Here is a 113,149-nt window from a genome sequence, read left to right as displayed (position 1 = left end):
GTTGAGCTCGCGCTGCAGCACACGAATTTCTTCGCGCAATGACACGCGGATCTTGGCGTCCAACGCGGACAAAGGCTCGTCGAGCAACAGCACCTTGGGCTTGTTGGCAATGGCACGGGCCAGCGCCACGCGTTGCTGCTGACCGCCCGACATTTGCCAAGGATAGCGGGCTGCCAAAGTGTCTAACTTGATCAAAGCCAACATCTCTTTGACACGCGCATCAATTTGCGCCTGCGGCATATTGGCCACTTTCAGGCCAAAGCCAATGTTTTCGGCCACGGTCATGTTGGGGAATAGCGCGTAGGACTGGAACACCATGCCCACGTTACGCTGGTTGGTGCGCAAGTGGGTGACGTCTTTGCCGTCAAACACGATGCTGCCTTCTGAGGGTGCCTCAAAGCCTGCGAGCATGCGCAAGATCGTGGTCTTGCCGCAGCCTGATGGGCCAAGGAAAGTGATGAACTCGCCCTTCTCTACCGAGATAGAAAAGTCTTTGACGGCGGTTTGGCTGCCAAAGTGTTTTTTGAGATGGGATATTTCCAGAAAAGCCATTGCGTATTTCTCTTCTTATTGCTGTTTATTTGGTGGGCGCGGTGCGGGAGTTGCGGCCGAATACTTGGATAAGGCCCATAGAGGCCCAGGTAATCAAGAAAGCCATAACCGCCAGTGCCGATGGCTCGTACGCGCGGTTCGCGCCGACGAGTTGCAAATAGGGGCCAAAGGCGGGGCGGTTTAACAAGCTGGCCATGGTGAACTCACCGATTACCACCGCAAATGTCAAAAACGCGCCGGACAGAATCGCAGAGGTAATGTTCGGGAAAATGACCTTGAACAAAATCGTCGCGCGCCCAGCCCCCAACACTTCGGCGGCTTCTGTGAGGGTGCGCACATCAATCGTGCGCAAACCCGTATCAATGGAGCGGTACATATAGGGCAGCGACAAGGTCACATAGCTGCACATGAGCAAAAAGTCAGTGGCGCGCGCGCTACCGGTGAGCGGAATGATGGAGCTGCTGTTGTACATGCGCAGATAGCCAAACACGATCACGATGGCCGGTATCACCAGCGGCAGCAAAGTGACGAATTCCACCCACGGGCGCAGCTTGGGCATCTTCAAGTGCACCCAATAGGCCGTAGGCACACTGAGCAACACACCCACCACAATGGTGGCCACCGCCATCAGCATGGAGTAGCCAAAGGTCTGCTGAAACAGCGGGTCAGCAAAGACCACGCGGTAGGCGTCAAAACTGTATTCCCCTCTGCGCATGCGCAGGCTGAACTCAAAGGTCGCGATGAGTGGAATCAGAAAATAGCTGGCACCCACCAGCATGGCGATCCAAGCGCCTAAACGGGATTCTTTTTTCATGCGCTTCTCCGCTCTGCACGGCTACGCAGCAGCATGTAACCCGCGTTGGTCAGCCCAGTAATCACAATCATGCCCAGGGCCATGGCGTAACCTAAATTGGGGTTGTGCAACACGTCGCCGCGAATCTGCGCGAACAACAAAATTGGCACGATGTTGAGCGAACTGCCCGTCAAAGCATAGGCAGTTGCCACTGCACCAAAAGCATTGGCAAACAGCAAGAGCATGGCGCCCACAATACTAGGCCATAGCACCGGCAGTGCTACATAGCGCCAGTACTGCACGGCGGTGCCTCCTAGGCAGTCGCTCGCTTCGCGCCATTCTTTTTTCAAACCATCGAGCGCGGGCGTAATGATCAGGACCATCAATGGAATCTGAAAGTACAAATAGGTCAGCGTGAGCCCAAAGAAACTCAAAATCGTGAACCCGGTGGCGTACAGGTTGATGTCAAACAAGGACTTCAACAGCATGGTGACCAGGCCCAAGCGGCCCAAGGTGGCCAAGAATGCAAAGGCCAAGGGCACTCCTGCAAAATTAGAGGCCACGCCAGAAAAGGTCATCAAGGTCGGGCGCAACCACGCAGGCAACTTGCCCATAACCGCAGACCACGCCAATAGACAACCCAGTACCGCACCACCGAATGCCGACGTGGCGCTGATTTTGATACTCATCCAATAGGCGTCGAGCACATTGGCTTCAAACAAACCCCGTATGTTGTTGAGCGTGAAGTTGCCGTCGCCGTCTTGAAACGCGCCCACCATGAGGTACGCCGTGGGCAACAACAAAAACATCAGCGCAAACAAAAAGAAGGGCACCACACCCCAGAGGTTGGTACTCGCTGATTGCGCGCGTGGCCCTGTCGGTGAGGGCTTGGAAGGTTTTAGGGGTTCAGCAGACAAGTTCTGTGCTCGCAAGTCGGGAGTTAACACCAGTCAAAAATGCAAATCGGGCACGGCCACTGGTTGCAGCCGTGCCCGACTCATAGCGCTCAAAGGCGTGGATTACTTAACCGTAGCACCCACCACTTGGTCCCACTGTTTAGTGATGATTTCTTTGGCAGCGTTTTGCTGTTCCAAAGATGGGAAGATAGCCTTTGCGTAGGCATCAGCTGGTGGCAACTTGTCCAAAGAAGCCTTGGTGAACTTACCCTTAGGTGCCATTTCGTTGAAGCGGATAGGGTGGCAGTAGCCATTGAGCAAGCCTTGTTGGCCTTCGTCAGAGTACAGGTACTCCATCCACAGCTTGGCGGCATTGGGGCGTGGAGCGTAAGCACTGATCGCTTGCACATACACGCCAGCGACGACGCCAGTTTTAGGCACCACCACGTTCACCTTGGGATTGCCTTTGAGCTGGTCACGGCCAGACAAAGCGTTGTAGTCCCACGCAATGACGATGGGGGTTGTACCTTGGGCCAAGGATGCGGTTTTACCGATCACAGGGACAAAGTTGCCAGCCTTGTTCAGGTCAGCAAAGAATTTCAAACCAGCAGCAGCAGCCTTGGAGTGGTCACCACCGGTCATGCTCAAGCCCGCAGCGTAGACCGCTTGGATGGCTTGGTTGGACGCACGTGGGTCACCCGCCAAGGCCACAGCACCTTTGTACTCAGGCTTGAGCAAGTCAGCCCAGTCGGTAGGCGCTTTGCTGATGAGGTCCGCATTGATTTGGAAGCTCAAGACACCGTAGTAGTCACCGTACCAAAAACCTTCTGGGTCTTTTTCGTTGGCGGGGATAGATGCCCAAGTAGCAACCTTGTACGGTTGCAGCAAGCCAGCAGCTTTGCTGGAAGGACCGAAGGACAAGCCCACGTCAATGGTGTCTGGGGCTTGTGGGCCTTTGTTGTCTTTGTTGGCCTTGATGGCTTCAATTTCATCCGCAGAACCGGCGTCTGGGTTGAGTTCGGTGACGTTGATGCCGTACTTGGCTTTGAAGCCGTCAATGATCGCACCGTAGCCGCACCAACTGCGTGCCAAAGCGATGACGCTGAGGTTGCCTTCTGCTTTGGCAGCGGCAATCAACTGGGCGGATTGGGCCTGTGCGCTGGGGGCGCCACACACAGCCAAAGTTGCTAGCGCCAGCGCGCTTAACGAGGAAATTGAGAATGAACGAGTTGACATTACGGTTCCTTTGAAAAGACGCGGCAGTATGGTTTTGCCAAATGACAGTTGCGTGACATTCAGTTTACGGAATGCACCCCTTGTTTGTCCTAGGGTTAACCATCGCGCACCGATGCTCGTCGCATTGGAATCACAATGTGGCGAGTTTTTTACATTCAACCCAACTTTCGCATGCGCCAATGCACTTCCTAGGGTTTTGGCGCGGACAATCCCCCCTCGTTTTCCCCTAGTCCACATCCTCTATTTATTTTTTCGGAGACTGCATGAACGCGCGCAAGTTGGCTTTGTTTGACCTGGACCACACCTTGATCCCCATGGATTCTGACTACTCATGGGGCGAGTTCACCATGGGTTTGGGCTGGGTCGACCCCGCTGAATTCAAGCGCCAAAATGATGCGTTTTACGCGCACTACCAAAACGAGACGCTCGATATTGATGCATACGTGCGTTTCTCGACCGCTGCGTTTTGCGCGCAAGGCGCCGAAAAAGCCTTGGCGGCCCATGCTAAGTACATGGAGCAAGTCGTGCACACCTTCATCCACCCCCAGGCCCAAGCCCTGGTGCGCCAACACCAAGACGCAGGCGACGATGTAATCATCGTCACTGCGACCAACGAGTTTGTCACCCGCCCGATTGCCAAAGCCTTTGGCGTGGACGAGCTGATGGCGGTGGACCTGGAACGCGATAGCACCGGCTGGTTCACCGGGACCATTCGCGGCACCCCTTCGTTTAGAGAAGGCAAAGTGACTCGGGTGGAAGAATGGCTCACAGCACGTGGGCTGGACTGGAGCCAGGTGGAGACGACCTTTTACTCAGACTCGATCAACGACTTGCCGCTCTTGGAAAAAGTGAACCACCCAGTCGCCACCAATCCTGATGCACGCCTGCGACCTTTGGCCCAAGCGCGAGGCTGGCGCATTTTGGATCTCTTCTAAATAGAAAGCGCGAAACTCAAGGCGAGCGCGATGCGTCTAAAAACGATCTAGCGCTTGCGGTTGACAGGGGAGTCGTGCACGATGCCCCAAGCGTCTTTGGAGCTATTGGTGTTGGGGTCCGGCGCGTTCTTCATTTGGTGCTCACCGGCCCACCACAAGACCAGCCCCAAGCCGCCAATGATGACCACGGCACCCACTACCAACTTGAGTACGGTAAGCCACACATTGGGCTCGTCGTCTTGGTCCATCTCACGCTCCTTTCATCGCCACGCCCTTGATATCGGCTCAAGCTAGCTGGATGCTAAGTCTTTGGCCTAGGCGCGTGTTTTCCCTTTACAAGGCGTTACACGTCGCACAACATGCCGCGCGCACTAGCGTTCAAACACCTTGCGCACCAGTTTGTCCAAGCGCTCACGCAGCGCCAGTGCAGGCTCGTGGCAGGCGGGCAGCACCAGCACTTTGCCTTGCACCATGATGCGGTCATTCAGTGCCAAGGGCTTAGGCGCCGTGCCCTCTGCACACAACACGGGCGGGGTGCTAGGCAATGCCAGCTGTTGCGCCATCTCCGTGGCTTCGGCCAGCAGACGGCCCATGGCCTGGGTGTCGGCAATGGAATTACGCTCAATGTGCACCACCTCCAAACGCTCCGCGCCCGTGGGGCTGCGCATGATGCGGCAACGCCCGTAGTCGCGCGGCAGCGCCAACTTGAGGTGCAGCCGCGCGTTGCGCTCTAAGCCCTGGCCGTCCATCAGCGTGAAGCTGCGCTTGTCTTGGTCAAACACAAACACGGTGTAACGGCCGGCTTCGGGCAAGCGCTCATTCACCAGCACATAGCCATTGCGCATGCCTTGCAATTCGTCGCGGGTCCACAGGTCCGCGCCCGCCTTCTTGCTCGGGCAGCGCTCCCGCAGACCGTCCATGGTGCTGGCTTCGTACTGCTTGAGCGCCTGCGGGCTGTTGTTGAACTGCACTGGTGCTTGGGCATGCAACGCAGTGCTGACCCACAAGGCAAGACAAGTGGCCATAAGTGATCGGCCAAAGGAACGTGGCGAGTGCTTCATCTCAAAGTGCGCTGGGGTAAGTACGTGAATTTGCAGTCATCAAACTCGGCAATAATGAAACGTCAGTGCCCGCATGGGAGTTCGTTCAAGGCATAGGATACCTTGGTGAAAAGCGGGTGCTCTACCTTTGTCCATCGGCCTCTATGAAATCTTCTTTGTCACTGCCCAAAGCTTCAGGTGCTTACATCGGCGCCACCTACGCCTGCCTCGGTCTGGGCACCTTGGGTTTTCTGATGGGCTTGTGGAATGCAGAGATGCAGCTCAACGAAAAGGGCTACTACTTCACCCTGCTGGCCTTTGGTTTGTTTGCCGCCGTGTCTTTGCAAAAGTGTGTGCGGGACAAGTTAGAGGGCATCCCGGTCTCAGGCGCTTACTACGGCCTGTGCTACTTGGCCGTTGGCTTGGCGTTGCTCTTATTGGCCACTGGTTTGTGGAATGCGACTTTGCTTTTGTCTGAAAAAGGTTACTACGCCATGTCCTTCGTGCTGGCCTTGTACAGCGCAGTGACCGTGCAAAAGAACGTGCGTGACAACAAGCAGCTAGACGGCAGCTCTGGCAGCGACACCCGCCCCGCCAGCCTCTAAACACGGAACCCCAAGCTTGGGCCCAAGCGCCCAAGGCTTGCTGCCGCACGGGCCCATTTGCAGGCGCCACATCCCTGACACAGGCGCTCTGGGATAATCGCGGCCACATGGCACTAATCACCTTACTTGACGCCCAGCTGGCGTTTGGGCACGTCCCCCTGCTCGACCACGCTGATTTTTCTTTAGAAACCACGGAGCGCGTGGGCCTGATCGGCCGCAATGGCGCCGGCAAATCCTCCATGCTCAAAATCTTGGGCGGCATGGAGAAACCGGATGACGGCACCCTGCAAGTGCAAAGCGGCACCCGCATTGCCTACGTGGCCCAAGAGCCCGTGCTGGACGCAGACGCTACTATTTTTGAAGCAACCCGCGCAGGTCTGGCGCGCGTGATTGGCCTAATTGAAGAGTATTGCTTGGGACATGGCGACCTGGACGCCATGCAAAGCGAGATTGAAGCACTGGACGGCTGGAACTGGGAGCAGCGCGTCAACGAAACCTTGCAACGCCTGCACCTGAACCCTGAGGCGATTGTCAGCACCCTGTCTGGCGGTACCAAAAAGCGCGTGGCCTTGGCGCAAGCACTGGTCGCGCAGCCTGATGTGCTGCTGCTGGACGAGCCCACCAACCATTTGGACTTGGACTCGATTGAGTGGCTAGAAGGCCTGCTGGTGGACTTCAAAGGCTCCATCATCACCATCACCCATGACCGCTCGTTCTTGGACAACGTGGCCACCCGCATCGTGGAGTTGGACCGGGGCAAGCTGCTGAGCTACCCCGGCAACTTTGCCGCTTACCTCTTACAAAAAGAAGAGCAGCTGGCGCAAGAAGCCATCATCAATGCCAAGGCCGACAAGCTTTTGGCGCAAGAAGAGGTGTGGATTCGCAAGGGCGTGGAAGCCCGCCGCACGCGTGCCACCGCCCGCATCGTGCGCCTGGATGAGCTGCGCGCCAAGCGCGAGTCCCGCCGTGAAGTGGTGGGCAGCGTCAACATGGACGTGAGCAGCGGCGACAAGAGCGGCAAGCTCGTGTCGGAAATGACCCATGTGACCAAGACGTTTGGCGACCGTATGATCGTGCGCGACTTCTCGGCCACCATTTTGCGCGGCGACAAAATTGGCTTGCTCGGGCCCAATGGCGCTGGCAAAACCACGCTGCTCAAGCTCATCTTGGGTGAGCACAAGCCAGACCCAGCGCCGGCCAACGCACCCGCCCCCGAGCCCGGTCACAGCCCTTGGGGCACCGTGCGTTTGGGTGCCAACGTCACAGTGGCCTACTTTGACCAGATGCGCAATGCGCTGGACTTGGACGCCACGCTGGAAGACTTCATCAGCCCCGGCTCTGAGTGGATTGAGATCGGCAACCAGCGCAAGCACGTCAAGAGCTACTTGGCCGACTTTTTGTTCTCACCTGCGCGCGCCAACTCACCCGTGCGTTCGCTCTCCGGCGGTGAGCGCAACCGCTTGCTACTGGCCCGTTTGTTTGCCCGCCCGGCCAACGTGCTGGTGCTCGATGAGCCCACCAACGACTTGGACATCGACACCCTAGAACTGCTAGAAGACCTGCTGCAAAACTACGATGGCACCGTGTTCTTGGTAAGCCATGACCGTACCTTCTTGGACAACGTGGTCACCAGCACCATTGCGTTTGAAGGCGACGCCAAGTGGCGCGAGTACGAAGGCGGCGTGAGCGACTGGCTGATCCAGACCAGGCGCGCCAACGAGATCAACGCCGCGCAAGGCAAAACCACGGCCAAGCCCTTTAACTACGAGCGCGAGCAGCTACAAAAGCAAGAGCAAGCTGTGGCCGCAGTAAGCGCCACCAGCCCTGCCGCACCAGCGCCCACCAAGACCAAAAAGCTCAGTTTCAAAGAGCAGCGCGAGTTGGACGGCCTGCCCGAACGCGTAGCCGCCCTGGAAGCCGAGCAAAAGGACATCAACGACGCGCTGGCCGACGGCACGCTGTACAGCAGCGACAACGCCCGCGCCTTGCAATTGGCCGTGCGCAGCACGCAAATTGACGATGAACTGATGGCAGCCTTGGAGCGCTGGGAAGAGCTGGGCAAGCCTGCCTAAGTGCGCCCCGGCATGTACCAAAGGCAAATGATGGCTGTAGCGCCCATGGATACTGCGCATCCAGCTATTATTTGCATAGCACATCTCACAAACCATGCCTGAGTCCTCAGGCCATGCCACCGCGTCTACGCGGCCACAAGCCTTGCCTTCGTGGCTGCGGCTCGCACTCTTGGGCAGCTTGGCGCCGGTGCTGTGGCTGCAAGGCCGCTATGTGCGCCGGGTTACGCCTCGGCTTCCAGAACCGCCCGGCCCACGCACGGGTACGGTGGGCGCAGGACCTGCGCTACGCGTGCTCATTGCTGGAGACTCCGCAGCCGCTGGCGTAGGCGCTGCCGACCAGGCCCAAGCCTTAAGCGGTCAGCTGCTGCACCACTTGGCCGCGCACTACACCGTGCACTGGGACTTGTGGGCCACCACGGGCCACGACTCCCCCGCCTTGCAAGCCCGCCTAGACCAGGCCAGCCCCCAAGCGTTTGATGTGGTGGTGCTGTCCATGGGCGTGAACGATGTCACCGCCTTGCGCGCGCCCACCGCGTGGGTGCAGCACCAAGAGCGCATTGCCAGCACCATCCAAACCAAGTTCGGCCCGCGCCTCTTGGTGCACTGCGCCGTGCCGCCTATGCACGCCTTCAGCGCCCTGCCCCAGCCGCTGCGCTGGTTCATGGGGCAGTGGGCGCACGCCATGAACGCAGGCTTGCACCGCGCAGTGGCTGCGTCACCGTGGCGCCGCCTGCATGCGTTGCCCAGCCAAAACGCACAGCAAGGTTTGGCCAGCGACGGCTTTCACCCCGGGCCCGCAGGCTATGCAGCGTGGGGCCAAGCGCTGGCGAGCCATGTGCTGGCGGAGCTTCAGCGCGGGGCCAGTGGCCCGTAGCTGGCACAGCACCTTGCTACACCCGAATTCAATTTGACATGCCAGGTTGGGTACGTAAGGCTCGGTAGCGCACCAGGTCCATGCCCGCGCGGCGCTTTACCAAGGTGCGCAAGGTCGAGGGGTTCGCCATGCCAAGCTGGGCAGCGATAGAGGCGGTGCTATGCGTAGGAACAGCCAATAGGGCTTGCGCACGTGCCCATTGAACCTCCTCAAGCAGCACACCAAAACTGCGGCCTTCGCGTTCCAAGCGGCGTCGCAGGGTGCGCTCGCACATATGCATGTGCTGGGCCACCGCGCGCATAGAGGGCAAGGCATCGGCACACGAGGCCAGCAGTTGGGCTACGCGCTGTGCCGTGCCACCCAAGGCATGCTCAAGCCGTGCATTGAGTTGGCTGCCGCAAGCGCGCAGCGCTGCTTCAAAGGTGGCGGCGTTGGCAGTGGGCAGGGGCCAATGGAGAAAATCGCCATCCCAATGAAACCGCACGCTGGCCCCCTGAAACTCGACAGGCACCTGAAAGTAGGCCTTCATCGCTGCTTGGGGGGCTTGCAGCGGCAAGACCATACGGCGCAGGCAGCGCCGTGGGCCCACCAGATCGGCCACCAAACGCAAGGTGGCCGCGGCCATGACGTTGGCATGGAAACGGTGCACCGCCTCCTGCTGGAGCACGTCAGCCCTGAATCGCACCTCCACCACGACTTCCCCCGCACAAGCGGACAAGTCAAAGCTGGCGATGTGGCTGTTGAACTCCAGTAAATGGGCAGAAATCACCTGCGTCGCCTGGCCAATGTCCTGGGCACAGAGCATGGCCAAGCTCACTGGGCCATAGTCCGTAATCCGATAGCACTGCCCCAAAAGCAGCCCATGCGCAGGATCAGTGACGTTGCGCGCCAACCATGCAAACAGCTGTTCGCTGTTCAGCCCGGCGGGTGGGCGCAACATGGGTGCATGGGCTGCGAGGTATTGCTGGAGCGGACGCAAGCCAAAGTCCCATGCAATGCCCTCAGGTCGATGTGAGGGGATCACCCCAGCCATTCGTCTCGTCATGCCAGTTCAGGGCTTGAGTGCTTTGGCAATCGCACGGAATGCTTCGATGCTTTGGTACTCCATGCGGCTGCCATCCGTGTTGTAGTCCACGTAGGCCGTGTTTTTGGCGATCACGACACGGCGCTTAGGGTTCACATAAATAAACTGACCGTACACGCCAATCGCCATGAATTCACCTTCTTCGCTTTTCGGAATCCACCACTGGTAGGCGTAGCCCAACTTCGGGCTGCCCTCTTCTACCAAGCGTCCCGGCTGAAGGTAGGGCGTGCGGGGCTTCACTGACTCGCGCACCCAAGCTTCTGGAAGCACTTGCACGCCCCGCAGATTGCGGCCACCGTCCAGGTACAACTGCCCGAAGCGGGCGTAGTCGCGCAGGCGGGCATTGAGTCCTGCAAAGGCCAAGACAGCTCCATGCGCATCCGTGAGCCAGCGCGCATCGCCCTCAGCACCTATTTGGCTCCAGAGCTTGTCTTGCATGTAGTGCGCCAGGCCTTTACCGGTGGCCGCTTCCAACACCATGCCCAGCACCTGGGTGTCAATGCTGATGTAGTGGTGTTCGGTGCCGGGTGCCTTGGCACGCTTGCGCTGCGCAACCCAGTCGTTGGTCGTCTGCCCTAGGAAGATACGCTGACCCAATTGGTTGATACCCGCGTCCGGATTGGCGTAGTCTTCATCAAAGTCGATGCCTGACGACATTTCGAGCACATCCTGAATCGACACACCCTCGTAGCCCCCGCCTTTGAGCGCAGGCACATACTGACTGACCGGGTCGCGCAGGCTCTTGATGGAGCCGTCAGCAAGGGCGAAACCGACGAGCGAGGATACAAAGGACTTGCCCAATGACCACGAGATAGCTTCGGTCTGCGCTGTATTGTCTTGGTAGTACTGCTCAAACGCCACTTTGCCATCGGCCACCACCATCAGGCCTGTGGTGCCGGTGCTGGTAATCCAGTCCTGCAACGCATATTCCTTCCCCACAAACTTGAAGCTAGTTGGCAAAACCTGGGGCGCGACAGGCCAGGGCATCACCTCGCCAGAGTTGTGCATGGCAACGGAATTGAAGAAGCTTGGCATGGAGCGGAAGTTTTCCACGATGCGGTCACCCCGGAACAGCGTCTCAAACTGCCAATAACGCCAGCCCAGGTGACCGGCCTGCCAAGCAGCAAAAAGCAAAACCACAGCCAACAGGCTTTGGGCAATACGTGAACGAGGGATCCAGCGCATGAGTTCTCCTGAGTCAATAAGGGATCAACTGGCTCCGCGACCAACTGGCACGGGCCTCATTGTCATTGAATCAAACTAGCCCGTGGGCTGCATGCTGTACCGCGGACAATATCGGTCAAAAAGCGGACACCTTGTCACTAGAGAGGCCCGCTTAAAGTGGGCAGTTTTGTCACCTGGGGCGCAGTCAAGCGCTGGCTTTGTGACTACCATGCCCCTTCTCCTGGCCACCTTGGACACCCGCTCATGACACCCCACTCGGTACTCGCACAGCCCTTGAAGCTGCGCAACGGCATCACCCTCAAGAACCGCTTGCTCAAGTCGGCCATGTCCGAGGCATTAGGCACACGCGATGGAGCCGCCACGCCCGAACTCACCCGCCTGTATCAGGCCTGGGCGCAAGGTGGCATTGGCCTGTGCATCACGGGCAATGTGATGGTGGACCTGCGCGCCCGCGGCGAGCCCGGCAATGTGGTGATTGAAGACGAGCGCCACCTAGGCGCGCTGCAAGCATGGGCCCAAGCGGCTACAGAGCAAGGCACACAGTGCTGGGTGCAACTCAACCACCCTGGCAAGCAAGCCCCGCGCGGCCTAAACCGTGAAACCGTGGCGCCATCGGCTGTGCCGTTTAGGCCCGATATGCAAGCCTTTTTTTCGACGCCCCGTACGCTGGAAGACGCCGAAGTGCACGCCTTGGTGCAGCGCTTCGCCACCGCAGCAGGCATCGTTAAAAAGGCAGGTTTTTCCGGCGTTCAAATCCACGGCGCGCATGGCTACTTGGTCAGCCAGTTTTTATCGCCGCTTCACAACACCCGTGACGACGACTGGGGAGGCACCCCAGAAAAGCGCAGGCACTTTGTGCTGCAGGTCTACCAAGCCATGCGGGCGGTCGTTGGGCCCAAGTTCCCCATTGGTATCAAGCTCAATTCGGCCGACTTCCAGCGCGGTGGGTTTACGGAAGAAGAGTCGCTGGACACGGTGCGCGCCTTGGCCAATGCGGGCATTGACCTCATCGAGATTTCTGGCGGCACCTACGAAGCCCCCGTGATGACAGGCGTGGGCAGCAAAGCCGCGCCCACCAAAGAAAGCACGCGCCAGCGCGAGGCCTACTTTTTGGAGTTTGCCGAGAAGGCACGCAAGGCAGTCACCACGCCCTTGGTGGTGACCGGTGGTTTTCGCACGGCCCAGGGCATGGCGCAAGCCATCGAATCCGGTGCGGTAGACATGGTGGGCATTGCCCGCATCATGGCCATTGAGCCTGATGTGCCGCTGCGTTTGTTGGCAGGTAAACCCGCGCTGCAGACGGTCAAACCCATCACGACGGGCATCAAGGCGATTGACCGCTTGGGGCTCTTGGAAATCAGTTGGTACACCGGGCAGCTCAAACGCATTGGGCGCGGTGAGCGCACCAAACCCAAAGAATCAGGTCTCTGGGTGTTTGCCAAACAAGCATTCCATATGGCACTGGCAGGTAAGAAAAAGCGCAAACCTACCAAGCTGCGCGCCAACTAGCGTGCCCACCTTCGTTTTTGCCCGTACAGCCTTGTGCACAATGGCGCACCCTGACTGGAGACCTCAACCATGCCTAAACCCTCTGCGATGAATACCAAGCTGTCCGTTGTCATGCTGGGTGCCAGCGGCGCTGTGGGGGGGCAAGCCCTCAAGGCCCTGATCGCCCTGTCTGAGGTTGATCAAGTGACGCTGCTCAATCGCAAGAACGTTGCCGGTGTCAGCGATGCGCGCGTGCATCAACACACCGTGGATGTGCTGGAGCCCACGAGTTACGCCCATTTGCTCAAGGGCCATACCACGGCTATTTGCACCTTGGGGGTGGGCCAGCCTAGCGTGATCAGCAAGGCAGAATTCGTGCGCATTGACAAAGACGCCGTGTTGGCGTTTGCCACCGCTTGCAAGCAAGCCGGTGTGCGGCATTTTGAACTGTTGGGATCAGTAGGTGCTAACGCCAAGTCAGCGTCGCTGTACTTGCGCACCAAGGGCGAGCTAGAGCAAGGTTTGCTGGCCTTGGGCTTTCACCGCTTAAGTCTGTTCCAGCCTTCGATGATTTTGACGCCCACCAACCGCTATGGTGTGCAACAGGCCATCACGCTCGCGGTGTGGCCCCACCTGCAGCCGGTGCTGGCAGGGCCTTTGCGCAAGTACCGAGGCATCCCCGTAGAGACCTTGGGCGCCGCCTTTGCGCGCAATCTGCTGCAAGAGCGCTATGGCAACGAGGTTTTACACTGGGACGACTTCACCGCGCTTACGCGCTGATGTGAAGCCGCCCTAGTGGAGCACCTTACTGGCGAACGATCACCGGTGTTACGGTAAACACTTGCTCCGTAGTGGTATCTACGGTCACCTTGACCCAGTGCAGCGAAGGGCTGCCAAAGGTTTGCAAGCGGGTCAGGTTAGGCAAGAGCTTGGTGGGGCTGTACAAGGGCTTGTCCATCTTGAAGAAGTGCGTGTCACCATGCACCAAAAGCACTTGGCCGTTGAACTTTTCGGTTTCTTTGGTCACGGCGGCAATGAAGTTGCGGTAGCCGCTTTGGCCTGGCGCTTCGCTTTCGTCAATGCTCTCTGTCTCAGGCAAGTCAAATCCTGGGTCCGCTTGAATCACCAACACAAGCCCTTTGGCACCTTGCTCCTTGGCCGCTTTGAAGGACTGTGCCAACCATTCGATATTGGCTGCGTCGCGCTCTAGGTACTCTGCGTTAGAGGCATCGCACTGGGCGGAATCACGCGCGCTTTTGTCTTTGCACTCTTTCTCGCTCATGATCACATTGTTGTTGCTGCCTGGGACATTGAGGCCCACAAACACTACGCCACCACGCGCAAAGCGCACGTTCTCTACATACTTTTCACCCAACTTGCCCTGGTGCTCCATGGGCATTTGCGTCTGGCCCAAGCTGTTGAGGGTGGGGAACATCACTTTGCGCAGGTGTGTCAAACGCTCTAGGGCGTTGTAGCCACCGTTGTTGGTGCGGTGGCAGTCGGTCCACTCGTTGTCACCCGGGATGTAAACCACAGGCTTGCTCATGCTGCCAAACATCTTCAACGCGTCGGTGTAAATGTCGTCGGTGCATTTAGAGCTGCCGTCTTTGATGTCACCGTCGTACAGCGAGAACGCGATGTCTGACTTGTTGATGCTTTGCAAAACTGCGGGCAGCTTGGCATCGTCACCCGCCTTTTTGTAAGGCATGTCACCCCACAGACCGAAAGAGTACGACTGGGCTGATTGTGTGCCAGTCGTGGCACAAGAGATCAGGCTGAGTGCGGCAATCACGACCGCTGCGCTTTTGAGAAACATGGGAAGACCTTAGAAGTTGTGGGGCGAAGCCTTGGCACTCTATTCCGCTGGTATGACGGTACCGTGACAACGCTATGACAAGGAAAACCCTGAGCGGACAAACCCTAGTTACGGCATGGCACACGGATTGCTAGTATGCAATTCATAACTTGACTAAACGGTCAGTTTTTTGGAAATGTGCCGAATCCACCCACCTTCACAGGAGTTGCCAGCGTGTCCACCACCACCCAACCTGATGTCCGCCCCGGCCGCCTAAGCGCTGCGGAATATGCCCACGCCTTTGCCGACGCAAGCCCCCGCATGACCCAAGCCCAGGCGGTGCTGGAAGCGGAGCGCTGCCTCTACTGCTACGACGCCCCTTGCGCCACGGCCTGCCCGACCAGCATTGACGTGCCCTCCTTCATTCGCCGTATTGGCGAGGGCAATCTGCGCGGCGCTGCCACCACCATCTTGGACTCCAACCCCTTGGGCGGCATGTGCGCCCGGGTGTGCCCCACGGAGAACCTGTGCGAAGCCGTTTGCGTGCGCAACACCCAAGAAGGTGCGCCCGTACTCATTGGCCGCCTGCAACGCCACGCCGTAGACGCGCTCATGGAAAGTGACCGCCCCCAAGTATTTACGCGGGCACCCGCCACTGGCAAAAAGATCGCCGTGGTCGGCGCCGGCCCTGCAGGCTTGGCCTGCGCCTACACCCTGGCGCGCCTGGGTCACAACGTGGTGGTGTTTGATGCCCGCCCCAAAGCCGGTGGTTTGAATGAATACGGCTTGGCCAGCTACAAAACCCCTAACGACTTCGCGCAAAAAGAAGTGCAATGGCTCTTGGACATTGGCGGCATTGAGATTCGCCACAACTGGAAGCTAGAGACTACTTCGCAAATCGATGCACTGCGCCAGAACTATGACGCACTGTTCCTGGGAATGGGCCTGTCTACCACGCACCAGCTTGGCGTGGCCGGTGAAAGCCTGCAAGGCGTGCAAGACGCGGTGGACTTCATTGCCACCCTACGCCAAACCCAAGACCTCTCCACCTTGCCGGTGGGCCGCCGCGTGGTGGTCATCGGCGGTGGCATGACCGCAGTAGACGCCGCAGTACAAAGCAAACTCTTGGGCGCGCAGGAAGTGCACATGGTCTACCGCCGTGGCAAAGACAATATGTCCGCCTCTACCGCCGAGCAAGAATGGGCGCAAACCCATGGCGTCACCATTCACCACTGGCTGGCCCCCGTCGAAGTGCTGGGCGCAAACGGCCACGTCAACGCGGTTAAATTTGCACGCCAAACCTTGGTCAACGGCAAACCAACGCCCACAGGCGAAACCGAAACCTTTGAAGCCGACACCGTGCTCAAAGCCATTGGCCAACAACTGGGCAACCCCGTGCTGGAGCAAGCCGGCCTGACCTTGAGCGGTGGGCGCATTGCCACCGACGCACAGGGCACCACCAACCTGCCAGGCGTGTGGGCCGGTGGCGACTGCCGCGCAGGCGGCCTAGACCTCACGGTCGAGGCCGTAGAGCACGGCAAGCAGTCTGCCAAAGCCATCCACGCCCAATTGCTGCGCGCCTAAGGCACACCCCCACCCCATTCACAGATTCGGAGATCACCATGGCCAATCTACACACCAATTTCATCGGCATCCAAAGCCCCAACCCCTTCTGGCTGGCGTCTGCGCCCCCTACCGACAAGGCGTACAACGTCAACCGCGCATTTGAAGCGGGCTGGGGCGGCGTGGTCTGGAAGACTTTGGGCGAAGCCGGCCCACCGGTTGTCAACGTCAACGGCCCCCGCTACGGCGCGCTGATGACCAACGACCGCCGCATGATGGGCTTCAACAACATTGAGCTCATCACCGACCGCGACTTGGAGCTCAACCTCAAAGAGATCCGCGAGGTCAAGCGCAACTGGCAAGACCGCGCCATGATCGTGTCGCTCATGGTGCCGTGCGAAGAGCAGTCGTGGAAGAACATCTTGGCCCGCTTGGTGGACACCGGTGCCGACGGCATTGAACTCAACTTTGGCTGCCCCCACGGCATGAGCGAGCGCGGCATGGGTGCTGCAGTGGGCCAAGTGCCTGAGTACATCGAGATGGTCACTGCATGGTGCAAGCAGTACAGCAAGCTGCCCGTGATTGTGAAGCTCACGCCCAACATCACCGACATCCGCAAGCCCGCGCAAGCCGCCAAGCGCGGTGGGGCCGACGCCGTGTCGCTCATCAACACCATCAATTCCATCATGGGCGTGGACCCCTACACCCTGACCATGTCGCCAAGCACTGGTGGCAAGGGCAGCCATGGCGGTTATTGCGGCCCGGCCGTCAAGCCCATTGCACTGAACATGGTGGCCGAGATCGCCCGCGACCCCGCTACCGCAGGCCTGCCCATCAGCGGTATTGGCGGCATTGGCAACTGGCGCGATGCTTTGGACTTTATTGCACTGGGCTCTGGCACGGTGCAGGTGTGCACCGCCGCCATGGTGTATGGCTTCAAGATCGTGCAAGAGATGAGCGATGGCCTGTCCAACTACATGGACGAAATGGGCTTCAAGAGCGTGTCTGAAATCGTGGGCAAAGCGGTGCCAACCGTGTCCGACTGGCGCTACCTCAATCTCAACCACATCAGCAAAGCGGTCATCAACCAAGACAGCTGCATCCAGTGCGGACGCTGCCACATCGCGTGCGAAGACACCAGCCACCAAGCCATCACCAATATGAAAGATGGCAAGCGCTTCTTCGAAGTCAAAGAAGACGAATGCGTGGGCTGCAACCTGTGCGTGACCGTGTGCCCTGTGCCAGAGTGCATCTCACTGCGCGACCTAGTACCGGGTGAAACCGACCAGCGCACGGGCAAAACCGTGAGCGCTGTGCATGCCGACTGGACCACCCACCCCAACAACCCTATGAGCGCCAAGGCGGCCTAAACGGCTCGCCAACAAAGGTTCACAATGGCATTCCAATTGCTTGAAGTGCCTTGTTGTTTTCCAGACCTGTATTTGTGAGGAGACTTTCATGACGACTCTGTTTATCCGTGGCGGCACCGTGGTCAACGCAGACCGCGCCTTCAAAGCCGATGTCATTACCCAAGACGGCAAGATCACCGCCGTGGGCGAGAACCTAAGCGCACCAGTCGGTGCCACCATCGTGGATGCGGGCGGGCAGTACGTCATGCCCGGCGGCATTGACCCCCACACCCACATGCAACTGCCGTTCATGGGCACCACCACCATGGACGACTTTTTCACCGGCACCGCAGCGGGCTTGGCCGGTGGTAACACCACCATCATCGACTTCGTCATCCCCAACCCACAACAACCCATCATGGAGGCCTACCAAACGTGGCGTGGCTGGGCGGAGAAGGCGGCGTCCGACTACTCGTTCCACGTGGCCATTACCTGGTGGGACGAAACGGTGAAGCGCGACATGGGCACACTGGTGCAGACCGAGGGTGTGAACAGCTTCAAGCACTTCATGGCCTACAAAAACGCCATCATGTGTGACGACGAAACGCTGGTGAACAGCTTCAAGCGCTGCTTGGAATTGGGTGCCATGCCCACCGTGCACGCCGAGAATGGCGAGCTGGTCTACCTGCTGCAAAAGACCGTGGCTGAAATGGGCATCAAAGGCCCAGAAGGCCACCCGCTCTCACGCCCCCCTATGGTGGAAGGCGAAGCCGCCAACCGCGCCATTGCCATTGCCGATGTGCTCAACGTGCCCATCTACGTGGTGCATGTCAGCTGCATTGAAGCCGCAGAAGCCATTGCCCGCGCCCGTGCGCGCGGCCAGCGTGTGTACGGCGAGGTATTGGCCGGCCACTTGGTGGTAGACGACAGCGTGTACCGCCACCCCGACTTTGCCACCGCTGCGGCCCACGTCATGAGCCCGCCCTTCCGACCCAAAGGCAACCAAGAGTTCTTGTGGCGCGGCCTGCAAAGCGGCAGCTTGCACACCACCGCCACCGACCACTGCACCTTCTGCGCAGCGCAAAAGGCCGCCGGCAAAGACGACTTCTCCAAAATCCCCAATGGCACTGGCGGCGTGGAAGAGCGCTTGGCCGTGGTGTGGGACGACGGCGTGAACACAGGGCGCATCACGCCCTCTGAGTTTGTGGCCATTACCTCCGCCAACACGGCCAAGCTGTTCAACATCTACCCCCAAAAAGGCAGCGTGAGCGTGGGTGCCGATGCAGACTTGGTGGTGTGGGACCCCGCGGGTACCAAAACACTGTCTGCCAAAACACAGTTCAGCAAAGGAGACTTCAACATCTTCGAAGGCCGCACCGTCAAAGGCATCCCAAGCCACACCGTCAGCCAAGGCGAACTGGTGTTTGTGCAAGGCGACCTGCGCGCAGTCAACGGCAAAGGCCGCTACATCAAGCGCCCCGCCTTCAACGACAACTTTGCCGCCAACAAGCTGCGGGCCGATGCACTGGCCCCAACAGCGGTGAAGCGTTAAGCCCACAAGGACAGCACCATGACCACAGCAACCGCCATCGATCTCAACAATATCCGCATCAACGGCGAGCGCCTCTGGGCCTCGTTGATGGAGCTGGCGCAAATTGGTGCCACACAAAAAGGCGGTGTGTGCCGCTTAACGCTGACCGACCTGGACAAGCAAGGCCGCGACCTTGTGACCCGTTGGGCGCGTGAAGCCGGCATGACCGTCACCATCGACAAAATCGGCAACGGCTTCATGCGCCGCGCGGGCCGCAACAACAGCCTGCCACCCATCATGACCGGCAGCCATATCGACACCCAGCCCACCGGTGGCAAGTTCGATGGCAACTACGGTGTGCTGGCGGGCATCGAGGTGGTACGCACCCTGAACGACCTGGGCATTGAGACCGAAGCGCCGATTGAAGTGGCCTTCTGGACCAACGAAGAAGGCTCGCGCTTTGTGCCGGTGATGATGGGCTCGGGCGTGTTTGCCAAAGCCTTCACGCTGGAGCATGCCTATGCCGCGACCGACACCGAGGGCAAAAGCGTCAAGGGCGAGTTGGAACGCATTGGCTATATCGGAGACCAAGAACCGGGCGACCACCCGATTGGTGCGTACTTCGAGACGCACATCGAACAAGGCCCGGTGCTCGAAGACAACGACGTGACCATTGGCGTAGTCAGTGGCGTACTGGGCATCCGCTGGTTTGACTGCACCGTGACCGGCATGGAGGCCCACGCCGGCCCCACACCCATGGCGCTGCGCAAGGACTCGCTCTTGGCCGCCACGCGCATCATGCAAGACGTGGTGGCCGCTGCCCACCGTCACCCGCCGCATGGCCGTGGCACCGTGGGCATGGTGCAGGTGTTCCCCAACAGCCGCAACGTGATTCCGGGCCGCGTGAAGTTCAGCATTGACCTGCGCAACAGCACTGACGCACTGGTAGACCAAATGGCCGACGAGGTAAAAGCCTTTGCCGCCAAGGTGGCGCAGGAACACGGCGTGGATGTGAAGATCGAAATGGTGTCCAGCTACAACGCGATTGCCTTCCACGACGACTGCGTAGAAGCCGTGGGCCGCGCCGCCAAGAAGCTGGGCTACTCCAACATGCCCGCCGTCTCAGGTGCCGGGCACGACGCGGTCTACATGGCCAAGCTGGCCCCCAGCGGCATGATCTTCATCCCCTGCAAAGACGGCATCAGCCACAACGAAATTGAAGACGCGAAACCAGAGCACATCACGGCTGGGTGCAATGTGCTGTTGCATGCGATGTTGGAGCGGGCTGGCACGTAACGTGCGTCCGTTTTTGGTGTCACTAATCTAGGAGTAACTATGTCTCTGAAGCTTATCAGCCGCCGCGCGGTGGTGTTGGCCGCAACTTTGGCCACCATGGCCCCCGGCCTTGCACTGGCGCAAGCAAAACTCAAAGTCGCCGGTATCTACACCGTACCGTTCGAGCAGCAATGGGCCGGGCGCCTGCACACCGCGCTCAAAGCCGCCGAGGCGCGTGGCGAGATTGAATACAAGGCCAGCGAAAACGTGAGCAATGCTGACTACGAGCGCGTGATGCGCGAGTACGCCACCGCCGGCAATGCACTGATTGTGGGCGAGGCATTCGCAGTAGAGGCTGCTGCACGCAAAGTAGCCAAAGACTTTCCTAAAACCGCTTTTTTGATGGGCTCCAGTGGCAAGCCTGCCGCGCCGAACTTCAGCGTGTTTGACAACTACATCCAGGAACCAGCCTACCTCTCGGGCATGGTGGCTGGCGGCATGACCAAGAGCAACAAGATCGGCATGGTGGGTGGCTTCCCAATCCCAGAAGTGAACCGCCTGATGAACGCCTTCATGGCCGGAGCCAAAGAAGTAAACCCCAAGGTCGAGTTCAGCGTAAGTTTTATCAACAGCTGGTTTGACCCACCCAAGGCCAAGGAAGCCGCCTTTGCCATGATCGACAAAGGTGCTGACGTGATGTACGCCGAGCGCTTTGGAGTGAGCGACGCAGCCAAAGAGAAGGGCAAACTCGCCATCGGCAATGTGATCAACACCCAGCCCCAATACCCCGACACGGTGGTCGCCTCAGCAATGTGGCACTTTGAACCCTCTGCCGACCGCGCCATCAAGTTGATCAAGGAGGGCAAGTTTGCCGCTGAAGACTACGGCCAGTATTCAATGATGAAGTACAAAGGCTCGTCATTGGCCCCCTTGGGAACCTTCGAGAAAAAAGTGCCTGCCGACATCGTGACCAAAATGAAGGCTAAGGAAAAAGCCATTTTGGACGGCAGCTTCACCGTTGTGGTGGACGACACCCAGCCCAAGTCAACGGCCAAGTAGTGTGAACCCCTGCGCGACGTGAGCGACCCCGTTCTAGTTCTCTCCGGCATTACCAAGCGCTTTGGCTCGCTGGTGGCCAATGACAGCATCTCTCTGCACCTCGGTGCGGGTGAGGTGTTGGCTTTGCTGGGAGAAAACGGAGCGGGCAAGTCCACGCTGGTATCCATTCTGTTTGGCCACTACGTCGCGGACGCGGGCCACATCCGCGCATTTGGCCAGTCCCTGCCAGCAGGCGACCCCAAGGCCGCCTTGGCCGCAGGCATTGGCATGGTGCACCAACATTTCACGCTAGCCGACAACCTCAGCGTGCTGGACAACGTGATGATGGGCTCTGAGCCCCTGTGGCAACCCTTTACCCGCCGCAGCGCTGCACGCCAGCGCCTGGCCGAGGTAGCCCAGCGCTTTGGTCTGGCGGTAGATGCCGATGCGCTGGTGGGCAGCCTGTCTGTAGGTGCGCGCCAACGTGTGGAGATATTAAAGGCGCTGTACCGTGGCGCACGCATTCTGATTCTGGACGAACCCACGGCGGTGCTGACACCGCAAGAAAGCGAAGCACTGTTTGATGTGCTCACCCAGATGGTGGCACAAGGCTTGTCCATCATCTTCATCAGCCACAAGCTGGGTGAAGTGCTGCGAGTGTCGCACCGGGTGGCCGTGCTGCGCGGCGGCAAGCTGGTGGCACAGGCGCCAGCCCAAGGCACCACCCAAAGCCAATTGGCGCAGTGGATGGTCGGCCACGCTATTGAAGCGCCCGTGCGCCAGCCCAGCCGTGGCGCGGGCGAGGTGGTGTGCGAACTGGACAACGTAAGCACCGGCCGCGGCCGCGAAAAGTTGCACCAGGTTAACTTGCAACTGCGCAGTGGTGAGCTAGTAGCCATTGCCGGCGTTTCGGGCAACGGGCAAGTGGCGCTGGCTGAGCTACTGAGTGGCACACGTACGGCAAGCGCAGGGCGCGTCACCCTGCAGGGCCAACCGCTGCCGGCCAGCCCTGCGGACCTGGTGAAGCGCGGCGTGGCTCGCATTCCCGAAGACCGGCACGCTGTTGGCGTGGTGGGAGACTTGCCGCTCTGGGAGAACGTAGCATCTGAGCGGCTGCGCACCCCTGCATTTTCCATTTGGGGGTGGGTACGCCGTGCCGCAGCCAAAGCCTATGCGCAGCGGGTGATTGCTGCATTTGATGTGCGCGGTGGCGGTGCAACCAGTGCGGCGCGCGCACTGTCTGGTGGCAATATGCAGAAACTGATTTTGGGGCGAGCCCTTCTGCACCCTGACGCGGCCACCACAGATGGCGTGCAGGCACAGACCCACACGCCTAGGCTCATCGTGGCGCACCAACCCACCTGGGGTCTCGACATCGGCGCCGTACGCTATGTGCAAGGCCAACTGCTGGCCGCCCGCGATGCGGGGGCTGCGGTGCTGGTTATCTCCGACGATCTGGATGAAGTGCTCACCTTGGGCGACCGCGTGGCCGTCATGCACGCAGGCGCGCTCAGCGCTGCGCGCCCGGCCGAGGACTGGACCCGCGAAACCATTGGTCTGGCCATGGCCGGGGCGGAACACTAACCCCAATATGCAACTCGTCAAACGCAACACAACGTCACCTGCAGTCCTGGTGCTGGCACCCATCAGTGCAGTGCTTTTCACGCTCTTAATCAGTACACTGCTGGTGCTTTGGGCCGGAGCACCTGTGGGCCAAACCTATGGGCTGATTCTGCAAGGTGGCTTTGGGTCGGTGTTTGCGCTCAGTGAAACGCTGACACGCGCGGTGCCGCTGATTCTGACCGGGCTGGCTGCCGCCGTAGCCTTCAAGGCCCGGTTGTTCAACATTGGAGCCGAAGGCCAGTTGTATGTGGGTGCTCTGGCCGCTGTCGCGGTGGGCGGCATGCACGGTGGTACCGGGTTTGAACTGCCTGCGGCATTGCTATTTGTTTTGATGCTACTGGCCGCTGCGCTGGCGGGCGCCCTGCTCTTGCTAGGCCCGGCCCTGATGAAAGCCCGACTGGGCGTAGACGAGGTAGTTACCACGCTGCTGCTCAACTTCATCGTGCTGCTCTTCGTTTCGCTGATGCTGGACGGCCCAATGAAAGACCCGACCGCCATGGGTTGGCCGCAGAGTGTGGCACTACTTGCCGACCTAGAGTTGGGCAAACTGATTGCGCAAACCCGGCTGCACACGGGCCTCTTGGGCGCCTGCGCGCTGGCCGTGCTGATATGGGTTTTGATGAAATACACGGTACTGGGCTTTGACATTCGCGCAGTGGGTACCAACCCGCGCGCCGCGGCGTTTGCGGGCGTTCCAGTCACGCGCACGGTGGTGCTGGTAGCCATGCTCTCAGGGGCGCTGGCCGGGCTGGCAGGCGCCATCGAGGTGGCCGGCCGCACCAGCTACCTCACGCTGGATATGTCGCCAGGCTATGGCTATAGCGGCATCGTGATTGCCATGTTGGCTGGCTTACATCCGCTGGGCGTAGTGGCCGCCAGTATGTTTGTGGCGGGCGTTCTGGTGGGCGCCGACAGCATGAGCCGTGCTGTGGGAGTGCCCACCTACATTGCCGACGTGATCGTGGCGGCTTCACTGATTTCGGTACTGGTAGCCACGCTAATGACGCAATACCGGGTCAAGTTCAAATGACGGAACTAGTCGATATCTTGTCCAACCTCTCGTTCTGGGTGGCGGTGCTGCGCATAGCCACGCCCCTGATTTTTGGGACCCTGGGCGTGTTGTTGTGCGAGCGGGCCGGGGTGTTGAACCTAGGCATTGAGGGCATCCTGGTGGCAGGGGCCTTCACCGGCTGGCTCACCGTGTATGCCGGGGCGCCTTTGTGGGTCGGTGTGGCGGCAGCGGCGGCCACCGGGGCGGTGCTGGGTTCGTTGCATGCGTTTCTGACCGTAGGCCTCGCGCTGTCGCAACACGTGTCGGGCCTCGGCATCACACTGCTGGCCACCTCGCTCAGTTACTACGGCTACCGGGTGAGTTTTCCCAAAGTGAGCACGCCGCCCACCATCACCCCCTTTGCCGAGATGGGGTGGCTGGGCCTGCCAGTGCTTGCGCAGCAAACACCGCTCACGCTGTTGGCACTGGCATTGGTTCCGTTATTGGCGTATGTGTTGTATCGCACGCCCTTGGGTTTGTCTGTGCGCATGGTTGGCGAGAACCCGCAAGCCGCGGAAGGCCAAGGCGTTTCGGTGGCGCAAGTGCGCACCGGTGCCATCGTGGCAGGCTCTGCTTTGATGGGTATTGCAGGCTCTTTCCTCACCCTGTCTGCATTCAACGCCTTCTTCTTCAATATGGTGAACGGCCGCGGGTGGATCTGTGTGGCATTGGTTGTATTTGCCTCATGGCGGCCCGGCAAGGCCTTGCTGGGCGCGCTGCTGTTTGCATTCTTTGACGCTATCCAGTTGCGACTGCAGCAAAGCGGTAGCGCAGTGCTGCCCTACCAGCTCTACCTGATGCTGCCCTACGTGCTGTCCATCCTCGCGCTGGTGCTGGTGGCACGCAAAGCCAGCTACCCGCAAGCGTTGATGAAACCGTATCGAAAAGGCGAACGTTGACGTATTGATGCGGCCAGAAGAGGTTTGAACCTCTCGTGATTAGCTGCCCAGCCGCATAGTCTTCATCCCCAGTAAAGACGGCAGTAGCCAAGACGAGATTGAAGACACCAAACCGGAGCACATCACGGCAGGCTGCAATATGCTGCTGCATGCGACGTTGGAACGGGCGAAGGTGGTTTAGTCACCAAAACAAGCTGCCACAATCCAACCCGCAGAGCATACGCCTGCGGGGTTATTTACATGGGAACAGAGATGCACATATCGCACCTGAAGATTGCAAACTACAAGAGTTTTTTCCAACCTACAGAGTTTGAATTCGGACCTGGCTTCAACATTCTCTTGGGAGCCAACTCAAGTGGAAAAACTTCAGTTCTAGAGGCAATCGCCCTGCACGAATTAAGTGACACTCCACATCTTTCCACGTTGAACTCCAATGAACCGGGTCACGTCCCTACTGAAAAGTCTGAAGTCGAATTGACCATTTCAGTTTCTACACAAGAACTGAAGAGCCTTGCATACCCTGTATCGGATGTTTATTTAGGGGTCGGGAATGCACCTGGTCATTTGTACTGCAACGACTTTGACCTCATTCGACAACGACTTAGTTCTACCCAGCAGGAATTGAGCTTCAAACTACAGATCAATAGCCCTGTTGCAGCGCGGTTACAGTTCCGCGACTGGCCTGCAACATGGCGCACTTTCGGGACGAACACCAAATTTTCGGCAATAAATTTGTCGGACTTCAGCAGCTTCGTAGTGACCAACAATGCTGAAGAGTTAAGACAAATCTGGCAAAAGCTCCCTCAAAAGATATATCGCTTTTCTTCTGAGCGAAACATCAAGCCGATTTGTGGTCATTTCGCCAATGGAGAGTTGCTACCGAACAGCGAAAATTTGGCCTACTGCATCAACTATCTGCAGTCCAACAACAGCAATTTGTTCGACCAGCTCAACAAGCTACTGCACCGGGTATTTCCCACTATTTACTGGGTGGCAGCGCCACCGAATGGAAACAACCAGTTTGAGCTTCGAGTGCATTCCGCTCCGACTCATTTGAACCGAGGGGATTTAGCGGTGCCCATTAATCGAGTGGGTACAGGCATAGGGAATGCGCTAGCAATTCTCTACGTAGCACTTACCGCGCAGACTCAACGTCTCATCCTGTTAGAGGAACCTAACTCATTCTTACATCCAAGAGCCTTACGTGAACTGCTGTCGATCTTGGCGGAAGTTGGCAGCAAACATCAGTTCTTTATAACAACGCACTCCAGCGACGTATTGCGCACAGTAGACGCGACGACGGTCACGTTGATGGAACATGATGGACAACAAACCACAGTGAAACAGACTGTTGGCAAAAAACTCAACGAACTAAGAGCTGGGCTTCTTGACCTCGGTATCAGCCTCACGGATTTGCATGGTTGCGATAAGGTTCTTTGGGTAGAGGGCGAAACTGAGGCTGCTGTCTTTCCCTTATTGCTGAGGAAGTACTTCCCCGAACATGCACAAGGAATAGCCACACTTCCGCTACATGCAACCGGCGATCTTGAGTCAAAAAAAATAAGTCCTAAAACGATTGCCAACATCTACAGCAAACTGAGCTCAAGCAGTTTTCTCGCCCCGCCAATGGTCGCAATTGCATTGGATAGAGAAAGCCGTCGAAAAGAGCAAATCACACAAATTGAAGCTGACTGTGCTGGGGTAGTTCACTTTCTGCCGGTCACCATGCTGGAGGACTACTTCTTACATGCAGACGCCATTTCAGCAGTGCTTAGTACATCGCTTGATCGTGAGATCTCGACGAGTACCGTTGCAGAGGCGTTAGAACGACTTGGAAAAGGGCTTGACTGCCTCTTGCAACCAAGGAATGCAAGCAGTAATGCAATACACGCAGCAAAACTGCTCAATGCGGTTTTCAGGGAAGTTGGAACCTTGGAATATCACAAAACTTCGCATGGCCCTCAAATCGTCAAATGGCTATTGGCCAACGCATCCGATCGCCTAGATCCACTGCAAGTCTGGTTAGTACAAGTAATTCAGATCAAAACCTGAAGTAGAACAGTTATTGCGCACGTCTACATTGCGCACGCAGCTCCTATATTCATAGCAATTGCATCGTGACTTGAGATCAATCAATGCGCTCGGAAGCCATTGCCTCTAAGGTAGGCCAGTAGGCCGCTAACACCTACCGGCCTTTGCCATCCACAACATCCCCTCGCTCCAACAAAACCCAGACCCCTGTGCGGGTTAGACACGGTGATCAACAAGGCGCTGCTGTCTATCGCCCTGTTTGAAGGGCTCAAGGGCTTGGTGGCTATTGCTGCCAGCGTGGGGCTCTTGGGTCTGGCGCACCATGATGTGCAGGAACTGGCCTACGCGTTGCTGGGGCGCTTGCATGTGGACCCGCAGGCTCACTTTCCGCGCATGCTGCTGGATGACATCCGTGCGCTGCAGAACGCGGATATGCGGCAGGTGATTCTGCTCGCTTGGGGCTACGCAGCCTTGCGGCCGACTGAAGGGTACGGACTGTGGCGTGGCAGAGTCTGGGCCGAGTGGCTGGCTGCGGTGTCGGGCGCGGTCTATGTTCCGCTGGAGCTAAGCCACTTGGTGGTTCACACGACGGCTGTCAATCTGAGCGTCTTGAGCGTGAACGTTGGCGTGGTGGCCTATTTGGTGGTCCGGCTCAGGCGCCGACGGCGTGCCCAAGTGGAATAAGTCACATCGCATCGTTGCCATTGGTCTGGCAGCGCACAGACGGCTTACATCCACCAGTTGAAGATCAGCGTTGACTCATCCCGAGTTGACCCTCTGCATGGAGTACCGCAGCCTATGAAAGAAGTCCTTGCCTTTCGGCCCATGGGGCAGGCCTTGTTTGCGTGTGCGTTGGCCCTGTTGGCATGCATCTCTCTGCCAAGCCATGCCCAAACCGTGCCCGACCTGGTGGGGCCGGTGACGGTAGTGGTGGAAGTGAGCATCGCGCCCGACAGCGCGCCCGACAGCGCGCCCGCTGACGCTTTGTTAGCGCTGAACGATATGCGTGCGCTGATGAAGCGGCAAGCGGGATATTTGTCTGAAGAGTTTTTGCAGAACCTCAATGCAGACAACGCGCCGCACTATGTCCATGTGTCCCGCTGGGCGACGCTAACTTACTGGGCCGCGCTCTTCAGAACACCTGAATTCAGCAAGCTCAACGCCCATGCCAACTCGCATTTTTCGATGGCCGTAATGGCCTTGCTTCCCGCAGATCAAATGACACCGCCACGCAACTAAACGCTGTGCTACGGAGCCGCAGCTCACCCGGTCCGTAAGCCCTGGGAGGCTAGCCATTGCAGGGCGTCTTCGATGTTGTCCCCACGATGGTAATGGGCCAATGCGCTGGCCCGCTTGGCCAAGGGGCTCAAGACCAGTTTCAACATGGGGCTCGGCACTACATCGCTCACGGCCAGCAAACCGTGCTGCACGCAGTCTTCAAAAAACTCCCACCACAGCTCAAGGGCTTGCGGTGTGCCTCCGCCCCACTCGCGCACATCGCTGAGCAATCCCCAAGCCGGCGCTGGCAAACCCGCCGCCCACATTTGCTTTGCCGTTGCATGGAGGTTGGTGGATGCCAACTCATTCCACGTGCCGGTATAGCGGGCAACGAGCACATCGCCTTGCCAATGCAACGAAAACTCTCCGTGTTGTGCGTATTTCATGCCATATCTTGTGGTGAACAGTCACGCCATTCTCACCAACGAAGGGCCGGAGTCAACTGGGGTTCACCAGCTTCTAGGCTATGCCGCAACACGCCCGCATGCAGCGCGTTGCGTGACCTACGGTGGGCTTACGCCACCTTCAACACGAGCTTGCCGTTGTTTGCACCGGTGAACAGCATGTCAAAGGCCTTGGGGAAGTTGTCCAGACCGTCGACGATGTCTTCGCGGGTTTTGAGCTTGCCGGACTGGATCCAACCGGCCATGACCATGGCGGCTTCTGCAGCGCGGTCGTAGTAGTCGGAGACCACAATGCCGGTCATGGTGGCGCGTTGCACCAGCAACGACAAGTAGTTGGCAGGGCCTTTGACGGGCGTGGTGTTGTTGTACTGCGAGATGGCGCCGCAGATCACGATGCGAGCACCGCGCGCGAGGCGGGTGAGCACGGCGTCCAAAATGTCGCCGCCCACATTGTCAAAGTACACGTTCACGCCGTCGGGGCAGTGGGTCTTCAAGGCCTCAGCCACGTTCTCGGTTTTGTAGTCGATGGCGGCATCAAAGCCCAACTCTTCGACCAAGTAGCGGCACTTGTCGGCACCACCGGCAATGCCCACCACGCGCGCGCCTTTGATCTTGGCAATTTGCCCCACCACCGAGCCCACAGCGCCTGCAGCACCAGACACCACCACGGTGTCGCCCGCTTTTGGCTGGCCCACTTCCAACAGGCCAAAGTAGGCGGTCAGGCCTGGCATGCCCAGCGTGCCTAGGTACAGCGGCAAGGGCGCCAACTTGGGGTCGATTTTGGTGAGGCCTTGGCCGCTGGAGTAGGCAAAGTCTTGCACGCCCAAGAGGCCGGTCACATGGTCACCCACGGCGAACTTGGGATTGTTGGAGGCGGTCACTTTGCCCACGGCAATGGCACGCATGACTTCGTTAATGCCCACGGGCGGGATGTAGGAGGCCTTGCTCTCATTCATCCAACCGCGCATGGCGGGGTCTAGCGAGAGGTACAAGTTTTGGATCTGCACTTCGCCCTCGGCGGGTGCGCGCACCGCTTCTTCGGTGCGGTTCCAGTCGGTGGCTTTCACGGCGCCAGCGGGGCGGGCGGCGAGTTTGAATTGGCGGTTGATGGCGTTGCTCATAAAGGTTCTCCAAGGGGTAGATAGGAATGAGCAGGAGTGTAGAGACGCACTTATTGCCCGCATAGTCACTAAGTTTGCATAATATTGTTGCCCGTTTGGCAGCAATCACCGTTTTAGGCCACCCACCATGAATCCACAACGCCTCGCACTGTTCAGCGCCATCGTCCACGCGGGCTCTATCAGCAAAGCCGCTTCAGGCCTGGGCATGGGCAAGTCGGTGGTGTCGCGCCAGCTGGCCAAGCTAGAGGATGAGCTGGGCGCACGCCTTATTCAGCGCTCGACCCGGCGCCTGACTCTGACCGAAATTGGCGAGCTAGTATTTGCCGAGGCGCAGCACATTGACCGTGCGGTGGCCAACATTGAGCAACTCACCGAGCAGCACCAAAACGAGGTGATGGGGCGCTTGCGCGTGACCTGCCCGCGCCCCTTGGGACAACGCTACCTGGTGCCCCTGCTGGTGGAGTTCACCGCGCTGTACCCCAAGGTAGAAATCAACCTCTCAGTGGACGACCGCATGGTGGACCTGATTGCCGAGCACATTGACGTGGCCTTGCGGGTGGCGCACTTGGAAGACTCCACGCTGATCGCGCGGCGCCTGTGCGACAACCCCCGCGTTCTGGTGGCCGCACCGGCCTACTTGGCGCGCAAAGGCACACCGCGTGTGCCCACCGATTTGCTGGCGCATGACTGCCTGTTGTATTGCAGCGGCGCGCGGGTGTTTGATGAATGGAGCTTTACCCACGACGGAGCGACGTCACTGCTGCGCGTGCCGGGCAAGTTGCAAATCAACGACGGCATGGCGCTGGTAGCCGCCGCCGTGGCGGGTGGCGGCGTGATGGTGATTGACCGGCTCTTGGTCGCGCAAGAGTTGGCGCAGGGCAGCTTGGTGCAGCTGCTACCCGACTACCAGCTACGCGCGGGCCAGCCGGTGTATGCGGTCTACCCCGCGCGGCCCTGGCTGGCCTTCAAGACGGCCACCTTCTTGGCATTTTTGCAAGAGAGGCTGTTTATTTGAAGGAAAAAAGCAAGATTACCCTCTTGCGCCCATGGATACTGCACAAGCAGCTATGTTTTATGTAGCGTTAGCTCTTGCGGATGAATTTGAATATCAGTATCCAAAAGCTCAGCACAATGGACGCCACCGGGAACTGCAAGGCCGTGGGCATGAAGTAAATCACCAGCACGCTGGGTATCCACACACACCACAGCGCCACCAGCATGGGCAGGTAGCGGGTGCTCATAAAGTGGGCTGACAAGGCGACCCGCCAGGTGCTGGCGTGGTAGCCGTTTTCGCGCCACGCAAACAGGGCGACCACAAACCAGTTGGACACCGGTGAGTACACAAACTGGTCAAACACCATCTTTTTCGCTAGGGTGGCGGAATCATGGCCTTCGCCAAACAGGCTCACTTGCAAGGCATAGAACATGTCTACCGTGACCCCCACCGTGCCAAATACCAAGGCGGCGTAGCCCATTTCACGCCACTTGCCTGGGGACCAGGTTTGCTTGAGTACCAAAAAGCCCAGCGCCTCGGGCACCACCACGGCAAACACCACGTACGAGGCAAAGGCAAACGGATAGCCCCAGGCCTGCTTGACCAAGCCCCACTGCGCCAAGCCCGCTTGCACCGAGGCGCTGCTCGCATAAGCCGCCAGCAAGGCGGCCAGACAGGACCACAGCACCAGCCCCGGCAAAAAATTGGCTTGGACTGCGGCGCGCACTTGGCCCAGGGCCGTCATCGGCATTGTCGCCGACATCAGGCGGACTCTGCCAGCGCCAGCGCGGCTAACTGCACCGCACCTTCATAGCTGCGCGCACCGCCGATGAACAGGTTCAGGTGGCAAAACACACTGTCGGCCACGCCGGTCACAGCCGCCAACTCGTGGTCGCGCAGGCCTGCCCAGCTCGCAGGCAGGTCCAGGCGGGCGGTGAAGGAGCCAGCTTCCACGGGCACGGTTTTCAGTTGGTACTGATTGCCATCAGAGTCGGGGTAAATCACGAACATGACCTCGGGCATTTCGTCCACCACCACGCGCGTCCATGGCATGCCGCCTTCGTTCAAGTGCAGCACCTTGCCACCCAGCACACGCGGTGCGCGGCGCACGATGTCGACTGCGCGAATCTGGGCGACCTTTTTGCTGATGGCGTGGTCCAAAAATTTGCGCGTGATGGCAATAGCCTCTAAAAAGCGGGCTTGCTGCAGCGCTGCCTTGGCGGCGTGGTCTAGGCCCTGCTCTTCCAGCCAATGGGTGTTGAGCTGCGCAATCAGTGCTGACAAGCCAAAAATGCCGGCCGCCACATCGCCTTGGCCGGTGTCCACCATGTCCAGGTACTGTACCAGCGCATGGTCGATAGAGCGCACCACATCGCTTACCGCTTGCGCATCCAGTGGCTGGCGGTGGGCTGCGGCCCAGCTCTCCACATAGGCTGCGCCATGTGCTGCCCACACCAGACCCGCGCTGGCATAGCCCACGCCAGGCTGCACGGTGTCGCCCACCTGCTGCGCGGGGCGCGCGCCGTTAAAGCCGCGCTGGTGGTGGTCAAAGCGGCCCGCGGCTGCGTCCCACACGCCCCCTACGTCCACCACAAAGTCGGCCACATCCATCTCAGATTGCTGGCGGGTACGGACCAAAGTGTGTGTGGGGTACACCCCCATCAAGACGCCCACACCAAACACATCGTCGGCGTGAAAGCTGCCACTGTGCGTGGCGATTACGGTAGTTTTAAGCATGCGGCTATCTTACCCAGCTTGCCAGTAACCCGCATGAAACCAGCGCAATTAGCTACTAGTTGCATAGCAAGCTGCGCCCGCCCCACGCAATGGCCCTACCTGTGTAAGGGCTTGCGGCTAGGATGCTCACCATCCTGCAACTTCACCCCAAGGACTACCCGATGGAATTTCTCACTGACCCCAATGTGTGGATCGCGTTTGGCATGCTGACAGCGCTGGAGATTGTGCTGGGCATTGACAACATCATCTTCATCTCGATCTTGGTGGGCCGGCTGCCGCCTGAGCTACGAGACAAAGCGCGACGCTTGGGTTTGGGCTTTGCCATGGTGTCGCGCCTGCTCTTGCTGTTTTCGCTGAGCTGGGTGATGGGGCTGACCACCGACCTGTTCTCGGTGCTGGGCAAGGGCTTTAGCGGGCGGGACTTGGTGCTGCTCTTGGGCGGCGTGTTCTTGCTGTACAAGGCCTCGCACGAGATCTTTGTGGAGGTGGAGGCGCGTGACGAACATGCCCCGGCTGCCACGGATGACGCGGCGCTCAAGGCGGCGGGCACCAAGTTGTTTTGGGCCATCATTGGGCAAATTGCCATCATTGACATTGTGTTCTCGCTGGACTCCGTCATCACCGCCGTGGGCATGGTGGACCAGATCAGCGTGATGGTGGCGGCGGTGGTGACTTCGGTGGGCGTGATGCTGGTGGCGGCCAAACCCATTGGCGAGTTTGTGGACAGGCACCCCTCCGTCAAGGTGCTGGCGCTGGCGTTTTTGGTGATGGTGGGCATGGCCCTCACTGCCGAGGCCTTTGACCAAGAGATCCCCAAGGGCTACATCTATGCGGCCATGGCGTTCTCGCTGGGGGTGGAAGCGCTCAACATCCGCGCGCGCGGCAAGCGCCAGGCCAAAAACAAGGGCTAAATCAGCGTGTTGCGCCCGTAAATACTGCGTAGGCAGCTACTTTTTTGATAGTAGCTGCGCTACCCAGTCGCCGCCGCTCACCAGCACAATGCCCACGAGCACGGGTATGGCACCCAGTAGAAAGCTAGGCTCCAGCGGCTCGTGCAGCAACCAGGCACCCAAGAGCACGCCAAACAACGGGGTCATGAACGAGAACACCCCCAAGCGGTTGGCAAGGTAAGTGCGCAAGAGCCAAAACCACACCAAAAAACTGGCAAACGACACCACCACCGAGTGAAACGCCAAGCTAGCCCACACTTGGGGCGTGAAGTTCACACCCGCTTGGCCTGTGCCCCACGCGGCGGCCAGCAGCAAAACAAACGCGCCGATCAGCTGGTACATCAGCGTTTGGCTGGCCTGTGCCTTGGCCAGGCGCGAGCAGCGCACCACCACGGTGGTAGCACCCCACGCCATGCCACCCAACAAACCTAAAAGGTCACCCCAGAGCACGTTGCCTTGCGCGGGACTGGCACTGCCGGTGCGGCCCAAGAAGGCGAAGGCAAGCCCACCAAACGCCAAGGCAATGCCCAACCACTGCACTTTGTTCAAGCGCTCGGCGGGCAAGCGCCACTGCAGGCCTAGAGCGGCAAAGATAGGTGCCGTGTACAAAAACACCACCATGTGCGAGGCGTTGGTATGGCGCAGGCCCTCCGCCACGAGCATGAACTCCAAGGCAAACAAACAGCCCACCGCCACGCCTGCCAGCAAGGTGCCGTCGCGCAGGTCCATGCGCTCGCCGCGCAGCCACATGTACACCGCAAGCAGCGCGGCGGCCACGCCGGAGCGCAGCGCAATTTGCATGACCGGCGCAATGTCTGCCGCGGTGGCTTTGAGCACCACCTGCTGCATGCCCCAAAGAAAGCAGAGCACCAGCATGAGGGTGATGGCCTGGCCGTCCAAGCCTTTGCGTGAATCCATAACAACACCGGGTGATTGAAGAGAGGGCCATTATCGGACTGACCGCTTTCATGGATATAGTGATTAACTGACAAGCCATACCGACAAGCCGCCAAGCCCCAGCCCACCACGCCATGCCCATCCTGCAACCTAAGCTAGAGATCCCATTGTCTAGCCCCGCGCTGCCCGCGCCCATCATGTTTCGCAGTGCCTATGTGCCAGCCGAAGGCCTTTACCCCGCGCACCAGCACGCGTGGGGCGAGTTTGTGTATGCGTTCAGCGGGGTCATGGAAGTCAAGGTGGCGGGCCACCACTACTTGGCACCGCCGCACTACGGCATTTGGCTGCCACCTAACTTGGACCATGTGGGCCTCAACCGTTTGGAAGCGCACCATTGCTCGCTCTATGTGTCGCCCGAATGCAGCTCGCAGTTGCCTACCCAGCCTTGCGCGCTCACCGTGAGCCCTTTGGTGCGAGCGCTGCTAGACCACATGCGCCTGCGCACCGCGGGCCTGCCAAGCACTGCGGCCGATGCACGTTTGCTGCACGTGTTGGTAGACCAACTCAACGTGGCACCGCGTGCAGGCAGCTATTTGCCCAGCTCAGAAGACCCGGTGCTAGGCCCCGTGTTGCAGTGGCTGCAAGCCCACCCCGGCGACACGCGTGCTTTGCCAGAGCTCGCCCGGGCCGCGCACACCACCGAACGCACCCTCATGCGCCGCGCCGAGCGTGAGCTCGGCATGCGCTTGGCCGAGTGGCGCCAGCGCCTGCGTGTGGTCAAGGCCATGGGGCTTTTGGAGCGCGGCCAAACGGTAGAAACCATTGCGCTGGACCTAGGCTATAGCAGCGCCTCGGCCTTCATCAGCATGTTCAAAAACCGCATGGGCACCACCCCAGACGAGTTTCGCAAGACCAGCGGATACACGCCGCGAGCCGATGCAAGCAGCTCCCAGTAGTCAAATCTTGCCAGCCTCCCTACAATGGACCGCATGCGGGTGTACCGCTTGAAAGGCTGCATGCTTCGCACTTGGGTAACCCGTTTTTCACGCTCCTATGCCTTGCTGGTGACAGTTTTTGTGCTGGCCTGCGTGCTGGGCTATGCGGTGGTGCGAGATGCGGTGCGCCAGACCGTGGAGCACCAAGCCCTGGCCATTGCCGAAGTGGTGGCCAGTCAAGCCACGACCGCGCGCTCGGTGTATGCCAAGGAAGTAGCCGAGAAGCTGCGCAAAGACGGCTTTGGCCCCGACGTGAACTTTGCCAACTTACCCGGGCATGTGCCGATTCCCGCCCAGTTTTTAAAGTTAGTGGGGCTCTCTGCCTCTGCCGACTCTGACAAGCTGTTTGCCTACCGCCCCGTGAGCAAGTGGAACCTAGAGGGTTCACAAGGTCTGTCCGACGATTTCTTGCTCTGGGCGTGGCCGCAACTGGAGAACCAAGACCAGGCCGCTCCCAAAGAGGCCATTGCGTGGCGCTCGGTGTCCCGCATAGAAACCCACGATGGGCAGCGGGTGCTGCGTTTTTTAAAAGCAGACCCCGCCTCGCAAATGTCGTGCGTGACCTGCCACAACGCCTATGAGAAGACAGCGCCTATTCTTAGCCTGCGCGCGAGCCAAGGCGTGGCTCCGGGCAAGCAATGGGCTCAGCACCAGCTGATGGGCGCGCTTTCGGTGACCGTGCCGCTAGAAAAGGCAGAACTCTTGGCGGGCAACCAAATCAACGAGGCCTCACTGTTGTTTGGGGGGATTTTGGTCGCCACCTTTGTGGTCATGTTTTGGTTCAAAAGCCGGACTGAACAACAATTACGCAGCGCCAAACTGTCTGCCGAAAACGCCAACCGGACCAAGAGTGAGTTCTTGGCCAATATGAGCCACGAGATTCGCACGCCCATGATCGGGGTCATAGGCATGACCGATTTGGCCTTGGATACAGAACTCACCGCACAGCAGCGCGACTACTTGGGCACCGTGAAGGGCTCTGCGCAGACGCTGATGGTCATCCTCAATGACTTTTTGGACTTTTCAAAGATTGAAGCAGGCAAGCTGGCGATTGAACAGGTCAATTTTTCCGTAGCGGAGCTTGTGGACCAGACGCTCAAGGCGGTGGGTGCGCGTGCCCAAAAGAAAAACTTGCCGCTCGTGAGCACAGTGCCGTCGGATCTTCCGACTCACTTCTTGGGCGACCCGGGCCGCATTCGGCAAGTGCTCACCAACCTGTGTGATAACGCCATCAAGTTCACCACCACCGGCAGTGTGCGGATAGAGGTGCGATGGTCCCGACTGCCCGACGATTCTTTTGAAGTGCAGTTTGCCGTGCGTGACACAGGCATTGGCATTCCGACAGACATGCAGGGCCAGGTGTTCGAGGCCTTTAGCCAGGCCGACACCTCCACCACACGCAAATTTGGCGGCACAGGCTTGGGGCTGAGCATTTGCAAGCAACTGGTGCAGCTGATGGGGGGGCGAATGTGGCTGGAGAGCACACCCGGCGCGGGCAGCAGCTTCTATTTCACCGTGCATTTGTTAGCGGCTTTGGATGACAGCATAGACTCGGTCATGCCTACTCCATTTACGCCTGCCCCAGCCCCAGCCCAGCAGCGCCCTTTGCGGGTGCTGTTAGTGGAAGACCACCCTATCAACCAAAAGCTGGCCATCACCTTGCTCAGCAAGTGGGGCCATGAGGTGGTATTGGCGCAAAACGGCCAAGAAGGGGTGGACTTGTTTGCCAGCAGTGCCTGGGACGTGGTGTTGATGGATATTCAAATGCCGGTGATGAATGGCCTAGAAGCCACACGCATCATCCGGGCCCGCGAACCTGCGGGCCAGCACACGCCCATCATCGCCATGACCGCTAACGCTATGGAATCAGACCGAACGGCCTGCCTGGAGGCCGGCATGGACGAGCATATGGGCAAGCCCTTTAAGGCCGAGAGCTTACAAAAGCTGCTGCTGAAATACAGCACCAAACCCTAAACGGGTTGGCGCCTTACACCCGCAGTTCGGTGCGGTCCTCTTGCCAGTCGCAGTAAGCCAGGGCGACGCCTGCATCGTCCACCGACTCATCAATGCTCAATACCGCGGCAATGTGCATGTAGCCAAACACGCTTTCCGTGTACAGGCGCTTTACGGCGATGGCACCGCGCACATGGGGCAAGAGCGCTTCTTTGGGCATAGACCAGCGTGCCAAGATGCAGCTGGACTCAGTGCCTTGTGGGGCTTGTTCCTCGACCCGGTACTGCACTTTGAGCCCTTTGGCGGCGACCACCACCCGGTTGCCAAAGGTATCGTCACCTACCGCCAAAACATCGGCCTGCATACCCAGGCTCTCTAAGTGGTAGCTCCCAAAATCGCCGCTACTGACCGCGTCGGGGAAGAAGCTCCACACGCACCCGTCCGGTCCGATGGTGAAGACTTCTTCCCTTCCTTGGCGATTGCGTACCACCACGGTATCGCGCCAGATCGACGAACTCTTGGGCTGTGGTTGCTTGGGCAACTCGAATACATCACCAAAATTTGCGCGTGGGATCAATGGCACGTGGGGCACACTTTCTCTGCGTGACAGCATTTTTTAAATCCTGTTGAAAAGCCAAGCTCGCTTGGCACCTTGCTGAATTTGTTACAGGTAGTTTCTTGCTTTGTGCCAAAAATGTCTTAAAGAAATCCTGAAACGTACTGAAATTAGCTGGGCTTTCTGAGACTGCAGCACATAGGTGTAACTGCGTCTGGCGGTGCCATGGCCTGCGGTACCCCGGCAGGCACAATGGGGGATTAAGGCGCTAGATGGGGTGCCAGACTGCGTGGAGCTACACGCGCAAACAGGAGCACGCACTCGGTCCCTACATGGGGTGTGGAATTCACGGTAATGCTGCCACCCAGGGTCTTGGTGGCAAGTCCGTGCACGATGCTCATGCCCAAGCCAGACCCGCCTTGGCCTAGACGGGTGGTGAAGAAGGGCTCAAAAATCTTGTTTTGAATGTCTAAAGGCATCCCCACCCCTGCGTCTCTGACCGACAAGCGGACCTGTTCTGCAGATACGGCTCGGACTGAAACGTACACTTTTCCGCCATCGGGATAGGCATGGACCGCCGCGTTCATGACCAAATTGATCAGCACTTGGCCATAGGCACCTGGGTACCCGTCACACGCAATGCCTGGCTCCAAGTCCGTGACAATCTGGCAAGACTGTTTGTTGACAACCGCGGCCACCGTACTCAGTATTTCCTCGGTAGTCTCCGCCAAGTCAAAGCTTCTGCGTTGGTCGCTGGTTTGGTCCGCCGCGACTTGTTTGAAGTTCCCGATCAAGCTGGCAGCGCGGTCTAGGCTTCTCATCAAGATCAGCACGCCATGGTCGCATTTGTTTAGAACTGCGGTCATCAGGGAGCGCCGTGGGGCGTTGCTTTGCATTTCCAGGCGCAGGGCCTGAAGTTCATCACCTATGGTGCTGCCCACCGTGACCGCATTGCCAATGGGCGTGTTGAGTTCGTGCGCCACAGCAGCAACGATGCGCCCTAGCGAGGCCAACTTTTCGGCCTGCATCACTTCATTGTGCGCATGTTGCAGGTCTTTGAGCGCCTCCTCCAATGACGCAGTGCGCTTGGCGACTTGCTCTTCCAGTCCATTGAGGGTTTGCAGGTAGTGGTTGTAGCCTTCCACCAAGGCCGCAATTTCATCCCCAGATTTCGGAACTTCAAGGCTTGTTAAGGCTTGGGATGGCATGTGCTCCAAGGATTTGAACCCATGTGACACCGCACGTATGGGCCGCACCACGGTCACTGCGTAGTGCCACGTCAAAGCAGCAATGCCCAACAAGCCCAACACCAGCAAACCCACCGTAGTGCGGGTGAGCTGGTCCACACGACCGGTCACCAACTGGCGAGGGGTAATCATGACCAGATCGCCATGGCCTGCGTCCAGGTGAACTACATCCATCAGTACGTCGTCACCGTCCAACCTGAGCTCTTGGGTTCCCACTTGGCTCTTGACGGTGTCCAAAAACTCTTTAGAGAGTCGGCTGCCCACCATGCGCGCGTCAGAGTGCAGTTCCACCGTGCCGTTGCGGTCCAGCTTCATGAGCTTCTGGCCGCGCAGAATCGTGGCACGCGCAAGGTAGTCGCGCATCACGTCGTCATTCAAGCTGATCACCAACACCCCTACGGGCTTGGCCTGTCCGGTGGACGGCGAGTAGTACTGGATGGCCCGCACAACGGTAGATACCTGCGGGTAGCGCGACTCGGGGCTGACGTTGGGTCCCATGCCCCGCCAAAACGTGGGGCCAGACGATGCTGTTGCCTGGGCTAGCAAGTTGGCTACCGCCTGGGGCGAAATAGGCCTCGGATTAAGCGTTTCACCAATGTGGAAGTTAACGCCCGTCATCGAGAACAAGTCCAATGACACGAGCCCTTTTGCGCTTGCGTAGCCACTCACGGCATAGCTCAGTTGGGCCCGTGCGTTGAATTCATCAAAACTACTTGCGCGCGGATTGTTGGCCTTGTCCAGGGCTTGCCCAATGGCGTCGTTGTGGGCAATGCTGCCGACCAATTGGTCCACTTGGTCGATGTGCAAGCGCAAATAGGCGGCAAACCCGCCCACAATGTGTACGTTTTGCTCACGTGCCAGCGCCGTCAAGCTTTGCGTGGAGAGCTGCAACGCAACCACGCCCAAGGCCGCAAATGGCAAAACACTAGCGACCAGCAAATAGCCTAGGAGCTTTGCTGTGATGTTGAACTGAAGCTTCATTGACTGACCGCACTACGCATCACTAAGCACCCTACTTGCTATTGCTGGAAATGAGCTTGGTATCAATGAGTGTGATGGGCGCAACCGTTTCGCCGCGAATAAGTTTGAGGGCAAGCGCAATCCCTTGGTAGCCTTGCTCAGCGGCTTGCTGGTCTACCGTAGCCAGCATGTGGCCGCCTTGGATTTCTTCCAGGGCTTGCCCATTGGCGTCATAGCCAGCCACGAGCACGTCTTTGCGTCCGGTCTCACGCAGGTACCTGATCGCGCCCAAGGCCATCATGTCGTTAGCGGCAAAGAGGAGCCGAATCTTAGGTTGCCGAGCCATCATTTGTTGGGTCACGGTGTAGGCGTCTTCGATCTTCCAGTTTGCAGTTTCAGACGCCACCACGGTCACGTGTTTGCTTTCGGACAATGCCTTCTTCGCACCTTCCATGCGCAGCCGCGCATTGTCGGCACTGCGAATGCCTTCGATAATGCCGGCCATGGCGGGGGTGCTCACGGAGTCGGCCAACGCTTTACCCGCTTTGTACGCGCCCGCGAAGTTGTCCACACTGACAAAGGGGATAGGCAGCAACGCTGCTTTTTCGACCTCTTTAGGGTCTAGGCGGTTGTCGATGTTGACGATTTTGATGCCGGCATCTGCTGCTTTCTTCAGTGGGGCCACCAAGGCAAACGAATCGGAGGGTGCAATCACAATGGCCGCCACCTTCTGCGCAATCAGATCGTTCACCAAGTCAATTTGTTGGCCTACCGAAGTCTCTTGGGCAGATGTTTTGACCACCAGTGTGACGCCCAGGTCTTTCTCTGCGCGCCGTGCGCCCTTCTCCATCTCAACGAAGAAAGGATTGGCCAGCGTCTTCATCAAGAGCCCTATCCGAGGACCGGCGGGTTTAGCGGGCTCTGCCGCCACTGCGGGCTTACTGGCGCTCTCCATGCTGCTGATGGCGGGGCCACCGGACTCACCGCACGCCGCCAGGCACAAGACCATGGCGCAGGAACGTAACACAGGGACTATTTTCATACGAGCTCCAGGGAGGGCGTGCGCCAACGTAAGGCCCAAAGATGCAAACTGCGCCTTGGACCTTACTCGAAAGTCCCATTTTTATCTACCTTCAAGCGATGGCAGGGCTCTAGGGACATTTCTGCCATGCGGTGCAATAATTTGCACCGGTTGCCACATGCGCCTAGCACGCATTGCGAACCATGTGGTCCATTCAATTCAAAGGGTTTATGCGGCGTCTGTGGGCTTTCATCGTGTGTGTGTTGCTGCTTGGCTCAGCCCGTGCCCAAGAACGCATCACCTTGGTGGGCGAAGACGACTGGTACCCTTATGCGGCTGCGCGCCATGGCAAGGCCCACGGCTTGGGGGTAGACATCATCACTGCGGCCTACCAGTCGGTAGGGGTCGAGGTGAACTTCAGGACCATGCCCTATGCCCGCTGCATGGCCCAGGTGAAAGCGGGGCAAGAACTAGGTTGCTTTGACAGCGCCCCAGACAGCCAACTGAACGCCGACTATCTGTTCCACCAAACCCCTTTGTTTGACGCCACCATTGGCATTTATGCGATGGCGAGCAGCAAAGAACGCAACTTGGCCCCCCAGCATCTGAAAGGCCAGCGGGTTGGTTTTACCAATGGATACACCTACGGTGACGCCGTAGAGTTGGACCACAGCATCGCACGGGATGTGGCACGAACCGACCTTCTGAATCTGCGCAAGCTCTTACTGGGTCGAACCGCGTACTCGCTGGTGTACACCCGCGTGGTGGACCATTTGCAAGCCACCCACCCACAAGAGCTTGGCGGAAAAATCAAGCAAGTGGGTGTCGTGATGAATACGCGCTTGTTTGTTTCATTTTCAAAACTACGGCCGGAATCTGCACGCTATGCCAAGCTGCTAGACCAAGGTCTTAAGAACCTGCACACGGACCACAGTTACGCGCAAATCCTCCAGCGCTGGAACACGGCCCCGCCTTAGTCCCGCTGCCATCGCGGCACAAACAGATGAATTAGTAATAAAGAACAAACAAATCAGTAGTTCCGGTTTTAAGCATCCACTCCCAGAATCTGCTCTATCGCACCTTTGCGGTGTTTTTATTCTGGAGTTTTGTTATGGCTTTGCGCCCTACCACCGGTTCTGCTACCCGCCGTCCCTTTTTAAAGTTCGCCGTCGCTGCCACCTTGGCAGCGGCTTCCATGGGCGCATCCGCCCAAAAAGCCATTGAGCTGCTCAACGTCTCGTACGACCCCACCCGCGAGCTGTACGTGGAATTCAATGCCGCCTTTGCGAAAAGCTGGAAAGCCAAAACTGGCCAAGACGTAGTCATCAAACAAAGCCATGGCGGCTCGGGCAAGCAAGCCCGCTCCGTGATCGACGGCTTGGACGCTGACGTGGTCACCCTGGCGCTGGCTGGCGACACCGACGCCATTGTGAAAAACGGTGGCTGGATCAACAAAGACTGGCAAAAACGCCTGCCCCACAACTCCACGCCTTACTCCTCCACCATTGTGTTTGCGGTGCGCCAAGGCAACCCCAAGAACATCAAAGACTGGGATGACTTGATCCGTGCAGATGTGAAAGTCATCACCCCCAACCCCAAAACCTCTGGCGGTGCACGCTGGAACTACTTGGCGGCATGGGAGTTTGCCAAGCGCAAGTACGGTGGCGACGCCAAGGCCAAAGAATTTGTCGCCAAGCTGTTTGCCAACGTGCCCATCTTGGACACGGGCGCTCGCGGCTCTACCGTCACGTTTGCCCAGCGCAACCAAGGCGACGTGCTGCTTGCCTGGGAGAACGAGGCCTATCTGCTAGAAAAAGAATTTCGCACCAAGATTGACATCGTGGCACCCCCTCTGTCCATCTTGGCAGAGCCCGCCGTGGCCGTGGTCGACAAAAACGTAGACAAAAAAGGCACCCGTGCGGTCGCAGAGGAATACCTGAAATTCTTGTACACCGAAGAAGGCCAGGACATCATTGGCAAAAACTTCTACCGCCCCGTGATTTCAGAAAAAGCGAAAGCCAAGTACGCCAAGCAATTTGCCCCCATCAAGCTCTTCACCATTGAAGAAGCCTTTGGCGGCTGGGAAAAAGCTGACGCCGCGCACTTTGCCGATGGCGCAAGCTTTGACCAGATTTACACCAAGAAATAAGGCCTTTGCGCCCATAAATACTGCGTAGGCAGCTCACAAATCAATAGCAAAATCAGGGGGAAACCATGTCTGCAATCCTGGGTTGGCACCTTCAGATGGCTTGCGCGGATCAGCTATAAATCAAGGCTGTACAGCAAGCACATTGATGAAGCCCAGCCATGATCCAGACTCACCCGATTGCTAAGGTCTTTCACACCAGTGGCTCTCATTCGCGTCGCTAAAGAACTGAGCCCCCTATGGAATCACTGCTAGGTCCGCGTGTTCGCTTGCGCCCCCTGTTGGCCACCGATGCCGATGCCTTGGTGCATGCCGCCTCCGATGGTGAACTCTGGAACTTGCCCTTCACCGTCGTGCCGTCGTCCACCACGGTTGCGGCTTACATCCAAAACGCACTGGCAGGCAAAGAGGCAGGCACTGTCATGCCCTTTGTGACCGAGATCGTGAGTACTCAGCAGGTGGTGGGCTCCACCCGGTTTTGGAAGATTGACAGGAACAACCGAAAGCTGGAAATCGGCAGCACCTGGCTTTCGGCCTCTTGGCAAAAAACCTTCGTGAACACCGAGGCCAAATTTCTGATGCTGCGCTACGCCTTTGAAACGCTGAACTGCGTGCGCGTACAGCTCACTACCGACGAGATCAACACCCAGTCTCGCAATGCGATTCTGCGGCTAGGTGCCAAACAAGAAGGCATTGTGCGCAACGAACGCATCATGCCCGATGGCCGCAAGCGCAACTCGGTGCGCTTCAGCATCATTGACGACGAGTGGCCTAGCGTGCGCTTAGGCCTGGAAGAGCGACTGCGCACGACTTCGGCGGCGCAATAGCCTGGTCCACAATTCCAATATGCACACACCCACACCCTACCTCAGCGAAACAGACGCACCAAGCCGCACCGACGTGGACGCCCTGCCGGGCCTGACCGTGCTGGAATTTGGCACGAGCTGGTGTGGCCATTGCCGTGCGGCACAACCGGTCGTGGCCGAGGCGCTGGCGCTGCACACGCAGTGGCGGCACGTAAAGGTAGAAGATGGACCGGGGCGGGCGCTGGGGCGCAGCTACCGCGTCAAGCTCTGGCCTACGCTGGTGCTACTTCGTGATGGGCAAGAGGTTGCGCGTGTGGTGCGCCCTACGCAGGTGAGCGACCTATTGCCCGCCTTGCACGCTGCTTGACTGCTCATCACCGACGAGGAACTTACCACGGCCTCACGCCCAACATCCAAGCAAACCGCTACGTGCCGAAGCGTTCAAGGCGGGGGGTTTGGGGGTAGTTTGCGACTGCGAGTTGACAGCGGCTGCGTGGTGAAGCAAGCGCCTGAACTGACTATCCAAGCTTGGCGTGAACGTGTTAACGAGTTGCATCGCCAATCTGGGCATCACCGGCACCTGCGCCAAGCTGCAGGTGTAATCCAATGCCGGGTTACTGAAATTGGGCAAGGGGCCGCGCGGCGGAACGATCAGCTTAGCAACTCACTCAACTTCGTCACATCCTCAAATTTCAGATCACTTGCCAAGCCAAAGTGCTCCCGCGCGCAATCAATTTTCAGGTTCTCCGCAGGCCGCCGGTTATCGCGCACCGTGGTGGATTTGGTTTCTGCCACGAAGTACACCCGCGTATCGTCCTCCAGCACCACAGCCCAATCGGGGTTGTAGTTGCCCAAAGGGGTTGCCACCTTGAAGCGGCTGGGCAGCTTAAAGAAGAACTTCACGCGCTCGTCCACCGTGCAGTCATGGGCGAACTGGCTTTCGGTGTCGCTTTGGCTCAGCACGCAGGTAAACGCTTCACCCACAGGCGCTTTTTGCTCATCCACCGGCTGGGCCTGCAGCAAGGTTTTATCCACCGGCGTGGTCATGTCGTCTTTGGCGGGCGGATACACGCTGCTCAGGTAGGTTTCCTGCTCCTCGTCAAACAGGCTCATTTCATACTCACGCCCGTTGATGGTTTTGTACTTGATGCCTTGGACCATCAGCGCCTGCAGACAGGTGCGCATGGCCGCGATGGCGGTGTCCAAAAACGCCTGTGGGTTGCGCAACAACTCCCCCAAGCGCCCTGACCCGTCCAGAATGGCAAAAATGGTGGACCGAGACAGGTGCATCCGGTTCTGGATATAGGCGTACACATCGGGCACCGTGCTACCGTACACCCTAGCGTCGGTGTCGCCGGTGCCAATGTGCAACCCTTCCACCCCCTCGCGGCGCATGATGATCTTGGCCTTGTCGGCGCGTATCTTGGGTGGGCGCACTTTGGGGTACTGGTTCATGTCCCCCAGCGCTTTTACACACTCCGCAATCAGCGCCGGGGTATCCAGCGTCACGCTGTAGCTGGTCTGGTAGTTGATCTTTTTCCAAATGGCTTGGAACAGCGCTTCTTCATCAGCGGACAAGGCTTTGCGCTTGATGCGCGCCTTGGCGCGGGCGTTTTTCACCCGCCCACTAAAGCTCACGCCGGTTTCATCCTCAATCTCTTGCTGCAGCGACTTGGCAAAGGTCTCATAACTCTCGTTGGGTATGACCGTCAGCACGTTTACCCGTTTGTCTTGCACACGTTCGCCATCCTTGTTGACGCACAGACGCAGCCCGCGCCCGATTTCCTGGCGCTTCTTCACGGCGCTCTTGGTCTCGTTGAGCGTGCAAATCTGGAACACATTGGGGTTGTCCCAACCCTCACGCAGCGCCGAGTGGCTGAAGATGAATTGCAGCGGCACCGCCGCGCTCAGCAGCCGCTCTTTGTCTTTCATGATGAGCTGGTAAGTGCTGTCGTCTTTCGCTACCGTGCCAGACGTATCCACCCACACCGTTTTAGCTTTCGCTCCCTTGCCCTTTTTGTCGCCGGAGAAATACCCGTCGTGCACCTCGCCGGCGCTGTGTGGAATCAAGCCAAGGTACTGCGGCTTGCTGGCGTATTTGTTGAACGCTTCTTCAAACCACACACCAAACTTGCCCAGCGTCGGGTTGCCGTCCTCTTCATACGCCCGGTAGTTAGCCACCTTGTCGACAAAAAACAGGCTCAACACCTTCACGCCAATGGGCTGCACATTTTTGAGCTTGGCAAAGTGCGCCGCCACCGTGCGCTCAATCTGAAAGCGCATCACATCATCGGCCAGCCCACCTTGGGCCTGGTTGATGCGAATCACACGCCCGCCAGAGAATTCGATCTCACCATCCTCCGCCCGAATTTCATTCAGGATGTAGCCGTCTTGATAGACATCGCGCTGCTTGGACTTGTCATACAGGTCGTCGCCCAGCTTCAGGGTTAACTCGGAACGCTTGGGGCCCGTCTTGCCATTCACATCCATGCACACCTTGGCAGAAATACCCTTGGCTTTGGCCTCGATGCTCACCAGCTCCACAAAGGCCTGGTTGTGGTCTTCGTCGGCCAGCACGCCGTCCACCTCAATCTGCTTGACCAGCCCCAAGTCATACGCCTGCACGGGGTTGAGTGAATACAGCAGGTTGTAGGGGTTTTTGTGCGTGGCCGAGTAACGCAACGTGCACAGCGGGTTCAAGTCAAACAGCGCCCGGCGGCGCACATCGGTCTCGAAGTTCTGCGGCTCGTCCACGATGACGATAGGGTTCACCGCCCGGATGTATTCGATGGGCGCAAACGCCCGCTCACCCTTCTGGTTAATCTTGTTGTTGTCCTTGGTAAAACTGTCAATGTTGATAACCAGCACACTCAGCGCATCGCTCTGCGCAAAGTGGCGCAAGTCGGTTAGCTTGGTGCTGTCGTACAAAATCGGCACGCAAGGCACATTGGCATAGTCGGCGGCAAAGTGGCTGCGCGTGATCTCCAAGTTTTTCATGGTGCCTTCGCGTATGGCCACGCTGGGCACCACCACCACAAACTTCTTGAAACCATACACCTTGTTCAGCTCAAACATCGTCTTGATGAAGCTGTAGGTTTTGCCCGTGCCGGTTTCCATCTCAATGGTGAAGTTCAGCGGGCAAAACACCTCTTTGCCATTGTCTGAACGAGACTCTGCCAAGGCGGCCGACTGCTCTAGCGCATTGGCCGCTTGCACTGCCCGCAAATTTTCAAGCAGTTGCTCGGGTGAGATTTTCAGTGCATTGCCAATGCTCCCATCCCCCGCATAGGCCACACTGCCTTGGTGCGCCACCAGCGCAAAATCGCTCTTGGCCAGCGGCTGGCCGTCAAACACCTTCACCACCGCATCCACGGCCTTCTTTTGGTAGTCTTGGTGGGAAAACTGCAGCTTCATCGTCATGTCTGTTCCTTGTTGTCGGGCAGCGCGTCCAGCACTTGCCGGGCCTGCCGCTCTCGCGCTAGTTGCACCACGCGGTGCAACTGCGCCTGCAGCACCTGCACATCGGGCAAGGCGTGCAGGTATTGCGCCACCCGAATGTTGGCGCTGTCCAAATCCATCAGCTCCACCTGCTCGCGGTCAGCACTGGCGCACAAAATCAGGCCAATGGGCGAAGCCTCGCCCTCGGCGCGGTCGTTCTGGTCCAGCCAACGCAGGTACAACTCCATCTGCCCTTTGTGCGCGGGCGCAAACTTCTCCAGCTTCAGCTCCACCGCCACCAAGCGGCGCAGGTGCCGGTGGTAGAACAACAAGTCCAGATAGAAATCGTCCGCCCCCACGCTGATGCGCTTTTGCCGCGCCACAAAGGTAAAGCCCGCGCCCAGCTCCAGCAAAAAGCGCTCCATCTCACGCAAGATGGCACTTTCCAAATCGCGCTCGCTGTAGCCCTCAGGCAGGCCCAAAAAGTCCAGCATGTAGGGGTCGCGAAACACCAGATCGGGCGTCATCTGCCCGCCTTCGCGCAAATGGCTCAGTTCTTGGGCAATAGCGGCTTCCGGCTTTTTGGCAATGCTGGAGCGCAGATATAACTGGCTGCCAATGCGCTCGCGCAAGGTGCGCACGCTCCAACGTTCGATGCGGCACATCTCGGCATAAAACTCACGCTCCAGCGGCTGCTTGAGCGGCAGGATTTCAATGAAATGGCTCCAGCTCAATTGTCGCGACAGTGTCGCGACAATTTGCGCATCAGCAAACACCTCTGCGAACTGGATCATGCGCCGAAGGCTTTTTTCAGAAAACCCACGGCCATAGGCCTGTACCAATTGTGTCGACAGCGTCGACACAATCTGCTCGCCATAATCGGCACGGGTTTCGCCCAACACCTCACGGCGAATGCGTTCACCCACCTGCCAGTACAGCACCGTAAGCACACTGTTGGCCGCACTAGCCACATGCGCACGCGCCTGCTCAATGAGCTGGCGCACATCGTTCAACAAAACGGGAGCGGCGTCGCCTGATGTCTGCATGGGGTTCATCATGGCCCCTTTCAAATCACCGTCAGGCCAATGTCCAGCCCCGCCAGCTCCAGTTGCAGGTTGGACAGCTGCTCGTCGGCTTTGTCACCCACAAAGCACGAATTGAGCAGCACCACCTGCGCCGGGCGCGCTTTCACCATCTCGTCTTTCAGCGCATCGGTGTAGGGCTCAAAACACAGCCACATGTGCTTGTCATCGGGCAGCAGCACGCGGTGCACCGTCACGCCCGCCACTAGCTTTGGTGCGCTGACCGCATGCACCCCCAGTGCGCCCAGGCCATGCTTGAGCAGCAGCTCGGCCAGCATGGCGGTTTGCGCGTCGGTGGCTTGGGCTTGCCCAGCCTTTTCAGCACTTTGGAACAAGGCCAACTGCTCGCGCAGTGCGTCGGCACTGCCCACGTCGCCACGCCAGACCTTGAAGTTGCTCGGTACCAACGTGAAATGGGCGCAGGCCAAATCGGCGGTTTTGTCGGGGTGCTCGGCTTTGAGCTTGGAGATCACCTTATCGATGCGGGCGCGGGTGATGTCGGCAATAGTTCGGTAGCCCGCTTTGTAGGCTTCGCTGGTTTCTTCAAGTACTTCGGGCATTTGCACGCTGATGCACCGGCGATTGCCGCCGTCTTCAGCGTTCAATTCCATTACGGCGTGAGCTGTGGTGCCGCTGCCTGCGAAAAAATCCAAATAGACGCCATCTACCGCACCACAGAGTTGAATGATGTAATTGATGAGTTTTACAGGCTTTGGGGTGTCAAATACATCCTCTGGAATTATCTTGAGCAGTTCATACTTGGCCTGCCTGTTGTGACCAGTTTTTTCCAGATCGATCCAGAGCGAAGATGGTGGAAGACCAACCATTTCATTTAGATAGGTTCGTCTTTTTATGGACTGCCCATCATCTGAATATCTTATTTCGCTGCTCTTTATTTTCTCCTCCATCACCTCTTTAGACCATCTCCAACCATTTTTTGGCGGACGAATCTCGACCCCGTTAGGTGAAGTCAAAAAATAAACTAAATTTTCCCTGTAATTTGGGGAATTTAATGGATTGCCATCAAAGTACGGTCCTCTCGGGTCTCCGTCAGGATTTTTAAAGTGGGTTCTTTTCGAAGAGTCATCAAGCTTTGCAGGCTCCCATGAAGATGACTTTGAGTAAATCAGAGTGTGATTGTGATCAAAGGAAAAGGTTTTGGCATCGTTATTGCTGTTGTCTTTTGAACGCCAAATTGCATCACAGACAAAACATTCCGTCCCAAACACCTCATCACAAAGCAACTTCAAATTCGCCGCTTCGTTGTCATCAATCGAAATAAAAATAACCCCGTCATCCCGCAACAAATTCCGCGCCAAATACAAGCGCGGGTACATCATGCTTAGCCAGGCGCTGTGGTACTGACCGCTCTCTTTGCTGTTTTTCTTCCAAAGGCTTTGCTTATTCAAATACCCTTCAGCACTTTTCTCGCCCGTGCGCTTCTGGTATTCATCCAGCGTTTCTGAATAGTCGTCCGGGTACACAAAGCTGTCGTTGCCTGTGTTGTACGGCGGGTCGATGTAGATCATCTTCACCTTGCCGTAGTAGCTTTTTTGCAGCACGCGCAGCACTTCCAGGTTTTCGCCCTCTATGAGCATGTGCTGGGCTTGGGCCGGGTTGTTGGCGTCTGGCCGAAGGGTGTGGCTGCTGGTTTTTTGTATTTCACGCCGGGCTTCGGTTTTGCCTGCCCAGTTCAGCTCGTAGTGTTCAGAGGGCGCAATACGCTCTTCGCCCAGCAGTTCTTTGAGTTTGTCGAATTTGATCTGGTTATCGCTCACCACTTCGGGAGCGGTCTGGCGCAGCAGGGCCAGCAGTTCGGCCTGGCGCTGGGCCATTGCGTCGGGACTGTGGCCAAGTTCGGTGAGGTTGGTGGTGTTGGTCATGGTTTCTTATAGGTGCGATAAGGGGTTTGCGGGGTGTGGCCCAAGTATGGCGTGGCTAACGTGGTGTGCAGAACCTGTACGCAGCAGCGACATGAGACGACAACGTGTCGCCATTTTCGGGTTTTGGCGACACGTCACACCACGCTCCAGCGCAGCACAAACAGGCTCTGGTTGCGGCTGGCGCGGTGCAGGCGCTTTTGCAGGGCGGCAATGAGCGCGTCGCGCCGGGCTTCGATTTCGTCTTCCACGGCAAATATCTCTTGCCGCTGGCGGCGTTGGGCGGTCTCGGTCTTGCTAATGTCGCGTTGGAGGCGCTCTGCGTCTTCCATGCTGAGGGCCATGCGGGCCTGGCGCTTGAGGCCTTTGAGCTTGAGTTTGGTGTCTTTGAGGGCCAGCTCGGCGGAGGCGATGCGGTCGTCGGCCCAGGCTTCGAGCTTGTCGCGCTCTTGCTGGAAAAACTGGTCGTTAAGCTCCAGCGCACGGCTGAGGGTGGCTTCTAACTGGCGCTGGGTGTTGGCCTGCAGCTCCATGGGCGGGCTGGTTTGCAGGTCGGTGGTGGTAGCCAGCAAGTAGAAAAGCTTTTCGCAGCTTTCTTGGTCCAGCACTTCCCCGGTGTCGGTCATGGCGGTGAACACCAGGTGCTCTTCGTGCTGAAAGCTGTCGAGCTCCAGCAGGCTGAGCTGCATCCAGCCGCTTTGGCCCACCAGTCGTTCCACCATGCTGATGCGGGGCTTGTGGCTGCCGTAGTGAAACGTAAGACTCTGCAGGGGCGCTTGCAAGCTGCGCCCGGTGTCGAGCACGTACTGGCCCAACGGATGGGTGAGCCGGTAGACGCGGGCGTGTTCGGGTGGGGGCTCGCCTTTGCGGATGAGTTGGTAAGCGCCAATGGGTGCCTGCACCACGGGGGGCAGTTGCAGGTCAAAGCCCAACTTGGCGGTGTCGAACCGGGCAAGACCTGTCAGCACGTACTGCGTGAGCCACCAGAAAAACCGGGTAATGCGGTCGAGCTGGCTTTCGGCGCGCTCTTTGTGGCTGCGCAACAGGTCGTGGATGTCGGCGTCAAAGTGCTCCAGCAAAAGCTTTTCGGTCTCTTGCATGCGGGCCTGGATATCGGCGTCCAGCTCGGTGCGGAGTTGTGCAAAGGCAGCGTCGATGTCTGCGGGCGTGCGGCAACGGTCGTAAATCTCGGCGATGCGCTTTTCAAAGTCCATGCCGCTTTCGATCTGGCCCAGCACTTGGTCAGACGCACCGAACACGCCGTCGAACAGGTGGAACTTGTCTTGCAGCAGCTCCAGCACACGCTGATCAGCCGCGTTGCGCTGGTTCAGGAAGTTGATAACCACCACGTCAAAGCGCTGGCCGTAGCGGTGGCAGCGGCCAATGCGCTGCTCCACGCGCTGGGGGTTCCAGGGCAGGTCGTAGTTGACGACGAGCGAACAGAACTGCAGGTTGACGCCCTCAGCCGCAGCTTCGGTAGCGATGAGGATTTCAGACTCTTGGCGGAAATGGTCGATGAGTGCGGTGCGGCGGTCTATGGCTGGGGAGCCCGTCACACGGTCGCTGCCGGTGTATTGGGCTAGCCAGCGCTGGTAGATGCCGGTAGACGCAGGGCCTTGGTTGCCGCCACTGAACATGGTGACCTTGCCCGCGTAACCGTGGGCTTCAAGGTAGCGGGCCAGGTAGTCTTGTGTGCGGCGGGACTCCGTGAAGATCACCGCCTTGCGGGCTGCCCCCATGGCGCCCATGCGCACAAAGCCCTGCTGCAGCGCTGACAACAGCGCGTGGGACTTTTGGTCTTCGCGGATGTTGCGGGCCAGGCGCAGGTAGCCATCTAGCTCTGCCAGCTCCTCGCGCACCAGGGCGTAGTCCACAGGTGGCGTGCCATCGGAGCTGGGTGCAACGGGGTCGTCGTCTTCCAGCAAATCTTCGTCGAGGTCTTCGTCTTCAATCAGCTGCTGAATCCACTCTTCGTCGATGGTCTGCTTGTCCAGCAAGCGCTGCAGCCGGGTGCGGATGGCGTCCAGCGTGGCTACCACGGCTTCGGTGGACGAGGCCAGCAGCTTGCGCAAGATAAGTGCCACCAGGTGCTTTTGGCGACTTGGGAAGCCGTAGCTGAAGTCGCGCTGCAGGTAGGCAGAGATCAGCTCATAAAACCGGACTTCCTCCTCAGAAGGAGAAAACGGCGTGGTGAGCGCGTGACGTTGGGTGTACGGCACGTACTCCAGAACGTCGCGGCGCAGGGTGCGCTTGATGAAGGGCTGCAAGCGGCGGCGCAAAGACTGGATGTCGCCATCGATGCTGCTGTACTGCGAGCGAAAGCTACGCTCGTCGCCAAATATTTCTTCATCAATGAGTGAGGTGAGTCCGTACAGTTCCATCAAGGAGTTTTGCAAGGGCGTGGCTGTCAGCAACAGCTTCTTGCGGCCCGCCAACGCGCGCTTGAGTGCCTGCCCGGTTTCATGGCTCTTGCGGTGGGCGTTGCGCAGTTTGTGGGCTTCATCAATGACGACAACATCCCAGGGCACAGCCGCCAATTGGGCTTCCATGCGGGCGGCGAAATGGATGGACATGACGCTGATGACGTCGCGGTCCAATGGGTCATAGATACCGCCTTCACGCAGTCGGTGCCAGGTTCGCGCATCGAGCACTTCAGCGGGCAGGTTGAACTTATCGGCCAGCTCCTGCGCCCATTGTTTGCGCAGCGCAGCGGGGCAAATGACCAGCAGGCGGCGCCTGCGCTCAGCCCAGAGTTGACACAGCACCAGCGCGGCTTCAATGGTCTTACCAAGGCCAACCTCATCGGCCAGCACCACGCCTTTGCTGAGAGGGTTATTCAGTGCGAAGAGTGCTGCGTCAATTTGATGAGGATTTAGGTCAACGCTGGCATCGAACAGCGACTGCGCTAGGCGGTCCTCCTCAGAGGCTGCTCGGCGGCGTGTGAGCTCCCATGCGAAATATTTAGCATGGTGCGCAGTGGTGTGTGCTGTTTTATCGTCGGCTGATTGGATCAGCATGTGTGTTCTCCCCTTGAGCCTTCGACTATATAGCGCGGCCCATACGGCTTGAGAGGGGGCCCGATGATTCAGCGGGCTTTTTTGCATGGGGCGCGGAGCACACGGATTGCACCCTGCCCGCCACTTCTTTAGCCACATATTGATATTAAGACCCTACTTAATATTCTTTTGAGTTCGGGACTAGGTGCTTTAGAGTTATCTGCACAGTCTTTCAATCCCTACAAACACAACGGAGAAACGCATGTCAGACAGCTGGAAATTTGAAACCAAATCGGTTCACGCGGGCTACAGCCCAGACCCCACGACCAAGGCCGTGGCGGTGCCGATTTACCAAACGGCAGCCTATGCGTTTGACAGTGCGCAGCACGGCGCTGACTTGTTCGACCTGAAGGTGCCGGGCAATATTTACACCCGCATCATGAACCCGACCCAAGACGTGCTGGAAAAGCGCGTGGCGGCCTTGGAAGGCGGCATTGCCGCGCTGGCATTGGCCTCTGGCCAAGCGGCGGTGACCTATGCCATCCAAACCATTGCTGAGGCGGGCGACAACATTGTGGCCACCAGCGCTTTGTATGGCGGCACCTACAACCTGCTGGCGCACACGCTGCCACAGTTTGGCATTACCACCCGCTTTGCCGATGCACGCAACCTGGCCAGCTTTGAAGGCTTGTTTGACGACAAGACCAAGGCGGTTTTCATTGAGTCTTTGAGCAACCCACAAGGCACGGTGACTGACATTGCGGCCATTGCCGCCATCGCCCACCGCCATGGCGTGCCACTGATTGTGGACAACACAGTGGCCACCCCGTATTTGCTGCGTCCGTTTGAACACGGTGCGGACATCGTGGTGCACTCGCTCACCAAATACTTGGGCGGCCACGGCACCACCATTGGTGGCGCGATCGTGGACAGCGGCAAGTTCCCTTGGGCCGAGCACAAAGCCCGCTTCAAGCGCCTGAACGAGCCTGATGCGAGCTACCACGGCGTGGTGTACACCGAAGCGCTGGGCCCTGCGGCCTACATTGGCCGTGCCCGCGTGGTGCCGCTGCGCAATACCGGCGCGGCCATCTCCCCGTTCAACGCGTTCTTGATTTTGCAAGGCATTGAAACCCTGAGCCTGCGCATGGAACGCATCACCGACAACACCCTCAAGGTGGCTCAATTCCTAGAAAAGCACCCCAAGGTGCAATGGGTGAACTACGCGGCTCTGGAGAGCCACCCCGACTACGCTTTGGCCCAAAAGTACCTGGGCGGGAAAGCCTCTGGCTTGCTGACCTTTGGTGTGAAGTCGGCCGCGGGTGCGGGCCGCGAAGCCGGTGCGCGCTTCTTGGATGCGCTCAATCTGTTTACCCGCTTGGTGAACATTGGCGACGCCAAGTCTTTGGCCACCCACCCTGCGTCCACCACCCACCGCCAGCTCTCGCCTGCGGAGTTGATCAAGGCCGGTGTGCCTGAAGATGCGGTGCGCTTGTCGGTAGGCATTGAGCACATTGACGACTTGCTGGCCGACTTGGATGCGGCCTTGTCCAAGGTGTAACAGCCTAGCAGCCCAAGCACACTGGCTTGCCGGTGCGCTTGGGCTGATGGAATCTAGCGCAGCTCTTGCCCATGACAGACGACGAACGCTTTGCCTTTTGCCACCAGTTGCAAGAGCAGCTCAAGCCGAAGAATTTTTGGGTCACAGACTTTCTTGCGGTGCGCTTGATGGAGGTCGAGTTTGCGTTCTGCAATGGCGAGTCCGCCAATAGTGAAACCATCTTGCTCTGTGCAAAGTTCTGTGAGGAACTGCTGTATTTAAAAGCGCCTGACGCAAAGACGCTCAGCGAATGCATGGACAAGTCGACCATTTCTGCTGCCGCGAAGTCTGAAGTGGACACACTGCTCACGCTCAGCCAATCCACAGCCCTTGGCATGGCGACCACCGCGCAAGCGTGCGCAGCACTCTCTGGGTTCTTTCATCTCGTGTTTACCCGACGCCTACCGCCACCCTAGCCCACCTTGCCATTCCAAGCCGCACGGTTTTGCTGCTGACTGGCTCCACATAGCGCCATAGGCAGGCATACTCGTTGGCATGAACTTAGCGGAACTTTTAAGCGCCATTGAGCGGTATGACTACTGGGTCTATGGCCTGCTGTTGCTGTATTGCTTGGGCAAGACCGGGCCATTACCCATGCTGGCTGCGTTTGCGGCGGCCATGGGTGCATTGCACCTAGGCGCTTTACTCACAGTGACGCTGCTGGGCACGATCGGGGGAGGCCAGATTCGGTTTGCCACGGGTCGCTTTGCTGCGCCCTGGATCTGCAAAAAGTTTCCGGGTCTGGCGGCGTGGCTCGCTCTGGCCAGTGCCGGCGTAGAGCGCTACAGCCTGCGTGTGCTGCTGAGCTATCGCTTCGTCAAAGGTGCGTTTTCTTTGGTCAGCATAGGCGCTGGCGCTTCGCTGCTGCCGTGGACCCGCCACTTGCTGCTAGACGGTATCGGTGCCTTCATCTGGATAGGAACTATGGTGGGTATTGGCTGGACGTTTGGCACCATGGGTGCTGCGCTTGACCCGCGTTGGGCTGCCTACCTTGGCTTGGCTTTGTTGGTGGCCAGCATCGCCACCTTTGCATTGGCGGGCAACCGAATCAAGCGCCACCTTCAGCCCCTGGCAGAGCGCATTTTGCAAGAGCGCCAGGCAGGCAAGACTGGAAACGCTGCACCCAAGCAGGTCGATGCGCGTGCGTCTGTGGGCGTAGCGGACTAGTCCAACTTGGCGTACTTGGCGGCCAGACGCTCCAAGGTTCCGTTCTTGGTCAGCGTGGCAATGGCTTGGTTGACCTTGGGTAGCAAAGCCACGTACGGAGACCGTTTGCTGATGAGCAAATGGAATTTCAAGGGTGCAAAAGGCTCAGCCGCCGCAACAATTTTTCCATCCAACCCGAGCCGCTTGATTTCCAGAGGCATAGACACGGCCGAATCAATCAAGATATCACCTCGCTTGTAGACGAGCATCTTGGCAGCAGATTCGTCTGTCGTGCCATAGGTCGTGGGTATACCAATGACATCAATGTTTGCCTTGTGCCAGCCATTGCCAAGATTTGAAATAGGGATGAGTTGCAAAGACAAGATGTCCTGCGCTGAACGTACGCTTTTTATTTCTTCCAAGCGGGGGTGATCTTTGAGCGTGAAAACCTGCATGTGCATCAGAAAAACAGCTTGGGCACTGGCCTCTGCATATTGCAGCCGTTCGGGTGTAGGCACTGTGACCATGAAGTCCGAACGCCCGGCTTGCACCTGACTCTGTGCCCGCGCCCAAGGATAGGTTTGCACTTCATAAGGGAGTTTGAGCTGCTTGAAGATGGCATCCAATAGTTCTATAAACAGTCCGCTTTGGCCAGAGGCACTCGCGGCATCGGCGTAGTTGAACGGTGCATTTCCCTGCATCAAAGCAACCGTAACGACTGGTTTAGGAGGATTACTTTCTTGTGCCGCCAGAGGTACCCAGACACAGGCCAGACAGAAGGCAACAAAAAAGCGAAATGTGTTCATAGCAACCATGAAATGTGTGGGTGCTGCAACGCTTTTGCTGCGTAGTCGGCACCCTGTGCGCCCACGGGTAGTCTAGGCTTCAACGTGTTTTAGTTCAACCGATGTAGGCAATGTGGGGGTTTTGCGCAAGTGCACAAGCTACACGCAGTTCCGAACTAAGCTTGGAGCTACGTGCCCGAAACCCTAGCCCTTTGCGCCGCGTTTTTCCGCGGTTCACACACTCGGCGTAAAGTGCAGGCAGCCCACGCTGCACGGGACCTCGAATTTCTTCACCCTTTGATTTACTTTTGCAAGGAACTGACATGCGCTTCTCTCTCAATCGCCGCACTTTGGCTGTAGCGGGCATCGCCCTCGCGGGCTTGGCAGCTACCGCCAGCTGGGCACAAAACGCGCCGGTGCGCGTGGCGTCCAAAATCGACACCGAGGGTGCGCTCTTGGGCAACATCATTGTGCAAGTGCTAGAGGCCAACGGCATCAAGACCGAAAACAAGGTGCGCTTGGGCAACACCAAGATTGTGCGCACCGCCTTGGTGGCCGGTGAAATTGACATCTACCCCGAGTACACCGGCAACGGCGCCTTCTTCTTTTCTGATGAGAAAAACCCCGCCTGGAAAAACGCCAAGGCCGGACATGACTTGGTCAAGCAGCTCGACGCCAAGAACAAAATCACCTGGCTAGACGCCGCCCCCGCCAACAACACCTGGGCGATTGCAGTGCGCAAAGATGTGGCCACTGCCAACAAACTCAAAACTTTGGAAGACCTAGGGCGCTGGGTGAGCGGTGGCGGCAAGTTCAAGCTGGCGGCGTCGGCCGAGTTCATTGAGCGCTCCGATGCACTGCCCGCCTTCCAAACGGGCTACGGCTTCAAGCTGAGCCAAGACCAGTTGCTGACGCTGGCGGGCGGTGACACCTCCGTCACCATCAAAGCGGCGGCCGAAGGCACTTCGGGCGTGAACGCAGCCATGGCCTATGGCACAGACGGCCCTGTGGCCGCCTTGGGCTTGGTGATTTTGGATGACCCCAAAGGCATTCAACCCGTGTACGCACCCGCGCCCACCATTCGCGATGAAGTCTTGGCCAAAAACCCCAAGATCAAAGACGTGTTGGCACCGGTGTTCAAGTCTCTGGACGGTGTGACCTTGCAAGGCTTGAACGCACAGATTGCCTTGGAAGGCAAAGACGCCAAAAAGGTAGCGGCTGACTACCTCAAGTCCAAGGGCTTTATCAAGGGCTAAACCCTATGGCTAGCACCCACCGCGCTCCCCCAACCGCCCGTGCCCTATGGGTGCTGGCGGCCGTGGGTGCGCTGGTGTTGCTGGCCCTGCCGCTGCTGAGTGCCAGCCCCAACCGTTTGCTCAGTGGCAAAGGTGTGGCACTGTGGAGCGTGGCAGCCCAAGTGGGTTGGGCGGCGCTGCTGCCCTTGGCTAGCCTGTTCATCAGCGTGGTCTTGGCGGGTTCTGGGTGGCTTGCGCGGCGTTGGCAAAACGTGGCCTTCAGCGCGGGCTTGCTCAGTGCCGCAATCTCGCTGCTGAGCTTGGCGGCTCTGGTGGGTGGCTTTGCCACAGTGGCCGATGTGCAGACCGAAGGCTTGGGCCGCACCACGCTGGGCAGTGGTTTTTGGGTATTCACATTGGTGCTATGGCTCACCGCCAATGAATTGATGCGCCAGCTGCAGTGGCAGGCCGTGCAACGCACCGCCGCATGGGCGCTGCTGGCCGTGGGCATTGGGGCCTTGGGCCTGAGTGGCAGCTTAGATGCGCTGTCCACCGTCAAAGAATACAGTGCGCGGGCCGAAGACTTTTGGCGCGCGTGGGGGCAGCACCTGCACATCATGGGCTATACCGTGGCGCTGACCTTGGGCGTGGGTTTGCCCTTGGGCGTGTACCTGCAGCGCACACCGCGCTGGAGCCAGCGCTTTTTTGTGCTGCTCAGTGGTGTGCAAACCATTCCGTCGATTGCCTTGTTTAGCGTACTCATGGCCCTGCTCGCGGCCTTGGGCAAGGCATGGCCGCTGCTGCCTGCGCTGGGCTTGCACGGAGTGGGCATGGCACCCGCGGTGCTGGCCCTGTGCGCTTACGCCCTGCTGCCCTTGGTACGCAGTGTGGTGGCAGGCTTGCAGCAGGTGCCGCGCGCCATCCATGAATCGGCGCAGGCCATGGGCTTGTCGGCGAGGCAAACGCTGTGGCAAGTGGAGCTGCCTTTGGCCTTGCCCTTGGTGGTGTCGGGCGTGAAGGTCATGGTGATTCAAACCATTGGCCTCACCGCCGTGGCTGCGCTCATTGGTGCCGGTGGCTTGGGCTCGCTGATGTTTGAGGGCCTGTTTAGCAGCGCCATGGATTTGGTGGTGCTGGCTGTGTTCCCGATTGTGGCTATGGCCTGGCTGGCCGAGGGTTTGCTAAGCAGCGTGGCCACCGCCTGCGGCCGCTGGGCGCGCCACACGGCCTAAACCCAAGCCACAAAGTAATAGAGAGACACGCGATGATTGAGTTTCAACAGGTCAGCAAACACTTTGGCGACACCACGGCCGTGGATGGTATTGACTTGCACATTGGCAAGGGTGAGTTTGTCGTGTTGATTGGGCCTTCAGGCTCGGGCAAGTCCACCACGCTGCGCATGATGAACCGCTTGATTGACTGTGACGCCGGGCGCATTGTGTTTCAGGGCCAAGACCTGCAAACGCTGCCGCCCCAGGCCTTGCGCTTGCGCATGGGCTATGCCATTCAGTCGGTGGGCTTGTTCCCCCACTGGACGGTGGAGAAAAACATTGGCACGGTGCCACGGCTGCTGGGCTGGCCTGCCGAGCGGGTGCACGCGCGGGTGCAAGCGCTGTTGACGCTGCTGCAGTTAGAACCCAGCCAGTTTGCCAAGCGCTTTCCTGATGAACTCTCCGGCGGGCAGCAGCAACGCGTGGGTGTGGCACGCGCCTTGGCCGGTGAGCCTGAAATTTTGCTGATGGACGAGCCCTTTGGTGCGCTAGACCCGGTGACCCGCATCGTGCTGCAGCGCGAGCTCAAACGCATCCACCAACTCTCGGGCACCACCGTGGTGATGGTGACCCACGACATTGACGAGGCCCTGTTTTTGGCCAGCCGCATTGTGCTGTTCCAAGACGGGCACATCGTGCAAGATGGCGCGCCACTCGAGCTGTTGGCCCGCCCCGCCAATGATTTTGTGAGCGACTTTTTGGGCCGTGCGGAACTGGGCCTCAAGCGCCTGGCGCTGGGCAGCGTGCGTGACCGCGCCCGGCGCAGCGAGCGCGCCCGCGACAGCAGCGACGGCCAGCCCATCTCGGCAGACCTCACACTGCGCGAAGCGCTGTCGGCCTTCATCGTGCAAGGCCGCACCACGCTGCCCGTGGTGGACGCGCAGGGTGCCGATGCAGGTGTGGTGCACTTTGCCGACCTGCTGGACGCGCGCGCATGACACCCCGCGCACCGCTGTGGCGGGCCTATGCCACGCCGCTGTTGATGGCGCTGGCCTTGCTGGCGCTCACACTAGGCATGGCGCACTTGGAGCCGCTGTTTCACTGGGCGTTTGCGCAGCAAGAGCGGCCTATTTACCAGCAAGACACGTTTTTGAACCTGCTGCTGGCCCATGTGGGTTTGGTGGCCAGCTCTAGCGCACTGGCACTGGCCGTGTCGTTTGCGGCAGGCCTGTGGGTCACGCGGGCAGCGGGCAAGCCCTACCGCAGCGTGGTGGAGTCCTTGGTGGCCATGGGCCAAACATTTCCGCCCGTGGCGGTGCTGGCCATTGCGGTGCCGCTCATCGGCTTTGGCGAGTGGCCCGCGTTTGTGGCGCTCTCCCTCTATGGCTTGCTGCCCATGGTGCAAGGCGTGATTGCCGGGCTGGAATCCACACCCAGTGCCACGCTAGACGCCGCGCGCGGCCTGGGCCTGAGCCCTTGGCAAACCTTTTGGCAGGTGGAGTTGCCGCTCGCAGCGCCGGTGATGGTGGCGGGCATACGCACCTCGGTCACCATCAACATTGGCACAGCAGCCATTGCCAGCACCGTGGGTGCGCAAAATCTGGGCTCGCCCATCATCATTGGCTTGAGCGGCTTTAACACCGCCTATGTGCTGCAAGGCGCGGTGCTGACCGGGCTGCTGGCGCTCACGGTAGACAGCGCGTTTGAACGCTGGGCGCGGCGCTTGCAGCAAAGCAAGCGGGCGTAACTATGTGTGTGCCCTGCCGATGCACGCGGTGCCGGGCGGATGTGGATGGCCTAGGGAACTTATAGCTACTGCGAAAAAAGCTACCAAAAAGATAGCTGGTTGCGCTTATTCCATGGGCGCTAGGGCCCGATTTGACTTAGTGCCAGTGGGTGCTGCGTGATGCGCGACTGGCTTTGTATGGGTCTTGGAACGAAGCACGCGACAGCGCGCCGGAAGATGGCTTGGCAGTGCGGCGGTCGCCAGTGGCTGGCAGTTTGGCGGCGCGGGTGAGTTGCTCGATTTCGGCCTTGAGCTCAAGCACATGGGTGTCTGCGTCGCCATAGCGGTCACGCAGATTGGCATAGGTGCTGTGCAGGTTAGCAAACGTTCGTATGGACATAAGAACCCTTTGGGACAACAAGTGAAGCGGGTAGTTTAGGGTGCGTTTATGACAGTTGGCCCATTGGATTTCTGTGGCGCTTACATAAACGCGATAGCTTGGCCGTCCTGGGGTTTCACTTTCATCAACCGTGCCGAGAACTTGGCTTGCACTTCGGAGGGCAGAGGCGAAAAGCCGCTGTTTCGAAGCGCACCGTCGCCGCTAAGCTGCGTCCAGTACAAAAAATGCAGGGCGGTGGCCACGCTGCTGGCGGTCTTGGGCTGGGCATCCAACAAGACATAGGTGGTAAGTGTGATGGGCCACGCCGCCGCCGCGGACGTGTTCATGAGGCTGGAGGTTTCATCGCCCGAACGCAACATATCCGAAGCCTTGACTGCGGCTCTGAAGCCCTCTTCACTGGCAGACACAAAGGTCTGTCCATCGCCCGAACGCAATCGCACGGCGGTCAGGCCATGCTTTAAGACGCGGTCAAACGAAAGGTAGCCGATGGCACCTTGCGTGTCACGGATGCCTTTGACAACCCCGTCATTGCCCTCCACCGCACGGGCCGCAGCCGCCCCGGTCGGCCACGTGGGCAAGGAGGAAACGCCCACCTCTTGCTTGAACTCTGCAGACACGTGGGCCAAATACTTGGTCAAACCCTCGGTGGTGCCTGACTTTTCGCTGCGCACGATGCGGGTGATGGCAAGGTTGGGCAGCGCCACGCCAGGGTTCAAGGCCACGATGCGTTTGTCATTCCAGACCTTGATGTCACCGCGAAAAATGTCCGCCAACACATCCCCCGTCAAACGCAGTTCATTGGCGCTGATGCCTTTCAAGTTGACGATAGGGACGATTCCGCCCACCAACACCGGCAGTTGCACCAAGCGGTGCTTGCTGAGGTCGGCCTCAGACAGCGGAGAGTCTGTGCCCCCAAACGCAACCTCGCGGGCGATGATTTTTTTGACACCGTCGCCTGAACCCGTGGGCATGTAGCTCACGGGTTTGTTGAAGGCTTTTTCGTACTTTTGGGCCCACAGCTGGTACACGGCCGAGGGAAAACTAGCGCCTGCACCGGCAGTGGGCGTTTGGGCTGCGACCCATAGCGGGAGCAGCATGGCAACGGTCAATGCAACGATTTTTTTCATGGAATAAGCACCTTCAGAGGTGACCAACGGTTTTTTTATTAAGTTAGCGCTGGCTTATACGCGCCGCGCCAGTGGCCCTAAGGTGAGCTTCTCCAGTGCATCCAAACTCTGTGCGTAGCGCGCTGCCGCCCGTAAGGACTGCGGCAATAAACCGCACTGCACTGCGTTGGCATACTGGGCGCGGGCGATCTCAAAGGGCAAGGCCACAAGGGCCAAGCCTGCCGAGCCCATGCAATGGGACAGGTCTTGGGCGGGATATGCGGCTTGCAGCGGATGCTCAGAGGGTGACATACGTCGGCTCCCTAAGGGGTGAAAGCGCAATTTTATAAGGGTTAACCCTTTGCGTTTAGGGTGCACACCCCATGGATAGGGCAACCATTTGCTGCGGTTTTTATAGCTACTTACGAAAGTGGAACAAGCGCCAATGCCACTTTTAGGTGCTTTTTTTACCTGGCGTTCGAGAAACCCAGTACACCCCGGGAAAGATCAAGAGTGCGCCTGTGAGGTGGTGCCACCCCAAGGGTTCGCCCAAGACTGCATAGGCCCCAACGGCAGCGTACAAGGGCCCCAAGTACAAGGTCACAGCCACCCGGCTAGCACCCAATATCTTTTGAGCCCAGCCGTAAATCCAGTACGCACCTACCCCTGGCAGCAAGGCCCCTGCGAGGACCAAGGCGCTGGCCTCCCATCCCCAGGCGGGTGTGTTGGGTTGGGCAAACTCCCACAGACTGCAAGGCAAGAGCCACGCTACGCCGCCCATGCAGATGGCGGCGAGGCGCGCCGTGGGGCTCAAACTGCTAGGCCATATTTTTTGCAGCAAGGCATAGGCGGCCCAAGACACCATGGCCATGACGATCCATAGGTCGCCCGTCACCCATTGAACCTGTGCCAGCGCCCCCCACTGGCCCTTCACCACCACGTGCACGACCCCCAGCAGGGCCAAGACCACGCCTGCGGCTTGGGTGCGACTAAAACGTTCGCCCAACCACAGCACCGCGCCCAAGGCAATCAGCACAGGAGAGGCTGCGTAAATCAGTGCAATGTTCATGGCGACCGTGGTTTTTGCACCGAGGTACACCCAGGCACCGCACACCAACATGCCAAAAAAGCCCAAGACCACGTACTGGTACCAGACCGTGGCAATGGCTTTGCGCTGTTGCCACAGTTCGTGGCGAGCAATCACCGTCAAGATCAGACCGGCCAGGCCCCAGCGCCCCAGAGCCAAAGCGTAGGGCTCCACCACCCCCGGGGCCTTGCGCGCAATGATGTAGTTGACGGCCCACAGGGCTGGTATGACCCACAAAGCCATGCTGGCCCATTGGGATGAGAGTTGAGGGTTGGAGACTGAAGGTGCTGACATGCGGCAAGTATCACGCACGTGCGCGGGCTTATCCTTGTCGCAACTGCGCCCGCAAGGCTATGTTTTCTTCCTCTAGCGCAGTGACGCGTTGCAAAGCCGTTTGCAACTGGGCTTGGACATGGGCTAAGTCTTGGACAAGTTGCGCACGTTCACTGATCAAGGTGTCGGCCACAGCGGTCACGCGCTCGCGGGTGGCGTCTCGGGTTTGGGCCAGGTGCTGACTCAGGCCGTCTAGCCATTGCAAGATCTGCACGCGGGTGGTGTCTTTGTGCAGGGGCGTTTGCAGGGTTGCTTTCTTGACATCTGCCCGGCGGCACAGCTCCGACTGGGTCACGCGGCCATGGTTAAAGGGGTAGACGCCTTGGTGGGCGTGGATATCCGCCTCAATGTCGGCCATGGCTTTGCGCAGGCGGTCCAGCGCCGCCTCGGTACGGGCGTTGTGGTGGTCGGGCAAGGAGGCCAAAGGTGATGTGTGCATACAAAAACAGAGACAAGTGCCAAAACTGGGCGCAGTGTACCGAGGCGCTAGCATGCCGCTATGCAATTGCTACTCACTCCTACTAAATTTTCCTTTTGCAAGCCATTACGCCAACAAATGCCTATGGCGGCTGCGAGGCGCCTCTTGGTACGCCTCGCAGTCGGCGCACTGTGCTGTACTTACCCGCCGCTGTGGGCCCAAACGCCCATTGAAGTGCATGACGTCATAGCCAGTGCCACTCCCACACGCAACATTGCGCTCACGCTAGACGCTTGCTCTGGCGCGTTTGATGATGATTTGATTGAGTTTCTCATTCGCAACCGCATACCGGCGACGCTGTTTGCCACTAAAAAGTGGCTACTGAAGAACCCCCAAGGTGTGGCCATCATCAAAGCGCACTTGGACTTGTTCGACGTAGAAGACCATGGTGAAAACCACATTCCCGCAGTCATTGGGGCGGGGCGCAAGGTCTATGGCATTGCCGGCGAGCCAGACCTGCTGCACCTGCGCCAAGAAGTCAGCGAAGGGGCCAAGGCCATCACCGAGATGATTGGTGTGCCACCCCACTGGTACCGGGGTGCAACGGCCGAGTACGACCCGCAGGCCATTGCAGAGATTGAGCGCATGGGCTTTGGTATTGCAGGTTTTTCTATCAATGCCGACTCGGGGGCCACTTTGCGCAAGCCCGCTGTGGAAGAGCGCTTACGGCACGTCAAAGGCGGTGACGTGATCATTGCCCACATGAACAAGCCTGCCTCTGACACGGCGGAGGGGCTCTCCACCGGCTTGCTTCAGCTCTTGCGCAATGGCCTGGTATTTGTGCGGCTAGACCAGGTGGGCCTGAGTGCCACCAACCTGCCCAAAGAGCAGCTGGTGCGGCCTAGTTCCAACCAATGACTTCATAGCCACGGTCTTTCAGACAGCGCTGCACGTAGTGGCGGTAAGTGGTGTTGGGCTTGTCGTGGAAGGCGCCGGATACAGCCCCGGCAGCGCCACCCACAGCCGCACCGCCCGCGCCGGACTCGACAGCCCGTTCCACACCCTTGCCACGCACCAGGGCGCCCACAGCTGCAGCCACGCCGCCCACTGCCGCACCTTTTTCAGCGCCGTGGGCAATGGCATTGTCTTTCTCGTCCGGCGTAAGCCCCGCACCGATGGCCTGCGACATGCAGCTTTGGGCCTCTTGGTTGGCTTTGTCTTGACCCACGGCATTGAGCTTGGCGTTGGGATAAAACACCGGCTTGGCCGATGGGCTGGCGCTGCCCGTTGTAGCGCACGCCACCATCAAACAACTGACGCCAAGCGCCAGTGCGTAGGAAACAGTTTTCATAGGAGCCCTGTGGTTGAAGCGATGAGTAGCCTGCCGAAAACCTCCGCAGGCCGCTACTCCGTGCTACCCCTTGCGGGTCTTGCCATTGTGCTTCTTGTCCAAGATTTCCTCACTGTGCTTGTTGTCGGCGTGCTGGATGTTGGCCTGTTCCACTCGGCCTACATTGCCGTCGCGTGCTGCCTTAGCTTCCTTGCGGTCGACGCGCGCTTGACCACGCTCAAGTGTGCTGACTTCAGGCTTGGTGAGAGCACCGCTTTGCACGCCTTGCTCGATGCGTTTTTCTTGTTGGATGTTGCGCTGTACATCAGCTTGCAAGCGCTCGGACGACTTGGACTCAGGGTTGCCCTTGACGTTGTTGTGCTCGGCCGACTGAATGTCTCGGCTAGCCTTGTTTTGGGCTCTGCGCAGTTGCGCACGTTCTTTCAAGGTGAGCTTGCCGTCTTTCAAGTCACGGGCTTGTAGCCGGTCAACTTGACTTTGCTCAGTTTCTAGTCGTCCGGCCTCTTTGGTGTTGAGGCTGCCGTCCTTCAGCCCGGTCTCAATGCGAGTTTGCTGGTTGACGTCACGTTGCACGGTGTTGGCCGTATTGGTTTGTGCCATCGCGGCGCTAGCGCCAAAAGCGACGAACAAGGAAGCAATCAATAAGCGGGTTTCCATAGTGTCCTCATCTAGGTTGAACAAGCCTTGATCGGCTTGTCACTACAACGAAGGGCCCGCGTCCCGCGCCTACTGCCTTTAGGTAAAGTTGTGTGAAGGTATTTTTGCTGCAGAACCCAGGTCAGCACCCAGATGGTGTTCCCTTTGCTGTACCGCAGCGCTATGCTTCGCAATACTTCCAAGTCCAACCACCCCCCATGCCATCTGCGACGCACACCCTCTTGTCCCTAGGCCTAGGCTGCCCATGAGCTTGCTGAAGCAGCCTTGGGTTGTAGGCCTCTCGTTCTTCACCGTGTATGTGGTGTGGGGCAGCTCCTATATGGTGGTGCAGATGGCAGCCACGGCGCTGCCCCCTTTGCTGCTTTGTGGCGTGCGCGGGCTTTTGGCGGCCGGTGTTTTGTGGCTCGTGCTCAAGCACCGTGGGGCAGCGCTACCGGCACTCTCTGACCTCAAGGCGTGGCGGGGGCCCGCCTTGGTGGGGACGCTCAACATTACGGTCGTGAGTGCCTTGATCGTCTGGGGCCTGCAGTCGGTGTCGTCGGGCATGACTGCGGTGCTGTTCTCCACCATGCCCATCATGACCTGCGTGCTCAACGGCGCGCTGGAGCGGCGGGTAGCGCCACGGGCCCTGCTGGGCACGGTGCTCGGCATCGGTGGCTTGCTGTTGGTCTACGAGGCCTACTTAGGCGGAGGCTGGGGTGTGGGGCATGCCTACATCCTCAGTGCCGCTGCGTTGGCGTCGGTGTCTTCGGTGCTGACCGAGCGTGGCAACATGCCGCGCAATGTGCTGGTCGCGTCGTGCATGCAGATGGCCGTGGGTGGTTTGGTGGGCACGGTCTTGTCCGTTTTGGTGGCAGAGCCACTGGGTGCCATCACTTGGTCATCGATGGCAGCGCTCGCCTATCTCGCGCTGGGGGTCACTGCTGGCGGCTACTTGGCCTTTAACATTTTGACGCTTCGCATGGGTTCCGCGGTGGCAACCACGTATGCCAGCATCAACCCCATCGTGGCGCTGTTGCTGGGCAGCGTGCTCTTGGGCGAGCACTTGAGCCTGTGGGAGGCAGCCGGTGTGGTGGTAGTGGTGCTAGGCGTGTTGCTGGTGCAAAGCGCTCGCAAGACCTAGGCTCAGCCAAGCTGAAATACTATCAAATAGATAGCTGCTCGCGCTTATGCGATGGGCGTAAACGGCTGTTTTCTAACAAACTACCAAATGCGGACGCGCTGCTCGGGCGCACGCCACATGGGGTCACCCTTGCGGGTTTTAAACACTTTGTGGAATACATCGAGATGAAGCAGCGGAGCCACACCGCGCACGGAGCCAATGGCGTGGTAGTCGGTCGCGACCAAGGTGCGAAGTCGCTCTGGACGGGCCTTGTACGCCCACATCTGGGCCCAAGCGACAAAACAGCGCTGGTCGCTGGTGAGACCGTCAATCTTGTTTTGGGGATGGGTCGCCAAGTAGCGCTTGAGCGCGGCATGTGCCAAGGTGATGCCACCCAGGTCTGCGGTGTTTTCGGTCAAGGTCTGCGCGCCGTTGTGCATCAGGCCGGGCAGCACCGTGAACTCGCTGTACTGCTGCACCAGCATGTCGGTGCGCTTGGTGAATTCTGCGGTGGCTTGCGGTGTCCACCAGTCGCGCAAATTCCCCGCTGGGCCAAATTGACGCCCGAAGCTGTCAAAGCCATGGGTGAGTTCATGGCCAATGACAGCACCCATGGTGCAGTAGTTGACGGCGGGGTCGGCCCCTTGTTTGTAAAACGGGGGCTGCGCAATGGCGGCGGTGATGTCAATGCTGTTGGTGCGCGGACTGTACGCCGCGTTGACCGCGATGGGTGTGGTCATGTTGGGCGCTGCAAAGCGGTCGTTGACCACGGGCTGCCCGAGGCGCGCGAAGTCTCGGCGCATCAAAAACTCGGTGACACGCTGGATGTTGCCCAAGTAGTCATTCGACACAATCCGTACGCCGCCAAAGTCAATCCACTGGTCGGGGTAGCCCACTGCGATGTCTACTTTGGACAGCTTGTCTAGGGCGGCAGCGCGGGTGGGTTCGTCCAACCACGGGTTAGTCTGCAAGCGCTTGGCAAACTCCTCCCGCATGAGGTTCACCATGGTGGTGATATCGCGGCGCGTGCTCTCTGGAAAGTAGGTCTCCACATACACACGCGACAGGGGGTGAAACAGCGTGGAGGCAATGGCCTTGGTGACCTCACGCTCGCGGCTTTCTTGGCTTTCTGCGCCGCTGCGTGCGCGGGAAAACTCTTGGTTTAAGCCGCGCCACGGTTGGCCTAGGGCCGAAGCGCTGGCTGACAGCACATGCCATCGCAGCAAAGTGCGTATGTCCTCTACCGACCGCTCCGCCACTACCTTTTGACCAGTGCGCAAGCCGTTCATGTCGGGAACCATCACTGTGGCGGGTGGTGTCATACCCAGTGCGGTGATGAAGGCACGCAGGTCCACGGCAGGAATCAAGGCTTGCGCCTCGTCTAAGCTGAGCTTGTTGTAGGTCAGTTGCGGGTCGCGCTGCTGCAAAGGGGTAAGGCGGGCGGCCGCAATTTCACCCTCTATCGACATCACCGTGCGAGCATTGGTGTTGGCACTGATCTCGGTGTCACCCAGGGTCTGAAACATCTGCACCATGTAGTCACGGTAGAGGGCCCGCACCGGCTGCGCAAAGGAGCTTGCATACTCATCTTGGCCCAAGGTTTGTAGACCGGGATACAGGGTGAGCACGGTCATATTGCTTTGCTTGGGGTCCGCGCCTGTAAAACCATTGAGCAGGGGCGACACGCCAAAGCCAAGCTGCAGGCGAGCCAAGAGCGCAGCCAAAGTGGCAGGGCTCTGCGCGCTTTCAATGGCCTGTAAGTCACGTGCAATGGGTTGCAGACCCAATGCGTCGAGGCGGGGTAGGTCCATCGCTGCGCGATAGAAGTCCCCAATTTGCTGTCGGCTGACGCTTTGTTTGTTTGCAGGGGTGTTGGCAGCCTCTTGGATGAGCGCTAGGAGTTTGTCATTGAGGTTGTTGGCTAGCAGGGTGAAGCCGCCTACATCAGCATCCGCAGAGGGGATGTCGGTGCGCTTGAGCCAATGGCCGTTGGCGTATCGGTAAAAGTCCTCACGCGGACTCACGCGCTTGTCCATGTTCGCGGGTGAATAGCCCAATGCTGGACCCGCGTCTTTGGCAAAACCAAGGCTTTGCAGCCCCATCGCGGCGGCGAGCGCCACTCCCACGCACCTCAACCGTCGCCCCATGTGCACTCCTTGATGTAGTGCTGATTTATAGCCTATCCGCCCAAGCAAGGGCCGGTTTGCCAAGGCTTAGCGCATCTGTGAATGCCCTCCAATCGCAGCGCGTGGGCGCGCGCTCTGGCACAAGGCACCGCTCGCTCATAGAGCAAGCGATACCCGTGGGGCGTGTCCTAGCTGCGCGCAGGGAACATTTGGCCCAGTGCAAACACCGAGTTAGGCGCATTGATACGCATCACCTCTGGCTTGGGCTTCTTGAACACGCCTTTTTTGGAGGAGACCCGTTCAGCCACTTGGAAGCCTTTGGCACGCTGCTCTTGCGCCAAGCTGCGCAAGGTGATGGTGCGCATATGGGCCAGCACTGTTTCTTGCAAGGAATCCCACAGGCCTTGGGTCATGTCGTGCGCACTTTGCGAGCTGTCGCGGCTGCTAAGGCCTACACGTTCTTCGGAGTCGTCTTCAATGGCCACAATGATGTCTGCCACCGTAATGGCATCACGTCGGAACCCCAGGGTGTAGCCGCCGCCAGGTCCGCGCGTGCTTTCCACCAAGCTGTGTTGGCGCAGCTTGGCAAACACCTGCTCCAAGTAAGACAAAGAAATTCGGTGGCGCAGCGCGATGTCGACCAAAGGCACTGGGTGAGCGCTCTCGCGCAGGGCCAAGTCAATCATGGCGGTGATGGCAAATCGTCCTCGGGTACTTAGTCGCATGGCGTTACTCCAAAAAAGCCTGTTGTGGCTCGTAAGCTTGCAACTGTAGGCACAAAGACACTTCGCGTAAATTCGTATTTCCTTCAGTTTAAGTTCGGAAAAATCAGAACGTCGTAGGCGTAAAGGCCCTGTCCATGACCCAGAATCTGCCACGGCCTTTGTCGGCGCTGCACACAGACCTGCCATCGCATGGCCCACAATGCCCACCTTCAGCCTGCTGCATTGGACAGCACCCTTCACCCAACCCTGAGCCCTACCTTATGTATGACATCCTCAAGCTCCTTCACCTGATTGCCGCCATCGTTTGGATGGGGGGCATGACCTTCATGCTGCTGGCCTTGCGCCCTGCCACGCTGGCCGTGATGGAGCCCCAGCCCCGTGCCCGCTTAATGGCACAGGTGTGGCAGCGGTTTTTTAACGTGGTACTGATCGCGGTCGTGGTGGTGCTGGCCACCGGCGGGCATCTGTACGCAGGTGCTGCTAAGGCGGCGCATGCATCGGGCAATGGCTTGCCGCTGGGCTGGAACCTCATGGCAGCGTTCGGCCTGCTCATGGTGCTCGTGTTTGGGCACATCCGATTCGCAGGTTTCAAGAAGTTTCAGCGTGCAGTCGCCGCAAGTGAGTGGCCCGTGGCTGCCGCTGCGGCTGCCACCATTCACAAGCTGGTGGTGCTGAACTTTGTGTTGGGTTGGCTGGCCATTGGGGCGGTGCGGCTGTTGCGCTAAACAGGCGGCAAGGCATTGCGCGCCGATTCTGCCCTGGGCACCACAAGGCGCGCCCACCCACGTGGTCTGCACCCTGTTGTTTATGCAAGATAAAAAGACATTAGGGATTTCTATATACGCTTTAGCGAATAATCAAACAATAAACAATTCGTTGTTGTTCAGCGCAGTTTTGCCCAGAATTCAGGCATTCGTGGCCCTTCAGAGGCTGCTTACAGGCCTTTTACTTTTTGGAAAAACTCCATGCACCTCAAGCAAAAAACCAAGTTGGCGCTCGCTGTTATTGCGTTGGCAGCTAGCAATTTTGTAGCAGCACAAACCACTTTGCTCAACGTGTCGTACGACGTGTCACGTGAGTTTTACAAAGATATCAACGCGGCCTTCATTGCCAACTACAAAAAGACCACGGGCAAAGACATCAAGATTGACCAAAGCCACGCGGGGTCCAGCGCCCAAGCACGTGCTGTGAACGACGGTTTGGACGCCGATGTGGTGACCATGAACACCACCACCGATGTCGATTTTCTGGCGGGCAACGGCGTAGTGGCCAAAGACTGGACCAAGAAGTTCCCAAGCAATGCAGCCCCTACCAGCTCCACCATGCTGTTTTTGGTTCGTAACGGTAACCCCAAAGGCATCAAAGACTGGGACGATTTGATCAAGCCTGGCGTGCAAGTGGTTGTGGTCAACCCCAAAACCGGTGGCAATGGCCGCATGGCCTATCTGGCGGCTTGGGGCTCTGTACGTGCCAAGGGCGGAACCGATGCACAAGCCGCGGAGTTTGTGGCCAAGCTGTACAAGAACGTGCCGGTTTTGGCCAAGGGTGGACGTGACGCCACCACCATCTTCTTGCAACGCAATATCGGCGACGCACTGATCACGTTTGAGTCTGAAGTGGTGTCGGTGGACAATGAATTTGGCGCAGGCAAGGTCGACGCGATTCACCCCAGCAGCTCCATCGTGGCCGAGAACCCTGTGGCCGTGGTGGAACGCACCGTGGCCAAAAAAGGGACCGCTGACCAAGCCCGTGCGTACCTGAACTTCTTGTACACCGATGAGGCGCAAGAGATTGCGGCCAAGCACGCCATTCGCCCAAGTAACCCGGCCATTCTGAAAAAGTACGCCAGCACCTTCAAGCCCATCAAGCTATTCACAGCAGCAGACTACTTTGGCTCGTTCTCTGAGGCGCAAAAAGTGCACTTCAACGACGGTGGCCAGTTCGATAAGCTGTACACCGTTAAGTAACTCTGGCCTCCTGCGCGCCGTATCGGCGCGCTTTCTTTTTCGTCTGATCCATGTCCATTGCCCCCACCACCCCCAAGCGTGCGTCTAAGCGCGTCCTGCCGGGCTTTAACCTCACGCTGGGCTACACCCTGTTGTACCTGAGCCTGATTGTGCTGATACCGCTGTCAGCACTGGTCCTCAAAACCTTCACCCTCACGTGGGAGCAGTTTTGGGCGGCTGTGGCCAGCCCACGCGTGGTAGCTGCCTACCAACTCACCTTTGGTGCATCGCTCATTGCGGCCTTGGTCAATGTGGTGTTTGGCCTGCTGGTGGCGTGGGTGCTGGTGCGCTACCCCTTCCCCGGCAAGAAGGTTGTGGACGCCATGGTGGACCTGCCCTTTGCGCTGCCCACCGCGGTGGCCGGCATTGCCTTGACGGCGCTTTTGGCTGACAACGGCTGGATTGGTTCGCTCTTGGCCCCCTACGGCATTCAGCTGGCGTTTAACCGCAACGGCATTGTCATCGCGCTCATTTTCATTAGCTTGCCGTTTGTGGTGCGCACGGTGCAGCCCGTGTTGGAAGACATGGAGAAAGAGCTGGAAGAAGCCGCAACCTGCTTGGGCGCAAGCCGCTGGCAGACCTTTCGCCATGTGATTTTTCCGACCATTGCGCCCGCCTTGCTCACTGGCTTTGCCATGGCCTTTGCCCGGGCGGTGGGTGAGTACGGTTCCGTTATCTTTATTGCAGGCAATATGCCCATGGTCTCTGAAATTACGCCGCTCATCATCATCGGCAAGCTAGAGCAGTACGACTACGCGGGTGCCACGGCAGTGGCCACGGTCATGCTGCTCATCTCCTTTGTCTTGTTGATGCTGATCAACGCACTGCAAGCTTGGCAGCGCCGCCGCTCGGGAGCACAGTCATGAGCGGCACAGCGACCTTACGCACTGCCAAAGCGGGCACCACCGAGCCCGCATGGCTGCGCAACACGCTCATTGGCGTGATGCTGACCTTTTTGTTCTTATTCTTGGTATTGCCATTGGCCGCCGTGTGCACCGAGGCACTGCGCAAAGGCTTTGGTGCGTACTTTGAAGCCCTGAAGGAGCCAGACGCCTGGAGCGCTATTCGCCTGACCTTGCTGACTGCCGCCATTGCTGTGCCGCTGAACTTGGTGTTTGGCGTGGCAGCGGCGTGGGCCATTGCCAAGTACGAGTTCAAAGGCAAGGCGTTCTTGACCACCCTGATTGACTTACCGTTCTCCGTGTCGCCGGTCGTGGCGGGCTTGGTCTACGTGTTGATGTTTGGCGCCCATGGCTGGTTTGGGCCTTGGTTGCAAGCCCACGACATCAAGATCGTGTTTGCGGTGCCCGGCATTGTGTTGGCCACCATCTTCGTGACCTTTCCTTTCATTGCCCGGGAGCTGATACCGCTGATGCAAGCGCAAGGCACCGAAGAAGAGCAGGCGGCCCAGGTACTCGGAGCCACTGGCTGGCAAACCTTTTGGCATGTCACGCTGCCCAACATCAAGTGGGGCCTGATTTATGGCGTGATCTTGTGCAATGCACGCGCCATGGGCGAGTTTGGCGCGGTGTCGGTGGTGTCAGGTCACATCCGCGGCCAAACCAACACCATGCCCTTGCATGTAGAAATTTTGTACAACGAATACCAATCGGTAGCCGCCTTTGCGGTGGCTTCTCTCTTGGCCCTGTTGGCCTTGGTCACCTTGGTCATCAAGTCGTTTGTTGAATGGCAGTTTGAGCGCGAGCAAAAAGCCGCAGCTGCCCTCCCCCCAGAAAAACCCAGCGTTTAACACCATGAGCATCGCAATCCGTAACGTCAGCAAAGAGTTTGGCAGCTTCAAAGCCCTTAACGATGTGAGCCTGGACATTGAGTCCGGCGAGCTGGTCGCCCTCTTGGGTCCCTCCGGCTGCGGCAAGACCACGCTCTTGCGCATCATCGCGGGGCTAGAAACCGCCGACCACGGCAACATCTTGTTCAGCGGTGAAGACACCACCGACGTGCATGTGCGCGAGCGCAATGTGGGCTTTGTGTTCCAGCACTACGCCCTGTTCCGCCACATGAGCGTGTTTGACAACGTAGCCTTTGGCCTGCGCATGAAACCACGCGCCAGCCGCCCCAGCGAGTCTGTCATCAAGCAAAAAGTGCATGAGCTCTTGGGCTTGGTGCAACTGGACTGGTTGGCAGACCGTTACCCAGCGCAGCTCTCTGGCGGTCAGCGCCAGCGTATTGCCCTGGCCCGCGCCTTGGCGGTAGAGCCCAAAGTGCTGCTGCTGGACGAGCCCTTTGGCGCGCTAGACGCCAAGGTGCGCAAAGAACTGCGCCGCTGGCTGCGCCGCTTGCATGACGACCTGCATGTCACGAGCATTTTTGTGACCCACGACCAAGAAGAAGCGCTCGAAGTGGCTGACCGCGTGGTGCTGATGAACAGTGGCAACATTGAACAAATTGGCTCGCCCCAGCAGGTGTGGGACCACCCCGCCAGCCCGTTTGTCTATGGCTTTTTGGGCGATGTGAACCTGTTCCATGGCCGCGCCCATGAAGGCGAAATGCTGATTGGCCAAGACCACCATGGCGTGCGCTTGACCAGCCCCGAGCACAGCGCAGCGCAAAACGCCAAGGCCTTTGCCTATGTGCGCCCCCACGACATCGACGTGCAACCCTACAAAGCGGGCCAGCCAGTGGGGGGCATCGTGGCCAAGCTGGTGCGCGCCATTGTGGTCGGGCCGATTGCCCGCCTAGAGCTGCTGCCTGAAGACCGCAGCGCCGCAGGCAGTGGAGACATCATCGAAGCCCAAATTGGCGCACAAGAGTACAAAGCGCTGGAGCTAAAAGACGGCGACACCGTGGTGCTGACACCGCGCAAGGCACGGGTGTTTACAGCGTAAAGCTTGCCAATGGCCGCGCGCGTGTCTACCCAGCGCGAATGAGCGGCCTGCTAAGAGCGCGTGCGCTTGCTGTTGGTGGTGGCGACACCGGCAAGCAGCACTTCTTGTGCAGCCCGCAAGCCTGACTGGTAAGCACCATGCACCGTCTGGTAGTGCTGTCGCTCGGTCGCTTCCCCCGCAAAGAACAGCCGGCCGTGGATGTTCTTTGCCAAGTCATCCCGCTGCGTCGGCGTCGAACCCAACACATGGCAGGAGTAGGCTCCACGGGCGTAGGGATCGGACGCCCAGCGGGTCACCAATGCGTCCACGGGGGCAGGTATATCTCGCCCGAACATGGACTGCAAGGCCCCCACTGCGCTTTGCACGATAGCGGTGTCGTCCCACTGTTCAATCGCAGTGCCAAAGTCCGCCGCGTTGAAGCCCATCAACACCGGGCGCTTGGTGGGGCGCGCAAAGCTCACCCACTCGGCCCACTGGCCTCCCTGCCCTAGCTTGGGTAGGTAGTTGAGCCAATCGAACTCGCTGTCCCAAAACGTTTGCGGGAACAAAAGGCAGCATTTGTTGAGCACCCCGACGCCAAGGCCGTCGATGGCCGCCTGTTTGCCAAAGGGCAAGGCGGGCTGGAAGTGCACACTGCCCGACTTCAACACCCCCAAGGGAAGGGTCACGACCACGCGTGCTGCCGTAAACACCCCCTGCTTAGTCTCTACGCTCACGCCCGCAGACCCTTGGTCCACGATGGCAGTCACCTCATGCTCAAGCTTGACATTCACCCCTGCGGCCAGATGCTTGACCAAGACCTGGTAACCATCAAGGAACAGCAACTCGTCACCGTCATAGGATGAACCACTGTCAAACCACTGCGCGGACAGCTGGTCCACCGCGCCACCATACTCGTGCTAATAGCTGCTGTTGAGCACATAGTCGATCATGCGCTGCTCCACAGCCGCACGGCGGTCATAGTCCAAAGCGCTGTAGACCAAGGCTTTCAGCGAGCGATCACGTCGGGCACGCCCACCTTGCGCGATCGCGGCTCTGATTTGGGCCCGGATGGATTCGAGCCACCTCTGCTCCGCCGCGCCAAGTTCACCGCCATCACCGCTGTAGACGCCGGCACGCTCTTCGCTGGTCGGCGTCAACCGAGCGCCCATTTGGCGCGCGAGCTTGGCAATCGGGTTGGCGGGCCCAGCGCCGTGAATCCAAGAAGCACCTAGGTCTATCGCCGGCCCTTGCCAATGCGTTTGGGTAAACACACGCCCTCCTATGCGGTCACGGGCCTCCAAGACCAAGACGTCCATGCCTGCGGAACGCAAACGCTGAGCCGCCGCCAGCCCAGACACACCCGCACCAATAACAATGACGCGCCCACCAGCCACGCCGGGAGCCATGGGCTCTGTGAGATCTGTGGGCCGCTGTGTCTGCGCAAACGCCTGCGGTGCCAAGACGGCCCCCAACCCGAGGCCTACGGCGCCCATGGCGGTGCGGCGTCCCAACTCTATATGTCGCATAGCTCCTCCAATCGATCGCTGGGTGATGCGCATGGTTTGTACTGCTTTAGAAGCCTAGGCACAAGGCCATTGCGCTAGCGCATACTCCTAGCCTCTGCATGCAATCGGCCATTTGGCAAGCAACTGGTGCAGTGCGCTAGGCCCTCATTGCCATGGCACGGGTTACTCGTATGCACATTTGCGCGCCCTCGACCAAGGCATTGGCGTTTTGCTTCACGTTATGGCTTGCGGCAATGGGCGGTCACGCTACAGCGCAAGACGAACTAGGCAGTGCGCTCAAGCAGGTGAGCCCCGAAGAAGCGTCCTCGCTGCGGGCCCTATTGGCGGCCCCATTGCCCACAGACCTTGCCGACGGCGCGCTCAAGTCCCTGTTGCGCAGCAAACAAGTTGCCGGAGAAAAACTGGGGGACTCACAAGCTTTGCTAGCGTTGTATCGCAGCTGGGAAAAGCTGATGCCCGCAACGCTGCCGCGCAATAACTTTGCGATCGAGCTCATGCGTGCGGGCGAGATTAACGAAGGCCTACGTACGCGCACTGCAGAGGTGAACCAGACAAAGCCTGGCCCTCGGCAAGAGCATGTGCGTGTGAATTTGGTAGGCGACCTCAAGAACTCGGGCCGCATAGAAGAAGCGGCTCACGTGCTAGCGCTTGCAAACGCAAACATAGCGCTTCTGAAGAAGCAAAAGACCCTTGTGAGCTTGGACACGGTCTACTTGCTGCGCACCGAATCCCGCGCACTGCGCCTTGGCTCTGAGATTCACAGCTACTACGGGCGAAAGGATGCAGCACTGCGACTAGCCATTACTGCCGTAGAGGTGGGGCGCAACGGGTTTGCAAGTGCAAAAGCAGAGACCCGTTTACCCCAAGACGAGCTGCAGAAAGAGGTGCGCTACGCCGCGGGTGACTTGGCCTCGGCGCTGAGCCAGTTGACTATTGCATGGCAAGACGCAGGGCGTTACGGCGATGCAGACCGCAGTTTGCGCCAGCAATTGGAGCTGGCAAAAACAGTGGCCTTGGAGCCCCGCTATTTCAATGAAATTTATGTACGTGCAGCCAGCCTGCGCTTTGACCAGCATGAGTTCGTCTCCGCAGAACGTTATTACCTGCAAGCAGACCAACTGGCTCAAACCCAGGGGCTGGTAGCCAGCAGTCCCACGCGGGTCAACCTAGCGCGCATGCGTATCGCGACGCTCTTGGGGCAGCACCGCTGGAGCGACGCTTTGGATAGGCTCGCCAGCTTGGATGCTGCTGCGCAAAATGATGCACCAGCGGCCAAGCGCTTCCAAATGCCTCTAGAACGCGGCTATACCTATCTTGGCAGTCACACGCACTTGGACGAGGCCGCAACCCTGTTTGAACAAGTCGCACTGGAGCAGGGCAAACGCTACCCACAAGGCCACTTTTACGTGGCACAGGCAAAAGGCCTGCAAGGCGTGGCTTTGTGGAAGGGCGGTGACCCCAAGCAACGGCCACTGGCTCTGACCTTGATGCAAGACGCCATACGCGACTACATGCAACCCGACAACTTCAGCTACGAAGCCGTTGGACTGCGCGCTGACATTCGCGCGCTGATCTTCGCAACTGCTTTGGATGCGACCTTTGCTAGCCCCACGGTGAACCGCATGGACCTGGTTGGGCCCGCAGACTGGGTGCGCGGCGGAGCGGTGCAAGAAGCTGTTGCCGATGCGGCGTTGCGTTCTGCCGCAGTGGAGCCCGCCTTGGCCGAGCTGGTGCGCAGCGCGCAAGACGCTAAAAACACCATTGAGGCCTTGCGCAAAATCTTGCTCGATGATGCATTGGCGCCAGCCGACGTGCAGTCGAAAATGCGTATTCAAGTAAGCGATCTGGAGATCAGCAACAAGCAGTTGCAGATCCAGATTCAGGCCCGTTTTCCCGACTACGCCCGCTTGGTGCGCCCCATGCCCCCCGGGGTCAATGACCTCAAAGCTGCTTTGGCTGAAGACGAAGCTTTGCTCATGCTGCTGCCCACAGAACAGGCCGTTTACGTATGGGCACTCACACGCGATGGCCCGGGGGCTAGCGCGCGTGTGGTGCTGCCACGCACAACCTTACGCAAGCTGGTCAACGACCTGCGGGGGACACTTGACTTTGCCACCATGGGCAATGTCGTATTGCCATTCAACTCGGCTGCGGCCAGCACCTTGTACGAACGATTGCTGCGCCCTGTAGAAGCCGCACTCACCGACAAGCGCCATCTGGTGGTAGCGGCCGGTGACGCCCTAGGGCAAGTTCCCTTTGGGCTGCTTCTGACCAAGCCAACGAAGACACTGGACGCCAACGCACCGTGGCTCATCAAGCAAGCCGCCATCACCCATGTACCCAGCCTAAGCGCCTGGCTCGCGGTGAAACAGTTGTCCAAAGTCGCATCGGCCCCCGACGCATTGGTCGCATGGGGAGATCCCGTTTTTGGCACACACGCCCACGCACTGGCTGCTGCAGACCCCAACGCGCGGGACGTACGGCTGGTGGACTTGGATCAGGATGACGCCAAAGAGTCTAGGCAATACGCCGACATACCCACACTCCCAGAAACACGCGACGAACTCTTGGCGATTGCAAAGGCCTTGCAAGCCGACCCCCAACGTGACCTCCATTTGGGTAACTTGGCCACCAAGGCAAGCGTGCTTGCCAGCAGCAAAGCGGGCGAGCTACAGAAGAAAAAAGTCATCGTATTTGCAACCCATGGCCTGATGGCAGGCGACTTACCACGGTTAACGCAGCCGGCCTTAGCGCTTGCGGCCACCGCGGCGAGCGCGCAGTATCCCCTTGACGCACTGCTGACCCTGGACGACGTGCTCACGCTCAAACTCAATGCCGACTGGGTGGTGCTGTCGGCTTGCAACACCGCCAGTGCCGATGGCAAGGGAGAAGAAGCGCTCAGTGGCTTGGCGCGGGGCTTCCTCTATGCGGGCAGCAGAAGCCTGCTGGTCACCCACTGGGCGGTCGAAAGTGAAAGCGCAAAGTTGCTCACCACCGGCACGCTGACCCACTACGCCACCCAAGCCACCGCCCGCAAAGCCGAGAGCTTGCGCCAGGCCATGCTCAGTGTGATGGCAGACAAGCGTTATAGCCACCCGGCTTTTTGGGCGCCCTACGCCTTGGTGGGAGATGGCGGGCGCTGAAAGCGAGCCATGGTGCTTGCACCCCGACCCCATGTGCTATTTCAGCATTGCATCCATGCCCGTTTTCTTGAAGAACAACATGGCCCCCAAGAGCTTGCGGCCTGCCGGGCGCTTGATGCCTGAGCCGTCTTTGGGGGTGAGCTCTGGCTCGCCGCCAAAGGCTACCTCGCCGGGGTCTACGCTTAAGACGGTGCCATCTACCGCTTGCAGGGTTGCCGCACCGCTGTTGACCTGCAAGTAGGTACCACTGGCGTTGTCGGCCACGGCCTCGTCAGCCACCGCGATTTCGATGTCGGTGCCACGGATTCCAATGGTGGCGGTCTCGGTTTCAAAGGCAACGCGGTGGCGCGCAGGACCACGTCCCGAAACAAAGCGCAAACCGCCTTTGACCATGTGCATGGTTTTCTGGCGCTTGGTCATAGGCCCGTGCTCACGCAAAGTCGTCAGCCGCAAGTTCGAACCCGGCCGCAGCACCATCCGAGCGCCGTCATCAAACCGGATCAGTAATTCGGCTTCGCCCTCACTGCGAAAGCTGTCGCCCTCTTGCACCGCCATGCCAGCCAGCACGGTTTGGGCTTTGTCGCCCCGCTCTAGGTGCAACACACCGTGCACCGCGACCACACGTGCTGCATGGGCCACGCCTACGGCCCCACCCCAACCCATAAGGGCGAGTACCAGGCAGCTCACCACCGAATACGGCTTGAAGGTGCTATGCGGCATAGGGCTACTCCACCTCCACCCGCAATTCGCGCTCCGCCACACGCTGCTTGGCATCTTGGATTTGCAGAATCAGGCGGTGCTTGCCCGGCGGAATTTTTGCATTGTCCAGGGTGAAGCCGTCTTTGCTGACCGTCACGTATTTGGTGATACGGCTGGTGATGTCAATCTTCAAGGCGCCGTACATCACTTTGAAAGTAGAGGGGTCGATCTGGGCATCGCTTTGGCCCTTGAACTCCACCGCAATGGCAAAGGGAGCTTTCACCTTGAGGTCGGCTGTAGGTTCGGGCTTGAGAATGTCAATCACCGGAATAACCGAGCGCGGACGCAAGCCGGGCGCTTCGTCAAATCCCGCCTCGCCCTTGTAGGCTTGCGCCTCCGCTGCGGTGACCAGCCACCCGGCAGATGCTTCAGAAAGAACAGGTGCCAAAGTGCCCTGTGCGCCCACGGGTATTGCGTAAGCAGCTATAGAAAACAGAGCACCCCAAACCAGGGTGCGTGCGCTTGTTTGCATCATTTGACTTCCTCCACTGAAACCATTGCGGCGCCGTAGGCGTCAGAACAGGCGGTATTCTGCTGCCGAGCCGTGACACTCTGGCACACCGGGCTGGTGCCTAGGCGTGAAGTGCTCATCAAAGCACCTAGTTGGGCGCGGCCAGTGGCGTCATTGAGCGAACTCACAAAAGGGCCTGCCTTGTTGGCAGCCAGCGTACTGATTTCGCGCGGTGCGTCTGTGACCATCACCATCACATGGTCTGTGCCAACCGGCCCCCCAGCCGATACACGCCAGTTGGCACGGGGCAGCGTGAGCTTTTGCCCCGCTTCAATTGTGTTGTTGCCGTCCAAATCGTTGGGGAACAACAGGTACACGGACTGGTTGTCAGAACCAGCCAAGGCCACGTACACATAGCCCGCACGGTCAGACTGCACGCTGAATTCCAAGGCATCTTTGCCTATGGTCAGCGTGCTCTTGCCTAGGCTTACCCGCACATTGCGCTTCGCATCGCGCTGGTCCCACATCTGGCGCAGTGCCTGTTCACCCGTGAGGGGCTTGGCCACCACGACCGGGGCAGGTGTTGGGGCGGGCACGGGCACAGCAGGTGCGGCGCTCACAGGCTTGGCTGGGGCCGCTACCAGGGCTTGCGCGGGCGGCGTGGGCGTGGGCGTGGGCAAGCTCACCATGGGCGCAGCACTCACTTGGCTGAACCAGGCAGGCACAAAGTCGGCATTGCCGTTGAGCATCAGGTTATGGGCCTTGTAGTTGGCGTCATTGGCCATGCGCTTGTTGATTTTTTCTTGGGCGCACATGCGAATCTCGTCCATGGTGATGGCGCCTGAGTTGTCCACGTCTTTGGCATCGCGCAGCATGCAGTCGCGCATGTACTGGGTGGCCAGGCCGCCTTTGAGCTCATCGTCAAAGCTCACCTCGTTGTCACGCGAAGCACTGACGTGGATGATGTCTTGGGGCAATGCCCCTTTGCTTTGTGCCTCTACCACCAAGTTGCGGGTTTTGACGTTGACCGGGCGGCCGCACTCGTCGGAAATGTTGGCGAACTTGGGGCGCAGCAGGCCATCGTCATTGGCGTTTGTGAACCCGCGCGTGCGCACGCTAGAGGCCGCTTGCACCACGCCGCCCGAGTGGCAGGCGTCGTACATCACAAACAACTTGTCGGTCTTGTTGGTCATGGGCTTGAGCAGCTCTGCCATCTCGTGGTTGGTGAGCGTACCGCTTTGGCCCCCGTCGTAGGCCAGCAGCGCTTCTACGCAGCCTCCGGCCGTCGCATCTTTGTAGCGGGTGCCATGGCCTGAAAAGTGGATGAATACCCGGTCACCGTCTTGCACCTTGTCGGTGAGCTCGCGCAGGGCTTTGCGGATGTTGTCGCCCGTCGCCTGCTCATCTTGCAGGTACTGAATATTGCCTGCGGGCACTTGCATGGCCTGTGCCATTTGGGTGGCCGACTCTTTGTCCACGCGCGCGCCAGGCAAGGGCGGCGTGTTGGTGTCTGCGTAGCGGCTCACCCCAATGATCAGCGCGTGCCGATTCACCCGGGGTGGCAAGCTGCGCACCCCCAAGGTCAATGCGGTGTTGCCAGCGCTTTCGCGGCCACTGCGCATGCCAGACGCTGCAGAGCTGCCCGCCTGCAGGTCGATAGCACTGGCGCGCACCCAGCCGGTCAGTTTGGCTGCGGCTTTGTCGACCGCGCTGGCTTCTACCAAAGCCCACCCACCCTCCACGCTGAGCAAGCGCAAACTGGTGCCGGCAGGCACATTGCGCAATACGGCGGCTGAACCCAGCTTGTCTGCGCGCAGCTCTGTGGCCCTGACTGCAGTGAGCGCCTGCCCGGCCCCTGGGCTGGACGCTACCTGGGCGCTGGCTGACGTCGCCAGTACCGTGCCCAAGGCCACGGCGCCTAGGGTTCGCAAGAGGGTTTTCGGGCATCGGCGCTTGTGAGCTTGAGTCATGTGGTTTTCCCTGGGTTGTTGTGTGTTGAAGGTGCCGGCACTGCGTGGGCTTGAGGGGCGAGCGCACCGAACGTCGCCCATGTTTGGTACGCGTACTGGGCCAGTTGCAGGCGCCGGCCCGCCAAAAGGGCGGCTTCGCCACCCGCGTGGACGGGAACCATTGGCAAGAGCGAGAGCGGGCCTGCCTGCTGCACCAGGCGCTGGGTTTGGCGAGTCAGTGCAGGCAGCGCACGCTGCAGCGCATCGGGTGGGCCCACCACGGCCGCAAAGCGCGCGAGTTCGGGCCAGCGCAAGGTCGCGGGCCAGACCACGTTGGAGTCGCACACCAGCACACGGCATTCGGGTGCGTGGCGCTCTACCGCATCGATCAGACGGTCCAAGGGCTCTTCCAGCCAAGCCGCATCGCGTCGCAGGGGCCATACCGCCAGCACATCGCCCTGCGGTGGTAGGCACCAATGCACCCGCCGCAATGCACTCCAAAAGCGCAGCACCGCCAAAAACACCAGCCCTAGGGCTGCGGACAAATGCAGGTCAACAAACACGGGGGAGCCATTCAAACTCAGGTAACTGACGCCCAGCAAAGCCGCCGGCAAGGCCAGCAGGGCCGGTGCCAAAGAGGCCGCACTCTTGAACTGCACCCACAAGGCCAAGGCCACACACAAGGCAATGGCCAGCGCCGCTTGCAAACCGCGTGGCAACTCACGCAGTTGGCGCTGGTTCATGGCGTTGTCCACCACCACGGCCAACGCGTCCACCCCGGCATGCATATTGGACAAAGGTGTGGGGTGGATATCGTGCAGGCTCGGTGCAGTAGCCCCGATGATGACCACCTTGCCCGCCAACGAGGGGACCGGCACCCAAGGCGGCTCGCCTTCTGCCTGCATGAACACATCGGCAAACGCAAGGTGGGGATAGGCGTTCGCGCGCTTGGGCCAGACGATGAGGTCGTCTTTGCCGCCTATTCTTTCGCTAGCGCCCACCAGATATGCACCAGCCGCTTCTGAATCTATAGCAGACAGCACACTCAAGGGGAGGGACTGGATGGCGCTGCCGTCGCTCAGTCGCTCGAAGTAGCGGTAGCGACGCAGCACCCCATCATCATCCACATAGCCGTTGTTGTAGCCCAAGCGCCCATTGGCTACCGCCGGCAACCCTGGGGGAATGAGGGCCACAGTGGCTGCAGGCAGCGACGGCTGTGGAGCGCTCCGAGGCTCCGCAAGCAGGGCTTGCAAATGGGGCGCTAGCCACAGGCTGGGCAAGGCGACTTTGCCGATTTGGCTGTCCGCATCATTGCTCTGTGGCAGGCGCACCACCGAGAAGTGGCTATGTACGCTGCGCTTGGCGGCCTCATTGAAGGCCGCGTCTCCCCCCGGACTCAGGCGGTCAGCATCGGAAAACAACACATCCCACACCACCGCTGCGGGTTGCTGGCGCTCAATGTGCTCCAGCACAGTGGCCAAGGTATCTCGCGGCCAAGGCCAGCGGCCGAACTCTTTGCCCATGCGTGCCAATGAGGCTTCGTCAATATCCACCACCACAATGCGAGGGTCTGGCGCAGGTGCCAGCACACGGGCACGCACCATGGCGTCATAGGTGGACTGGGTGAGCCCACCTGTGAACTTGAGCACCAACACATCCAACAACACCCACAGCGCAAACACCAGCACCAAGCCCCACGTGACCCGCCGTGCAGGCAGGGCGCCAATGGCCTCGCTAAAGCGGTCCCACAGGTGCATACCTTAGGTGCTCACAACCGAGGTGCGAACCGCACGAAGCTTGGCAAGTGCAAGGCTCAGTTCAGGTTGACGATGCGCACGCGCCGGTTCTCTGGCGCATAGGGGGACTCGCTATTGGCCAACTCGGTGGCCCCTTTGCCAGCGGCCACCAAACGCTCCTCGGTCACGCCACGGGCCTTGAGGAAGTCGGCCACGGCTTGGGCACGCTGGGCGCTGAGTTTGAGGTTGTAGTCCTCATTGCCTTTGGCATCGGTGTGCCCTTCCACTGCAAAACGGCTACTGGCCAGCTCAGGCGTTAAGAGCGCCTGCGATAAGTTCAGCAACGCTTGTTGGCTTTGGGGCCGCACACGGGCGGAGTTGAAGTCAAACTGAATCAACAGCGAGAGCGACGGACGCTCAGGGGCTTGCGCTTGCGCGCCGCCAGTTGCCTCAACGGCCAAGTTGCGCAAGCTGCGCAGGCGTGGCGGGGTTTTGAGCTGCTGCACCATTTGCTCAGCAGTGGGCGTGGCTACTTGTGCCGATGCGCCTCCTGAGGCACACAGCAATACGGCTAAAAATAGGGCAGTGAGACGCATGGCAGACCTACTTGCTTGGACGCTGCACAAACACAATTTTGTCAACCACGGAGACCCCTTGGGGGTCTGCCTTCAACACGATCTGCGCATCGTAGGCTTGTGCGGGCTTGTATTGGGCGTTGATTGCCGCGGCATTGACCATCTTGCTGGCGTTCCATACCGCACTGATCGCACTGATCAACAAAAACGGGTCTTTAGGCGTGACGCTACCGGGGGGAGGGGTCACCTTCACGGTGCCGCCACCGGCCTCCACAGAGGCCATCCAATGATGCAGCCGCTCAGGCAAAGCACTGGGGGCAATGCGGTCGTAGAACGCCACGTCCACCTTGGGCAACTTGGCGGCTAGCGCGCCCGACAGGTCACGGTCAAAGCCTTGCAAATCTACAAACGCGACTTCGGGCTTAGCTGCAACTGCCGCGCTAGGTGCGACAGGCTGGGTTTCGCAGGCCGTGAGGGAAGCCGCCAAGAGCAGTGTGGTCGCCAACATGGGCACAGAGAAGTGTTTCATTACTTAGGGGTTCCTAGGTTTGCGTGAGGGCACTGGGCCCACCCACTGGGTGGCCGCAGTCTAACGGTGAAGCGGCCATGCTCCAATAGCGAGGCGTGTGTATTACACACGCTTAGCCGTTAAATTATGCGCGGGCCACGTAGCGTTCATGTGAAGCCTGATGCACTAAGCTCGCCATCATTATTTCAGGGGGACTTTTGGGTGGGACATTTTTTGCGATTCATCGCCACGCTGGCCATGCTCTGCGGGTGTGCCTTGCCAGTGCTGGCGCAGTCTGACGATATTGCAGGCGCGTTCAAAGCCTTGACCTCGGAAGAGACAGCCAACTTGCGCTACCGATTGGCCCAACCCCTTCCCGTGACAAAAAATGCCGACACGCTCTCGATGTATATCGATGTCAAGATCAACGCAGCAAAGCGATTGGCAGACTCGGCTGCCTATGAAGTGGTCATGCGAGAAGCCGTGCGTGCCTTGCCGAACAATGCCACCTACAAACACAACTTAGCCTTAGCGCTCTACAGCCGCGGCGACGCCAATCAAGAGGGCAATGACCTCATGCGCCAGGCCATAGTGCTCTTTAGCCCCGTGCATGGCGCTTTTTCCGCCGCTCTGTTGGGATGCGAGTTGTTGCTGCAAAGCAATTTGGAGGGAGCAAGCAAGACCCTCATGGACTCGCGCGAACTCTTGCGCGTGCTCGAACTAGCGCCCGCCAAAGGCAAGGATCAGCGCTTACTCACGCGTGCACAAGGAAAAATGCAGGAATGCACCTCACGCCTAGAGTCGTACAAAGGGCAGCCCCAAAAAGCGATTGAAGCTGCGGAGCAAGCCGCCCATTTGGCACGCCAAGAGTTAAAGCTGGTGCAAGCGGCCAACGACCCCGGGCGACTTAAGGAGCTTTATGCCTTTCAGTCGGTGATCAATGCATTGGAAAGAAAGCTGGGAGCTTATCGTGAGGCTGGGCGTTTGGGCGATGCAGAAACAGCGCTCAAAGAGCTGGTGGAGTTTTCAAGCCGTCATCAATTGCCGCCGGATTTCCTGAGCCGCATCTACCGTACAGCAGCGAACCTACGTTTTTCACAGCGCGAGTTTGCCCTCGCGGAGCAGTTGTACCGCAAAGCAGATGCTGTGCGAGCAAAGCTAGGCGTACCAGAGGCCAGTGTGGAGCGCGCACAAATCTCGCGAGACCTGATGAATAGCCTCAGTGCACAGGGCCGCTGGAAAGACGCCTTCGCGCTACGAACAGGTCTAGACCAACTGGAACAAGCCAACCCTAAGCTACAGGGCAAAACTGGGCTCAACACAGACAACGGTTACTTGTATTTCGGCAATCAACAGTATGCAAAGGCAGCGGTTTTCTTTGCCCGTTCCGTCAAATTCAACCAAGCCAATCTAGGAGAACAACACTTCTTCACCACGCAGGCGCAAGGCTTGCAGGGTGCGGCGCTGTGGCGTGCGGGTGGAAGCGACAACCAAGTAGCCGCCTTGCCTCTGCTGAAGTCGGCGGTGCGGGCCTATATGCTCCCCGCCAATGCCGACAATCTGGAAAACGTAGGCCTGCGCAAAGAATACCGTGAGATTGTTTTCGCGGCCTACTTGGACGCCTTGGCACTCACACCCGGCGAAGACGCCACCCAGGCCATGGGCGCTGCTGACTGGGTGCGTGGCGGTGTGGTGCAAGACGCGTTGAATGACGCCGCGGTGCGCGCCGCAGCGCGCACACCCGCACTGGTGCAGCTGGTGCGGCGCGAGCAAGACATCAAGCTGGAAATTTCAGGCCTGCGCACCCTGTTGAGCCAAGACGCAGGGCAAGCACTTTCCGAGACTCGCGACAAAATCGCTGCCCTTGAAAAAGACCGGCAACAGCTGCAAGCCGACATCAAAACCGCCATGCCGGAGTACGACCGCTTGGTGCACCCCGTGCCACCCACGGTGCAAGAGATCGCAAGCAAGCTCGATAGCAAACAGGCCGTGCTGTTGCTCCTGCCCACCCCGCAGGCAGTCTACGTGTGGGCCGTGAGTGCAGACCGCCCGGCGGCCTTTGTGCGCGCCGACATGGGTGCCGACACGGTGAAGGCATTGGTCAACCGCTTGCGCCAGCAGCTGGACTTTGGAACGCCTGGCAACGCGGGTACCCGGTTTGATGGAGATGCCGCCTTTCAGCTCTACGACACCTTGTTGGCACCGGTAGCGCCCGCCTGGCGCGGCAAAACGCAGCTCATCGTGGCGGCAGGTGGCGCTTTGAGCCAAATTCCCCTCGGTCTCTTGCACACCCGCGCGGGCGGTGGCTTTGACAGCAAAGCACCTTGGTTGATTCGTGATGCAGCCATTGCCCAAGTGCCCAGCCTGTCCGCCTGGCTCGCCCTTAAAACCGTAAGTCAAACCAAGAACGCGGACCCATCCTTTGTGGCCTGGGGCGACCCAGCGTTTCGCATGCAGGCCAGCGCAGCCACTGGCCAAACCACCCTGCGCAGCCAATCCACTGCTAGCAACAGCGCCAATGACCTGGCTCTCGACCTCGACGCCTTGGCCAAGCCCAACGCTTCAGGGCTGCGCTATGCCGATATACCTGCACTCCCCGAGACGCGCGATGAGCTGCTGGCCATTGCCAAAACGCTCAAAGCCAACCCGGGCAGCGATGTGTACTTGGGCGCGCGGGCTACGCGCGAGAGCGTGTTGGCGGCTAGCCAAAGTGGCCAATTGCAAAACAAACGCGTCATCGCCTTCGCTACCCATGGCCTTATGGCAGGTGACTTGCCCAAGCTCACGCAACCGGCTTTAGCCTTGGCTGCCACCGGGGCAGAAGCCCAGAACCCACTGGCACCGTTGCTCACCTTGGAAGACGTGCTGTCGCTCAAGCTCAACGCGGATTGGGTGGTGCTGTCAGCCTGCAACACTGCGGCAGCGGATGGCAAGGCGGAAGAAGCCTTGAGCGGCTTGGCCCGTGGTTTTTTCTACGCGGGCAGCCGCAGTTTGCTGGTCACACACTGGGCAGTTGAAAGCGAGTCCGCCAAGCTGCTCACGACCAGCACCTTCGCCCACTACGCCGCCAACCCCAAAGAGCCCAAGGCCGAGAGCCTGCGCCAAGCCATGCTCAAAGTGATGGCAAACCCCAAATACGCCCACCCCGCCTTTTGGGCCCCTTACGCTCTGGTGGGTGATGGAGGGCGCTGAGGCTTGTTTGGATGGCCGCTGGCTCGCGAAACTGCTTGCTAAGCCCTGGGCATTGAGAGACGATTGGGGCGCATACGGCGGCACTCCACAAGGCCGAGTTCAATGAAGTGGTACGTTCCTATCCGATCAGTTTCTAGCCCATGCAAATCAAGCGTAAGCAGCTATAAAAACGATAGCCCGTATGGATCCTGACGCACAACCCAGTTACTCGCCGTGGCGCTCACTGAAAGTCCGCGCCACGGCTTTCACGCTGCTTATTTTTGTACTCGGCATCTGGAGCTTGTCGTACCTTATCAGCCGCAGTCTGCAAGCTGATATGCAGCAATTGCTGGGTGCCCAACAGTTTTCCACGGTGTCGCTGCTAGCGCAGGATGTGGACGACGAACTGAAGGATTTCTTAGGTGCGTTGGAAGTAGCCGCCGCAAAAATTGATGCTCCCATGATGGCCAATGCAGTGGCACTGCAGACCTACCTTGGGCAACGCCAGCATGCCGCTGCCTTGTACAACGGTGGCATCTTCGTGACCGACACCCAAGGCAAAGTGCTTGCGGATGCGCGAACCACCGCCAACCAGTTCGGCCCCAACGGCGACGAGCGCGACACGTTGGCAAAAGTAGTGAAAGACCGCAAAGCGCTGGTCGGGCAACCGGTGCTAAGCGAAAGTCCCAAAGCCCACATCTTCTCCATCTTCGCGCCCATTCTTGACGCGCGGGGACAGGCAATGGGCGTGCTGGTGGGTGTGGTGGACCTAGGCAAACCCAACTTTCTGGACAAGATCACCCAAAGCGCTTACGGCAAAAGCGGTGGGTATGTACTGATTTCAGCGTCCAGTCGGCGGGTCATTACCGCCACCGACAAGCGCCGCATCATGGAGCCCTTGCCCGCTGTGGGTGTCAACGTGTGGGTAGACCGGTTTGCTGCCGGGTACGAAGGTTCGGCTGTTTCACCCAATCCCAAGGGCGTGAACGTGCTGGTTTCAGGCAAAGGCATTCCGACCGCAGGGTGGTATGTGTTGGCCTCGCTGCCCACGGCTGAAGCCTTTGCGCCGATTGCCAGCTTGCAGCAGCGCATGCTGGGTGCCACACTGTTGCTGACCGTGCTGACCGGCGTGCTCACCTGGCTGGTGTTACGGCGTCAGCTCGCGCCCTTGATGGCCACCGCCAACGCCATGACGGCCTTGGCCCATTCCCAGGCGGTTTCACATGCATTACCGACAGACTCGCAAAGCGAAATCGGCCAACTCGTGGCGGGCTTTAACCATATCGCGCAGACCTGGGCCCAGCGTGAGGCGGCCCTGAAGGCAAGTGAAGAGCGTTGGAAGTTTGCAATCGACGGCGCAGGTGATGGCCTGTGGGACTGGGATATAGACAGAGGGCAGGTGTATTTATCGCCGCGCTACAAAGCCATGCTGGGCTATACCGAGGATGAAATTGGCAACGGCGCAGACGCATGGAGAACCTACCTCCACCCGGACGATGCGGGCAGCGCATTAAGCGCCCTGCAGCGCTACCTCGATGGCGAAACCGATACCTATGAAGCCGAGTTCCGCATGCGGAGCAAGGACGGTAGTTGGCTTTGGATACACGGGCGCGGAAAGGTGGTGGAGCGCGATGCAAGCGGCAGGCCCCTGCGCATGATTGGCACCAACAGCGACATCACCGAGCGCATGGAGTCGCAGGTTCGCCTGCAGATGAGCGAGATCCGGTTTCGCCAAATTCTGCAAGATATTCCCATGGTGGCGGTGCAGGGCTATGGCGAAAACGGCGTGACGCGCTACTGGAACCAGGCCTCCGAGCGGCTCTACGGCTTCAGTGCAGCCGAAGTCCTAGGCCGCACGCTGTTTGACACCATCATTCCGCCAGAAATGCACGACGGTGTACGCCAGGCCATGGGCGAGATGTTTGCCACCGGCACGCCCATTCCCGCTGGGGAGCTGTCACTGCGCCGCAAAGATGGCTCACGGGTGGAGGTATTTTCAAGCCATGTCTGTGTGCAGGAACCGGGGCAGGCACCCGAGATGTTTTGCGTCGATGTGGACCTCACCGAGCGCAAGGCCTACGAGCGGCAGTTGGAGCATATTGCCCACTTTGATGCGCTCACCAGTCTGCCCAACCGTGTGCTGCTGGCTGATCGGCTCCAGCACGCGATGGCACAAACCCAACGCAAGCAAAAGCAGCTCGCCGTGGTCTACCTCGACCTCGATGGCTTCAAGGCCATCAACGACCGCCACGGCCATCAGTTAGGCGACCAAGTCCTGGTGACCTTGGCCCAACGCATGAAAGACACGCTGCGCGAAGGCGACACCATCGCCCGCATGGGCGGCGACGAATTCGTGGCGGTGCTGAGCGATCTGCAAGACGCGCAGGCCAGCGAGTCCCTCTTGGAGCGCATGCTCACCGCAGCCGCTGCGCCGATCCCGTCTGGCGCACTGAACCTACAGGTCTCGGCCAGCTTAGGCGTCACCTACTACCCGCAGGCGCGCGACATCGACGCCGACCAGCTGCTACGCCAGGCAGACCAGGCCATGTACCAGGCCAAACTCTCGGGCAAGAACCGCTACCACGTCTTTGATGCCGAACACGACAGCAGCCTGCGCAGCCACCACGAAAGCTTGGAGCGCATTCGCTTGGCACTTGAAAACCACGAGCTAGTGCTGCACTACCAACCCAAGGTCAATATGCACACCGGCGAAGTGATCGGAGCGGAAGCGCTGATCCGCTGGCAGCACCCCGAAAAAGGCCTACTTGCCCCCGCGACCTTTTTGCCCGTGATCGAAGACGACCCCCTGGCCGTGGATGTGGGCGAATGGGTGATGGACGCGGCACTGTCTCAAGTGGAGCGCTGGCGCGCCGCAGGGCTGGTGCTGCCGGTGAGCGTGAACATAGGTGCACGCCAATTGCAAGGGGTCCACTTCGTGGAGCGCTTGCGCACTATTTTGGCCCGCCACCCTCAGGCACAGCCGGGCTGCATTGAGATGGAAGTTCTGGAAACCAGCGCTTTGGCCGATATGGCGCAGGTCTCGCAGGTGATTGAGGACTGTGCCCAAATGGGCGTGCGCTTTGCGCTAGACGACTTTGGAACCGGCTACTCAACCCTCACCTACCTCAAACAACTGCGCGTGGCCCTGCTCAAAATCGACCGCAGCTTTGTACGCGACATGCTGGACGACGCCGACGATCTGGCCATTTTGCGAGGGGTGATCGGCCTGGCCGCGGCCTTCAAACGCGAGGTCATCGCCGAGGGCGTAGAAACCGTAGCCCACGGCACGGCGTTGCTGCAACTGGGGTGCGAATTGGGGCAAGGCTATGGCATAGCCCGACCCATGCCCCCCGACCAAATGCCCGCCTGGGTAGCCAGCTGGCGGCCTGATGCGGCGTGGCAAAAGAACGCTTAGTGGCGAGAGGGTACTCGGGGGGCTAGGTGGAGGTATAGCGCACGGCGCTCACCGCCACGTCAAGTCGGCAACGGGCTTAGGCTCCGCCGCTTGTTTTAGGTCCACGATTTGACGGCTGCTAAAGGCTGGTATCGGTCCTACAGCTTTACAGATAGCGTTGGTTAAATCATCTCGATTTCACGCTTTAGCAGCTACGAACCGTGGCAAAGCACGATGTGCATGCGTGTCCGGGCGGGGTGTTCTGTTAGTGTGCGCCTTGCTTTTCGACAAGTTTTCCATCTGTGGTGGCAAATGATTTCTTACGAATGTTGCTGGGACAACAGAGCCCATCACCACTTTGGTACCTTACTGATTCGGCTGCAACGACGCCGTTTGTGAAGGTAGTCACCCTCCCTTGGCCCAAGGCACTGCTATTCGCGAAGGACCACGATTCACCCTTGCGGTTGAATAGTGCAACATGGCAAAGCACGTTTGCTGGGTTGCTCGCGCCTTCGTTCTTACCTCCTGGGGAATTCTCGTCAACGCAGTACCACAGGACCACTTGCTCTCGCGGTTCAGACGCGTGGAACATCTGTTCTTCTGTGATAGGCCCTTGTTGCTTTAGGTAGCGCGTCACAGCCGAGGGCATTTTCGTTTGAGCTACGGCATTGGCAGCAAATGTTGCAAAGAGGATGGTCAAGGCCAAACGGATCATGTGCACCCTGCTTAATGTGTGTCGCAAAACTTGCGGCATCTTCACTGATTACTGAAATTGCGAGCGTGGGTTGCGCTACTGCTATGGGGACGATTTTGACTCTATTTCAGTAAGGCGCCCCTTGCTAATCACAAGTCGAACTACCGTCTTGATGCTGGGAAAGTTTGGTGGGTCATCCGGTCCAACCTCTAAGGCATCGATCTCGACCCTGATGTCCTGTGACTTGGGTGCCTGCAAAACACGCGCATTTAGTTTTTCAATCCCGCGCCAGCCTTTGCCGGCGACTTTGATTACGTCAAGCAATCTGTAGTGCGTAGGCTTGGTCTCGGTGTCAGTTTCGAATGCGGCCAAAAACTGAGAATGATTGTTGCCGCCGCCAAAACCTTCAATAGTGAATACGGCCAGTACGAGTTGCCGCCCACTCTGCAATTCGATAGCCTGCGCCATTGTCGCATTGGGGTAGCCGACAGCCTGACTGTCCCTAAGAAGGTCAGTCAATCGTTGAATCTGCAAGAGCAAAGGCTTTTGAGCCAAGGGCGGTCCGACAGCGAATGCAGCGCTAAGCGGACTCACCAAGCAGAGAAGTGTGATCAAGAGGCGCATCATGATGTTTAGCCAACAATGTATGGAGGACCTATTGGATACCACCCAGCTGTGGACATGCCACGAAAAGTCAGCCTTCGCAACACTGCAGCCGTTCCAAGACAGTTTATCTCTGGTCACCTAACAGTGATTTTGCTGCGAATGTTATAGCTACCTGCGCACGCTACATGCGCGCCACAGCCCGTTTTCCTTACAACCCACACCCTCGCAAGATCAGGGACACCACATGTTCGGTGGCTCGGGTGTAGTCGGGGGCTTGTAGGGTGTCGGTGTCGAGGACGGCGCTTACCTGCACGTCGAAGTCGGCGTAGGTTTGGGTGGCGGCCCAGATGGTGAAGAAGAGGTGCACGCTGTCCACAGGGGCCATGCGCCCGGCGTTGACCCAGGCTTGCACCACGGCGGCTTTTTCTTGCACCATACGGCGCAGCTCGGTGGCCAGCAGTTGCTTGATCACGGGGGCGCCGTGCAAGAGTTCGTTGGCAAACACTTTGGACCCATCGGGCCGCTGGGCCGACAAGGCCATCTTGGCGCGTATGTATTGCTCTATGGCGGCACGGGGTTCCGCCTCCAAGGTGATGCCATGTGTGGGCACCAACCAGTCTTCCAAAATGCGCGCCAACACGGCGCGGTACAGCACATCTTTAGAGCCAAAGTAGTAGTGCAAATTGGCTTTGGGCAAGCCACTGGCTTCGGCAATGTTGGCCATGGTGGCGCCCGCGAATCCAGCGCGGGCAAACACCTTTTCGGCGGCAGAAAGTATCAGGGCCTCATTCGTTTGGCGAATGAGGCCCTTGGGGCCTTCAGCGGCTTTGTTCATGCGGGTTGAAGCAAAGCATCGCTGCGGAGCATGGTCTTACTTTTGTGCAGCGTCATAGATGGCGTGGGAGTACGCCGCCTTGCCTGGGTCTTTCTTGATCACTGGGTCGCTGCCACCGGCCAGCAACACCTTGACGGTGCGCTCATAGGCGGCGGGCTCCAGGTAACCAATCTTCTTGGTACCGGCGTTGGTGATCAGCTTGGCCACGTTTTCCATTTGGCGCTTTTGCACCTTCAGGCTGGCGCTACCAGATGTGTCGGCGGCGACCACCGCTTTGGCAGCACCTTCAGGGTCTTTGACGGCAGCGTCCCAGCCTTTGAGTGTGGCTTTGAGGAACTTGCCCATCTTGGCGACGAAGGCTGCGTCTTTCAGGTTGTCTTCCAACACATACAAACCGTCTTCCAGCGTGGCAACGCCTTCTTTTTCATAGAAGAAGGTGACCAGGTCTTTCTCTTTCACACCTGCGTCCACCACTTGCCAGTATTCGTTGTAAATCATGGTGGAGATACAGGCAGCTTGGTTTTGCAGCAGCGGGTCGACGTTGAAACCTTGCTTCAGGATCTTGATATCGGAGTCGGTCTTCAGGCCGAGCTTGCCCATCCAGTTCAGGAAGGGGTACTCATTGCCACCATACCAGACGCCCAGGGTCTTGCCCTTGAAGTCTTTGGGGCTTGCCACGCCGCTGGCCTTTTTGCAGGTCAGCATGAGGCCGGACTGGTTGAACACCTGAGCTACGTTGACCAAAGGCACACCGGCTTCGCGCGCGGCCAGGGCTGAGGGCATCCAATCGACCACGATGTCGGCTTGTTTGCCGGCAATCACCTGGGTGGGTGCGATGTCAGGGCCGCCGGGTTTGATGGTCACCTCCAAGCCAGCGTCTTTGTAGAAGCCCTTGGCGGCGGCCATGTAGTAGCCGGCGAACTGGGCTTGTGGCACCCACTTGAGCTGCACGGTGACCTTATCGGCCGCTACTGCGCCAAAGCTTGCGCCCAGCGTAGCAGCAGCAAGCGCTACTGCCGTGAGGCTGCGCGTGAACTTGGAAGAACGAATCATGAAAGGCTCCTTCTGGGTTAAGTAATCGTCAAAACAACGTACACATCAAACACGGCGCGAGGTCACCCTTCACGCACCGAGGGGTGCCAGAACGCCGCGCGGCGTTCCAACTGCACTAGCAAGGCGTAGGCCAATGACCCGGTCACGGCCGCCACCACAATGGCGCCCCACACCAGCGGCATGTTCATGCGTGCCGCTTCGGTGGAGATACGAAAGCCCAACCCCGAGGTTGGGGAGCCAAAAAATTCCGCCACGATGGCACCAATCAAGGCCAGCGTAGCGTTGACCTTGAGCGCACCAAAAATAAACGGCAAGGCCGCTGGCAGGCGCAGTGCCAGCAAGGTGCGGGTGTAGCTGGCGGCATAGCTGTACATGAGCTCGCGCTCCAACTTGCCCGCCGCTTTGAGGCCCGCCAAGGTGGACACCAGCATGGGGAAAAACGTCATCAGCACCACCACGGCGGCTTTGCTAGGCCACTCAAAGCCAAACCACATCACCGCAATGGGTGCCACGCCCACCAAAGGAATAGCGCTGGTGAGCGAGGCCACAGGCAACAAGCCGCGCTGCAAAAAAGGCATGCGGTCAATGGCCACGGCCACTAAAAAGCCTGAGCCACAACCCAATGCCCAGCCAATGACCACGGCCTTGCCTACAGTTTGCACAAAGTCGCCCCACAATTTGGGCGCGTGGTCCACCATAGAGCCCATGACCAAGCTCGGGGCAGGCAAGAGCACGCGCGGCACATCGAGTGCGCGCACCAAGATTTCCCAAAACAGCACCACCCACACGCCAAACAGTGCGGCTGTGGCCATGCCCACCCAGCGCGCGCCTTGCACTGCAGCCATGCGGTACACGCTGTAGCCCGCCACCAAAGCCAGCAGCAGCATGCCGGGCCAAAACCACATGGAAGTCACGCTCTCTGTCATACGCCCCCCCGGCTGCGCAACACCAAGCGCTCAACCCCCGCCACGATGCCAGTCAGGGCCAGCCCCAAAAGCGCAGACATCACCAAGGCTGACCAAATTTGGGTGGTCTGCCCGTAGTACGAACCCGTGAGCAACCTTGCACCGAGGCCCGCTTGCGCGCCGGTAGGCAGCTCCGCCACCATGGCGCCCACCAAGCCCGCTGCCACACCCACACGCAAGGCGGGGAACAGAAAGGGCAAGGCCGCAGGCAAGCGCAAGAGCCACAGCGACTGCCAGCGGGATGCGGCGTAGGTGTGCATCATCTCGGTTTCAATCTTTTGCGGCGAGCGCAGGCCCTGCACCATGGCCACCGTGACCGGGAAGAAACACAGGTACATGGCAATCACCGCTTTAGGCGCGGTGCCTGCAAAACCCAGGCTGCCCAATATGACCAAGACGATGGGCGCAATGGCCAGCACCGGCACCGTTTGTGAGGCCACGATCCAGGGCAGCAAAGCCTTGTCCAAAGTGCGGCTGTGCACGATGAGTACTGACAGCACCAGCCCCAGTGCCGTGCCCATGGCAAAGCCCAGCAGCGTGGACTGGCCAGTGACGATGACGTGGTAAATCAGATTGCGCGGCGAGTCGATAGGCCACTCGGTCAGGCTCTCATAAAAGTCCATGGCCACTTGGTGCGGTGCGGGCATGAGCGGGCGCTCCATGGTCATGGTGGCCTCGAACAACTCCATCTGGGTGTAGCCCGCTTCTTCATCGAGCACCCGCTCAATGGCGCCTTGCGCATTGAGGCCCCAGGCTGCAACATACCAAGCGATGAGGACCGCCAGTAGCACTACTGCGACTGGCAGCCAGTCGTGCACAAGGCGCTGAGGCAGTGATCTAGTGGTGGCCATCGGCTAAGGCCTCGCGCACTTCGTGGGCCAGCTCCATAAAGGCTGGCGTGTCCCGCAAGCCCAAATGGCGCTCATCGGGCAGCGGCGAATCGATCACTTTCACGATGCGTCCGGGCCGTGGGGACATGACCACAATCTTGGTCGACAAATACACCGCCTCGGCAATGCTGTGGGTCACAAACACGACGGTACGGCGCTCGCGCTGCCAGAGTTGCTGCAGCTGCTCGTTCAGGCGGTCACGCGTGATTTCGTCGAGCGCACCAAAGGGCTCGTCCATCATCAAAATCTTGGGTTCAAACGAGAGCGCACGCGCAATAGACACCCGCTGCTGCATGCCGCCGGAGAGCTGCCAGGGGTACTTGCCTTCAAAGCCCTTCAAGCCCACGCGCTCCAGGTGCTCCATGGCGATGCGTTTTGCCTCCGCCTTGCCTTTGCCTTGGATCTGCAGGGGCAGCGTCACATTGGCCAACACATTGCGCCAAGGAAACAAGGCAGGCGCTTGAAAAACATAGCCGTAAGCTCGGGCCAAGCGCGCGTCATGGGGGCTCACACCGTTGACCAGCACCTCGCCAGCGCTGATGTGCTCAAGGTCGGCAATCACCCGCATCAGCGTGGTTTTGCCGCAGCCTGAGGGCCCGATAAGCGATACAAATTCGCCTTCGGCAATGTGGAGATCGATGTCGCTCAGTGCGTGAACGGGGGTGTCTGCCGTTTGGTAAATCACGCTGGCATTGCGCACCTCTACCGCCGTCCGCTGCTGGAGGTGGGTCTGGCTTGGGGCCGTGCCCAAGTGAGTGGATTCAGAATGGTTCATTGACGCCCAGGTGTGGTAAGTCGCTGTAGTTGCCAAAGGGTTTGCCTGCATAAGCTAACCAATTGGTCAACTTATTCTAGCCATCCATGCGAGTTTCGTGCCAGCGTTTCCACGGGGGTTTACACGGGCGTATTTACCCTCATTGCACCTAGGCAGAGCCGCGTAGTTGCACCATTAGCAGGCAGGTTCGCGCACCCCATGAACCCAAGCTGCATGCACCGCATTGGCGCACGGCATGGGCGCTTGTGGGTTTGCACGTACCATCTTGGACATGGGCACGGCACGGCCAGCCCCTCACCATTTTCAGACAAGGACCGCACATGCCTATTTGGCAAAAACCCATCTCTGTAGACGCCCTCACGCAGTTCAGCCTGAACTCAGCGGTGAGCCATTTGGGCATTGAGTTTTTAGAAGTGGGTGACGACTACCTGGTGGGCCGCGTGCCGGTAGACGCACGCACGGTGCAACCCTTTGGCTTGCTGCACGGCGGTGTGTCCGTGGTGTTGGCCGAGACTTTGGGCTCGTGCGGTGCCAACTTCGCCTGCGCCCCGGGGCACCAAGCCGTGGGCCTGGACATCAACGCCAACCACCTGCGCGGCGTGAAGGCGGGCTGGGTCACGGGCACGGCACGCGCAGTGCATATTGGCCGCACCACACAGGTGTGGCAAATCGATATGCGTAACGACGCTGGCGAGATGACGTGCGTGTCACGCCTCACCATGTCGGTCTTGGGTGCCCGCTCATAGACTTGGCAAAATTAGGCTGTAGCGCCCATCCCTATTGCAGAAGTAGCTACTATTTATATAGCAACCACTTTCAACACACTTATGTCTGACGCTCCCGATCCAGCCCCACGCAAAGAATACACACCACGCTTTGGCCGCCTGCTTGCTGTCTGCGGCTTGGCCGTCGCGTTTGTGGGCTTCTTGGTGTGGTTTGCCAGCACCTACCTAACCAACTGCTGCGGCCCTTCTTGAGCCCGGCATGACACAGCGCTGGCTTTACATAGCTTTACCCAAGCCCAGTAGGCGGGCCACGGGCCCCGGCGTTAAAGAGCTATGGCAACGTCGCCATGAACAGTTAAGAAGACCATGTTCAAACAAACTCTCATCGCCGCAACACTTGTCGTATCCACCTTGGGCGCATTCGCTCAAACCGCAGCACCTGCAGCCCCCGCCGCTAAGCCAGCCGTAACAGCACCAGCAGCAGCACCAGCCGCTGCGGCCAAACCTGCCGAAATGAGCAAAGAAGCCAAGGCGGAAGCCCGCAAGGCCAAGATGGAAGCATTGAAGGCCAAGCGCGAAGCCGCTAAAGCCAAACGTGAAGAAGCCAAGGCCGCGCACGCGAAGGCAAAAGCAGATGCAGGGGTAGCCAAAGCCGAAGCCCCCAAGAAATAAGCGCTAACCCCACGCAGCCAAAAGCCACCTCTGCAGGTGGCTTTTTTACGCTCACAGCACTAGCCGCTAAGCGCTAGCTCGACCGCCGCTTGGGCATCGGCCTTGCCGGGGAGGGACATGGTGTCTTGGGGCTGCGCCTTGGGCAAATGCGTTGGCAATGTCTTACTCAGCCGCGCCCTTGGCCATGCGTTCGCTTTTCCAGTACACGTCGTCACCCACAGTGCCGTCGGTGCGGTGGCGGTTGAGCACGCGGGCGAGTACAAACATCAAATCCGACAAGCGGTTGAGGTATTGGCGCGGCGTGTCTTTCAAGGCCTCTTCGTTGCCCAAGGCCACCACGGCGCGCTCCGCACGGCGGGCGACGGTGCGGCACACATGGGCCAGCGACGCAGCGCGGCTACCGGCGGGCAAGATGAACTCTTGCAGGCGTGGCAGATGGGCGTTGTGCTCGGCCAGCGCCTCGTCCAAGGCCAGCACCGCTTCGTGTTTGAGCAACTCATAGCCGGGAATAGAGAGCTCTCCGCCCAAGTTGAAGAGCTGGTGTTGCACCTCTACCAGCAGGGTGCGCACGCCTTGCGGCATGTCTTCGCACAGCAGGACGCCGATGTGCGAATTGAGCTCGTCCACCTCGCCCATGGCGTGCACGCGCAAGCTGTTTTTAGAAACCCGGGTGTTGTCACCCAGCCCAGTGGTGCCATTGTCCCCAGTGCGGGTGGCGATTTGTGTGAGTCGGTTTGCCATGGCGCCATTGTGGCAGCAGCTACAAGTCCTTACGCTATGGCGGCTTGCCGGGGAGTGGACCCCACGCCATACTGCGCCGCATGGACCTACGCAGAACTTCATGGAAGACCTTGGCGATGCTGCTGCTCAGTGCCAGCGGCACTGTGTTGGCCCAGCCCAGCACAGACAGCCCCACCCTACAGTACGACCGCTACAACACCGCTCAACTGGAGGCCGTGTGCGAGGCCACGCCACCCAACGCCTACGCGAGCGGCATGACGGACGGGGCATGGTTCTCGTTTCCGGGCGCAGGCAGAACCTACTACTACCGCTCGGCCTGCTACATGGAGTTGGTGCGGCGCACGGGCCGCGCCGACCTGTGCCCCAAAGTGATTGAACGGCGCTCTCTGTGGGGCGACGGATCAAGCCACTCACCGCAGCGCTGCCAAGACGTGGCAAAGGCTTACCAAGCGCGCCAAAAGCAAGACGCGCTGGACTTGGCAAGCTATGCGCAATCGGTCGCGGGGGCTTTCAAAATCACGGGCTTTAAGGTGACGCCCTTGCCCAACCACAACTGGCGCTTAGAGGTGCGCACCGAGGGCACGCGCGCTGGCAACTACGTGCTGGAGGTCAAACAGATTCGCGACAACAAAGTCTTGCACCGCGACACGCGTGCGCTGTCCCAGCCACAAACATGGGCGTGGGAACTGGAGCGCGCAAGCGTGCTGGGCACCACGCCTTTGCCCAATATTTTCCCTATGGCAGTGAGCATGACATTTCAAGTTCCCGCAAACGGATCTCGGCCTGCGGGGGAACACATCACCGTCATCCAAAACTTCACGCTGTCAGCCGAATAGCGGGGTGCCCTGGGCGCTGCCAGCCTGGCGTCAGCCTTTCGCGGCGCGTGGGTTCTTAGAATGGGTAACGCAGCGGCCTTGCGCTGCAACCACACCGGAGTCTTGCTATGAACACCCCTCACCTCCCGCCCCTGCTGCCTGAAGTTGCGCAACGCCCTGTGCCTCCCGCGTTTTTGGCGGCCTTGCAGGCGCGTTTTGGTGAGCAACTGTCTACCGCACTGGTGGTGCGCGAGCAGCACGGGCGCGATGAATCGGCCTTTGACGTGCCGCCGCCCTCGGCCGTGGTGTTTGCGCAGAACACACAGGATGTGAGCGATGCCGTCACGCTGGCCGCGCAGTACCGGGTACCGGTGATTCCCTTTGGCGTGGGCTCTTCGCTAGAGGGCCACTTGCTGGCCGTGCAAGGCGGCATCAGCCTGGATGTGAGCCGCATGAACCAGGTGCTGTCCATCAACGCCGAAGACCTGACGGTGACGGTGCAGCCCGGCGTGACACGCAAGCAACTCAATGACGAGATCAAGTCCACTGGCCTCTTCTTCCCCATAGACCCGGGCGCGGACGCCACCATTGGCGGCATGAGCGCCACCCGTGCCAGCGGCACCAACGCGGTGCGCTACGGCACCATGCGCGAAAACGTGCTGGCACTGGAAGTGGTGACCGCCAGCGGCGAAGTCATCCGCACCGGCACGCGGGCCAAGAAAAGCAGCGCGGGCTACGACCTGACCCGCCTGATTGTGGGCAGCGAAGGCACGCTAGGCGTGATCACCGAGGTCACCGTCAAGCTCTACCCCTTGCCCGAAGCGGTGATGGCGGCCACCTGCTCGTTCCCCACGCTGGCGGATGCGGTCAACACCACCATCCAAATCATCCAAATGGGCGTGCCGATTGCGCGCTGCGAACTGCTGGACGAAAACACCATCCGCATGGTGAACGCGCACTCCAAGCTCAGCCTGCCCGAGAGTTCCATGCTGCTGTTGGAGTTCCACGGCTCGCCCGATGGCGTGAAAGAACAGGTGGCGCTGGTGCAAGACATTGCCAACGAACACGGTGCCGCCGCCTTTGCCTGGGCCGAGACGCCCGAGGAGCGCACCCGCTTGTGGACCGCACGGCACAACGCCTACTTTGCGGGCGTGCAGTCCCGCCCGGGCTGCAAAGCCATCACCACCGACACCTGCGTGCCCATCTCCCACCTGGCAGACGCGCTCTTGGACAGCGTGACCGAGGCGCGCGAGGCCGGCCTGCCCTACTTCATGGTGGGCCATGTGGGCGACGGCAACTTCCATATGGGCTACCTGATTGACCCCAACAAACCCGAAGAGCGCGCGCTGGCCGAACAACTCAACCACCAGCTGGTCACCCGTGCCCTCAAACTGGGCGGCACCTGCACGGGCGAACACGGCGTGGGCCTGCACAAACAGGGCTTTTTGGTGGAAGAGACCGGCAACGGGGCCGTGGAGATGATGCGCACCATCAAGCGCGCACTAGACCCGCACAACATCCTCAATCCGGGAAAAATCTTTACGCTATAAATTCAATAGTTGCTTGCGCTTATTCCGTGGGCGCAAAGGGCTATTTTCTCGCATGTAATTCCGCCCTACCGAGCACGCGCACGCCACCCGGCACCACGCGGGCGCGGTGTCGCCCGGTGTAGAGGATGAATGTCGGGCGGGCAAGGTGCTGCATCACTCTTCCAAATCCTCTTTGCTCGCCTTGAAGTTGCTGTCCACAAAATACGGCCCGGGCTTGGGCAAAGGCCAGCCGCGCCGGGTGGTCCACTGGGCGATGTCCTCAATCGGGCCGGGGGCTGCGCCATCGGGGCATTCGTGCAGGCAGACCCAGCGGTCGCCAAACTTGCCAATCACGGGGCGCACCGGGTCATCAAACCCGGCCCAGCCGACGAAGTGCCCTATGGTGCCCTTCTTGCCCACTTTGTCGTGGTAGCTGGTCACATCGATATAGGGTTGCACAAAGCCTTTGGGGTTGGGCTTGTATTGGCTGCTCTCGTCCAGACCGGGGCAGGTAAGGCGACCTTTGTACATGCCGGGTTCAAAGCCACCTGCGCAGAGGCCTTGGGCGTCGGGCACTTGACCACCAAGACCGGCCACGCTGACCGGGCGTTTGAGTTGGTAAGTCCACTCGCGGCAGCCGAAGATGCCTTGTGCTTGCGGGTCTAGGACTTCTTTGACATCAAACTTCTTGCCGGGGGTGAACACGCGAGCACTGCTGTTGACGCCATAGCGGCCATCATCAAACCCAAAGCACAGCGCGGGCGTGACCGACTCCCCCAGGGGGCCGGGCAGGTAGTCCCACCACTCGCCCAAGTAATACCAATTGCTGCCGGGTTGCCCATTGCCTTCGTACAACTGCACGTTTCGACGGTTCTCTGTATCCAAGATTTGTTTAGCCATCAAAGGCTTGGGCGCGATGTGGGGGCTGATGAGCTGGCCGGTGCGATCAAACTGCAAGACGAAGAGGCCAAAGTCGCTGTAGGTGTTGTTGAAAACTACATCGTCTTGCTGGGCATAGGGCTGGCCTTGGAACGGCAAGACAGGTGCGACATATTCCTTGTAATCCCTGAATGCGGGTGAATGTTTTGCCTCCTTTTGTGCGTTGTCCTTTTGGGCGTATTTGTCAGCATCACTCGCAAACTTGTATACCTCAATCACATAGCGCACCGTCCATGGCTTCTTGAGCCATTCGTACCGCAACATCGAGTATTTGGGCGGGGCTTGCGCTGCTTGGTTTTGTGCCCGCGCCGCTTGCAGCGCGACCACCGCTATACACAGGCCCAAGCTCACCCACACCAACACCCTATGCAGTTTCATTGCTTGCATGTCGGTGTTCCTCAAGGAAGCAAATACGCATCCACTGCGGTCACATGCAGGTGGTTGCTCTTTTTTTGATAGCTTCTTGTCCATATTCCACCAGCGCAATCGGCACTTATTGCATGTAGAAGGCCAGTTCCAGGCAGGTGCACCCCACCCCGCACCACTCTGGCGCGGTGGCCACCGGTGTGTAGACGACATGTCGGGCGGGCAAGGTGCTGCATCACTCCTCCAAGTCCTCTTTGCTCGCCTTGAACTTGCTGTCCACAAAATACGGCCCGGGCTTGGGCAGGGGCCAGCCGCGCCGGGTGGTCCACTGGGCGATGTCCTCAATCGGGCCGGGGGCTGCGCCATCGGGGCATTCGTGCAGGCAGACCCAGCGGTCGCCAAACTTGCCAATGACGGGGCGCACCGGGTCATCAAACCCGGCCCAGCCGATGAAGTGGCCTATGGTGCCCTTCTTGCCCACTTTGTCGTGGTAGCTGGTAACGTCGATGTAGGGCTGTACAAAGCCCTTGGCGTTGGGCTTGTAATGGCTGCTCTCGTCCAGACCGGGGCAGACTAGGCGGCCTTTGTACATGCCGGGTTCAAAGCCGCCTGCGCAGAGGCCTTGGGCGTCGGGGACTTGGCCACCAAGGCCTGCCACACTGACCGGGCGTTTGAGTTGGTAAGTCCATTCACGGCAGCCGAAGATGCCTTGTGCTTGCGGGTCCAGGACTTCTTTGACATCAAACTTCTTGCCGGGGGAGAACACTCGAGCGCTGCTGCTGACGCCGTAGCGACCATCATCAAACGCAGAGCACAGCGCGGGGGTCACTGACTCTCCCAAAGGGCCGGGCAGGTAGTCCCACCACTCGCCCAAGGCATAAAAATTGCTGCCAGGTTTGCCATCGCCTTCAGACAACGCGACCATGGTGCGGTTCTCGCCATCCAGCGTTTGCCGGGCCATCAAGGGCATGGGCGCGGTGTGGGGGCTGATGAGCTGGCCGGTGCGGTCAAACTCAAACGCAAAGAGACCCAAGTCACCGTACATGCTTCCAGACAGTGGATTCCTTTCACTGGCATAGGCCTGCCCTTGGAACGGCAAAACAGGGGCTACATATTCCTTGTAATCCCGAAACTCGGGCGAATGCTTGGCTTCGCTCTTGGCGTTGTTCTTTTTGGCATATTTATCCATGCCTTTCGCAAGTTCATCCACCTCAATCACATAGCGCACCGTCCATGGCTTCTTGAGCCATTGGTACCACGCTTTGTCGTACTTGAGGGGGGCTGGTGCTGCTGCAGAGTCCTGCGCACGCGCCGCTTGCAGAGCACAACCCGCCATGCACAGGCCCAAACCCACCCACACCAACACCTTACGCAGTTTCATTGCTTGCATGTTGGCGTTCCTCAAGGTAGCAAATACGCATCCACTGCGGTCACATGCAGGTGGTAGCTCTTTTTTTGATAGCTGCTTGCCCATACTCCACATGCGCGATTCGCCTTTTTTGCATGTAGAAGGCCAGTTCCAGGCAGGTGCACCTCACCCCGCCCTGCGCGGGCGCGGTAGCTCCCGGTGTAGAGGATGAATGTCGGGCGGGCAAGGTGCTGCATCACTCCTCCAAGTCCTCTTTGCTCGCCTTGAACTTGCTGTCCACAAAATACGGCCCGGGCTTGGGCAGGGGCCAGCCGCGCCGGGTGGTCCACTGGGCGATGTCCTCAATCGGGCCGGGGGCTGCGCCATCGGGGCATTCGTGCAGGCAGACCCAGCGGTCGCCAAACTTGCCAATGACGGGGCGCACCGGGTCATCAAACCCGGCCCAGCCGATGAAGTGGCCTATGGTGCCCTTCTTGCCCACTTTGTCGTGGTAGCTGGTAACGTCGATGTAGGGCTGTACAAAGCCCTTGGCGTTGGGCTTGTAATGGCTGCTCTCGTCCAGACCGGGGCAGACTAGGCGGCCTTTGTACATGCCGGGTTCAAAGCCGCCTGCGCAGAGGCCTTGGGCGTCGGGGACTTGGCCACCAAGGCCTGCCACACTGACCGGGCGTTTGAGTTGGTAAGTCCATTCACGGCAGCCGAAGATGCCTTGTGAGTCGAGGACTTCTTGAACACTGAATTTTTTGTCTGGATTGAACGCACGGTAACCGCTGCCCAATCCATACCGACCGTCATCATGTGCTGAGCACAGGGCGGGCGTGACCGACTCCCCCAAGGGGCCGGGCAGGTAGTCCCACCACTCGCCCAAGTAATACCAATTGCTGCCGGGTTGCCCACCGCCTTCGTACAACTGCACGTTGCGACGGTTCTCTGTATCCAAGATTTGTTTAGCCATCAAAGGCATGGGCGCGATGTGGGGGCTGATGAGCTGGCCGGTGCGATCAAACTGCAAGACGAAGAGGCCAAAGTCACCGTAGGTGTTGTTAAAGCCAGGATCGTCCTGGTTGGCATAGGGTTGCCCTTGGAATGGCAAGACAGGAGCCACATATTCTTGGTAATCCCTGAACTCGGGCGAGTGCTTGGCTTCGCTCTTGGCGTTCTCCTTTTTTGCGTATTTAATGAGTGAATTGGGGCGTAGATATACCTCAATCACATAGCGCACCGTCCATGGCTTCTTGAGCCATTCGTACCGCAACATCGAGTATTTGGGCGGGGCTTGCGCTGCTTGGTTTTGTGCCCGCGCCGCTTGCAGCGCGACCACCGCTATACACAGGCCCAAGCTCACCCACACCAACACCTTACGCAGTTTCATTGCTTGCATGTCGATGTTCCTCAAGGTAGCAAATACGCATCCACTGCGGTCACATGCAGGTGGTTGCGGTGGATGAACTCATTGGTTTTTTCGGCCGGCTTTACGTCCCCCTGCAGAGTAGTGACCTGCGTCTTGGCCGATGTGCTAGGGGTCACAAAGTTGGCGCTGGGCTCAACGGCGTCGCGGGTGTCGCTATCCATGATGAAGGGATCAAAAATCTGCTTGATCAGCGGGTTGATGCGCAAAGCCTTCTCGAACTGACCGGCCAAGGTGGCACCATGTTTATCCATGTAGCTTTTTTTCGCTTTGGCATGTTTGGATTGGGCCAGGCCTTTTTTATCGTTATTCGGTAGTGATGAGCAAGCCGTCTTGGGCGCGGATAGCGCCGTGGCCATCCGTGCGCAGCTCAAAGCCTTCGCCCCGGTGTTCTTGGCGGCCTGCCCTGCTCTCTATGCGGGTGATGTGGCCTAGGCTCAAGCTGCTGTGCTGGTGGTCGCTCTTGGCCTGCACCTGGATTTGATCTGCGGTGTCGTCCAAGAGCACATGGTTGCTTCTTCCTGCGGCGGCGTTGCCTTGGCCTGCGGTGAGCTCGCGGCTACGCATACCACTTAAGGCTTGTTGGCCGGGCAGCTCCCAGGGAGGCTGGTTGTTCTGGTTGTAGACAGAGGCGATAACGATGGGTTTGTCCGGGTCGCCGCCTTCAAAGCTCACCAGCACTTCTTGCCCGATGCGGGGAATGTGGATGGCCCCTAGCTGGTTGCCCGCCCAAGGGCTTGCCACCCGCACCCAGCAGCTGCTGCGTTGGTCGCGCGCGTCGTGCCTATCCCAGGGGAAGTGCACCTTGACGCGGCTGAGGTAGTCGGTGTGGTGGTTGGCCCCTGCGGGGCCGACTACCAAGGCGCTCAAGGGGCCGGGGATCAGGGGTTTGCTCTGTGTGCCGTCAGGGCGCAGGGCGATGGTGCTGGGCTGGACCTCGAATTCGGTGTGGACGCGCCACTTTCCTTGGGTGGTGTCTTGGGTGTTGGTGCTACCTGTTTTGTGCTCACTCGGGTTTTCTATGTCGAGTGTGGTGTGCAAGACGATGTATTCGGTGTTGGCGCTGGTCTGGGGGTGCTCGGCCAGGGTGAAGCTGCTGCCGGGCACGATGCCGCGGATGTGGCCGGCACCTCGGGCGCGTAAGGCCCCCTGGCGCAGGGCTTGCAGGCGCAAGCGAGCTAGGTGTTGGCCTTGGGGTTCGGTCTGGTTGGCGGCACTGTTTGCGCCTGCATTGGGCTGGCTGTAGTCGGAGGAAGAGAGGGAGGTGTTTGCTCCACCACCTGCTCCACTGTTCACTCCGCTGTTCCCTCCCCGCCAGAGGTAGATCTGGTGGGCCGGGTGATTGCCTGCATGGTCGCTGCTGGCTTGCACCGCCAGGCTGGCCTGGGGGCGGGTGTAGTCGTAGTCGGCACTGGCGTAGGCGCTGGCAGTCAGGCGCTGCACCGGGCTGAAGCGGTGGATGTACTCGCGGTCGGTCTTGTGCCCCAGCGGGTAGTAGGGGATGGTGTGGTAGGGGTTGAGGCCGGGATCAGCGCTGTTTTGTTGCAGGTCTTGTTGCCGGATTTGGAAGGCGCCGTTGTGGTCGCTCCAGATGAGGCGGTGGGCCTCGCCGCTGTGCTCGAAGTGGTAGTTGATGCCCCACTCTTGCATGAGCCGGGTGATGAATTGCAGGTCGGTTTCGTTGTACTGCACGCAGTAGTCGCGCACGGGGTAGCTCTCTAGGAGCCTCTTGGTACTGGGCTGGGGGTAGTTGGCCAGCACGTGTTCGATCACGTCGACCGGGCTCATGTCTTGGAAGACTTTGCAGTCGCTCTTGAGCCGGGCCTGGGCCAGCCAGGGCTCCAGGGTGAGTTGGTAGACGCGCTGGCGCGGGGTTTCTTGAATGAGGGTGGCTGCGGTGATGAGGGCGCTGATTTGGCGCTCTCCGCTGCCTTGGTGGGGGGTGGCGAGTTGGCCCTTGACGACCCCACCGATGCTGCCCGCCTCAAACGTGCCCATGCCTTCGAGCTGGATGTGGCAGCTAATGGCCTGGCCCATGAGGGCTTGGAGGTCCAGCTCTACCAGGCCACCCGGGACCGAGGTGTCCGGGGTTTGCAGGGTGAGTTGGTAGCGAAAGAGTTGGTTGATGCCTTCGTGGCCTTCCAAGCGCACGGCTTGAAGTTGGGCGTGACCGGCTTGGGCCTCTAGGCTGGCGCTGCTAATGGTGAGGATGCGCTCTGCGGGGATGAGGGTGGTGGTGGGCATGGCTTAGCTCCGTGGCTTATCCGTGGTGGACCGGGCCAAGGTTGCGCAAGTGAATGCGCGTTGAGTCGTTCGTTGCATCGTTAGCCCCTTCATTCAAATACCGCACGCGGTAAAAAGTAGCCACCGCCCTCGCGCCGCCCGCTGAAGCCGATGGCTTTGAGGCCGCCTTGCAGCAAACCTAGGTCTTCATCGCGCATCACCGGATGCAGGTCGCAGCGGTTCTGTCGCAATCAGCCATTGTGAGGAAGCTAACGGCGTGTCTTTGTAAAAACGGCTTTGCAATTGCTGTTGAGTGCTTTGCTATGTGTGCGCCCGCTGGTACGCAGCTTGCCCCTTGCGCTTTGGCCATTTGGAAGAAATGATGCAAGCGCGTGGCGTCTTGGGACGACGGATCAGGGGCGAGCTGTCTTCAGAACTACCCGTTAGCGGCAATTGCTATGGTTTGTATAGCTGCTTGCGCTTATTCCGTGGGCGCAAAGGGCCATTTTCTCCATCGCAGGCCCTGAAATGACGCCACAATGGCGCAGGCCTGGCCGATAATGCAAGCACTTTTCAACCCGCCTATGCACATGCCTTTTGCCTTACGAAGCACTTTGGCCGCCGCACTGTCATCCTGGGCGCTCGTGGCGCTGGCCCAAACCCCGGCGGCAGACAACCTGAGCTACGACGCGGCGTGGAGCTTGGTCAAAGCCAACTCCGACAAACTGGCCGCTGCCCAAGCCGCCGTGGACCACAAAACCCTGCAAGGCCAAGGCCTGAGCGGTTTAGGCGGCCCCAGTGTGGCGGTGAGCGGCGCGGCCTACCACTACAGCGCCAGCCTGGATGTGAGCCTAGACCCCATCAACCGGGGTTTGGCGCAGGCCACGCAGATGCTGCCGCCGCCCCTGCAGCGCCTGCCCATTCCGGCGAACCCCTTCCCCTCCAACTACACCTACAAAAAAGAAGACAGCAACACGACCGCCTCCGTGTCCGCCACTTGGCCTTTGTACATGGGCGGCGCCAGTGATGCGGTGCGCGGCTTGGTCAACGCACAGGCCCAAGAGGCCCAGGCCGACGCCTTGCGCACCCGGGATGAGCTGGCCACACTGCTGGTGCAGCGTTACTTTGGCGCGCAACTGGCCACCAAGGCGGCGCGCTTGCGCCAAGCGGCCTTTGCCAACGTAGAAAAGCATGACCAAAGCGCCGAGCGCATGCTGAGCGCTGGCGTCATGGCGCGGGTCGAGCGACTGCAAGTGCGTGCTGCGCTGGAAGAGGCCAGGCGCAACGCCCAGAAAGCCCAGGACGACGCCGAGTTAGCCACCATTGCACTGGCCCGCACCTTGCGCGCCCAAGGACCTGTGCCACAAGCCGCAACACCCTTGTTCTTGAATTCCCAGCCCCTACCCGGTTTGGAAGGATTTATTGACGCCGCCTTGCGCCAGCACCCGGGCTTGGCCAAAGTGGCGGCCAAAAAGGCCCAGGCAGAGCGATTGCACGACGGGGAAGACGCCTTGCGCAAGCCCCAGGTATTTGCCTTTGGCCAGCACCAGCTCAAGGAAAAAAATGCCGACTGGGTGGCGGGCGTGGGCGTGCGCTGGAGCCTGTGGGACACCATGGATCGCACATCCTTGTCGGCCGCGACCCAGCAACTGGTGGTGCAGGCCGAGCGCAGCGACGCCCAAGCCCGCAGCGACATTGCCCTGCTGGTGGAGCGCAACTGGCGCTTGGTGGACCAAGCCCGCCGGCAATACCTGGCGCAGCAGCCCAGTGTGGATCTGGCGCAAGAGGTGCTGCGCCTGCGCACCGCCGCCTTGGCCCAAGGCACCGGCACCGCGCTGGAGCTGTTAGACGCCGAGACCCAGTTTGCCAAGGTGCACACCGAGCGCGCCCAAACCGCGTACGACTACGCCGTGGCCTTGGCACAGCTTTTGGAGTCGTGCGGGCTCAGTGAAGACATGGGCGCTTACGTGGCGCGTGCCGATATTCGGGTGGAGTGAGTATGAAAAAAACTGGACTGATAGGCGCCGGCGCAGGCCTGCTGGTGGTGGGACTGTTGGGCTATGGCCTGTGGAAGGCCGGACAGCCCGCGCCTGAGGTATTCCAGGGCCAGATGGAAGCCCGCGAAACCGATATTGCCGCCAAGGTGCCCGGCCGCATTGCCGAGATCTTGGTCAAAGAAGGCGACACCGTGGCGGTAGGGGCCGCGTTGATCCGTATGGACAGCCCTGAGGTCAATGCCAAGCTGGCCCAGGCCACTGCCGCGCAAGATGCGGCACAGGCTGTAGCCAACAAGGCGGAAAAAGGCGCGCGCCCGCAAGAGATTGAAATGGCGCGCATGAACTGGCAACGCGCACAAGCCGCCGCCGAGCTGGCGAGTATTTCCTTCAAACGGGTGGATGGCTTGGCGCGTGACGGCCTGCTGGCCGCACAAAAGCGCGACGAAGCGGAGGCCAACTTCAAAGCCTCGCGCGATGCCGAAATTGCCGCCCGCGCCCAGTACGACATGGCCCGCAGCGGCGCGCGCACCGAGGATAAAGCCGCAGCCCAAGCGCAAGCCCGGCAGGTAGCCGGGGTGGTGGCAGAGGTGCAAGCGGCCAAGGCAGAGACCGAGCTCAAAAGCCCGGTGGCCGGCGAGGTGGCCAAGGTCCTGGCCAAGGTGGGTGAAATATCGCCACAAGGCGTGGCTGTGGTCAGCTTGGTGGACCTCAAAGACCAGTGGGTGGTGCTGAACGTGCGCGAGGACAAGCTGCAACGCTTTGCCATTGGCAATGCATTTGATGCGACCTTGCCCGCCTTGGGCAGTGCTGCCGCACCGGTGCGTTTCAAGGTGTTTTACAGCGCGGCCCTGCCCGACTTTGCCACCTGGCGCGCCACCCGTGGCGGCCAAGGCTTTGATGCCCGCACCTTTGAGGTACGCGCCCGCCCCGCCGCGCCCATTGCGGGCGCTCGCCCGGGCATGAGTGTGCTGGTGCAGTAGCGCTTGGGCCCGTCCAGCATGGCTAACCCCTTGGGCTTGCTGCAGGCCTTAGCCGCCAGTGCACGGCGCGAGGGCGCCCTGTTGCTACGCCGCCCGTGGGACTTGGCCTTCATCAGCTGGGTACCGCTCTTGGGCGTGGCCTTGGTGTGGTGGATTTTTTCGGCCGGCCAACCCCGCGCCCTGCCCATTGGCGTGCTTGACGCCGACCACAGCAGCATTTCCCGCCAGCTGACCCGCTTTTTGGCGGCTACGCCGGGCCTGCAAGTGGCGCAGCAGTTCAACAGCACCGCAGAGGCCGAGGCCGCCCTGCGCACCGCCCAGGTGTACGGCGTGGTGCTGATCCCGCGCGATTTGGCGCGTGACCTCAAACAAGGCCGCGCAGCGACCGTCACCTTGCTGCACAACGCGCAGTTGGGCACGCATTCCAGCCTGATCCAACGCGATGTGCGCAGTGCCGTGGGCACGCTGTCCGCCGGCATCGAAATGAGCGCGCGCACCAAGCGTGGTGAGCCCGCACACAGCGTACGGGTGGCCATGGAGCCGCTGCGTGCGGACCTGATTACCCTGTTCAACGCGTCCACCGACTATGAGCAGTTTCTAGCCGCCGCGCTCATCCCCGCGCTGCTGCACATCTTGGCCATGGGCGCAGGGGCCTGGATGGTGGGGCGCGAGTTGCGCGACCGCAGTCTGGCGGATTGGTTGGGCCCGCACGCCGCGTGGCCCCAAGTGGCGGGTGCCTTGCTGGGCAAGCTGCTGTGGCCCTGGCTGGGCTTGGGCGGTGTGGCACTGCTCGCACTGTGTGGCATGACCTGGGGGCGCGGCTGGCACCCGGCGGGCTCGGTGCTGTGGACGGGCGTGGCACTTGCGGTGTTTATGGCTTTGTCGATTGCCTTGGGGGCATGGGTGGCAGCGCTCACCCGTTCGCTGCGCACGGCCCTGTCGGCTACCGGCTTTGTGACCGCACCCGCGTTTGCCTTTGGTGGCGTGGGCTTTCCGCTCTTGGCCATGCCCTGGGGGGCACAAGCATGGGCCCGTGCCCTGCCCTATACCCACTACATCCGCGTGCAAATGGAGCAATTGCAAATGGGCGCACCACTGGCCTATTCACTGCGCACGCCCGTGGTGATGTTGCTGGTCACC

Annotated in this window: 102 protein-coding genes (2 of these 102 only partly in view); 50 read left to right on the top strand and 52 right to left on the bottom strand. The window is 59.4% G+C overall.

The genetic code is table 11. The features are described 5' to 3' along the window. The 4 genes from EXZ61_RS00805 to EXZ61_RS00790 form a co-directional block, all read right to left on the bottom strand. Positions 1-552, bottom strand: the 5' portion of a protein-coding gene (locus EXZ61_RS00805) for an ABC transporter ATP-binding protein (protein ID WP_142808282.1). 507 nt of this gene lie to the left of the window's left edge; 552 of the gene's 1,059 nt are visible here — the first part of the coding sequence; the start codon lies at positions 550-552; its stop codon lies beyond the left edge, outside the window. 25 nt (positions 553-577) lie between these two features. Continuing rightward, complete coding sequence (locus EXZ61_RS00800) at positions 578-1,366, bottom strand: ABC transporter permease (RefSeq protein WP_142808281.1); 789 nt, start codon at positions 1,364-1,366, stop codon at positions 578-580. Further along, positions 1,363-2,262 (bottom strand): ABC transporter permease, encoded by a 900-nt coding sequence (locus tag EXZ61_RS00795; RefSeq protein WP_237219043.1) that lies wholly within the window; start codon positions 2,260-2,262, stop codon positions 1,363-1,365. Before EXZ61_RS00795 ends, EXZ61_RS00800 begins: the two co-directional genes overlap by 4 nt. A 102-nt stretch (positions 2,263-2,364) precedes the next feature. Further along, positions 2,365-3,477: an ABC transporter substrate-binding protein gene (locus tag EXZ61_RS00790; RefSeq protein WP_142808280.1), complete on the bottom strand. Its 1,113-nt coding sequence runs from the start codon at positions 3,475-3,477 to the stop codon at positions 2,365-2,367. Between the two features lie 263 nt (positions 3,478-3,740). Here EXZ61_RS00790 and EXZ61_RS00785 point away from each other — a divergent pair, with 263 nt between their 5' ends. Then, positions 3,741-4,412, top strand: a complete 672-nt coding sequence (locus tag EXZ61_RS00785; protein ID WP_142808279.1) for a histidinol-phosphatase — start codon at positions 3,741-3,743, stop codon at positions 4,410-4,412. Positions 4,413-4,459: 47 nt separating this feature from the next. On the opposite strand, the gene EXZ61_RS00780 is transcribed toward EXZ61_RS00785, so the two are convergent. Continuing rightward, the gene (locus EXZ61_RS00780) at positions 4,460-4,660 is read right to left on the bottom strand and encodes a hypothetical protein (RefSeq protein WP_142808278.1); all 201 of its coding nucleotides are present in this window, start codon (positions 4,658-4,660) and stop codon (positions 4,460-4,462) included. A 123-nt stretch (positions 4,661-4,783) separates the two neighbouring features. Beyond that, complete coding sequence (locus EXZ61_RS00775) at positions 4,784-5,437, bottom strand: hypothetical protein (protein ID WP_142808277.1); 654 nt, start codon at positions 5,435-5,437, stop codon at positions 4,784-4,786. 179 nt (positions 5,438-5,616) lie between these two features. Between EXZ61_RS00775 and yiaA the strand changes: the two genes are divergently transcribed. The 3 genes from yiaA (at position 5,617) to EXZ61_RS00760 (ending at position 9,003) form a co-directional block, all read left to right on the top strand. After that, on the top strand, positions 5,617-6,057 hold the full coding sequence (yiaA, locus tag EXZ61_RS00770; RefSeq protein ID WP_142808276.1) for an inner membrane protein YiaA: 441 nt from the start codon (positions 5,617-5,619) through the stop codon (positions 6,055-6,057). 107 nt (positions 6,058-6,164) lie between these two features. Continuing rightward, positions 6,165-8,129, top strand: a complete 1,965-nt coding sequence (locus EXZ61_RS00765; protein WP_142808275.1) for an ATP-binding cassette domain-containing protein — start codon at positions 6,165-6,167, stop codon at positions 8,127-8,129. A 94-nt stretch (positions 8,130-8,223) separates the two neighbouring features. Then, positions 8,224-9,003, top strand: coding sequence for an SGNH/GDSL hydrolase family protein (locus tag EXZ61_RS00760; protein WP_142808274.1), 780 nt, complete (start codon positions 8,224-8,226; stop codon positions 9,001-9,003). Between the two features lie 28 nt (positions 9,004-9,031). Here EXZ61_RS00760 and EXZ61_RS00755 read toward each other — a convergent pair whose 3' ends face one another. After that, positions 9,032-10,048: an AraC family transcriptional regulator ligand-binding domain-containing protein gene (locus EXZ61_RS00755; RefSeq protein ID WP_142808273.1), complete on the bottom strand. Its 1,017-nt coding sequence runs from the start codon at positions 10,046-10,048 to the stop codon at positions 9,032-9,034. 6 nt (positions 10,049-10,054) lie between these two features. Further along, positions 10,055-11,272, bottom strand: a complete 1,218-nt coding sequence (locus tag EXZ61_RS00750; RefSeq protein WP_142808272.1) for a serine hydrolase domain-containing protein — start codon at positions 11,270-11,272, stop codon at positions 10,055-10,057. A gap of 243 nt (positions 11,273-11,515) precedes the next feature. On the opposite strand from EXZ61_RS00750, the gene EXZ61_RS00745 reads away from it, so the two are divergent. Further along, the gene (locus EXZ61_RS00745; protein WP_142808271.1) at positions 11,516-12,781 is read left to right on the top strand and encodes an NADH:flavin oxidoreductase/NADH oxidase family protein; all 1,266 of its coding nucleotides are present in this window, start codon (positions 11,516-11,518) and stop codon (positions 12,779-12,781) included. A gap of 69 nt (positions 12,782-12,850) precedes the next feature. Beyond that, positions 12,851-13,540: an NAD(P)H-binding protein gene (locus EXZ61_RS00740; RefSeq protein ID WP_201799102.1), complete on the top strand. Its 690-nt coding sequence runs from the start codon at positions 12,851-12,853 to the stop codon at positions 13,538-13,540. Positions 13,541-13,565: 25 nt separating this feature from the next. Here the strand turns inward: EXZ61_RS00740 and EXZ61_RS00735 are convergent, their stop codons facing one another. Further along, positions 13,566-14,576, bottom strand: a complete 1,011-nt coding sequence (locus tag EXZ61_RS00735) for a hypothetical protein (RefSeq protein ID WP_142808270.1) — start codon at positions 14,574-14,576, stop codon at positions 13,566-13,568. A 213-nt stretch (positions 14,577-14,789) separates the two neighbouring features. On the opposite strand from EXZ61_RS00735, the gene EXZ61_RS00730 reads away from it, so the two are divergent. From EXZ61_RS00730 to EXZ61_RS00675, 11 genes are all read left to right on the top strand, one after another. Then, a complete protein-coding gene (locus EXZ61_RS00730) occupies positions 14,790-16,139 on the top strand; it encodes an NAD(P)-dependent oxidoreductase (protein ID WP_237219042.1) in 1,350 nt (449 codons plus the stop codon). Positions 16,140-16,177: 38 nt separating this feature from the next. Beyond that, the gene (preA, locus tag EXZ61_RS00725; RefSeq protein ID WP_142808269.1) at positions 16,178-17,488 is read left to right on the top strand and encodes an NAD-dependent dihydropyrimidine dehydrogenase subunit PreA; all 1,311 of its coding nucleotides are present in this window, start codon (positions 16,178-16,180) and stop codon (positions 17,486-17,488) included. A gap of 88 nt (positions 17,489-17,576) precedes the next feature. Then, positions 17,577-19,019, top strand: a complete 1,443-nt coding sequence (hydA, locus tag EXZ61_RS00720) for a dihydropyrimidinase (RefSeq protein ID WP_142808268.1) — start codon at positions 17,577-17,579, stop codon at positions 19,017-19,019. Between the two features lie 18 nt (positions 19,020-19,037). Then, positions 19,038-20,294, top strand: coding sequence for a Zn-dependent hydrolase (locus tag EXZ61_RS00715; RefSeq protein ID WP_142808267.1), 1,257 nt, complete (start codon positions 19,038-19,040; stop codon positions 20,292-20,294). Positions 20,295-20,333: 39 nt separating this feature from the next. Then, positions 20,334-21,332, top strand: a complete 999-nt coding sequence (locus EXZ61_RS00710) for a BMP family protein (protein WP_142808266.1) — start codon at positions 20,334-20,336, stop codon at positions 21,330-21,332. 72 nt (positions 21,333-21,404) lie between these two features. Beyond that, a complete protein-coding gene (locus EXZ61_RS00705; protein ID WP_425353635.1) occupies positions 21,405-22,895 on the top strand; it encodes an ABC transporter ATP-binding protein in 1,491 nt (496 codons plus the stop codon). Between the two features lie 7 nt (positions 22,896-22,902). Beyond that, positions 22,903-23,964: an ABC transporter permease gene (locus tag EXZ61_RS00700; protein WP_142808264.1), complete on the top strand. Its 1,062-nt coding sequence runs from the start codon at positions 22,903-22,905 to the stop codon at positions 23,962-23,964. Continuing rightward, positions 23,961-24,884 (top strand): ABC transporter permease, encoded by a 924-nt coding sequence (locus EXZ61_RS00695; protein WP_142808263.1) that lies wholly within the window; start codon positions 23,961-23,963, stop codon positions 24,882-24,884. Before EXZ61_RS00700 ends, EXZ61_RS00695 begins: the two co-directional genes overlap by 4 nt. Before the next feature lie 252 nt (positions 24,885-25,136). Beyond that, positions 25,137-26,936 carry an AAA family ATPase gene (locus tag EXZ61_RS00685; protein ID WP_168224657.1) on the top strand — a complete coding sequence of 600 codons (1,800 nt, stop codon included), beginning with the start codon at positions 25,137-25,139 and terminating at the stop codon, positions 26,934-26,936. A 204-nt stretch (positions 26,937-27,140) separates the two neighbouring features. Further along, positions 27,141-27,599: a DUF2127 domain-containing protein gene (locus EXZ61_RS00680; protein WP_142808261.1), complete on the top strand. Its 459-nt coding sequence runs from the start codon at positions 27,141-27,143 to the stop codon at positions 27,597-27,599. A gap of 114 nt (positions 27,600-27,713) precedes the next feature. After that, positions 27,714-28,154, top strand: a complete 441-nt coding sequence (locus EXZ61_RS00675) for an antibiotic biosynthesis monooxygenase family protein (RefSeq protein ID WP_142808260.1) — start codon at positions 27,714-27,716, stop codon at positions 28,152-28,154. A 23-nt stretch (positions 28,155-28,177) separates the two neighbouring features. On the opposite strand, the gene EXZ61_RS00670 is transcribed toward EXZ61_RS00675, so the two are convergent. Together EXZ61_RS00670 and EXZ61_RS00665 are read right to left on the bottom strand one after the other, a co-directional pair. Beyond that, positions 28,178-28,579, bottom strand: a complete 402-nt coding sequence (locus EXZ61_RS00670) for a hypothetical protein (protein WP_142808259.1) — start codon at positions 28,577-28,579, stop codon at positions 28,178-28,180. A gap of 128 nt (positions 28,580-28,707) precedes the next feature. Continuing rightward, complete coding sequence (locus EXZ61_RS00665; protein ID WP_142808258.1) at positions 28,708-29,718, bottom strand: NADP-dependent oxidoreductase; 1,011 nt, start codon at positions 29,716-29,718, stop codon at positions 28,708-28,710. Positions 29,719-29,845: 127 nt separating this feature from the next. On the opposite strand from EXZ61_RS00665, the gene EXZ61_RS00660 reads away from it, so the two are divergent. Continuing rightward, entirely contained in the window at positions 29,846-30,733 is an 888-nt protein-coding gene (locus tag EXZ61_RS00660; RefSeq protein WP_142808257.1) for a LysR family transcriptional regulator, read from the top strand. A 67-nt stretch (positions 30,734-30,800) separates the two neighbouring features. Here EXZ61_RS00660 and EXZ61_RS00655 read toward each other — a convergent pair whose 3' ends face one another. Both EXZ61_RS00655 and EXZ61_RS00650 read right to left on the bottom strand, forming a co-directional pair. Beyond that, the gene (locus EXZ61_RS00655) at positions 30,801-31,475 is read right to left on the bottom strand and encodes a hypothetical protein (RefSeq protein WP_142808256.1); all 675 of its coding nucleotides are present in this window, start codon (positions 31,473-31,475) and stop codon (positions 30,801-30,803) included. Next, positions 31,475-32,449, bottom strand: a complete 975-nt coding sequence (locus EXZ61_RS00650) for an MYG1 family protein (RefSeq protein WP_142808255.1) — start codon at positions 32,447-32,449, stop codon at positions 31,475-31,477. The genes EXZ61_RS00655 and EXZ61_RS00650 overlap by 1 nt, the downstream gene beginning before the upstream one ends. Before the next feature lie 161 nt (positions 32,450-32,610). Between EXZ61_RS00650 and EXZ61_RS00645 the strand changes: the two genes are divergently transcribed. Next, positions 32,611-33,360 carry a TerC family protein gene (locus EXZ61_RS00645; protein ID WP_142808254.1) on the top strand — a complete coding sequence of 250 codons (750 nt, stop codon included), beginning with the start codon at positions 32,611-32,613 and terminating at the stop codon, positions 33,358-33,360. A 36-nt stretch (positions 33,361-33,396) separates the two neighbouring features. On the opposite strand, the gene EXZ61_RS00640 is transcribed toward EXZ61_RS00645, so the two are convergent. After that, the gene (locus EXZ61_RS00640) at positions 33,397-34,317 is read right to left on the bottom strand and encodes a DMT family transporter (protein ID WP_142808253.1); all 921 of its coding nucleotides are present in this window, start codon (positions 34,315-34,317) and stop codon (positions 33,397-33,399) included. A gap of 113 nt (positions 34,318-34,430) precedes the next feature. Here EXZ61_RS00640 and EXZ61_RS00635 point away from each other — a divergent pair, with 113 nt between their 5' ends. Continuing rightward, positions 34,431-35,252 (top strand): AraC family transcriptional regulator, encoded by an 822-nt coding sequence (locus EXZ61_RS00635; protein WP_142808252.1) that lies wholly within the window; start codon positions 34,431-34,433, stop codon positions 35,250-35,252. Between the two features lie 60 nt (positions 35,253-35,312). Further along, complete coding sequence (locus EXZ61_RS00630; RefSeq protein ID WP_168224656.1) at positions 35,313-37,265, top strand: ATP-binding protein; 1,953 nt, start codon at positions 35,313-35,315, stop codon at positions 37,263-37,265. 13 nt (positions 37,266-37,278) lie between these two features. Here EXZ61_RS00630 and EXZ61_RS00625 read toward each other — a convergent pair whose 3' ends face one another. The 3 genes from EXZ61_RS00625 to EXZ61_RS00615 form a co-directional block, all read right to left on the bottom strand. Next, positions 37,279-37,857: a hypothetical protein gene (locus EXZ61_RS00625; protein WP_142808250.1), complete on the bottom strand. Its 579-nt coding sequence runs from the start codon at positions 37,855-37,857 to the stop codon at positions 37,279-37,281. Between the two features lie 203 nt (positions 37,858-38,060). Further along, the gene (locus tag EXZ61_RS00620; RefSeq protein ID WP_142808249.1) at positions 38,061-40,028 is read right to left on the bottom strand and encodes a sensor histidine kinase; all 1,968 of its coding nucleotides are present in this window, start codon (positions 40,026-40,028) and stop codon (positions 38,061-38,063) included. 31 nt (positions 40,029-40,059) lie between these two features. Next, the gene (locus tag EXZ61_RS00615) at positions 40,060-41,049 is read right to left on the bottom strand and encodes a substrate-binding domain-containing protein (RefSeq protein WP_142808248.1); all 990 of its coding nucleotides are present in this window, start codon (positions 41,047-41,049) and stop codon (positions 40,060-40,062) included. A 182-nt stretch (positions 41,050-41,231) separates the two neighbouring features. Between EXZ61_RS00615 and EXZ61_RS00610 the strand changes: the two genes are divergently transcribed. From EXZ61_RS00610 to EXZ61_RS00595, 4 genes are all read left to right on the top strand, one after another. Then, complete coding sequence (locus EXZ61_RS00610) at positions 41,232-42,005, top strand: substrate-binding periplasmic protein (protein WP_142808247.1); 774 nt, start codon at positions 41,232-41,234, stop codon at positions 42,003-42,005. A 134-nt stretch (positions 42,006-42,139) separates the two neighbouring features. Further along, positions 42,140-43,177 carry a sulfate ABC transporter substrate-binding protein gene (locus tag EXZ61_RS00605; protein ID WP_142808246.1) on the top strand — a complete coding sequence of 346 codons (1,038 nt, stop codon included), beginning with the start codon at positions 42,140-42,142 and terminating at the stop codon, positions 43,175-43,177. 236 nt (positions 43,178-43,413) lie between these two features. Then, entirely contained in the window at positions 43,414-44,001 is a 588-nt protein-coding gene (locus tag EXZ61_RS00600) for a GNAT family N-acetyltransferase (protein ID WP_142808245.1), read from the top strand. A 19-nt stretch (positions 44,002-44,020) separates the two neighbouring features. Continuing rightward, complete coding sequence (locus EXZ61_RS00595; RefSeq protein ID WP_142808244.1) at positions 44,021-44,347, top strand: thioredoxin family protein; 327 nt, start codon at positions 44,021-44,023, stop codon at positions 44,345-44,347. Positions 44,348-44,631: 284 nt separating this feature from the next. On the opposite strand, the gene EXZ61_RS00590 is transcribed toward EXZ61_RS00595, so the two are convergent. The 4 genes from EXZ61_RS00590 to EXZ61_RS00575 form a co-directional block, all read right to left on the bottom strand. Beyond that, positions 44,632-47,400 carry a restriction endonuclease gene (locus EXZ61_RS00590; protein ID WP_201799101.1) on the bottom strand — a complete coding sequence of 923 codons (2,769 nt, stop codon included), beginning with the start codon at positions 47,398-47,400 and terminating at the stop codon, positions 44,632-44,634. Beyond that, complete coding sequence (locus EXZ61_RS00585) at positions 47,397-48,476, bottom strand: PDDEXK nuclease domain-containing protein (protein WP_142808243.1); 1,080 nt, start codon at positions 48,474-48,476, stop codon at positions 47,397-47,399. The genes EXZ61_RS00590 and EXZ61_RS00585 overlap by 4 nt, the downstream gene beginning before the upstream one ends. 8 nt (positions 48,477-48,484) lie before the next feature. Further along, on the bottom strand, positions 48,485-50,383 hold the full coding sequence (locus EXZ61_RS00580) for a site-specific DNA-methyltransferase (RefSeq protein WP_142808242.1): 1,899 nt from the start codon (positions 50,381-50,383) through the stop codon (positions 48,485-48,487). Between the two features lie 134 nt (positions 50,384-50,517). Further along, positions 50,518-53,397 (bottom strand): SNF2-related protein, encoded by a 2,880-nt coding sequence (locus EXZ61_RS00575; RefSeq protein ID WP_142808241.1) that lies wholly within the window; start codon positions 53,395-53,397, stop codon positions 50,518-50,520. Positions 53,398-53,638: 241 nt separating this feature from the next. Here EXZ61_RS00575 and EXZ61_RS00570 point away from each other — a divergent pair, with 241 nt between their 5' ends. The 3 genes from EXZ61_RS00570 to EXZ61_RS00560 all read left to right on the top strand — a co-directional run bounded on the left by EXZ61_RS00570 (position 53,639) and on the right by EXZ61_RS00560 (position 56,140). Further along, positions 53,639-54,934 carry an O-acetylhomoserine aminocarboxypropyltransferase/cysteine synthase family protein gene (locus EXZ61_RS00570; RefSeq protein WP_142808240.1) on the top strand — a complete coding sequence of 432 codons (1,296 nt, stop codon included), beginning with the start codon at positions 53,639-53,641 and terminating at the stop codon, positions 54,932-54,934. A 71-nt stretch (positions 54,935-55,005) separates the two neighbouring features. Then, entirely contained in the window at positions 55,006-55,389 is a 384-nt protein-coding gene (locus EXZ61_RS00565; protein WP_142808239.1) for a hypothetical protein, read from the top strand. Between the two features lie 79 nt (positions 55,390-55,468). After that, entirely contained in the window at positions 55,469-56,140 is a 672-nt protein-coding gene (locus EXZ61_RS00560) for a DedA family protein (RefSeq protein WP_142808238.1), read from the top strand. On the opposite strand, the gene EXZ61_RS00555 is transcribed toward EXZ61_RS00560, so the two are convergent. Further along, positions 56,137-56,925, bottom strand: coding sequence for a substrate-binding periplasmic protein (locus tag EXZ61_RS00555; protein ID WP_168224655.1), 789 nt, complete (start codon positions 56,923-56,925; stop codon positions 56,137-56,139). The two genes, EXZ61_RS00560 and EXZ61_RS00555, sit on opposite strands and share 4 nt — an antisense overlap. Before the next feature lie 302 nt (positions 56,926-57,227). Between EXZ61_RS00555 and osmF the strand changes: the two genes are divergently transcribed. The 4 genes from osmF to EXZ61_RS00535 are packed head-to-tail and all read left to right on the top strand — an operon-like array spanning position 57,228 to position 61,097. Then, positions 57,228-58,160, top strand: coding sequence for a glycine betaine ABC transporter substrate-binding protein OsmF (gene osmF, locus EXZ61_RS00550; RefSeq protein ID WP_142808236.1), 933 nt, complete (start codon positions 57,228-57,230; stop codon positions 58,158-58,160). Between the two features lie 5 nt (positions 58,161-58,165). Then, a complete protein-coding gene (locus EXZ61_RS00545; RefSeq protein ID WP_142808235.1) occupies positions 58,166-59,371 on the top strand; it encodes an ABC transporter permease in 1,206 nt (401 codons plus the stop codon). A 32-nt stretch (positions 59,372-59,403) separates the two neighbouring features. Continuing rightward, complete coding sequence (locus tag EXZ61_RS00540; RefSeq protein ID WP_142808234.1) at positions 59,404-60,348, top strand: ABC transporter ATP-binding protein; 945 nt, start codon at positions 59,404-59,406, stop codon at positions 60,346-60,348. Next, entirely contained in the window at positions 60,345-61,097 is a 753-nt protein-coding gene (locus EXZ61_RS00535) for an ABC transporter permease (RefSeq protein ID WP_142808233.1), read from the top strand. The genes EXZ61_RS00540 and EXZ61_RS00535 overlap by 4 nt, the downstream gene beginning before the upstream one ends. Positions 61,098-61,233: 136 nt before the next feature. On the opposite strand, the gene EXZ61_RS00530 is transcribed toward EXZ61_RS00535, so the two are convergent. The 5 genes from EXZ61_RS00530 to EXZ61_RS00510 form a co-directional block, all read right to left on the bottom strand. Further along, positions 61,234-61,476 (bottom strand): hypothetical protein, encoded by a 243-nt coding sequence (locus tag EXZ61_RS00530; RefSeq protein WP_142808232.1) that lies wholly within the window; start codon positions 61,474-61,476, stop codon positions 61,234-61,236. An 80-nt stretch (positions 61,477-61,556) separates the two neighbouring features. Next, a complete protein-coding gene (gene pstS / locus EXZ61_RS00525) occupies positions 61,557-62,603 on the bottom strand; it encodes a phosphate ABC transporter substrate-binding protein PstS (RefSeq protein ID WP_142808231.1) in 1,047 nt (348 codons plus the stop codon). A 54-nt stretch (positions 62,604-62,657) separates the two neighbouring features. Then, positions 62,658-62,894 (bottom strand): hypothetical protein, encoded by a 237-nt coding sequence (locus tag EXZ61_RS00520; protein WP_142808230.1) that lies wholly within the window; start codon positions 62,892-62,894, stop codon positions 62,658-62,660. Between the two features lie 142 nt (positions 62,895-63,036). Beyond that, positions 63,037-63,963 carry a DMT family transporter gene (locus tag EXZ61_RS00515; protein ID WP_237219041.1) on the bottom strand — a complete coding sequence of 309 codons (927 nt, stop codon included), beginning with the start codon at positions 63,961-63,963 and terminating at the stop codon, positions 63,037-63,039. A gap of 28 nt (positions 63,964-63,991) precedes the next feature. Then, positions 63,992-64,441 (bottom strand): hypothetical protein, encoded by a 450-nt coding sequence (locus EXZ61_RS00510; protein ID WP_142808229.1) that lies wholly within the window; start codon positions 64,439-64,441, stop codon positions 63,992-63,994. Positions 64,442-64,564: 123 nt separating this feature from the next. Here EXZ61_RS00510 and EXZ61_RS00505 point away from each other — a divergent pair, with 123 nt between their 5' ends. Then, a complete protein-coding gene (locus tag EXZ61_RS00505) occupies positions 64,565-65,338 on the top strand; it encodes a polysaccharide deacetylase family protein (RefSeq protein ID WP_168224654.1) in 774 nt (257 codons plus the stop codon). Here the strand turns inward: EXZ61_RS00505 and EXZ61_RS00500 are convergent. Both EXZ61_RS00500 and EXZ61_RS00495 read right to left on the bottom strand, forming a co-directional pair. Continuing rightward, positions 65,322-65,771, bottom strand: a complete 450-nt coding sequence (locus EXZ61_RS00500) for a glycine zipper family protein (protein ID WP_142808227.1) — start codon at positions 65,769-65,771, stop codon at positions 65,322-65,324. The genes EXZ61_RS00505 and EXZ61_RS00500 overlap by 17 nt on opposite strands. A gap of 63 nt (positions 65,772-65,834) precedes the next feature. After that, positions 65,835-66,428 (bottom strand): hypothetical protein, encoded by a 594-nt coding sequence (locus EXZ61_RS00495; RefSeq protein ID WP_142808226.1) that lies wholly within the window; start codon positions 66,426-66,428, stop codon positions 65,835-65,837. 244 nt (positions 66,429-66,672) lie between these two features. On the opposite strand from EXZ61_RS00495, the gene EXZ61_RS00490 reads away from it, so the two are divergent. Next, positions 66,673-67,551, top strand: coding sequence for an EamA family transporter (locus EXZ61_RS00490; protein ID WP_142808225.1), 879 nt, complete (start codon positions 66,673-66,675; stop codon positions 67,549-67,551). Positions 67,552-67,631: 80 nt separating this feature from the next. On the opposite strand, the gene EXZ61_RS00485 is transcribed toward EXZ61_RS00490, so the two are convergent. Both EXZ61_RS00485 and EXZ61_RS00480 read right to left on the bottom strand, forming a co-directional pair. Further along, the gene (locus tag EXZ61_RS00485) at positions 67,632-69,650 is read right to left on the bottom strand and encodes a M13 family metallopeptidase (RefSeq protein ID WP_168224653.1); all 2,019 of its coding nucleotides are present in this window, start codon (positions 69,648-69,650) and stop codon (positions 67,632-67,634) included. Positions 69,651-69,844: 194 nt separating this feature from the next. Continuing rightward, entirely contained in the window at positions 69,845-70,381 is a 537-nt protein-coding gene (locus tag EXZ61_RS00480) for an Rrf2 family transcriptional regulator (protein ID WP_142808223.1), read from the bottom strand. Positions 70,382-70,515: 134 nt separating this feature from the next. Here EXZ61_RS00480 and EXZ61_RS00475 point away from each other — a divergent pair, with 134 nt between their 5' ends. The 5 genes from EXZ61_RS00475 to EXZ61_RS00455 all read left to right on the top strand — a co-directional run bounded on the left by EXZ61_RS00475 (position 70,516) and on the right by EXZ61_RS00455 (position 75,233). Next, complete coding sequence (locus EXZ61_RS00475; protein ID WP_142808222.1) at positions 70,516-71,106, top strand: CopD family protein; 591 nt, start codon at positions 70,516-70,518, stop codon at positions 71,104-71,106. 240 nt (positions 71,107-71,346) lie between these two features. Beyond that, positions 71,347-72,348, top strand: a complete 1,002-nt coding sequence (locus EXZ61_RS00470) for a sulfate ABC transporter substrate-binding protein (RefSeq protein WP_142808221.1) — start codon at positions 71,347-71,349, stop codon at positions 72,346-72,348. Between the two features lie 50 nt (positions 72,349-72,398). Beyond that, positions 72,399-73,253, top strand: a complete 855-nt coding sequence (gene cysT / locus EXZ61_RS00465; RefSeq protein WP_142808220.1) for a sulfate ABC transporter permease subunit CysT — start codon at positions 72,399-72,401, stop codon at positions 73,251-73,253. After that, a complete protein-coding gene (gene cysW / locus EXZ61_RS00460) occupies positions 73,250-74,137 on the top strand; it encodes a sulfate ABC transporter permease subunit CysW (RefSeq protein WP_142808219.1) in 888 nt (295 codons plus the stop codon). Before cysT ends, cysW begins: the two co-directional genes overlap by 4 nt. A 4-nt stretch (positions 74,138-74,141) precedes the next feature. Then, positions 74,142-75,233 carry a sulfate/molybdate ABC transporter ATP-binding protein gene (locus tag EXZ61_RS00455; RefSeq protein WP_142808218.1) on the top strand — a complete coding sequence of 364 codons (1,092 nt, stop codon included), beginning with the start codon at positions 74,142-74,144 and terminating at the stop codon, positions 75,231-75,233. Positions 75,234-75,283: 50 nt separating this feature from the next. On the opposite strand, the gene EXZ61_RS00450 is transcribed toward EXZ61_RS00455, so the two are convergent. Continuing rightward, positions 75,284-76,114, bottom strand: coding sequence for a flavin monoamine oxidase family protein (locus tag EXZ61_RS00450; RefSeq protein ID WP_142808217.1), 831 nt, complete (start codon positions 76,112-76,114; stop codon positions 75,284-75,286). 18 nt (positions 76,115-76,132) lie between these two features. Continuing rightward, entirely contained in the window at positions 76,133-76,741 is a 609-nt protein-coding gene (locus tag EXZ61_RS00445; RefSeq protein WP_168224652.1) for an FAD-dependent oxidoreductase, read from the bottom strand. A gap of 152 nt (positions 76,742-76,893) precedes the next feature. Here EXZ61_RS00445 and EXZ61_RS00440 point away from each other — a divergent pair, with 152 nt between their 5' ends. Continuing rightward, positions 76,894-79,884 (top strand): CHAT domain-containing protein, encoded by a 2,991-nt coding sequence (locus EXZ61_RS00440; protein WP_142808215.1) that lies wholly within the window; start codon positions 76,894-76,896, stop codon positions 79,882-79,884. 36 nt (positions 79,885-79,920) lie between these two features. Here EXZ61_RS00440 and EXZ61_RS00435 read toward each other — a convergent pair whose 3' ends face one another. The 6 genes from EXZ61_RS00435 to EXZ61_RS00410 are packed head-to-tail and all read right to left on the bottom strand — an operon-like array spanning position 79,921 to position 85,883. Next, a complete protein-coding gene (locus tag EXZ61_RS00435; protein WP_168224651.1) occupies positions 79,921-80,604 on the bottom strand; it encodes a FecR family protein in 684 nt (227 codons plus the stop codon). Between the two features lie 4 nt (positions 80,605-80,608). After that, on the bottom strand, positions 80,609-81,118 hold the full coding sequence (locus EXZ61_RS00430; protein ID WP_142808213.1) for a hypothetical protein: 510 nt from the start codon (positions 81,116-81,118) through the stop codon (positions 80,609-80,611). Beyond that, positions 81,115-83,064 carry a caspase family protein gene (locus EXZ61_RS00425; RefSeq protein ID WP_168224650.1) on the bottom strand — a complete coding sequence of 650 codons (1,950 nt, stop codon included), beginning with the start codon at positions 83,062-83,064 and terminating at the stop codon, positions 81,115-81,117. The genes EXZ61_RS00430 and EXZ61_RS00425 overlap by 4 nt, the downstream gene beginning before the upstream one ends. Beyond that, the gene (locus EXZ61_RS00420) at positions 83,061-84,800 is read right to left on the bottom strand and encodes a CHASE2 domain-containing protein (RefSeq protein WP_142808211.1); all 1,740 of its coding nucleotides are present in this window, start codon (positions 84,798-84,800) and stop codon (positions 83,061-83,063) included. Before EXZ61_RS00420 ends, EXZ61_RS00425 begins: the two co-directional genes overlap by 4 nt. A 56-nt stretch (positions 84,801-84,856) precedes the next feature. Then, positions 84,857-85,375, bottom strand: a complete 519-nt coding sequence (locus EXZ61_RS00415) for an OmpA family protein (RefSeq protein ID WP_201799100.1) — start codon at positions 85,373-85,375, stop codon at positions 84,857-84,859. A 7-nt stretch (positions 85,376-85,382) separates the two neighbouring features. After that, the gene (locus tag EXZ61_RS00410; protein WP_142808210.1) at positions 85,383-85,883 is read right to left on the bottom strand and encodes a hypothetical protein; all 501 of its coding nucleotides are present in this window, start codon (positions 85,881-85,883) and stop codon (positions 85,383-85,385) included. A gap of 213 nt (positions 85,884-86,096) precedes the next feature. Between EXZ61_RS00410 and EXZ61_RS00405 the strand changes: the two genes are divergently transcribed. Together EXZ61_RS00405 and EXZ61_RS00400 are read left to right on the top strand one after the other, a co-directional pair. Then, positions 86,097-89,054, top strand: a complete 2,958-nt coding sequence (locus tag EXZ61_RS00405) for a CHAT domain-containing protein (protein ID WP_168224649.1) — start codon at positions 86,097-86,099, stop codon at positions 89,052-89,054. Positions 89,055-89,235: 181 nt separating this feature from the next. Beyond that, a complete protein-coding gene (locus EXZ61_RS00400; RefSeq protein WP_142808208.1) occupies positions 89,236-92,448 on the top strand; it encodes a bifunctional diguanylate cyclase/phosphodiesterase in 3,213 nt (1,070 codons plus the stop codon). A gap of 244 nt (positions 92,449-92,692) precedes the next feature. Here EXZ61_RS00400 and EXZ61_RS00395 read toward each other — a convergent pair whose 3' ends face one another. The 7 genes from EXZ61_RS00395 to EXZ61_RS00365 all read right to left on the bottom strand — a co-directional run bounded on the left by EXZ61_RS00395 (position 92,693) and on the right by EXZ61_RS00365 (position 98,245). Then, positions 92,693-93,142: a hypothetical protein gene (locus EXZ61_RS00395; protein ID WP_142808207.1), complete on the bottom strand. Its 450-nt coding sequence runs from the start codon at positions 93,140-93,142 to the stop codon at positions 92,693-92,695. A gap of 81 nt (positions 93,143-93,223) precedes the next feature. Then, positions 93,224-93,748, bottom strand: a complete 525-nt coding sequence (locus EXZ61_RS00390; protein ID WP_142808206.1) for a hypothetical protein — start codon at positions 93,746-93,748, stop codon at positions 93,224-93,226. A 187-nt stretch (positions 93,749-93,935) separates the two neighbouring features. Next, positions 93,936-94,562, bottom strand: coding sequence for a TetR/AcrR family transcriptional regulator (locus tag EXZ61_RS00385; protein ID WP_142808205.1), 627 nt, complete (start codon positions 94,560-94,562; stop codon positions 93,936-93,938). Between the two features lie 36 nt (positions 94,563-94,598). After that, positions 94,599-95,615, bottom strand: a complete 1,017-nt coding sequence (locus EXZ61_RS00380) for an ABC transporter substrate-binding protein (protein ID WP_142808204.1) — start codon at positions 95,613-95,615, stop codon at positions 94,599-94,601. Positions 95,616-95,677: 62 nt separating this feature from the next. Then, positions 95,678-96,541, bottom strand: coding sequence for an ABC transporter permease (locus tag EXZ61_RS00375; protein ID WP_142808203.1), 864 nt, complete (start codon positions 96,539-96,541; stop codon positions 95,678-95,680). After that, on the bottom strand, positions 96,538-97,431 hold the full coding sequence (locus tag EXZ61_RS00370; protein WP_142808202.1) for an ABC transporter permease: 894 nt from the start codon (positions 97,429-97,431) through the stop codon (positions 96,538-96,540). Before EXZ61_RS00370 ends, EXZ61_RS00375 begins: the two co-directional genes overlap by 4 nt. After that, the gene (locus EXZ61_RS00365) at positions 97,418-98,245 is read right to left on the bottom strand and encodes an ABC transporter ATP-binding protein (protein ID WP_142808201.1); all 828 of its coding nucleotides are present in this window, start codon (positions 98,243-98,245) and stop codon (positions 97,418-97,420) included. Before EXZ61_RS00365 ends, EXZ61_RS00370 begins: the two co-directional genes overlap by 14 nt. A 320-nt stretch (positions 98,246-98,565) precedes the next feature. On the opposite strand from EXZ61_RS00365, the gene EXZ61_RS00360 reads away from it, so the two are divergent. From EXZ61_RS00360 to EXZ61_RS00355, 3 genes are all read left to right on the top strand, one after another. After that, positions 98,566-98,991 carry a hotdog fold thioesterase gene (locus EXZ61_RS00360; protein WP_142808200.1) on the top strand — a complete coding sequence of 142 codons (426 nt, stop codon included), beginning with the start codon at positions 98,566-98,568 and terminating at the stop codon, positions 98,989-98,991. Between the two features lie 81 nt (positions 98,992-99,072). Beyond that, entirely contained in the window at positions 99,073-99,222 is a 150-nt protein-coding gene (locus EXZ61_RS21835) for a hypothetical protein (RefSeq protein WP_168224648.1), read from the top strand. A gap of 114 nt (positions 99,223-99,336) precedes the next feature. After that, positions 99,337-99,642 carry a hypothetical protein gene (locus tag EXZ61_RS00355; RefSeq protein ID WP_178084827.1) on the top strand — a complete coding sequence of 102 codons (306 nt, stop codon included), beginning with the start codon at positions 99,337-99,339 and terminating at the stop codon, positions 99,640-99,642. 162 nt (positions 99,643-99,804) lie between these two features. Here EXZ61_RS00355 and EXZ61_RS00350 read toward each other — a convergent pair whose 3' ends face one another. Continuing rightward, complete coding sequence (locus tag EXZ61_RS00350) at positions 99,805-100,383, bottom strand: cob(I)yrinic acid a,c-diamide adenosyltransferase (RefSeq protein WP_142808199.1); 579 nt, start codon at positions 100,381-100,383, stop codon at positions 99,805-99,807. Between EXZ61_RS00350 and EXZ61_RS00345 the strand changes: the two genes are divergently transcribed. After that, a complete protein-coding gene (locus EXZ61_RS00345) occupies positions 100,377-101,219 on the top strand; it encodes a hypothetical protein (RefSeq protein WP_142808198.1) in 843 nt (280 codons plus the stop codon). The two genes, EXZ61_RS00350 and EXZ61_RS00345, sit on opposite strands and share 7 nt — an antisense overlap. Positions 101,220-101,326: 107 nt before the next feature. After that, on the top strand, positions 101,327-102,748 hold the full coding sequence (locus EXZ61_RS00340) for an FAD-binding oxidoreductase (RefSeq protein ID WP_142808197.1): 1,422 nt from the start codon (positions 101,327-101,329) through the stop codon (positions 102,746-102,748). Between the two features lie 153 nt (positions 102,749-102,901). Here the strand turns inward: EXZ61_RS00340 and EXZ61_RS00335 are convergent, their stop codons facing one another. From EXZ61_RS00335 to EXZ61_RS00315, 5 genes are all read right to left on the bottom strand, one after another. After that, positions 102,902-104,053, bottom strand: a complete 1,152-nt coding sequence (locus EXZ61_RS00335) for a hypothetical protein (protein ID WP_142808196.1) — start codon at positions 104,051-104,053, stop codon at positions 102,902-102,904. Between the two features lie 214 nt (positions 104,054-104,267). Next, a complete protein-coding gene (locus EXZ61_RS00330) occupies positions 104,268-105,422 on the bottom strand; it encodes a hypothetical protein (RefSeq protein WP_142808195.1) in 1,155 nt (384 codons plus the stop codon). Positions 105,423-105,636: 214 nt separating this feature from the next. Next, entirely contained in the window at positions 105,637-106,782 is a 1,146-nt protein-coding gene (locus tag EXZ61_RS00325) for a hypothetical protein (RefSeq protein WP_142808194.1), read from the bottom strand. Between the two features lie 11 nt (positions 106,783-106,793). Then, positions 106,794-107,063, bottom strand: coding sequence for a hypothetical protein (locus EXZ61_RS00320; RefSeq protein WP_142808193.1), 270 nt, complete (start codon positions 107,061-107,063; stop codon positions 106,794-106,796). Positions 107,064-107,115: 52 nt separating this feature from the next. Next, complete coding sequence (locus EXZ61_RS00315; protein ID WP_142808192.1) at positions 107,116-109,053, bottom strand: type VI secretion system Vgr family protein; 1,938 nt, start codon at positions 109,051-109,053, stop codon at positions 107,116-107,118. 539 nt (positions 109,054-109,592) lie between these two features. Between EXZ61_RS00315 and EXZ61_RS00310 the strand changes: the two genes are divergently transcribed. The 3 genes in view from EXZ61_RS00310 to EXZ61_RS00300 are tightly spaced (at most 18 nt apart) and all read left to right on the top strand, a layout consistent with a single transcriptional unit that may run on beyond the window. Beyond that, a complete protein-coding gene (locus EXZ61_RS00310) occupies positions 109,593-111,029 on the top strand; it encodes a TolC family protein (protein ID WP_237219040.1) in 1,437 nt (478 codons plus the stop codon). Positions 111,030-111,031: 2 nt separating this feature from the next. Further along, entirely contained in the window at positions 111,032-112,009 is a 978-nt protein-coding gene (locus EXZ61_RS00305; RefSeq protein WP_142808191.1) for an HlyD family secretion protein, read from the top strand. Between the two features lie 18 nt (positions 112,010-112,027). After that, positions 112,028-113,149, top strand: the 5' portion of a protein-coding gene (locus tag EXZ61_RS00300) for an ABC transporter permease (RefSeq protein ID WP_142808190.1). It continues 75 nt past the right edge of the window; only the first 1,122 of its 1,197 coding nucleotides appear in the window; it begins with the start codon at positions 112,028-112,030; its stop codon lies beyond the right edge, outside the window.

It is taken from the genome of Rhodoferax aquaticus, assembly GCF_006974105.1.
GTDB lineage: Bacteria > Pseudomonadota > Gammaproteobacteria > Burkholderiales > Burkholderiaceae_C > Allorhodoferax > Allorhodoferax aquaticus_A.
This window is presented reverse-complemented; position numbering and strand designations above follow the sequence as displayed.

Excerpts from the sequence above, each read along its gene's own strand:
- EXZ61_RS00800 (WP_142808281.1), bottom strand. The coding sequence starts at position 1,366 with ATGAAAAAAGAATCCCGTTTAGGCGCTTGGATCGCCATGCTGGTGGGT.
- EXZ61_RS00790 (WP_142808280.1), bottom strand. The coding sequence starts at position 3,477 with ATGTCAACTCGTTCATTCTCAATTTCCTCGTTAAGCGCGCTGGCGCTA.
- EXZ61_RS00785 (WP_142808279.1), top strand. The coding sequence starts at position 3,741 with ATGAACGCGCGCAAGTTGGCTTTGTTTGACCTGGACCACACCTTGATC.
- EXZ61_RS00780 (WP_142808278.1), bottom strand. The coding sequence starts at position 4,660 with ATGGACCAAGACGACGAGCCCAATGTGTGGCTTACCGTACTCAAGTTG.
- EXZ61_RS00775 (WP_142808277.1), bottom strand. The coding sequence starts at position 5,437 with ATGGCCACTTGTCTTGCCTTGTGGGTCAGCACTGCGTTGCATGCCCAA.
- yiaA (WP_142808276.1), top strand. The coding sequence starts at position 5,617 with ATGAAATCTTCTTTGTCACTGCCCAAAGCTTCAGGTGCTTACATCGGC.
- EXZ61_RS00765 (WP_142808275.1), top strand. The coding sequence starts at position 6,165 with ATGGCACTAATCACCTTACTTGACGCCCAGCTGGCGTTTGGGCACGTC.
- EXZ61_RS00760 (WP_142808274.1), top strand. The coding sequence starts at position 8,224 with ATGCCTGAGTCCTCAGGCCATGCCACCGCGTCTACGCGGCCACAAGCC.
- EXZ61_RS00755 (WP_142808273.1), bottom strand. The coding sequence starts at position 10,048 with ATGACGAGACGAATGGCTGGGGTGATCCCCTCACATCGACCTGAGGGC.
- EXZ61_RS00750 (WP_142808272.1), bottom strand. The coding sequence starts at position 11,272 with ATGCGCTGGATCCCTCGTTCACGTATTGCCCAAAGCCTGTTGGCTGTG.
- EXZ61_RS00745 (WP_142808271.1), top strand. The coding sequence starts at position 11,516 with ATGACACCCCACTCGGTACTCGCACAGCCCTTGAAGCTGCGCAACGGC.
- EXZ61_RS00740 (WP_201799102.1), top strand. The coding sequence starts at position 12,851 with ATGCCTAAACCCTCTGCGATGAATACCAAGCTGTCCGTTGTCATGCTG.
- EXZ61_RS00735 (WP_142808270.1), bottom strand. The coding sequence starts at position 14,576 with ATGTTTCTCAAAAGCGCAGCGGTCGTGATTGCCGCACTCAGCCTGATC.
- preA (WP_142808269.1), top strand. The coding sequence starts at position 16,178 with ATGGCCAATCTACACACCAATTTCATCGGCATCCAAAGCCCCAACCCC.
- hydA (WP_142808268.1), top strand. The coding sequence starts at position 17,577 with ATGACGACTCTGTTTATCCGTGGCGGCACCGTGGTCAACGCAGACCGC.
- EXZ61_RS00715 (WP_142808267.1), top strand. The coding sequence starts at position 19,038 with ATGACCACAGCAACCGCCATCGATCTCAACAATATCCGCATCAACGGC.
- EXZ61_RS00710 (WP_142808266.1), top strand. The coding sequence starts at position 20,334 with ATGTCTCTGAAGCTTATCAGCCGCCGCGCGGTGGTGTTGGCCGCAACT.
- EXZ61_RS00700 (WP_142808264.1), top strand. The coding sequence starts at position 22,903 with ATGCAACTCGTCAAACGCAACACAACGTCACCTGCAGTCCTGGTGCTG.
- EXZ61_RS00695 (WP_142808263.1), top strand. The coding sequence starts at position 23,961 with ATGACGGAACTAGTCGATATCTTGTCCAACCTCTCGTTCTGGGTGGCG.
- EXZ61_RS00685 (WP_168224657.1), top strand. The coding sequence starts at position 25,137 with ATGCACATATCGCACCTGAAGATTGCAAACTACAAGAGTTTTTTCCAA.
- EXZ61_RS00675 (WP_142808260.1), top strand. The coding sequence starts at position 27,714 with ATGAAAGAAGTCCTTGCCTTTCGGCCCATGGGGCAGGCCTTGTTTGCG.
- EXZ61_RS00670 (WP_142808259.1), bottom strand. The coding sequence starts at position 28,579 with ATGAAATACGCACAACACGGAGAGTTTTCGTTGCATTGGCAAGGCGAT.
- EXZ61_RS00665 (WP_142808258.1), bottom strand. The coding sequence starts at position 29,718 with ATGAGCAACGCCATCAACCGCCAATTCAAACTCGCCGCCCGCCCCGCT.
- EXZ61_RS00660 (WP_142808257.1), top strand. The coding sequence starts at position 29,846 with ATGAATCCACAACGCCTCGCACTGTTCAGCGCCATCGTCCACGCGGGC.
- EXZ61_RS00655 (WP_142808256.1), bottom strand. The coding sequence starts at position 31,475 with ATGTCGGCGACAATGCCGATGACGGCCCTGGGCCAAGTGCGCGCCGCA.
- EXZ61_RS00650 (WP_142808255.1), bottom strand. The coding sequence starts at position 32,449 with ATGCTTAAAACTACCGTAATCGCCACGCACAGTGGCAGCTTTCACGCC.
- EXZ61_RS00645 (WP_142808254.1), top strand. The coding sequence starts at position 32,611 with ATGGAATTTCTCACTGACCCCAATGTGTGGATCGCGTTTGGCATGCTG.
- EXZ61_RS00640 (WP_142808253.1), bottom strand. The coding sequence starts at position 34,317 with ATGGATTCACGCAAAGGCTTGGACGGCCAGGCCATCACCCTCATGCTG.
- EXZ61_RS00635 (WP_142808252.1), top strand. The coding sequence starts at position 34,431 with ATGCCCATCCTGCAACCTAAGCTAGAGATCCCATTGTCTAGCCCCGCG.
- EXZ61_RS00630 (WP_168224656.1), top strand. The coding sequence starts at position 35,313 with ATGCTTCGCACTTGGGTAACCCGTTTTTCACGCTCCTATGCCTTGCTG.
- EXZ61_RS00625 (WP_142808250.1), bottom strand. The coding sequence starts at position 37,857 with ATGCTGTCACGCAGAGAAAGTGTGCCCCACGTGCCATTGATCCCACGC.
- EXZ61_RS00620 (WP_142808249.1), bottom strand. The coding sequence starts at position 40,028 with ATGAAGCTTCAGTTCAACATCACAGCAAAGCTCCTAGGCTATTTGCTG.
- EXZ61_RS00615 (WP_142808248.1), bottom strand. The coding sequence starts at position 41,049 with ATGAAAATAGTCCCTGTGTTACGTTCCTGCGCCATGGTCTTGTGCCTG.
- EXZ61_RS00610 (WP_142808247.1), top strand. The coding sequence starts at position 41,232 with ATGTGGTCCATTCAATTCAAAGGGTTTATGCGGCGTCTGTGGGCTTTC.
- EXZ61_RS00605 (WP_142808246.1), top strand. The coding sequence starts at position 42,140 with ATGGCTTTGCGCCCTACCACCGGTTCTGCTACCCGCCGTCCCTTTTTA.
- EXZ61_RS00600 (WP_142808245.1), top strand. The coding sequence starts at position 43,414 with ATGGAATCACTGCTAGGTCCGCGTGTTCGCTTGCGCCCCCTGTTGGCC.
- EXZ61_RS00595 (WP_142808244.1), top strand. The coding sequence starts at position 44,021 with ATGCACACACCCACACCCTACCTCAGCGAAACAGACGCACCAAGCCGC.
- EXZ61_RS00590 (WP_201799101.1), bottom strand. The coding sequence starts at position 47,400 with ATGACGATGAAGCTGCAGTTTTCCCACCAAGACTACCAAAAGAAGGCC.
- EXZ61_RS00585 (WP_142808243.1), bottom strand. The coding sequence starts at position 48,476 with ATGATGAACCCCATGCAGACATCAGGCGACGCCGCTCCCGTTTTGTTG.
- EXZ61_RS00580 (WP_142808242.1), bottom strand. The coding sequence starts at position 50,383 with ATGACCAACACCACCAACCTCACCGAACTTGGCCACAGTCCCGACGCA.
- EXZ61_RS00575 (WP_142808241.1), bottom strand. The coding sequence starts at position 53,397 with ATGCTGATCCAATCAGCCGACGATAAAACAGCACACACCACTGCGCAC.
- EXZ61_RS00570 (WP_142808240.1), top strand. The coding sequence starts at position 53,639 with ATGTCAGACAGCTGGAAATTTGAAACCAAATCGGTTCACGCGGGCTAC.
- EXZ61_RS00565 (WP_142808239.1), top strand. The coding sequence starts at position 55,006 with ATGACAGACGACGAACGCTTTGCCTTTTGCCACCAGTTGCAAGAGCAG.
- EXZ61_RS00560 (WP_142808238.1), top strand. The coding sequence starts at position 55,469 with ATGAACTTAGCGGAACTTTTAAGCGCCATTGAGCGGTATGACTACTGG.
- EXZ61_RS00555 (WP_168224655.1), bottom strand. The coding sequence starts at position 56,925 with ATGAACACATTTCGCTTTTTTGTTGCCTTCTGTCTGGCCTGTGTCTGG.
- osmF (WP_142808236.1), top strand. The coding sequence starts at position 57,228 with ATGCGCTTCTCTCTCAATCGCCGCACTTTGGCTGTAGCGGGCATCGCC.
- EXZ61_RS00545 (WP_142808235.1), top strand. The coding sequence starts at position 58,166 with ATGGCTAGCACCCACCGCGCTCCCCCAACCGCCCGTGCCCTATGGGTG.
- EXZ61_RS00540 (WP_142808234.1), top strand. The coding sequence starts at position 59,404 with ATGATTGAGTTTCAACAGGTCAGCAAACACTTTGGCGACACCACGGCC.
- EXZ61_RS00535 (WP_142808233.1), top strand. The coding sequence starts at position 60,345 with ATGACACCCCGCGCACCGCTGTGGCGGGCCTATGCCACGCCGCTGTTG.
- EXZ61_RS00530 (WP_142808232.1), bottom strand. The coding sequence starts at position 61,476 with ATGTCCATACGAACGTTTGCTAACCTGCACAGCACCTATGCCAATCTG.
- pstS (WP_142808231.1), bottom strand. The coding sequence starts at position 62,603 with ATGAAAAAAATCGTTGCATTGACCGTTGCCATGCTGCTCCCGCTATGG.
- EXZ61_RS00520 (WP_142808230.1), bottom strand. The coding sequence starts at position 62,894 with ATGTCACCCTCTGAGCATCCGCTGCAAGCCGCATATCCCGCCCAAGAC.
- EXZ61_RS00515 (WP_237219041.1), bottom strand. The coding sequence starts at position 63,963 with ATGTCAGCACCTTCAGTCTCCAACCCTCAACTCTCATCCCAATGGGCC.
- EXZ61_RS00510 (WP_142808229.1), bottom strand. The coding sequence starts at position 64,441 with ATGCACACATCACCTTTGGCCTCCTTGCCCGACCACCACAACGCCCGT.
- EXZ61_RS00505 (WP_168224654.1), top strand. The coding sequence starts at position 64,565 with ATGGCGGCTGCGAGGCGCCTCTTGGTACGCCTCGCAGTCGGCGCACTG.
- EXZ61_RS00500 (WP_142808227.1), bottom strand. The coding sequence starts at position 65,771 with ATGAAAACTGTTTCCTACGCACTGGCGCTTGGCGTCAGTTGTTTGATG.
- EXZ61_RS00495 (WP_142808226.1), bottom strand. The coding sequence starts at position 66,428 with ATGGAAACCCGCTTATTGATTGCTTCCTTGTTCGTCGCTTTTGGCGCT.
- EXZ61_RS00490 (WP_142808225.1), top strand. The coding sequence starts at position 66,673 with ATGAGCTTGCTGAAGCAGCCTTGGGTTGTAGGCCTCTCGTTCTTCACC.
- EXZ61_RS00480 (WP_142808223.1), bottom strand. The coding sequence starts at position 70,381 with ATGCGACTAAGTACCCGAGGACGATTTGCCATCACCGCCATGATTGAC.
- EXZ61_RS00475 (WP_142808222.1), top strand. The coding sequence starts at position 70,516 with ATGACCCAGAATCTGCCACGGCCTTTGTCGGCGCTGCACACAGACCTG.
- EXZ61_RS00470 (WP_142808221.1), top strand. The coding sequence starts at position 71,347 with ATGCACCTCAAGCAAAAAACCAAGTTGGCGCTCGCTGTTATTGCGTTG.
- cysT (WP_142808220.1), top strand. The coding sequence starts at position 72,399 with ATGTCCATTGCCCCCACCACCCCCAAGCGTGCGTCTAAGCGCGTCCTG.
- cysW (WP_142808219.1), top strand. The coding sequence starts at position 73,250 with ATGAGCGGCACAGCGACCTTACGCACTGCCAAAGCGGGCACCACCGAG.
- EXZ61_RS00455 (WP_142808218.1), top strand. The coding sequence starts at position 74,142 with ATGAGCATCGCAATCCGTAACGTCAGCAAAGAGTTTGGCAGCTTCAAA.
- EXZ61_RS00445 (WP_168224652.1), bottom strand. The coding sequence starts at position 76,741 with ATGCGACATATAGAGTTGGGACGCCGCACCGCCATGGGCGCCGTAGGC.
- EXZ61_RS00440 (WP_142808215.1), top strand. The coding sequence starts at position 76,894 with ATGGCACGGGTTACTCGTATGCACATTTGCGCGCCCTCGACCAAGGCA.
- EXZ61_RS00435 (WP_168224651.1), bottom strand. The coding sequence starts at position 80,604 with ATGCCGCATAGCACCTTCAAGCCGTATTCGGTGGTGAGCTGCCTGGTA.
- EXZ61_RS00430 (WP_142808213.1), bottom strand. The coding sequence starts at position 81,118 with ATGATGCAAACAAGCGCACGCACCCTGGTTTGGGGTGCTCTGTTTTCT.
- EXZ61_RS00425 (WP_168224650.1), bottom strand. The coding sequence starts at position 83,064 with ATGACTCAAGCTCACAAGCGCCGATGCCCGAAAACCCTCTTGCGAACC.
- EXZ61_RS00420 (WP_142808211.1), bottom strand. The coding sequence starts at position 84,800 with ATGCACCTGTGGGACCGCTTTAGCGAGGCCATTGGCGCCCTGCCTGCA.
- EXZ61_RS00415 (WP_201799100.1), bottom strand. The coding sequence starts at position 85,375 with ATGCGTCTCACTGCCCTATTTTTAGCCGTATTGCTGTGTGCCTCAGGA.
- EXZ61_RS00410 (WP_142808210.1), bottom strand. The coding sequence starts at position 85,883 with ATGAAACACTTCTCTGTGCCCATGTTGGCGACCACACTGCTCTTGGCG.
- EXZ61_RS00400 (WP_142808208.1), top strand. The coding sequence starts at position 89,236 with ATGGATCCTGACGCACAACCCAGTTACTCGCCGTGGCGCTCACTGAAA.
- EXZ61_RS00395 (WP_142808207.1), bottom strand. The coding sequence starts at position 93,142 with ATGATCCGTTTGGCCTTGACCATCCTCTTTGCAACATTTGCTGCCAAT.
- EXZ61_RS00390 (WP_142808206.1), bottom strand. The coding sequence starts at position 93,748 with ATGATGCGCCTCTTGATCACACTTCTCTGCTTGGTGAGTCCGCTTAGC.
- EXZ61_RS00385 (WP_142808205.1), bottom strand. The coding sequence starts at position 94,562 with ATGAACAAAGCCGCTGAAGGCCCCAAGGGCCTCATTCGCCAAACGAAT.
- EXZ61_RS00380 (WP_142808204.1), bottom strand. The coding sequence starts at position 95,615 with ATGATTCGTTCTTCCAAGTTCACGCGCAGCCTCACGGCAGTAGCGCTT.
- EXZ61_RS00375 (WP_142808203.1), bottom strand. The coding sequence starts at position 96,541 with ATGACAGAGAGCGTGACTTCCATGTGGTTTTGGCCCGGCATGCTGCTG.
- EXZ61_RS00370 (WP_142808202.1), bottom strand. The coding sequence starts at position 97,431 with ATGGCCACCACTAGATCACTGCCTCAGCGCCTTGTGCACGACTGGCTG.
- EXZ61_RS00365 (WP_142808201.1), bottom strand. The coding sequence starts at position 98,245 with ATGAACCATTCTGAATCCACTCACTTGGGCACGGCCCCAAGCCAGACC.
- EXZ61_RS00360 (WP_142808200.1), top strand. The coding sequence starts at position 98,566 with ATGCCTATTTGGCAAAAACCCATCTCTGTAGACGCCCTCACGCAGTTC.
- EXZ61_RS21835 (WP_168224648.1), top strand. The coding sequence starts at position 99,073 with ATGTCTGACGCTCCCGATCCAGCCCCACGCAAAGAATACACACCACGC.
- EXZ61_RS00355 (WP_178084827.1), top strand. The coding sequence starts at position 99,337 with ATGTTCAAACAAACTCTCATCGCCGCAACACTTGTCGTATCCACCTTG.
- EXZ61_RS00350 (WP_142808199.1), bottom strand. The coding sequence starts at position 100,383 with ATGGCAAACCGACTCACACAAATCGCCACCCGCACTGGGGACAATGGC.
- EXZ61_RS00340 (WP_142808197.1), top strand. The coding sequence starts at position 101,327 with ATGAACACCCCTCACCTCCCGCCCCTGCTGCCTGAAGTTGCGCAACGC.
- EXZ61_RS00335 (WP_142808196.1), bottom strand. The coding sequence starts at position 104,053 with ATGCAAGCAATGAAACTGCATAGGGTGTTGGTGTGGGTGAGCTTGGGC.
- EXZ61_RS00330 (WP_142808195.1), bottom strand. The coding sequence starts at position 105,422 with ATGCAAGCAATGAAACTGCGTAAGGTGTTGGTGTGGGTGGGTTTGGGC.
- EXZ61_RS00325 (WP_142808194.1), bottom strand. The coding sequence starts at position 106,782 with ATGCAAGCAATGAAACTGCGTAAGGTGTTGGTGTGGGTGAGCTTGGGC.
- EXZ61_RS00320 (WP_142808193.1), bottom strand. The coding sequence starts at position 107,063 with ATGGATAAACATGGTGCCACCTTGGCCGGTCAGTTCGAGAAGGCTTTG.
- EXZ61_RS00315 (WP_142808192.1), bottom strand. The coding sequence starts at position 109,053 with ATGCCCACCACCACCCTCATCCCCGCAGAGCGCATCCTCACCATTAGC.
- EXZ61_RS00310 (WP_237219040.1), top strand. The coding sequence starts at position 109,593 with ATGCAAGCACTTTTCAACCCGCCTATGCACATGCCTTTTGCCTTACGA.
- EXZ61_RS00305 (WP_142808191.1), top strand. The coding sequence starts at position 111,032 with ATGAAAAAAACTGGACTGATAGGCGCCGGCGCAGGCCTGCTGGTGGTG.